General features: G+C 41.7%; 91 protein-coding genes, 4 tRNA genes, 2 pseudogenes and 2 other annotated features (1 of these 99 only partly in view). Of the genes and pseudogenes, 32 read left to right on the plus strand and 65 right to left on the minus strand.

Features of this window, described 5'->3' with window-relative positions; all coding sequences use genetic code 11:
- Together GC102_RS19330 and GC102_RS19335 are read left to right on the plus strand one after the other, a co-directional pair.
- A protein-coding gene (locus GC102_RS19330; RefSeq protein WP_171690994.1) for a ComEC/Rec2 family competence protein crosses the window boundary here: on the plus strand, positions 1-729 show its 3' portion. It extends 273 nt beyond the left edge of the window; only the last 729 of its 1,002 coding nucleotides appear in the window; the start codon falls outside the window, past its left edge; its stop codon occupies positions 727-729.
- Positions 729-2,561: a right-handed parallel beta-helix repeat-containing protein gene (locus GC102_RS19335; RefSeq protein ID WP_171690995.1), complete on the plus strand. Its 1,833-nt coding sequence runs from the start codon at positions 729-731 to the stop codon at positions 2,559-2,561. Before GC102_RS19330 ends, GC102_RS19335 begins: the two co-directional genes overlap by 1 nt.
- Positions 2,562-2,801: 240 nt before the next feature.
- Here the strand turns inward: GC102_RS19335 and GC102_RS19340 are convergent, their stop codons facing one another.
- A complete protein-coding gene (locus tag GC102_RS19340; RefSeq protein WP_171690996.1) occupies positions 2,802-3,587 on the minus strand; it encodes a sugar phosphate isomerase/epimerase family protein in 786 nt (261 codons plus the stop codon).
- A gap of 168 nt (positions 3,588-3,755) precedes the next feature.
- On the minus strand, positions 3,756-4,448 hold the full coding sequence (locus GC102_RS19345; RefSeq protein ID WP_171690997.1) for a right-handed parallel beta-helix repeat-containing protein: 693 nt from the start codon (positions 4,446-4,448) through the stop codon (positions 3,756-3,758).
- A gap of 221 nt (positions 4,449-4,669) precedes the next feature.
- Here GC102_RS19345 and GC102_RS19350 point away from each other — a divergent pair, with 221 nt between their 5' ends.
- Complete coding sequence (locus tag GC102_RS19350) at positions 4,670-6,922, plus strand: helix-turn-helix domain-containing protein (RefSeq protein ID WP_171690998.1); 2,253 nt, start codon at positions 4,670-4,672, stop codon at positions 6,920-6,922.
- Here GC102_RS19350 and GC102_RS19355 read toward each other — a convergent pair.
- From GC102_RS19355 to GC102_RS19375, 5 genes are all read right to left on the minus strand, one after another.
- On the minus strand, positions 6,919-7,782 hold the full coding sequence (locus GC102_RS19355) for a carbohydrate ABC transporter permease (protein WP_171690999.1): 864 nt from the start codon (positions 7,780-7,782) through the stop codon (positions 6,919-6,921). The genes GC102_RS19350 and GC102_RS19355 overlap by 4 nt on opposite strands.
- An 11-nt stretch (positions 7,783-7,793) precedes the next feature.
- Positions 7,794-8,714 (minus strand): ABC transporter permease, encoded by a 921-nt coding sequence (locus GC102_RS19360; protein WP_171691000.1) that lies wholly within the window; start codon positions 8,712-8,714, stop codon positions 7,794-7,796.
- A 96-nt stretch (positions 8,715-8,810) separates the two neighbouring features.
- A complete protein-coding gene (locus GC102_RS19365; RefSeq protein WP_171691001.1) occupies positions 8,811-10,343 on the minus strand; it encodes an extracellular solute-binding protein in 1,533 nt (510 codons plus the stop codon).
- A gap of 244 nt (positions 10,344-10,587) precedes the next feature.
- Positions 10,588-11,349, minus strand: a complete 762-nt coding sequence (locus GC102_RS19370; protein ID WP_171691002.1) for a glycerophosphodiester phosphodiesterase family protein — start codon at positions 11,347-11,349, stop codon at positions 10,588-10,590.
- 48 nt (positions 11,350-11,397) lie between these two features.
- A complete protein-coding gene (locus GC102_RS19375; protein ID WP_171691003.1) occupies positions 11,398-12,159 on the minus strand; it encodes a DeoR/GlpR family DNA-binding transcription regulator in 762 nt (253 codons plus the stop codon).
- 510 nt (positions 12,160-12,669) lie between these two features.
- Between GC102_RS19375 and GC102_RS19380 the strand changes: the two genes are divergently transcribed.
- Complete coding sequence (locus GC102_RS19380) at positions 12,670-13,062, plus strand: tyrosine-type recombinase/integrase (RefSeq protein WP_171691004.1); 393 nt, start codon at positions 12,670-12,672, stop codon at positions 13,060-13,062.
- A gap of 488 nt (positions 13,063-13,550) precedes the next feature.
- Here GC102_RS19380 and GC102_RS19385 read toward each other — a convergent pair whose 3' ends face one another.
- The 9 genes from GC102_RS19385 to GC102_RS19425 all read right to left on the minus strand — a co-directional run bounded on the left by GC102_RS19385 (position 13,551) and on the right by GC102_RS19425 (position 24,596).
- Positions 13,551-13,898 (minus strand): hypothetical protein, encoded by a 348-nt coding sequence (locus tag GC102_RS19385; protein ID WP_171691005.1) that lies wholly within the window; start codon positions 13,896-13,898, stop codon positions 13,551-13,553.
- Complete coding sequence (locus tag GC102_RS19390; RefSeq protein WP_171691006.1) at positions 13,888-14,301, minus strand: acetate and sugar kinases/Hsc70/actin family protein; 414 nt, start codon at positions 14,299-14,301, stop codon at positions 13,888-13,890. The genes GC102_RS19385 and GC102_RS19390 overlap by 11 nt, the downstream gene beginning before the upstream one ends.
- Before the next feature lie 43 nt (positions 14,302-14,344).
- The gene (locus GC102_RS19395) at positions 14,345-16,237 is read right to left on the minus strand and encodes a heparinase II/III domain-containing protein (protein WP_171691007.1); all 1,893 of its coding nucleotides are present in this window, start codon (positions 16,235-16,237) and stop codon (positions 14,345-14,347) included.
- A gap of 23 nt (positions 16,238-16,260) precedes the next feature.
- Positions 16,261-17,376: a glycoside hydrolase family 88 protein gene (locus GC102_RS19400; protein ID WP_171691008.1), complete on the minus strand. Its 1,116-nt coding sequence runs from the start codon at positions 17,374-17,376 to the stop codon at positions 16,261-16,263.
- Positions 17,357-18,655, minus strand: coding sequence for a Gfo/Idh/MocA family protein (locus GC102_RS19405; RefSeq protein ID WP_171691009.1), 1,299 nt, complete (start codon positions 18,653-18,655; stop codon positions 17,357-17,359). The genes GC102_RS19400 and GC102_RS19405 overlap by 20 nt, the downstream gene beginning before the upstream one ends.
- 58 nt (positions 18,656-18,713) lie before the next feature.
- Entirely contained in the window at positions 18,714-21,032 is a 2,319-nt protein-coding gene (locus tag GC102_RS40360) for a helix-turn-helix domain-containing protein (protein ID WP_171691010.1), read from the minus strand.
- A gap of 84 nt (positions 21,033-21,116) precedes the next feature.
- Positions 21,117-22,646, minus strand: coding sequence for an extracellular solute-binding protein (locus GC102_RS19415; protein ID WP_171691011.1), 1,530 nt, complete (start codon positions 22,644-22,646; stop codon positions 21,117-21,119).
- Between the two features lie 80 nt (positions 22,647-22,726).
- Positions 22,727-23,608, minus strand: a complete 882-nt coding sequence (locus GC102_RS19420) for a carbohydrate ABC transporter permease (RefSeq protein ID WP_171691012.1) — start codon at positions 23,606-23,608, stop codon at positions 22,727-22,729.
- A gap of 37 nt (positions 23,609-23,645) precedes the next feature.
- Positions 23,646-24,596 (minus strand): ABC transporter permease, encoded by a 951-nt coding sequence (locus GC102_RS19425; protein ID WP_171691013.1) that lies wholly within the window; start codon positions 24,594-24,596, stop codon positions 23,646-23,648.
- 219 nt (positions 24,597-24,815) lie between these two features.
- On the opposite strand from GC102_RS19425, the gene GC102_RS40945 reads away from it, so the two are divergent.
- Positions 24,816-25,010: a hypothetical protein gene (locus tag GC102_RS40945; RefSeq protein ID WP_512698992.1), complete on the plus strand. Its 195-nt coding sequence runs from the start codon at positions 24,816-24,818 to the stop codon at positions 25,008-25,010.
- Between the two features lie 614 nt (positions 25,011-25,624).
- On the opposite strand, the gene GC102_RS19435 is transcribed toward GC102_RS40945, so the two are convergent.
- Positions 25,625-25,706 (minus strand) — tRNA-Leu (locus GC102_RS19435).
- An 18-nt stretch (positions 25,707-25,724) separates the two neighbouring features.
- Positions 25,725-25,796, minus strand: a tRNA-Glu gene (locus GC102_RS19440).
- 150 nt (positions 25,797-25,946) lie between these two features.
- On the opposite strand from GC102_RS19440, the gene corA reads away from it, so the two are divergent.
- Positions 25,947-26,876, plus strand: coding sequence for a magnesium/cobalt transporter CorA (corA, locus tag GC102_RS19445; RefSeq protein WP_171691015.1), 930 nt, complete (start codon positions 25,947-25,949; stop codon positions 26,874-26,876).
- Positions 26,877-26,937: 61 nt separating this feature from the next.
- On the opposite strand, the gene GC102_RS40365 is transcribed toward corA, so the two are convergent.
- The 4 genes from GC102_RS40365 to GC102_RS19465 all read right to left on the minus strand — a co-directional run bounded on the left by GC102_RS40365 (position 26,938) and on the right by GC102_RS19465 (position 29,498).
- On the minus strand, positions 26,938-28,680 hold the full coding sequence (locus GC102_RS40365) for a methyl-accepting chemotaxis protein (protein ID WP_171691016.1): 1,743 nt from the start codon (positions 28,678-28,680) through the stop codon (positions 26,938-26,940).
- 153 nt (positions 28,681-28,833) lie between these two features.
- Positions 28,834-28,922: transfer RNA gene (locus GC102_RS19455), tRNA-Ser, on the minus strand.
- Between the two features lie 7 nt (positions 28,923-28,929).
- Positions 28,930-29,005 (minus strand) — tRNA-Asn (locus GC102_RS19460).
- Positions 29,006-29,024: 19 nt separating this feature from the next.
- Positions 29,025-29,498, minus strand: a complete 474-nt coding sequence (locus tag GC102_RS19465) for a SprT family protein (RefSeq protein ID WP_171691017.1) — start codon at positions 29,496-29,498, stop codon at positions 29,025-29,027.
- Between the two features lie 114 nt (positions 29,499-29,612).
- On the opposite strand from GC102_RS19465, the gene GC102_RS19470 reads away from it, so the two are divergent.
- The 3 genes from GC102_RS19470 to GC102_RS19480 all read left to right on the plus strand — a co-directional run bounded on the left by GC102_RS19470 (position 29,613) and on the right by GC102_RS19480 (position 31,262).
- Positions 29,613-29,966 carry a hydrolase/acyltransferase gene (locus tag GC102_RS19470; protein ID WP_171691018.1) on the plus strand — a complete coding sequence of 118 codons (354 nt, stop codon included), beginning with the start codon at positions 29,613-29,615 and terminating at the stop codon, positions 29,964-29,966.
- A 170-nt stretch (positions 29,967-30,136) separates the two neighbouring features.
- Positions 30,137-30,301: a cortex morphogenetic protein CmpA gene (gene cmpA / locus GC102_RS19475; RefSeq protein WP_090818813.1), complete on the plus strand. Its 165-nt coding sequence runs from the start codon at positions 30,137-30,139 to the stop codon at positions 30,299-30,301.
- Between the two features lie 373 nt (positions 30,302-30,674).
- On the plus strand, positions 30,675-31,262 hold the full coding sequence (locus tag GC102_RS19480) for a hypothetical protein (RefSeq protein ID WP_171691019.1): 588 nt from the start codon (positions 30,675-30,677) through the stop codon (positions 31,260-31,262).
- A 575-nt stretch (positions 31,263-31,837) separates the two neighbouring features.
- On the opposite strand, the gene GC102_RS19485 is transcribed toward GC102_RS19480, so the two are convergent.
- The 6 genes from GC102_RS19485 to GC102_RS19510 all read right to left on the minus strand — a co-directional run bounded on the left by GC102_RS19485 (position 31,838) and on the right by GC102_RS19510 (position 39,064).
- Complete coding sequence (locus GC102_RS19485) at positions 31,838-34,096, minus strand: Tex family protein (RefSeq protein ID WP_171691077.1); 2,259 nt, start codon at positions 34,094-34,096, stop codon at positions 31,838-31,840.
- 130 nt (positions 34,097-34,226) lie between these two features.
- Positions 34,227-34,577, minus strand: a complete 351-nt coding sequence (locus tag GC102_RS19490) for a type II toxin-antitoxin system PemK/MazF family toxin (RefSeq protein WP_028553893.1) — start codon at positions 34,575-34,577, stop codon at positions 34,227-34,229.
- 3 nt (positions 34,578-34,580) lie between these two features.
- The gene (locus GC102_RS19495) at positions 34,581-34,862 is read right to left on the minus strand and encodes a CopG family ribbon-helix-helix protein (RefSeq protein ID WP_028553892.1); all 282 of its coding nucleotides are present in this window, start codon (positions 34,860-34,862) and stop codon (positions 34,581-34,583) included.
- Positions 34,863-35,068: 206 nt separating this feature from the next.
- Positions 35,069-36,259: an alanine racemase gene (alr, locus tag GC102_RS19500; RefSeq protein ID WP_171691020.1), complete on the minus strand. Its 1,191-nt coding sequence runs from the start codon at positions 36,257-36,259 to the stop codon at positions 35,069-35,071.
- 82 nt (positions 36,260-36,341) lie between these two features.
- On the minus strand, positions 36,342-37,712 hold the full coding sequence (locus GC102_RS39510) for an SEC-C metal-binding domain-containing protein (RefSeq protein ID WP_246321001.1): 1,371 nt from the start codon (positions 37,710-37,712) through the stop codon (positions 36,342-36,344).
- 170 nt (positions 37,713-37,882) lie between these two features.
- Positions 37,883-39,064, minus strand: a complete 1,182-nt coding sequence (locus tag GC102_RS19510; protein WP_171691021.1) for an outer membrane lipoprotein-sorting protein — start codon at positions 39,062-39,064, stop codon at positions 37,883-37,885.
- Between the two features lie 217 nt (positions 39,065-39,281).
- Here GC102_RS19510 and GC102_RS19515 point away from each other — a divergent pair, with 217 nt between their 5' ends.
- Positions 39,282-40,361: an acyltransferase family protein gene (locus GC102_RS19515; RefSeq protein ID WP_171691022.1), complete on the plus strand. Its 1,080-nt coding sequence runs from the start codon at positions 39,282-39,284 to the stop codon at positions 40,359-40,361.
- A gap of 568 nt (positions 40,362-40,929) precedes the next feature.
- On the opposite strand, the gene rfbC (GC102_RS19520) is transcribed toward GC102_RS19515, so the two are convergent.
- From rfbC (GC102_RS19520) to GC102_RS19540, 6 genes and pseudogenes are all read right to left on the minus strand, one after another.
- Positions 40,930-41,475, minus strand: coding sequence for a dTDP-4-dehydrorhamnose 3,5-epimerase (gene rfbC, locus GC102_RS19520; RefSeq protein WP_171691023.1), 546 nt, complete (start codon positions 41,473-41,475; stop codon positions 40,930-40,932).
- Positions 41,476-41,655: 180 nt separating this feature from the next.
- Entirely contained in the window at positions 41,656-41,781 is a 126-nt protein-coding gene (locus tag GC102_RS40080) for a hypothetical protein (protein WP_261302619.1), read from the minus strand.
- A gap of 82 nt (positions 41,782-41,863) precedes the next feature.
- Entirely contained in the window at positions 41,864-43,270 is a 1,407-nt protein-coding gene (locus GC102_RS19525; protein WP_171691024.1) for an undecaprenyl-phosphate glucose phosphotransferase, read from the minus strand.
- A gap of 6 nt (positions 43,271-43,276) precedes the next feature.
- Positions 43,277-44,143 carry a glycosyltransferase family 2 protein gene (locus GC102_RS19530; RefSeq protein ID WP_171691025.1) on the minus strand — a complete coding sequence of 289 codons (867 nt, stop codon included), beginning with the start codon at positions 44,141-44,143 and terminating at the stop codon, positions 43,277-43,279.
- Between the two features lie 103 nt (positions 44,144-44,246).
- Positions 44,247-45,197, minus strand: coding sequence for a glycosyltransferase family 2 protein (locus GC102_RS19535; protein ID WP_171691026.1), 951 nt, complete (start codon positions 45,195-45,197; stop codon positions 44,247-44,249).
- Positions 45,198-45,246: 49 nt separating this feature from the next.
- Positions 45,247-45,350 (minus strand): annotated as a pseudogene (locus GC102_RS19540) (sugar phosphate nucleotidyltransferase); the annotation flags it as partial.
- 139 nt (positions 45,351-45,489) lie between these two features.
- Between GC102_RS19540 and GC102_RS19545 the strand changes: the two are divergent.
- The 10 genes from GC102_RS19545 to GC102_RS19590 all read left to right on the plus strand — a co-directional run bounded on the left by GC102_RS19545 (position 45,490) and on the right by GC102_RS19590 (position 56,745).
- Positions 45,490-47,532, plus strand: coding sequence for a uridine kinase (locus GC102_RS19545; protein WP_171691027.1), 2,043 nt, complete (start codon positions 45,490-45,492; stop codon positions 47,530-47,532).
- A complete protein-coding gene (locus GC102_RS19550; RefSeq protein ID WP_171691028.1) occupies positions 47,522-48,220 on the plus strand; it encodes an HAD family hydrolase in 699 nt (232 codons plus the stop codon). Before GC102_RS19545 ends, GC102_RS19550 begins: the two co-directional genes overlap by 11 nt.
- A complete protein-coding gene (locus GC102_RS19555; protein ID WP_171691029.1) occupies positions 48,217-49,293 on the plus strand; it encodes a class II aldolase/adducin family protein in 1,077 nt (358 codons plus the stop codon). Before GC102_RS19550 ends, GC102_RS19555 begins: the two co-directional genes overlap by 4 nt.
- 19 nt (positions 49,294-49,312) lie before the next feature.
- Positions 49,313-50,959 carry an NTP transferase domain-containing protein gene (locus GC102_RS19560; RefSeq protein WP_216628100.1) on the plus strand — a complete coding sequence of 549 codons (1,647 nt, stop codon included), beginning with the start codon at positions 49,313-49,315 and terminating at the stop codon, positions 50,957-50,959.
- 3 nt (positions 50,960-50,962) lie between these two features.
- Positions 50,963-51,331, plus strand: coding sequence for a GtrA family protein (locus GC102_RS40630; RefSeq protein WP_171691030.1), 369 nt, complete (start codon positions 50,963-50,965; stop codon positions 51,329-51,331).
- Complete coding sequence (locus tag GC102_RS19570; RefSeq protein ID WP_171691031.1) at positions 51,328-52,050, plus strand: glycosyltransferase family 2 protein; 723 nt, start codon at positions 51,328-51,330, stop codon at positions 52,048-52,050. The genes GC102_RS40630 and GC102_RS19570 overlap by 4 nt, the downstream gene beginning before the upstream one ends.
- Positions 52,031-52,618 carry a PI-PLC domain-containing protein gene (locus GC102_RS19575; RefSeq protein ID WP_171691032.1) on the plus strand — a complete coding sequence of 196 codons (588 nt, stop codon included), beginning with the start codon at positions 52,031-52,033 and terminating at the stop codon, positions 52,616-52,618. Before GC102_RS19570 ends, GC102_RS19575 begins: the two co-directional genes overlap by 20 nt.
- Positions 52,619-52,825: 207 nt before the next feature.
- Positions 52,826-53,722 carry a decaprenyl-phosphate phosphoribosyltransferase gene (locus GC102_RS19580; RefSeq protein WP_171691033.1) on the plus strand — a complete coding sequence of 299 codons (897 nt, stop codon included), beginning with the start codon at positions 52,826-52,828 and terminating at the stop codon, positions 53,720-53,722.
- A gap of 215 nt (positions 53,723-53,937) precedes the next feature.
- A complete protein-coding gene (locus GC102_RS40635) occupies positions 53,938-55,005 on the plus strand; it encodes an acyltransferase family protein (protein ID WP_376769390.1) in 1,068 nt (355 codons plus the stop codon).
- A gap of 30 nt (positions 55,006-55,035) precedes the next feature.
- Positions 55,036-56,745, plus strand: coding sequence for a hypothetical protein (locus GC102_RS19590; protein ID WP_171691035.1), 1,710 nt, complete (start codon positions 55,036-55,038; stop codon positions 56,743-56,745).
- Positions 56,746-57,824: 1,079 nt separating this feature from the next.
- Here GC102_RS19590 and GC102_RS19595 read toward each other — a convergent pair.
- The 11 genes from GC102_RS19595 to GC102_RS19645 all read right to left on the minus strand — a co-directional run bounded on the left by GC102_RS19595 (position 57,825) and on the right by GC102_RS19645 (position 71,916).
- Entirely contained in the window at positions 57,825-60,041 is a 2,217-nt protein-coding gene (locus GC102_RS19595) for a hypothetical protein (protein ID WP_171691036.1), read from the minus strand.
- A 124-nt stretch (positions 60,042-60,165) separates the two neighbouring features.
- Positions 60,166-61,017 (minus strand): dTDP-4-dehydrorhamnose reductase, encoded by an 852-nt coding sequence (rfbD, locus tag GC102_RS19600; protein ID WP_171691037.1) that lies wholly within the window; start codon positions 61,015-61,017, stop codon positions 60,166-60,168.
- Positions 61,017-62,036, minus strand: a complete 1,020-nt coding sequence (rfbB, locus tag GC102_RS19605; protein WP_171691038.1) for a dTDP-glucose 4,6-dehydratase — start codon at positions 62,034-62,036, stop codon at positions 61,017-61,019. The genes rfbD and rfbB overlap by 1 nt, the downstream gene beginning before the upstream one ends.
- 18 nt (positions 62,037-62,054) lie before the next feature.
- A complete protein-coding gene (gene rfbC, locus GC102_RS19610) occupies positions 62,055-62,600 on the minus strand; it encodes a dTDP-4-dehydrorhamnose 3,5-epimerase (protein ID WP_171691039.1) in 546 nt (181 codons plus the stop codon).
- Positions 62,601-62,612: 12 nt separating this feature from the next.
- Positions 62,613-63,356, minus strand: a complete 744-nt coding sequence (locus GC102_RS19615) for a sugar phosphate nucleotidyltransferase (protein ID WP_171691040.1) — start codon at positions 63,354-63,356, stop codon at positions 62,613-62,615.
- Positions 63,357-63,404: 48 nt separating this feature from the next.
- Complete coding sequence (locus GC102_RS19620; RefSeq protein WP_171691041.1) at positions 63,405-65,072, minus strand: glycosyltransferase family 2 protein; 1,668 nt, start codon at positions 65,070-65,072, stop codon at positions 63,405-63,407.
- A gap of 9 nt (positions 65,073-65,081) precedes the next feature.
- Complete coding sequence (locus GC102_RS19625) at positions 65,082-65,702, minus strand: hypothetical protein (RefSeq protein ID WP_171691042.1); 621 nt, start codon at positions 65,700-65,702, stop codon at positions 65,082-65,084.
- Positions 65,703-65,760: 58 nt separating this feature from the next.
- Entirely contained in the window at positions 65,761-69,015 is a 3,255-nt protein-coding gene (locus GC102_RS19630; protein WP_171691043.1) for a glycosyltransferase, read from the minus strand.
- 16 nt (positions 69,016-69,031) lie between these two features.
- Complete coding sequence (locus GC102_RS19635; protein WP_171691044.1) at positions 69,032-70,243, minus strand: ABC transporter ATP-binding protein; 1,212 nt, start codon at positions 70,241-70,243, stop codon at positions 69,032-69,034.
- A gap of 15 nt (positions 70,244-70,258) precedes the next feature.
- On the minus strand, positions 70,259-71,053 hold the full coding sequence (locus GC102_RS19640; RefSeq protein WP_171691045.1) for an ABC transporter permease: 795 nt from the start codon (positions 71,051-71,053) through the stop codon (positions 70,259-70,261).
- A gap of 17 nt (positions 71,054-71,070) precedes the next feature.
- Positions 71,071-71,916: a glycosyltransferase family protein gene (locus GC102_RS19645; RefSeq protein ID WP_171691046.1), complete on the minus strand. Its 846-nt coding sequence runs from the start codon at positions 71,914-71,916 to the stop codon at positions 71,071-71,073.
- A gap of 126 nt (positions 71,917-72,042) precedes the next feature.
- On the opposite strand from GC102_RS19645, the gene GC102_RS19650 reads away from it, so the two are divergent.
- Positions 72,043-74,562, plus strand: coding sequence for an O-antigen ligase family protein (locus GC102_RS19650; RefSeq protein ID WP_171691047.1), 2,520 nt, complete (start codon positions 72,043-72,045; stop codon positions 74,560-74,562).
- 39 nt (positions 74,563-74,601) lie between these two features.
- On the opposite strand, the gene GC102_RS19655 is transcribed toward GC102_RS19650, so the two are convergent.
- Complete coding sequence (locus tag GC102_RS19655; RefSeq protein WP_171691048.1) at positions 74,602-75,360, minus strand: C1 family peptidase; 759 nt, start codon at positions 75,358-75,360, stop codon at positions 74,602-74,604.
- 760 nt (positions 75,361-76,120) lie between these two features.
- Between GC102_RS19655 and GC102_RS19660 the strand changes: the two genes are divergently transcribed.
- The 3 genes from GC102_RS19660 (at position 76,121) to GC102_RS19670 (ending at position 81,489) form a co-directional block, all read left to right on the plus strand.
- Positions 76,121-80,356, plus strand: coding sequence for a GGDEF domain-containing protein (locus tag GC102_RS19660; RefSeq protein ID WP_171691049.1), 4,236 nt, complete (start codon positions 76,121-76,123; stop codon positions 80,354-80,356).
- 55 nt (positions 80,357-80,411) lie between these two features.
- Positions 80,412-80,558 carry a hypothetical protein gene (locus GC102_RS19665; protein WP_171691050.1) on the plus strand — a complete coding sequence of 49 codons (147 nt, stop codon included), beginning with the start codon at positions 80,412-80,414 and terminating at the stop codon, positions 80,556-80,558.
- A gap of 268 nt (positions 80,559-80,826) precedes the next feature.
- Positions 80,827-81,489 carry a class I SAM-dependent methyltransferase gene (locus GC102_RS19670; protein WP_171691051.1) on the plus strand — a complete coding sequence of 221 codons (663 nt, stop codon included), beginning with the start codon at positions 80,827-80,829 and terminating at the stop codon, positions 81,487-81,489.
- 83 nt (positions 81,490-81,572) lie between these two features.
- On the opposite strand, the gene groL is transcribed toward GC102_RS19670, so the two are convergent.
- The 9 genes from groL to GC102_RS19715 form a co-directional block, all read right to left on the minus strand.
- A complete protein-coding gene (gene groL, locus GC102_RS19675; RefSeq protein ID WP_056830967.1) occupies positions 81,573-83,201 on the minus strand; it encodes a chaperonin GroEL in 1,629 nt (542 codons plus the stop codon).
- A gap of 93 nt (positions 83,202-83,294) precedes the next feature.
- Entirely contained in the window at positions 83,295-83,576 is a 282-nt protein-coding gene (groES, locus tag GC102_RS19680; protein WP_028553854.1) for a co-chaperone GroES, read from the minus strand.
- A 229-nt stretch (positions 83,577-83,805) separates the two neighbouring features.
- Positions 83,806-84,564, minus strand: coding sequence for a twin-arginine translocase subunit TatC (gene tatC, locus GC102_RS19685; protein WP_171691052.1), 759 nt, complete (start codon positions 84,562-84,564; stop codon positions 83,806-83,808).
- Between the two features lie 69 nt (positions 84,565-84,633).
- On the minus strand, positions 84,634-85,143 hold the full coding sequence (locus tag GC102_RS40085; protein ID WP_171691053.1) for a twin-arginine translocase TatA/TatE family subunit: 510 nt from the start codon (positions 85,141-85,143) through the stop codon (positions 84,634-84,636).
- A 364-nt stretch (positions 85,144-85,507) separates the two neighbouring features.
- The gene (locus GC102_RS19695) at positions 85,508-86,503 is read right to left on the minus strand and encodes a molybdopterin-binding protein (RefSeq protein WP_171691079.1); all 996 of its coding nucleotides are present in this window, start codon (positions 86,501-86,503) and stop codon (positions 85,508-85,510) included.
- A 14-nt stretch (positions 86,504-86,517) separates the two neighbouring features.
- Positions 86,518-87,009 (minus strand): MogA/MoaB family molybdenum cofactor biosynthesis protein, encoded by a 492-nt coding sequence (locus tag GC102_RS19700; protein WP_029197035.1) that lies wholly within the window; start codon positions 87,007-87,009, stop codon positions 86,518-86,520.
- A 111-nt stretch (positions 87,010-87,120) separates the two neighbouring features.
- Entirely contained in the window at positions 87,121-87,609 is a 489-nt protein-coding gene (gene moaC, locus GC102_RS19705) for a cyclic pyranopterin monophosphate synthase MoaC (RefSeq protein ID WP_281367679.1), read from the minus strand.
- A 16-nt stretch (positions 87,610-87,625) separates the two neighbouring features.
- On the minus strand, positions 87,626-88,255 hold the full coding sequence (locus tag GC102_RS19710; RefSeq protein WP_171647990.1) for a 5-formyltetrahydrofolate cyclo-ligase: 630 nt from the start codon (positions 88,253-88,255) through the stop codon (positions 87,626-87,628).
- 65 nt (positions 88,256-88,320) lie between these two features.
- The gene (locus GC102_RS19715; protein ID WP_171691055.1) at positions 88,321-89,160 is read right to left on the minus strand and encodes an endonuclease/exonuclease/phosphatase family protein; all 840 of its coding nucleotides are present in this window, start codon (positions 89,158-89,160) and stop codon (positions 88,321-88,323) included.
- A gap of 151 nt (positions 89,161-89,311) precedes the next feature.
- Here GC102_RS19715 and GC102_RS19720 point away from each other — a divergent pair, with 151 nt between their 5' ends.
- Positions 89,312-91,261, plus strand: a complete 1,950-nt coding sequence (locus tag GC102_RS19720; protein ID WP_171691056.1) for an ABC-F family ATP-binding cassette domain-containing protein — start codon at positions 89,312-89,314, stop codon at positions 91,259-91,261.
- 487 nt (positions 91,262-91,748) lie between these two features.
- On the opposite strand, the gene GC102_RS19725 is transcribed toward GC102_RS19720, so the two are convergent.
- The 8 genes from GC102_RS19725 to GC102_RS19760 all read right to left on the minus strand — a co-directional run bounded on the left by GC102_RS19725 (position 91,749) and on the right by GC102_RS19760 (position 100,632).
- Positions 91,749-94,178: a hypothetical protein gene (locus tag GC102_RS19725; protein ID WP_171691057.1), complete on the minus strand. Its 2,430-nt coding sequence runs from the start codon at positions 94,176-94,178 to the stop codon at positions 91,749-91,751.
- A gap of 357 nt (positions 94,179-94,535) precedes the next feature.
- The gene (locus GC102_RS19730) at positions 94,536-96,107 is read right to left on the minus strand and encodes a 2-isopropylmalate synthase (protein ID WP_171691058.1); all 1,572 of its coding nucleotides are present in this window, start codon (positions 96,105-96,107) and stop codon (positions 94,536-94,538) included.
- Positions 96,108-96,466: 359 nt separating this feature from the next.
- Positions 96,467-96,736 (minus strand) — a binding site (T-box leader).
- Between the two features lie 118 nt (positions 96,737-96,854).
- Positions 96,855-97,105, minus strand: a binding site (T-box leader).
- Between the two features lie 74 nt (positions 97,106-97,179).
- Positions 97,180-98,238, minus strand: coding sequence for a tRNA (adenosine(37)-N6)-threonylcarbamoyltransferase complex transferase subunit TsaD (tsaD, locus tag GC102_RS19735; RefSeq protein ID WP_171691080.1), 1,059 nt, complete (start codon positions 98,236-98,238; stop codon positions 97,180-97,182).
- 82 nt (positions 98,239-98,320) lie between these two features.
- Entirely contained in the window at positions 98,321-98,827 is a 507-nt protein-coding gene (gene rimI, locus GC102_RS19740) for a ribosomal protein S18-alanine N-acetyltransferase (protein ID WP_171691059.1), read from the minus strand.
- Positions 98,827-99,651 (minus strand): tRNA (adenosine(37)-N6)-threonylcarbamoyltransferase complex dimerization subunit type 1 TsaB, encoded by an 825-nt coding sequence (tsaB, locus tag GC102_RS19745; RefSeq protein ID WP_171691060.1) that lies wholly within the window; start codon positions 99,649-99,651, stop codon positions 98,827-98,829. The genes rimI and tsaB overlap by 1 nt, the downstream gene beginning before the upstream one ends.
- Positions 99,648-100,130: a tRNA (adenosine(37)-N6)-threonylcarbamoyltransferase complex ATPase subunit type 1 TsaE gene (gene tsaE, locus GC102_RS19750; RefSeq protein ID WP_246321013.1), complete on the minus strand. Its 483-nt coding sequence runs from the start codon at positions 100,128-100,130 to the stop codon at positions 99,648-99,650. Before tsaE ends, tsaB begins: the two co-directional genes overlap by 4 nt.
- Positions 100,131-100,267: 137 nt before the next feature.
- Complete coding sequence (locus GC102_RS19755; RefSeq protein WP_171691061.1) at positions 100,268-100,450, minus strand: H-type small acid-soluble spore protein; 183 nt, start codon at positions 100,448-100,450, stop codon at positions 100,268-100,270.
- The gene (locus tag GC102_RS19760; RefSeq protein ID WP_171691062.1) at positions 100,447-100,632 is read right to left on the minus strand and encodes a hypothetical protein; all 186 of its coding nucleotides are present in this window, start codon (positions 100,630-100,632) and stop codon (positions 100,447-100,449) included. Before GC102_RS19760 ends, GC102_RS19755 begins: the two co-directional genes overlap by 4 nt.
- A gap of 161 nt (positions 100,633-100,793) precedes the next feature.
- Here GC102_RS19760 and ku point away from each other — a divergent pair, with 161 nt between their 5' ends.
- Positions 100,794-101,663: a non-homologous end joining protein Ku gene (gene ku, locus GC102_RS19765; RefSeq protein WP_171691063.1), complete on the plus strand. Its 870-nt coding sequence runs from the start codon at positions 100,794-100,796 to the stop codon at positions 101,661-101,663.
- Between the two features lie 84 nt (positions 101,664-101,747).
- On the opposite strand, the gene GC102_RS19770 is transcribed toward ku, so the two are convergent.
- Positions 101,748-102,695, minus strand: coding sequence for an ATP-dependent DNA ligase (locus GC102_RS19770; protein ID WP_171691064.1), 948 nt, complete (start codon positions 102,693-102,695; stop codon positions 101,748-101,750).
- A 584-nt stretch (positions 102,696-103,279) separates the two neighbouring features.
- Between GC102_RS19770 and GC102_RS19775 the strand changes: the two genes are divergently transcribed.
- The 5 genes and pseudogenes from GC102_RS19775 to GC102_RS19795 all read left to right on the plus strand — a co-directional run bounded on the left by GC102_RS19775 (position 103,280) and on the right by GC102_RS19795 (position 106,247).
- Entirely contained in the window at positions 103,280-103,552 is a 273-nt protein-coding gene (locus GC102_RS19775) for an ArsR/SmtB family transcription factor (RefSeq protein ID WP_376769391.1), read from the plus strand.
- Positions 103,553-103,588: 36 nt separating this feature from the next.
- Positions 103,589-104,881 carry an arsenic transporter gene (locus GC102_RS19780; protein ID WP_171691066.1) on the plus strand — a complete coding sequence of 431 codons (1,293 nt, stop codon included), beginning with the start codon at positions 103,589-103,591 and terminating at the stop codon, positions 104,879-104,881.
- A gap of 24 nt (positions 104,882-104,905) precedes the next feature.
- Positions 104,906-105,328, plus strand: a complete 423-nt coding sequence (arsC, locus tag GC102_RS19785) for an arsenate reductase (thioredoxin) (RefSeq protein WP_171691067.1) — start codon at positions 104,906-104,908, stop codon at positions 105,326-105,328.
- Between the two features lies 1 nt (position 105,329).
- Positions 105,330-105,779 (plus strand): annotated as a pseudogene (locus GC102_RS39520) (ArsI/CadI family heavy metal resistance metalloenzyme); the annotation flags it as partial.
- Between the two features lie 36 nt (positions 105,780-105,815).
- Positions 105,816-106,247, plus strand: coding sequence for a protein-tyrosine phosphatase family protein (locus GC102_RS19795; RefSeq protein ID WP_171691081.1), 432 nt, complete (start codon positions 105,816-105,818; stop codon positions 106,245-106,247).
- 507 nt (positions 106,248-106,754) lie between these two features.
- Here the strand turns inward: GC102_RS19795 and GC102_RS19800 are convergent.
- Complete coding sequence (locus GC102_RS19800; RefSeq protein WP_171691068.1) at positions 106,755-108,032, minus strand: adenylosuccinate synthase; 1,278 nt, start codon at positions 108,030-108,032, stop codon at positions 106,755-106,757.
- Between the two features lie 126 nt (positions 108,033-108,158).
- Between GC102_RS19800 and GC102_RS19805 the strand changes: the two genes are divergently transcribed.
- Positions 108,159-109,043, plus strand: coding sequence for a LysR family transcriptional regulator (locus GC102_RS19805; protein WP_171691069.1), 885 nt, complete (start codon positions 108,159-108,161; stop codon positions 109,041-109,043).
- Positions 109,044-109,336: the final 293 nt, after the last annotated feature.

Here is a 109,336-nt window from a genome sequence, read left to right on the forward strand (position 1 = left end):
CTGGTAGACGCTGGACTGCCGGAAGTTGGACCGCAAGTGGTGAATTATTTAAATAAGCTTGGAATTGATTCACTAGACATCGCACTGAACACCCACCCGCATATTGATCATATCGGGGGATTCGCCACCGTGGCGAAGGAGAAGCCAATCAAGTCTTTTTATATGGTGAATTTGCCGTATACCAAATCGTCCGCTTACAACAATGCCATAGCCCCTCTTCAAGCGAAGCAAGTTCCTATGAAAACGCTTGAGGAGGGAGATGTATTCCTACTGGGCGAGCATGTGCGATTCGAAGTGCTCAGTCCACCCAAGGGAGCGTTGCCCGAATCGGTGAAGACATTTTCCGCTCCGGAAATTAACGATTATTCCATGGTGCTTAAGATGACTTATGGTGAACGTACATTCTTGTTTACCGCTGATATCTACAAGCACCGGGAAATTGAGCTTACCTCTTCCCCCTGGAAAGAGAAGCTGAAGTCAGACATGATGGATATTCCTCATCACGGCAGCGAATCAACCTCCTCATCCGAGGCGTTCCTGCAGGCCGTTTCTCCGCAGATCGTCATCATGAGTCAAAACCTGTTCCAAAGCCCAAACCTGCTGGAGCGCTTGGAGAAAAAAGGCGCGAAGGTTTACTCCACCGGCATGCACGGCAATATTATGCTTCGCTCCGATGGTAAGACGATGAACGTAACGACGGAAAAAGATTGGTTAAGGAGGAATCATTGATGTCGAAACAGGAACAGGAACATGTGGAACAACCAACACGTCAAATTAGCAGAAGAAAATTGCTTGCCTCGTTGGGATTGACAAGTGTAGCCCTTGCGGCCGGTACTAGGTTATTCGAATCTACTTCTGGTGTTTCTGCCAATTCGGTAACTGAAGAGGTCTACGGTCGGAAAAGCCATCCTATCTTTACGACGGAAATAGTATCAATGAAAAATGTTCGTGATTACGGTGCTGTCGGGGATGGCTCAACCGATGATACCGCCGCAATTCAGAATGCATTGAATCAAGCGCTTCAAGGGACGGGCTCTCATATTCACATTCCTAAAGGGACCTACAAAGTCACAGACACACTGCGGATCTACCGTCATACACGTCTGACATTAGATGCAGATGCCAAAATTCTACGCTGCCATGATCATTCATTTTTAGTAAATGGAGATAACGGCCCTGGCTTCCAAGGCTACGAAGGGCATGGAAATTTATGGATCGAAGGCGGTATTTGGGAAGGGAACATCCTCCAGTATCCTGATACCTATAATGGGTTCGGCATGGCCAGAGGCAGGAACATCATAATCCGCAACATCGAAATGCGAGATGTCGTTACCGCTCACGGTGTCGATATGAACGCTTGCGAAAACGTCGTAATTGAGAATTGTCGGTTCCTTGGATATCGGGATAGTACGCCAGATCATTCCAGAGATTATGCGGAAGCGATTCAATTAGCCAATCATACGCAGGAAGGTTTTAGCCAAATGGGAGCCTTCGACGGAACCCCATGCCGCAACATTACTGTCCGAAGCTGCTACTTCGGGGCAAGCGGCACACCGGGTACACAAGCATGGCCTGCGGGTGTAGGCAATCATTACGCCGTTTATGACCTTTATAACTCGAATATCAAAGTAGTTGACAATACCTTCGAAGGTATGACTTTTGCCGGGGTACGCAGCTTCAAGTTCGCTGAACTATTTATCTCGAACAACTTGTTCCTCAATTGCAACAGGGGCGTTATGCTGTCAAATCCGGCGGGAAATACCAATTCGTCCAAAGATGCTGCTGGTAACCAAACCGGTCTACCGCAGTCCAGTAAAAATATTGTAATTTCTGGTAATATATTTAAGGGGACGCAGCTCGAAACGATTTATTGCGTAGGATGGCCCAAAACGGCTTTGATACATGCCAAAGTGGAGTCGGTTATCATCGAGGGCAATGTGTTCGCGCAGGGATCGTCCAGCAAGAACTGCATCAACCTGCGATGGGTGCATCATGTGAGCATTACCGGCAACTTGTTCCGCAACCAATATCGTGGAATCTGGATATCTTACGTAACCAAAGCAAGTATCAGTCATAACGTCTTTCAGGACATCATTACGGAGGCTTTATTCTCCGAAGAACCAGACGCAGATTACAAAAACCGCGGACTCACAGCCGACATTCAGGTACTTCATAATCAGATCGATCGCTGCGGCAGGACCGGTATTTATATTCAAAGCATGGAGAAGTTCCAGATTATTGGAAATATCATTCATTCCCCGGCAACTGAAACTAACAATACGCGAAGTGGCATCCTTGTTGCGAATTCAGCTAAAAAAGGGAAGGTCGCAGGCAATCATATTACTAAAGCTTTGACCGGCAACCAAAACCAATATGGCATAAGCGTTACCAGTACTTGCAGCGATGTGCAAGTCGCTGACAACATCGCTGAGGGCATGACGGCCGCCGTGTCTGTTCAAGGTTCCACGAACTTTGACGGAATTTACTTACATAGTCCGAACGGAATACGGTATAAGATGACCATTGGTAACGATGGCGTTATGATGGTTAGCCCCGCATAAGTAAGTATTTAAATACAAGCCCCGGGTCACCGCTTTTTCTAAAGAAGCAGGCTAAACCGAGGCTTGTTTTTTAGTCGGTTCGTCAACAGTTCGTCAACAAGGAAAATTTATGAAGCTGTACTACTGCATCTTCTTCATCTGTTATAAAACAAAAAAACCCTTAACTAGTAAGGGTTCCCTGCCTTTTTCAGTCTATGAAATTTGATTTACCGATAATCACTTCAATACTTTATTTGTAAATCATTTAACAGCCAGTTTGGTTTCCACCAATTTCGCATGGTCCAATAAGGTTTGCAGCGGAGTATCGAATTGGTACTCCAGAATGGATCGAAATGAATGCTTCATACTTTTTAATGTGTCGAAGATAGGATCCCACAGAATGGTACCCTCCCCTATGGGCTGATGCAGGTCGTCAATCCCATCGTTGTCATGCAGATGAACTGCGCTAAGCCGTGTGTCTAATCTGCGAAGCAGCTCTGGAGTATTCCAGCCGTTAATATGAGCATGGCCTACGTCAACCAAAGCGGATATCGTCGGAATTTCTTCAAAGAGTCTCACAAATTCATCCTCGTCGAACAAGGCGAATTCATGAAATCCTACATTTTCTACAGCAAGGTCAATGCCGAGTTTCTTCGCGACCTCGCCCAATCGTTTCAGATTGTCGATCGATCTCGCTTGCGACTGTTTCCGGTTAAACAGCATCGTGGAATACAAGCTCGGATGCAGAACCATCTGCTCAGCTCCGATTCGAGCTGACCATTCCAGACACGATTTGTATACCTCATAGGAGTATTGGCTGATGACCTCGAAACGAGCAGACGCCAGGTTCAATTCCCATATTGGCGAATGGACACTAATCGGTCCTGAATAATCCTTAAATCGCAGGAACTCCTCATTCCAGTTGGTAGGTTCTTCCCAATTGGGGCCATCCATTGGAATTTCCAGTCCGCCAGACCACTGATCCAATAATTCCTTGCAATCCTCAATCCGCTTCATATAAGGCAGTAGGTTGATCAATACAGTCATAGTATCCCTGCTTTCTTTGGCAATAAATATTATATTCTAAATGGAGTTTAGTTGATTCGGCGGTCATGATCTACATACATATTCATGTATGTTTATCTAGTTCTTGGATTCAAAAAAATGGATAGCTACCCAAACGAAAGAAACCTCCACCCTGACCATCAAATCGTCTCACGACATATTGGTGGCGGTTGCTGATCCCACGCTGGAAGCTACATTAATGGGTGCGGTTCCGCTATAAGCTCCGACCAGGTTGTTGCCTGCATACATAAACAGGGTGGTGTCTGAAGTCGTATATAACAGAGTTGCCGGTTTGGTTGTCTGATTGCTCCAGAACAAATTCCCATTGAAAGAACCCTTCGTCGAACCTGCGGAGAATTCGGCCGCTTTCTGTCCGGATGCTTTGGCGGTATTGCGAAACAGGTTGAAATTCATCATCCATCGGTCCGAGCTGCTAGTGACGAAAATCCCCTTGTTCTGTACCTCGGTGAAAAGATTACCTGTTACAATCGCATCATTGGAATCGTTCGTAGCTTGCAGGCCACAGATTCCGGATCCGGAAACCAGATTGTAGGATAGCACCAACTGATTGCACGTATCGATATAAATGGCGTAGTTGGAACCTGTAATGAGATTTTTATCGACCATACAGTTTACCCCACGAAATAACCTTACTCCGAAACCACCGGCACTCGCCTGAAGAACATCGCCGCTAGCTATCATTCCGTATACGTTCCAGCTATCCGCCGCATAGCCGCCGAATAAAATGCCATCGGTCGAACCATCTGCCATCGCTACAGAATTCCCGGTGACTTTGACGTTATACAAATTGCGTGCTTGAGTTATCGCAGCGCGAACTTCCACTACATGGCTGACCCGCCAACCGCACCGAATACCTTCAAAAATTTTCGCCGAGACATTTGTGTATCTCCCAGTTTTCGCTTCATACGAACCTCCTTGGATTAGTTTACATCGATCCGACAGTTTAAATAAAAATGGTCAACTTTCAGAAAGATTGTAACTTCTCAACACCTCCCTCCATCAGATAGAATTGAATTAGAATTACAACAAAGGAGCCCCACTATATGAACTTACTGGTGCACAAACTGCGGATGAATTCCTTGTTTATGAGAATGCTTGTCTACTTCTTTACTGTCATGGTATTGTTCTCATCATTTAACCTATGGTCATTTACAGTCTATAGCAAAAATGTAGACAATGAGATTGTAGCTTACAATCGCGCCATGATTAAGAATTCAGTCGATGGACTAGAGAATCAGTTCAAAATCTGGCGTGGACTCATGCTTAGCCTCCAGTTTGATGAACGTGTGCAGGCAATCGAGCGTCAAAGCTTGCAAGACGGTAAAGCTTCACTTGATTACACTATGGTCGCAAATACAATCCAGAATCTTCAGACGATGGTCTCTCAGCCCACGTATTTGTTCGAGAACGTCATGATCCTATACAAGAAAGCGGGATTTTTGTTAGAGAAAGAGGCTTTGGTGGATGCAGACCGTATGTTCTCGCAATATTATGTGAACGAAATGTATCCCCTGTCCTACTGGTATCGCAAGGACGGCCTTACATCCGATCTGACCCCAGCCCCGAGCCGACCTTTTCGGGTTGGGATAAGTCAAGCCCTTAAAACCTTAATGCCTGTTGAAATGAACTTGCCAAACAGCACCTATAGCATCATTGCTATGATTGATATGGAGAAATGGTTTAAGGCCAACCATAAAATCCAAGGCTCTTTGCAATTTATTCTTCATTCAAACGGTACCGTTATGTATCAATCTGAACCAAATTCTGAAATCATTCCTTCTTGGACTGGAAATTCCGATTGGTTCAAAGATCATGGAAAATATTTCTTTTTCGAAAAAGGCCCAGCAACCGGCTTTACTTATGTGACGGTCATTCCAACTTCACAATTAAATGCAAAAATTATACGTATGAACGAAATAGCACTGATATTATTCATAGTTACTGTAACTCTTGCTCTATTAGCTTCCTGGATGTTTAGCCAAAACATCGATCGCCCAGTTAAACGGATCATGAAGGCGATGAAGCAATCGGAGACGGATTCCTTCCCCAGTCATATCCAGGAATTCAGTGCTATTCAGGATCATTTCGTGGGCTTGCTGCATGAAAAAAATCAGATTAGCCGGAAGCTTATGAGCAGCAGTTCGATGTTAATCCAATACAGCTACATAGTCCGGCTTAAAAATTTATCTCTGGACAGTCATCAAGTTGGTGAAATGCCCGTCAAAGAAGGCAACTTCCAGATTGTTGTCTATCAATTACGATTTCGCCAGTCTGTGAAAAGCTCTTTTTCATCGGGTCAAATAGCTAAACGCATTCGGGACATGATTGGCACTGTCCTCTTGTCCCAATTTCCTGACTCGACAACATTTCAGATGGAACACGACCAACTGCTCTCCGTAATTCATAACAATAACGAGCAGTCGGACGCGCTGCGGAATTGCTTCCAAGAGCTCAAGCAAATCTTTGATCAAGACACCCAAGATTATCTGGTTACAATTGCCATTAGCCCTCTAATTACTTCCTCGGAGCAATTCGATCAAGCTTATGTGGAAGCTCTGCGTCTCGTGTTACAATCCAGACCGCTTGAAGAGACGCAAATTTTGTGCGACCATCTCGGTTCCGAGGATTTTGTAGGTTTCACGATGGATCAAGATCAAGAGTTTTACGTGCAATTGCAGACGGGCAATGAGATGGCTTGCCATCACTTGATCGACCGCGCCCTTGATGAAAAACTGACGCTCTCGACAACGTCTCGTCAAATCTACGCTTTTGCTGAGTATGTTCTCGTACGTACTAAGAAAACCATGGAACTACTCAAAATACCGATGCCCCAGTCTTTGGAAAACTATTCCCAACAGATTTTGGAGTGCGTTACGCTGGAGCAATACAAACAACTTTTGAAAACGGCTATAAGCGAAGCGACAAGGGCTGTTACTTTAAAACGGGAAGAAAGCTACGATCTGATTAACTATGTCATGGTCTTCCTTGAGAATCATTACCAGGAGGATATCTCACTGGACCTTCTCGCTTCCAAATTAAGCATGTCGCCGAGCTACCTCTCGGTGTATATTAAAGAAAATACCGGCAAAAACTTTATTGATCACCTGAACGGCATTCGTCTGAGCAAAGCCAAACAACTGCTGCTGGAATCCACGTTCACTATACAAGAGATTGGGGAGGCAATTGGGTACCGAAATGGCACCTCTTTCATCCGGATGTTCAAAAAAGAAACAGGACTTCCTCCGGGTGATTACAGAAAAACGATGTTACGCAGTAATCCACAGATTAGTCATTAGCCTTTTACTGAGCCAATCAGGGCTCCCTTAACAAAATATTTCTGAATGAACGGGTATACCATCAAGATCGGAAGCGTAGCCACTATGATCGCCGCGTATTTCAAAGCAGTCTCGACGATGGTAATCCCGCCTGCAATCGGCCCTGAGCTGCTGGACGTCTCGCCGGAGAGGACTAAATCGCGTAATATAATCTGGAGAGGGAATAAGTGCTGATCACGTAAGTATAAGAGAGGTCCGATAAATCCATTCCAAATACCGACCGCGTAGAATAAACCGATGGAGGCCAGAACTGGCTTGGACAGAGGCAGCACAATTCTGAACAGAATCCCAATGTCGGATAGACCGTCGATTCTACCGGACTCCTCCAACTCCTTCGGCGTGCCCATGAAGAAAGTGCGCATAATCAGCAAGCTCCACGTCGAGACCAGACCAGGCAGCACCATGGACCAGATCGTATTGACCAAGTACAGCTGCTTGACTACCAGAAAGGTCGGAATCATACCTCCATTAAAAAACATGGTGAACACGACTAGCAGAATAAACGTCTTGTTCAACACCATTTCCCGCTTTGACAACGGGTACGCTCCAATTGCCGTCACCAGCAAACTGCACATCGTACCCAACATCGTATAGACCAGCGTATTCTTGTAGCCTGTCACGATCCTCCCGTCCTGGAAAACGTATCGATACATATCCAGATTTATTTCTTTCGGCCAAAGCCAGACTTCTCCTTGAGTAATTGGCCTTGCTCCGCTGAGTGAGATAGCCATCATATAGAGAAATGGATACAAGCAAGCAATCATGACGCCTATCAGTAAAATCACATTCACATAGTCGAACCAAGTTCTTCCTTGCGCCATACCCTTTCCCCCTACCACAAACTGTTGTCGCTGATTCTTCTGCTAATCCAGTTCGCAGACAGAATGAAGCTGAAACTGATGATACCTGTGAATAAATCGATGGCTGTTGCGTAGCTATACCTTCCTTCTGACAGTCCCACACGATAGACGTAAGTGCTTATAATATCCGCTGTGCTGTAAACAACCGGAGTGGCTAGCAAATACACTTTTTCAAAGCCTATCTCAAGGATTTTTCCAATTTCGAGAAGCAGTATAATGATGATAGCCGGAGCAATACCCGGGAGCGTAATATGCCGAATCATCTTCCAACGGTTCGCTCCGTCGATCCGCGCAGCCTCATATTGTTGAGGGTCTACGGCGCTTAGAGCAGCCAAATAAATGATAGTCCCCCAACCGATATGCTGCCAAATATCGCTGGATACATAAATCGTGCGAAACCAGGAGGACTCCACCATAAAATTAATCCGTGTGATCCCTATAAAATCCAACAAAGAATTAATCATTCCATTCCGTGGAGACAGGAACATCGTAACGATGCCGGCCACAATGACATTTGATATAAAATGCGGCATATAGCTGACGGTTTGCACGAAGCGTTTGAATATCGAATTACGCACTTCATTAATCAGCAAGGCTAAGAGAATCGGTGCGGGAAAGCCGAATAGCAGCTTGTAAAATCCCAATAGGAACGTGTTCCTTAGTACGGAGAAAAAGTCCGGACTTTGTATAAACAGTTGGAACCACTTAAAGCCCACCCAATTACTTTCCATGATGCCTTTGTAGAGGTTATAATCCTTGAACGCTATAATAATTCCGAAAATAGGCACATATTTGAAAATCAAATAATAAAGCAGACACGGCAAAAACAACAGCAGCAGATATTTATCGCGCTTTAGGTTGCGAACCCATGAATATGAGGCACGTGTTGTCATAATCCCTCCGATTGCTAGCTTGTCATTCGGTTATAAGGAAAGCTCCTTCTCATCAGGAATACCTGGTTTAAAGGAGCTTCCCCGGGTAACATTAAGTTATTTACCGTTCAAAAACTTTTGATTGCGCGCATAGGCAGCCTTATTCACTTCCATTAATTTATCGACGCCCAGCCGCTGAATTTCGGCTACGTATCCCGGCCACTCATCGAAGCTTTTTTGCCCCAAGATAAACTTTGCAATTTGCTCATCCCGGTATTTGGTTATCGCTGCATTGGTGGTGGTCAGGATTTCGTTTTCCGCTTCGGTATAGGCTAAACGTGGCTGTAGCTTAGCTTCGTTGCCTTGTTGAATCTTTTTCAATGCATTATTCATCTTGTCAGAATTCATATACGCATAAGCGTTCATATCTACGATTAAATGAGACCCATACGTGGCAATACCGGTTTTGGTACGAATGTCCCCAAAATTGGCGAAATCCGGCTTGAATTTCCGTTTTCCGCTCTCTGTCGTATAGGTTTCGCCTTCTTTACCCCAAGTCACCATATCGATGCCTTCAGGCGAAAATAAGAAGTCGAGGTAACGTAGCGCGGCATCCTTGTTTTTGGACTTGGCGGCTACCGCAAAACCATTCGACAACAGACCTCCATAAGCGTTGAATGGTTTGCCGTTGGCCCCACCTTTAGGCGGCGCCATAAAATCAAGGCTGAATTCCGCAGGCGACTTCTTGAGTGTGACTGGAAGTTCATCCATGGTTCCGACGTAATCACTGGCAATAAAGCCTTTGTTTTGTGCCATAAGATCGTTGAACTGATCTCGTTTCATTGCCATGAAGTCAGGAGGAATCAAACCTTCTTTGACAAACTTGTTAAGCGTCATCAGCATACTCTTGAAATTGTCTTCGGTCGGACCATAACGCCATTCATTCTTCTCATAATCCACATAGGAACCGTACCAAGTATTGAATGCAGGAGCAATGTTAGTTAAGGCAGTCAAATTATCGAAAATAGCCACAGGATAGCTAGTCGGATACAATTCCTTGAGCTTTTTGGATACGGTGTACATTTGATCCCAATCCATAGGAGGGGTTAAGTTATTTTTCTTAAAGATATCGTCTCTGTACAACCAGGACCGTCGGGACCACTGCTCCAGGCCATAATGCGGCAGATAATAGCTCTTGCCGTCAGGCGAAAGGGTAGCCGCCTTGACCTCTGGATGCTGTTCGAGAATTTTTTTGTAATTCGGCATTTTGTCTAAGTTCTCAAAGTAGTTCAGCAGCGCGCCGCTGTTGCCGTTATTATTCGCTGCCGTAAGGCTGGGCATAATAAGCAGGTCAGGCATATCTCCTGAAGAAATGGCCAGATTCACTGCAGTGGTATAGTCGCCTGACGGAACCGTAACCTTGAAATCAATGTTCGTCTTTTCCTTAATATACTTGTAGATGGGCCAATCTTCTTTATATGGCCATAACGGATGCTGAGTTGTCATCATTTTCAGCGTAGCCGGCGGATTAGCTGCCGGAGCTTTTGTAGCGGCTGCAGGACTCTCGGCCTCCTCCTTTCCGCACGCTGCCATCGTTCCCGCCAAGACAACAACTAAGCCTAGTTTCGCAATCTTCGAACTTTTCCACATTGCTTAACCCTCTCCTTAATGTTCAGCTGCATTCGCTTACAGTTCAATTGTATATAGCGCTTCTTGTTTAAACCACATACATGTTCTCGAAAAGTTCTCTCGATTTTTGATTATAAAAAATAGGTAGTTATCAAATACACGGTAATCTCACTCTATAACAACAAAATAAGGCAAGTTGGAATCAAACGTCCCCCTTGCCTTCTGTATTTTAATGGCTCCGCTCCCCATACAAACGATCTGCAGCTTATTGTGCTGCGAATTGGAGAATTCGCAAAGCAGGATTAGGATTGTTACAGGTCATCAAGGTCGCTCCGCAACCTAACGAATAATACACTTCTTTATCCGTGTCAGGACAATAACACCACGTCAACAGCCCCATGTCCTGAAACTCTTCAACTAGCTTCGGCGTCATCAGTGCCACACTGATCCCTATCGCCCACATTTTTGAATAGGTACCGCCTTCACCGAAAACGAAGTTTGACATGCATTCTGCGGGAAAGCCCTGCGTTTTTAGCTTATACCTATCATGCATGTAAGCGATAATGTCTCCATCAAAACAGGTAAATACACATCGCGAAAGATAGCCATAGTCCGTAAGCATAGCGACGGCCTTATCTACAATTTCCCTGGCATCGGCACCTTTTTTAATTTCGACGTTTAACAAGATCTCCGGATAGGGTTTAAGCAGTTCGCAAAGCTCGTCGAATGTAGGAATTTTAAGTCCCTCAAAGCATGGACTAAACCATCCGCCTGCATCCATTTGCTTTAGCTCAGCCAGATTAAAATCACGAAGCTTGCCAGAGCCATTGGTAGTACGCTCCAGTGTCTCATCGTGAAACACCATAACTACGTGGTCTTTGGACATTCGCAAGTCAAATTCCAGCATACCTACCCCCAATTCCAAGGCTTGTTGAAAGGCAAGGAGTGTATTTTCCGGATAGGCAGATTTATATCCTCTATGACCGGCAACGATAATGGTCGGATCATTACATAAGCGTTCTATCATACTGACACATTCCTTCCTAGCATCCTGCATTCCTACATTACTGATTGCTTATGCCGTATACACCGTGATGCCATAATCCTGAAACGGTTTGAGCTCTTGTTCAGGGGTTTCCTTCCCTGTTATAAGCGTATGAATTGAGCTATTGGGAACTACCGTATGAAGAGACAGTTTTCCAATTTTGCTGTCATCTGCAACAACTATGATTTCCCTTGCCGCTTTGATCATCCCCTGTTTAGCCGGAACGAGTAGAGCTTCTGGATGCATTAATCCATAATGAGGATCTATAGCGGGAATGCCAATGAAAGCCTTCTCAACATGTAAAGAATTCAATACTTGATCTGTAAACATACCATTTAGCATATAACTGGAAGGGTACAGATCCCCCCCGGTCAAAATAACTTTAATCCCTGCAGCATCTTTCAACTCCGCAGCTATATTGATATCGTTCGTTACTACCGTAATATTGGATCGATGTACTAAATTTTTGGCAATATGCAAGGTTGTAGTCCCCGAATCGATGATGATGTGTTCACCATCCTCCACTAGACTGGCCGCCAACTTACCAATTCGCATCTTTTGATCCACACGTGTATTCGATCTTTCGTTGAAATTCGGCTCATCATGCGTCCATTGATCGATGGTGGCTCCGCCATGAGTCCTTTTGAGAAGACCTTCCTGCTCAAGATCCCCCAAATCACGTCGAATCGTCGCATCATGAACACCAAACTCTTGTGCAAGTACTGCAACAGTAGCGATCCGATATTGCCTTACATACTCAACAATCCGTAATTTCCTCTCTGCCGCTAACATGGGGACCCCCTCTTGCGTAAATTCGTTCATATTCACGCAATTTCGTTATATTTTTGTTCATATATGCCCGTAAGATTAATTCAAAGCCTCTTACTTGTCAATATAAACTAAATAGGCCTAAGGTTTATCGCTGGCCGTCACCGGAGATTACCAGTGAAAATCAAGCAAGGTTTTCTTCCATCCACGATGCTCCAGCGCTAGCTCCATTGCCTGGGCAAAGTCCTCTGCGGATTCTATCTTCGTTCTTTGTTCCGGGAGCAGCTTCCGCTTCAAATGATATCGAATGCTATTCAGAATTAGAAGCACAAGAGGTCACTATGGCTTTAAGCAAAGAACCATTAATGTGGAGGATTTATTGTACTGCTGCTTTAATCGGAGGTTTCAGAAGAGGAGAGTCAACAAAAGCATTTCACTTACTGAAAACGGTCAAGCTGTTCTAGGAGAACCTAAGAGTAAAAGCTCCATTTAAAAAGTGGATTTTTCGGAATGGTCTATTGAAATTATATCAAATTGAATGGGAAGAAAATAAAAAGAAGAAATGTTAGAGACTTATGGATAGGAGCAGAACATAGTTACGTATTTCACGGAGGTTTTGGCACACCATTGTGTTTTACTTATTCCTCCGAATGGTGGCAAAGGTTTACTGAAAGACACAATTTAAAAAGAATTTCACTCCACGGTTTAGGACATACAACTGCAACCATTTTGTTCGAGAAACAAACCGATATGAAAACAATTCAAGAACGACTCCGCCATGCTAATTTTGCCACGACCGCAAATATATTCACCCATGTTACTCAAAAAATCAGCCACGAAGCTGCTAATAAATTTGATGGACTGAACTCTTCACAAACTCGCGAAAAACTTTTCGTTCACAAGTACTTAAATACAACATTTGTTTGAACCTTAATCAAGTAAGTAAAAATAAGAAAAACCCTTGAGAATCAAGGGTTTTTCTTGGGATGCGGTCGGAGGGATTTGAACCCTCACGCCTTGTGAGCGCCACCCCCTCAAGGTGATGGAGTGTCTCTTAGACGCTCTGTTATAGTCAGTTAACATCTTGTTTCATAAGGCTTTTAGAATGTTCCATATTGTTCCATTTAATTACAATGAGCTACTTGTTGACGATGTTCGTCAACAAGTAGCTTTTTAATACGTGCTTTACCCGCGGTACTTTATTGCTGAGTTCAGTTAATTATATTTAGTAAAATATGCCTCAACGACTGTGTCTACGGCTATATTTTCCTCTAATACATGATTGTTATCAAGAAGCAATGTTCTTAGTTGCTGAAGTACATCAGCATTAGGACTGCGACTTCCTTTAAGCATAATCCTATAACCGAATGGTGCTTTGGCATAAAGTTTGATATGACAAGGATGCTTTAGCTTACTTATAGCATCAATAAGTCCCTCAACCATTGCCCTATTGGATGAATACCTGACTTATATGGAGATGGATCTACTTTTACATATTTATCTGTTTTTACGTCAATTATGATATATCTGTAGTATCCTGGTTTATCTGGTGCATAGTATTTTTGATACCCATTGATAATAAGCAAAACCGTTCGCATCTCATTATGGAACTGGTTCTCTTGATCAAAATGAATTTTCACATTCTCTTCTCTTCGTTTCGTGTTAAAAGCCTCATTCTCCAGTTGCTCTTTCCGAATTCGTTCTTTTCTTTCTTTATTGCTCGTAAATACGGCAGGTTTCCGAATGTATCTCTTATCGCCCATATATTCCCACCGCTGTTCTATAAAGTGCCTCCGCATCCAAAAACACAGGATTCTCCACTACTTTTGCCAATGGGTAATATTGTTTAAGATGGTCAATGATCTCGGCAGCTCCCCCGCCTCCAAGTAGCACCTCGTCATCCTTCTTCCACTTCAATGATCCTGTTCTTCCTGCAATTGCTCGAGCCATTTCAAACCTGTTCTTGCTTTTACCTGACTCCGTACCGAAATCAAATGTGTCTGACTCCTTCCCAATCTTTTCTTCATCTCGGAATGTAATTGCGTTGACTGTTCTACTACCGATATTTAAACCACGAATCATGTTGCCCGGCCTAGCATGCTTGTAAAACCCGATGTCTTCGGATTGTTCCATTGGGAGATTACGAAGAAAGGGTTGCTTGAACATGCAAAGAGAATCCAACAACACAACAACATTTCCTATCGTTGATTCAAAACTCAGTTGTTTTGCTATCCGTATTTGTAATAGTCAAACTCCACTTGGATTCAGATACAGGAAGCTTGCTTTTAAGGGTAATTCGATAAAGAGTAGTGCCCCATACCGCTTGCAAATTGGGATCGGACACGACAATTTCTTCTTTAGATGCGGCTAGTAAACTTTTATCATAATCCATCTGCACCTGGCTGTCTTCTGTGCTCTTTAAGACAATAGTACCATTCTCTTCTATTTGAGGATCCCATGGGGTAATAAAGTGAAGCTTGATATCATCTGTAGCACAGTTAAGCTGAAAATCTTCCTCAATCAAAATTTGAGCAACCTTCTGACGCAAAAAGGTAAATGTACGCTTCCAAGAGACAATTCCCGATGATTCAGGGTATGCGGAAGCTATATTCAAAGAGAACCGGGCTGAGTCCGGAGTCGTATTGTAATATACGTCGCTCGTCTTGAAGTTACTTCCCGGCAGTTGCTGGATGCCATTTACCATGGGTACGTTGTGGTACGCCGACTGCATCGTCCAAATGTCATAACGATCCTTGCTAAACGTTTTAGCACTGTATGTTTCTACACCGACATCAATCAGATAAGGGATGCCGTCGGAATAGACCATAAAGTGACCGAGGTCATTATGATTGTGACTCTCTGCATTATGTCCGCCTTTCACTGCCAAGTAGAGCCCGCAGCTCGAACCTTCTTGCTCCCTTGCTGCCATGACCTCGATTTCGTTCAACCAAACGTCTTTTATATATGGAGCCGAAGCGTCATCCTGCAGCTTGTCTCCAACCTGGAAAAGCGCAGGTAGTACACGATGCATCGTAAGCCAGCCTGACAGAGGTTTGCCATTATGCGAAAATGCGCTTCTTGCCAAGCTAACAAGATGCTGATCCCCGATCCGAACCCCGTACCGATAAACGAGGTCTGATTCTATTTCCAGCATAGCGCTTCCATCTGCGAAATTGACGTAATAATTTTCATCAATATGGACTCTGTACAGGTATCGCCCTAACTCTTGAATGAGTGGCTCATTGTACACATTTATTTGCCCTCCAGAAGCTTCGTATAATAACTCCAAGCAATCGAATAACGATCCGGCGGCACGATGCCAGTAAACTGGCCCCTCTTCACATCCACCATCCATTTCGGAATCATTAATAAATCGATCCAAGCTGGTTATCATCTTTGTGATTCCCATAATGCGCTTCTCCTCATCCTCTTCCAATAATAAGAAGCAAAGAAGCACATTCGAATTTACCCACGGATTCCAATTGTTCATTTTTCGATTCGGATCCATACCCATCCACCATAAATCGGTACGTTCCAAATACGGATCAAGAATACGACGATTTATTTCATGTTGAATTCGCTCGCAAATGCTTGTGCTGACTTCATCAAACGACTCTTTTAAAAGGTAATATGTCGTAGCAAGTAAGCTCGCCGTCTCGCCTGCGCATAAATCAATAAACACATCCGTTACATCAGGTAGCGATAATTTGGCGCTAGCCTTGGATAAAACCATATGGGAAGGGATGATCCATGTGGTTTCTTCACAGATGCTCCATATTCCGTTAATGATTATATCCAGAAAGCGGCCGCGCCCCTCGATACACTCTGCCAAAACTAGCGTAGCTAGCACAACTCTACGTTCTCTTAATTTATGTTCATACCGCACAACGTTGCCTTCTCGCGTGTATGCCAAAAAGTCGGTAGCAGAAAGCGGAAGCCAAGGATATGCCAGGAATTCCTCTCCTCTAGTAACCCAATCCTGCTTTACAGATTCATTGAGGGATTGCCACATGTCCCTATCACTGAATTTAGGATATGGAAAATAATTCATCTGCGGAAGTAACAGATTCTTTAGATTATCCAAATAACGTTCTTTTAGCATATTCGCACTCCTCTACTTTATCTCTACCAGTATCCCTTCAACCCTTTTTCCATACGCACAAGAGCTTCCAAATAATAATAGTCGCCCCAAATCATATAATCGTCTGGTCCGCTGTTTCCGCGTACGTGATACGAACCATGCTGCAATAAGCCTTCGGCATCGGGCAAATGCATTGTCGAGTAATTCTCGACAAGTGATGTCATGGAACGCTGAAGTCCAGCCTCGAGCAATGGTCGATCAGCGTCATCTGCCTCAAGTACATCCAGAAGCTCGAGCAAGCCCGCTGCAACAATCGCCGAAGCGGAGCTATCCCGCGGTGTGTTCTCTTCAATTGGAACGTCGAAGTCCCAGTATGCGACATGGTCTTCCGGTAAATGCTCTAAAAAGTATTTAGCCAATTCTTTCGCCGTCTGCAAGAAAGCTTTATCTTTTGTGTAACGATAGCTAAGGGCAAATCCATAAATACCCCAGGCTTGTCCCCGTGTCCATGTTGACCCGTCTTCATAACCTTGATGCGTTCCCCCGTGCAATGCATTGCCATTTGTTTGATCAAAATAAAACGTATGATAAGAGGAGTAATCCCCTCGAACCAGAAAACGACGGCTTTTATGCGCATGACGGTAGGCTATATCATAAAAATCTTTCTCGCCTGTTTGTTCATAAGCCCAAAATAATAGCGGGAGGTTCATTAAACAGTCGATGATAATGCGTCCTCCATTTTTGGGATCGCCTTCTTTTCCCCATGCTTGAATAGCGCCAATCGCAGGGCGCCAACGATCTCTAAGCTCGCGGGCCGCTTGCAAAGCTACAGCCCGAGCCTTTTCATCTCCGGTAATCATCCACTGCGCGGTAGCAGAAAGTGAATATAGAAATCCCAAATCGTGATGGTCGAGATGGTAATGTTGATCCAAGCGCTGACTAAAGTTTTCCAAAAAAGACTCCGCGCTTTGTTTAAACTCCTCATCTCCGCTGTATTCATAAGACAACCACATCATACCGATATAAAATCCTTCTATCCAATCACCGTTTTCTCCCCATTTGTATCTTTGATTTTCCGTAATATGGGGGAGCAGTCCAGGATGGTTATGGATATTATTTTTTATTTTTTGCATTGCATCTTCAATTGCCGAGCGCCACATGAACTCCACTTCCTTTTTGTTGAGTATCATTCAACAGTAGTTGATAGTAGTCGTGTAATGAAATAGACTGCCCATGATTCAGACGAGATTGCTCAGCCGCAAAAGCCATTAAGTGACTTCGAACAGATGCGGAAGCGGAGGTAAGACTGTCACCGCCGTTGTAATTGCGAACCTCATTTAGAAAGCGCTTCATAATCCCGCTGTCTCCCCCTCCATGTCCGCTTGTCTGCTCAGCAATCTTTATTTCAGTTTCCTCATGAGTCAAGAAATCCATCAGCTTGATTCTTCCCTCTTCACCGCGGATTTCTCCTCTTGTTCCCATGATCTGAATACGGCGCTCCTGGTGTCTTGTGAACCCGGACATACTGAATATCGCAGTGGCGCCATTGGCGAAGTTCATATTGACTACCTGATGGTCAACCACGTTATTGTCAGATTGATAAACACAGCGGCCATAGTCGTTTTCCTGCAAACATTTAATAATATTTTCTCGCGTTTTTTCTTTTGTAAAATGTCCTGCCCACCCTAACCCTTCGCCTAAATAAAATCTAGGAGCCGAGTAAGGACATTGCGATTCCACGGCGCAGCCGTCCAAACAGCGCGAAGTAGAACCCTCGGGAGCATTCCCTTTATGAAAATGCATGAGGGATCCATAAGAGCTCACGTGCGTACAAGGCTGATCCATCAGCCAAGAAATCGCATCCATATCGTGGCAGGATTTAGCCAAAATCATCGGACTTGATTTGTCAGAATTGTTCCAGTTGCCCCGAACAAAGCTGTGCGCGATATGCCAATAGCCTACGTTCTCATTTAGCTGAATGGAAACAATTTCGCCTATTCTTTTTTCAGTTATCAGCCTCTTAATCGTTTGCCAAAACGGAGTATACCGAAGCACATGGCAAATCGTCAGCAGCTTTCCTGCTTCTTTCGCTGCTTGCTCCATTCTCACGCATTCAGCTGGCTCCGGAGACATCGGCTTCTCAAGCAGAACATGATAATCCTTACTGAGCGCCTGCAAAGTCGGCTCAAAGTGCATGCGATCCTGTGTACAAATTAATGCAAAATCTGCAAGCTTTGGCTGGTCCAAAATCTCTTCCCACGAGGAGTAACAATTCTCTTGTGGAATGCTGTGCTCCCGAGCAAATATCTCAAGCCGTTCCGGATCGGGCTCCGCTACGGCGACAAATTTCAATTCATGAGGGAAATCGAGTGCATATGGCGCATAGCTTCGTGCTCCACGCGCTCCGGCACCAATCAATATAGCTTTCATTTGCTGCATATCAGTCTCTCCTCTAAATAGATATATGTTTACGATAGAATTGGCTCACTTCATGTGGTCATTGTTGCAAAGTCTTTACATGCTTTGACCTGTATTCCCCTGGCGTAACTCCAGTAAGTCGCTTAAATGCGCGTATAAAATTTTGCGAGTTGTTATAGCGAAGCCGGTCGGCAATATCCGTCACTTTTAAATCCGTTTGCGCGAGTAATTCCTTCGCTTTATCAATTCGAAAGGCGATCACGTAATCGGTAAACGTTACGCCAACCTCCTGCTTGAATATGCTGCTGAAATGTGAAACCGGCATCATGACCATTTCTGCGAGAAACGGCTGGGATAAGTCTTCATCATAATGTTCGTGAATGTAGCGAAGAACTTTATCCGCGATTAACGAGTTCCGTTCACTTCGCAAATGACGAATATGAGTAATAATCGTCGGGAACATGACCTTCTTGAGCCATTGAACAACGTGTTCCATCGTCTTAAAACCATTTACGGTCTGGTAGACATTTTCTTCAAACAGCGTTGGCCCTTCCTTGGGGTCAAGTTCATATAACGTACGCATTGTCGCTGCGACAAGCTGAACGAAAGATTGACGGACATGGTCTGTCGTTAGCGAACCTTTCATTTTTAACGATACAGCGAAATCATCGACCGCACTGCTTGCTTGTTCAATATTTCCAAGTCTTAGATTTGTTAATACCGATTGCTCTTGCTCCACCGGATACGTTAACGTAGTTGCTTCCGGATTAACCTGTTCAATAAATAGAACCGTACCCGTTCCTTCCAACAGCTGGTACTTAAGCGCTTCAACCGCTTCTTTATATGATCGTTGGATGTTCTCAAGCCCCAAATAGCTGTGGCCGACACCAATGGTCGCCGTTACTTTCAGCACTTGCTCGATTAAGGTTCGTATTTCTTCAGAAATACGAAATATTTCTGCTTGCAGAAGACTCGGCTCATCGCTTTCCAAGCCGTAATTGATAACAACAGCAATTTGATCGGATTGCATTCTAACCACCATGCCGTTTGTATAATGGCTGATGATCTCTTTGACAATATTAATCGCCCCATAAAAAAACAAATTAACGTCTTGCTCAGATTGGCCGCGCAGATTATCCAGCTCGATACATAATACAGTATAAAAAGGGCATTTTACCGGAATTTGATAATAATTGAGCTTTTCATAAAACTCACCGGAACGAAATGGCTCTGTAAGCAGGCGCTGAATAAAGTTGGCGCGCAAGAGCGGCATCGATTCTTTAATTTGATTTTCAAGCTCATCATTCTCTGAACGTATCGTTTCCACGTAATAATGGATGAGGCCGAACTCGTCCATTTTTCGCTGTGACGTCGGATTAAATTTTCCAATTACACGGATCGACTCGGCAATACCCGAAATAATCCGAAACAACCGCTTTGACAGCAGAATAGAAGCAAACAAGCCCATCAAGATAAGAGCCAGACAAATAATAGTAGTCGTATATTTGATAGATTGAATTGGTTTTGTCAGCTCTCTTAGCGACAGAATCGATACATACCGCCATCCATTGTAGTCCGATTCCAGCGAGCTGACCAACATCGAATCTCCGTTGATCTTGATCTTATCGGATGATTCCGGAATATCGGACGCCATCAAGTCGCGGATGGAGTGATGGCTGAGTAACTCCCGATTGAGAGGCTTATGCCAATCCGACAGAACACTCCCTGACGGTGTAAGAATCAGCATCTCACCGTTGGTGCCGGCATACAAGCTGCCAAATACATTGAAGATCGCCTGTTCGTTCAAATTGATAATCAAATAGCCAAGCGCCTGATCGGACGAAACTGGCAATCGACGTACCAAAGTAATGACATGAGACCCGCCATTCAATTCTGATCGAGTCGTATTGTGTTCATACCAAAAAAAAGGCTCTTTGCTTTCATTAATGCGTTGAAGTAGCTCCGCTCCGAGCTTGGGTGCTTCTACAATACCCTGACTTGGATTAATAGCTAGCTGCTGGCGGTTCATGTATAAATAAACGGAGTCCACATTGTCGATCAGCATTTCCATCGTATTTAATATGGTCGTTACATTTTTTAACGATTGTATATTGTCTAGAGGATCCGGCTCTTTTAAAAAATCAGTTAACGTCGGATTGAACGCTTGCTGCAAGACAATCTTGTCATTCGTTACCAGCAGCTTGTCAATTCGCTCTTGGACTTGCCGCATCGTTTCTTTGTTCGTCTTGCTGATTCCCTGCATGATACTGGAACTCGCGATAAAGTAAGTTATGAAGCCAAGTACAATGACTGGAATGATAGAAATAAGCGAAGCAGCAAGCAGTACCTTTAACTGCGTGCGATAAGTTGACTGTCTATTCCAAATTGTACGTAGCACTTTGCACCACCTTTCGAGGAAACAACTGGAAGACCATTTCCCATGAGGAAATGACCTTCCCTTGCTGATGATTATGGATTGCTTTTATTTTTTGTTTGCTTTATACCAGTCATTTACTTCCTTCGTGAGTTGACGGCCACCTTTATCCAGCCATTCATTCGCGAACTTGTCGAAATCCTCGATCGGTCTCTTGCCCATCACTACGCTGACTAAGAATTCATCGCGCAGCTTGTTCAGATCAGCACCCTTTTCGATCTGTGTAGGCGCCAGGTAATTGATTACCGGGTTTTTTACTCCTTTATCTACATCATAGTCAAACATATCATGCTGCTTTTTTTGGACTTCAGGCTCAGCTGTTTTCGCAACAAGCAAATAAGGATCGAATTTGTTTTGGGAGATCAAATTTCCAACGGCATCGGCCTTCAGCTTGTCGGTATTTACCTTTAAGGTTCCATCGGCATTCTTTGTATAATGGACGCCTTCTAATCCGTATTCCTTGAACACGGCTCCTTCATCGCTCATTTGCCAATCCAGGAAGCTGATAATCCGTTTTACTTTTTCCGGATCCTTCTCAAGCTTGGCTGGGATCGCTTGCAAACCATAAAAACCGATCTGTTCGTTCACACCCGATTTACCGGTTGGTCCAGTAACAAGCGGGATCATTTCGAATTTTGCATTCGGGTTAATTTTTGTTGTATCCGCCACAAAATGAGCATAATCACTGATGTTACCAATGTAAATACCCGCATTGCCGTTGTTGATTTTATCCCAAACCTGTGTTGTTTTCAACACAGCAAAATCTTTATCGATGGCGCCTTCCTTATACAGGTCTCTAATAAAGGTGAGCGCTTGTTTGCGCCCTGGAGTACTGGCGCTGTTCATTAGAGTGCCGTCCTCCATCACTCTCCAGCCGTTTCCGGTATCGAATGCGTGCCAAACCGTTTCGAGGAACGCAAGGTTTTCACCGACGGCAAAGCCGAACGTATCCGCTTTCCCATTTTTATCAGGGTCGTCCTTGGTAAATGCTACCGCCGTCTTAAACAGATCATCCGTCGTTTTGGGAACTGGCAATCCTAGATTATCGAGCCAATCTTTGCGAATCATGATCGCGGTAGTCGTTAATGGGCGCGGACGAGGAACTCCATAGATTTTACCATTAATTTTTACGTTGTCCCAAACTGACTTAGGCAACTTCATAATATTGGGTGAATTTTTGATATATTCGTCAAGCGCGAGGAATGCGCCTTGTTGTGTATAATTGTAGAAATCGGCTGAAGGGAATGATTCCCATACCATGAAATCCGCCATATCGCCTGACGCAACGGCGAGCTTTTCTTTTTCTTCCGAGCTATTGTTCGGGATGGCTAGTGGCTCATAATCCATGTTGAATTTATCTTCAATAAATTTCCATGCTTCTGTCTTTTGCGCCGGATTGCCGTAAAGCGGGAACATCGAGCTGATCTTGATATGCTTGCTAGTGTCTGCCTTAGCCGTAGACGAAGGCTGGGTTGAGCTGGCCGTATCATTCTTTGAGCAGCCGATTGCGGAGCCCCCAAGTATCGCTACCACCATTGAAAGGTAAAGAACGGTCTTAAATTTGCGGTTGTTGTTCATGCACTGACCTCCTGAATATAAGATGATATGGTAAAGAGAGCAATGTAAATAATTGGCTCCCTCTAAACCCGAAGGTAAATCTACCCTTTTACCGAGCCCAGCAAAACTCCCTTTGCAAAATGCTTCTGTAGAAACGGATAAATGATCAGGATCGGCACAGTTGCAACGATCGTTGCCGCCATTTTGATACTTTTGGGCAACACTTGCGTACTGGCTTCGAGCGCAGCATTTTGAAATTGCTCGACTGAACCCTCGATGATCATTTGACGCAGCAGTACCTGAATTGGCCAGAGATCGGACTTGTTTATATACATAACCGCCGAAAAATAGTTGTTCCAGTGACCGACCGCATAAAACAGTGTAAATGTAGCTAAGGCTGGCATGGATAGCGGGAGTACGACTCGAAACAGGACACCAAAATTGCGACAGCCGTCAATCCGGGCGGCCTCCTCCAGCTCTTCGGGAATACTCATAAAGAAGTTTCGCATAATGATCAGATTAAATGCGCTGATTGCGCCTGGCAAAATTACAGACCAGACTGTGTTGAGCAAATGTATGTTTTTGACAACAAGGTAAGATGGAATCAGACCGCCACTGAACAACATGGTTACGACGACTAAAAACAGAATTACACCGCGACCTCTCAGTCTTTTTTTCGAAAGCGGATAAGCCATTAAGGTTGTAAACAAGAGATTGACGAATGTACCCGTTACCGTAATAAAAATACTTACCCATAACGAATGGACAAAATGCGTATTGGAAAAAATCGTATAGTAGGCGCCCCAATCGATTGTTTCCGGCCACAGGATAAGCCCGCCTTGCAGCACCTGTTTCAATGGAGCGAGTGAGGTCGCAGTAACATATAGAAACGGAATTAGTGTGATGATCGAGAAAAGAAGAAGAATGCACACATTGCCAATATCAAAAGCTCTGCTGCCAATAGACGGTTTATAGTGTAACAAATCGGTGCCTCCTATCAGAATCAGGGGCTCTACTTGATTAGTAGACGCCTTCTTCGCCGAATTTTTTAGTCAACCAGTTAGCTCCCATAATGAGAATCAAACCAACAAAGGATTTAAATAAGCCGACAGCCGTTGTATAGCTGAACTTTCCGCCAATGAGTCCTTCACGGTACACATACGTCTCGAACACATCGCCTACGTCATTTACCGTCGAATTAAGCATGAGGAAAATATGCTCGAATCCGATATCAAGAACGCTGCCCATGCGCAATATGAGCAATATGAGTATCGTGCTGCGAATCGCCGGAAGAGTAATGTGCCAAAGCTGTCTCCACCGTCCAGCTCCATCAACGATGGCCGCTTCATAAAGCTGCGGATCGACACCTGCTAGTGCTGCAAGAAAAATAATCGTCCCCCAGCCGGCTTCCTTCCAAATGCTTTGGCTGACAATCAATCCTCGGAACCATTCTTTGGTCGTTAAAAAAGCAATTTCTGTTCCGCCGCCTGCTTTAATGAGCTCATTAATGAGACCACCCTGCGTGCCAAGCAGCATGTAAGTTATGCCGACCACGACGACCCAAGAAAGGAAGTGGGGTAAATAAATAACCGTCTGAATGAATTTCTTGAATACGGTAGCTCGAATTTCATTTAGCAATAGCGAAAGCACAATCGGAACTGGAAAAAAGAAAATTAGATTATAAAAGCTGATAAGCAGCGTGTTGCGAAGCAATAACCAAAATCCATTATAATGAAATAGCGTTACAAAATGCTTAAATCCGACCCAATCGCTTCCTGTGATTCCTTTATAAGGGCTGTAATCTTGAAAGGCAATCACAATTCCCCACATAGGGACGTACTTAAATATGATAAAAAACAAGATTCCCGGAACAAGCATGATATACAGTTCCCAGTCGTTAATCATATGAAATCGTTTCTTCTGCGAGATTGCATTCGACAACTTAACATGTTGCGCCGTTGTTGAATCCATGGTGTTTCCCCTCCCATCATTTTTCATCTCAATGTGTCTCGTCGATGATAGTCACATTAACATAAGGTTATATGTAATTAAATAATCTTTTTAAATGAGTATTGATCATAACTTGGTATCTCCATCGCTCTAAAGCAAAAATTTTAACTATTTAAACCCTAAGTCCTCCAAAACTGTTTGCTTTCCGCAAGCCAAAGTCCCCCCAAAGTAACATATTTTTTGAACAGTACACAGGAAGGAAAAGCCGCGGCTAGGCTGAAGGAAGGCTTTACTGAGGGAAGGCCTAAGTCTTACACGGAGAAGCAACTGAACCACGCTGTAGGACTGTTAGGTGACAATTCTTATAATAAAGTAGCTGCCATGACAGGGATTAGCAAGTCTACCCTTATCCGTGAGGTCAAAAGACGGAAATAGCGTTAATAATAGTACAAATTAGCCTGACGGTTATCCCGTCGGGCTAATTTGTACTTTTGGATATTTCAACAAAGACTACACACTTTAAAGTGGAAGATACCTGTTAATTTGAATAACATTGACTGTTAACGCGCAAAAAAGCCGCCTTTTATGACGGCAACGTAAATTATGGATTAGCTTTAAACAAAGGCAATGTCGCTACTTCAAAGGTAGCTAAAGAGTTAAGTCTGGCCACTTCCTCAATAACCGTAAAAGGCTATCTATTATGCTTAAGCTTTTAATGCTGTTTTGTATTGTAAAGCCTCTAATGAAAACCGCAAAGGACATTCACCTAACCTATTCGCAATACTGAAAAGATGCAATAAGACACCTTCCCTTTATTTTATTTCAAGATTAATTATAGGGTTACAGCGGATACCCTTTATTGTTAGAACCGCAAAAAGTACAAATTTCACCGACGTATTTAAACTTCTTGCAACTCGGGTTCGAACAAATCTCGGCTCAACAGTTCGTCAACAAGGTTAATTTATGAAGCTGTACTACTGCATTCTTTTCATCTGTTATAAAACAAAAAACCCTTAACTAGTAAGGGTTTCATGCTTGTAAAGCTGGGATGCGGTCGGAGGGATTTGAACCCTCACGCCTTGTGAGCGCCACCCCCTCAAGATGGTGTGTCTGCCGTTCCACCACGACCGCGAGGTATAAAAGTAAGAATGACCCGTAGGGGACTCGAACCCCTGTTACCTCCGTGAAAGGGAGGTGTCTTAACCACTTGACCAACGGGCCACGAATGTCTGTAAGCCTTTGCAGCCCATTTTGACGACATTTGTAATTATAATAGATTCTGTCGCAGTTGACAAGCACAAAATCTGGAATGCTGATGGGCAAATATGGTATGCTGAGTCCAATTCAAAATACTCGAGGTGCTTGTCTTTCATGCTAATTTATGAATCTACCCATGGAACGGTTCATGAGGAAACGGTACGCGTTCCCGGTCCGAACGAAGTAGCTTGGGTGAGAATGGAGAACCCCTCTCCTGACGATGTCAAACATGTCTTAGGCGACTTATACAAGTGCCACCCTCTACTCGTTGAGGATGCGATTAAGCTGAACCAACGACCGAAGATGGATACGTATAAGAATCATATTTTTCTAACCTTCTTTGCGATATCCGAGCAGCTTGAGCCGCAGGAAATAGGGATCGTGGTCGGATCAAATTTTGTGATTACCGTATACAAGGACAACCTCCCCTTCATAGATCAACTTTACCATGCCTGCCAAGAAGTCGAAGATCGATTACGTCATCCAGGAGCCATTCTTCATGCGATACTCGATCGTTGTGTCGATGATTATTCTGTCGTTGCGGATCATTTTGATGATCGCCTGAATAGCATGGAACAGGCCGTGTATCGAAACCCTAGGATTCGCATTGCACAGGATATTTTCCAACTTAAACGGAGTATGCATCAGCTGCGCCGCGTCATTGTGGAGGAACGAATTATCCTTTCCGCTATCGCCCACCACTCCTTCCCCTATACACGTGAAGAAGATGATGTCTATTTCTTGGATATCATGGACCACATCTCAAGAGTCGTGGATTCTTTGGACATTTTCCGGGAATCACTAACCGGTCTTCTCGAGCTCCAAATGAGCATGAAGTCCGATCGGATGAATGAAATCATGAAGACATTAACGATCTTTAGCACGATCTTTCTTCCTCTGACTTTTATCGTCGGACTGTATGGTATGAATTTCAAATATATTCCCGAACTGAGTTGGGATTATGGCTATCTGTATGTCTGGATTCTCATGGTCATCTTAAGCTGTGTGATGTGGTATTACTTTAAACGTAAACATTGGTTTTAACGAAAAAAAGGCACTCCACCGTGATCCACCAATCACAGGGGTGCCTTTTTACTATTAGCAGCTACTTTATTTTAAAGTAAGAAACAGATTCATTTAACGTATTTACTACGGATCTAAGCTGTTCGGAGGCAGCCGCTATATTCTGCATCATCGCTAACTGCTCCTCAGTGGCAGCAGCAACCCCTTGGGATTTGTTCAAAATATGCGTTGAACTCGTTGCCGATTGATCCATTGTCGCGGAAATCTCCTCGGAGCTTGCCGACATTTGCTGGGTAATCGCCGAAGTCTCATGAATTTGAGTCACAATGTGTGTCACCGATTGCATGATGGTATGGAAGCTTTGGTTCACTTCCTGCATCATGCTCGACCCCGCACTAGCTTCCTGCTTGGTTGCATTCATGGAATTAGAAACACTGGCGATCTCGACTCTCGTCTCATGAATCAACTGATTAATTCCCTCTGCTGACTCGATAGATTGCGAGGCAAGCTTACGAATTTCATTCGCAACAACGTTAAACCCTTTGCCGTGCTCACCCGCTCTAGCTGCCTCGATGGAAGCATTCAGTGACAACAGATTGGTTTGGTTCGCAAATGTTGTAATGCTCGATGCAATAAGACCAATCTCATCGGATTTACGTGTTAAGGATTGCACGGTTTGTGAGAGCTGCTCGACCGATTTCAGCATGTTCACAATTTGCTGCTGCAGCTTTCCAAGCAAGTCATTGCCAAGTTCGGCATGACGAGAAGTTAGGGAGGAGTGCTCTGCCATAACGCCTGAATTTTCAGCCACTCTCTGAATCCCAATGGCCATTTCCTCAATCGCTCGGCTAGTCTCTTCACTGCTTCTTGCCTGCACTTCGACGTCCTGCGTCATTTCTTGAATACTGGTAGCGACATGCTCAGAGGCCGTTGCCGATTCCTTGGAACTATCCGAAAGCTCGACCGAAGCGTCGTGCACGAACTGCGTATTGTGGGCGATCGTACCGATCAACCCTTTAATTTTCGAAACCATAATATCTACCGATTCTGTGATTTTCCCTAGTTCGCACTTGGTATACTTGACCTGAGGCTCATGACGAAGATCTCCTGCCGCTACTTGGCCGGTAACTTTCACGATGTTTTTGACCGTTTTCATTATTTTACTAATAACCATCCATCCTGCTGACATGAGCAAAATGATAATAATAGCGACAGATAGGTAGATCGTTTTTGCCGTTTTATCATTTTGAGCCTCAATCTCTTCAATACTTGATTTCGCATAGGCATCCAAAATTTCACCGATTTGATTCATGCCCTCGCGGCCTTTTTCGAAAGTTGCTAGTAATTTAGCGTCATTAATAATCCCTTTTCCAGTACTTGAGGACTGAACAACGGCATTCGCTTCTTTCGCCCATTGGTCAAATGACGTATGAAAGCCCGCTATGTTCTGCTCAATGGTTAGCTTCGTCTCTGTATGCGCTGTTTGTAACAGCTGTTTAGCATTCATAATATCAGCCGCTTGTCCAACCCTTGTATTCGTTTGATCGATATTGTCTTTTAAAGCTTTAAGCTGCTTCGTCTTCTCTTCCGCAGTTAACGTTCCCGAAACCAACAGCTGGTAAGCCGTTAACGCCTGATACATATCACGATCGGCATTCAAGATAAGCGAAGTGCTTTTATTCGTGGTTTCATAAAGGGATGAAGCCAATACTTTCGTATTGGACTTACTTTGCTGCAGTAAAAACACACTTGTGCCTAGATACAGCATGGAAGGAACTAATAGCAATAAGAGGAGTCGTACACGAATAGATAATAATTTTGCCACAAAATTTGCCCCCGTCATTGATCTATTTTTGATCACTATATCGGAAAATCGTTTAAAAGATGTTAGAAAACTGTTAAAAATGCATGTATTTAGCTAACAAAAAAAGCCCAACGGCATGAACGCCATTGAGCTTAATTCCAGCTAATTCTGATACGGAGAGAGAGGGATTCGAACCCTCGCACCGCTTACGCAGTCTAACCCCTTAGCAGAGGGTCCCCTTATAGCCACTTGGGTATCTCTCCAAAGATATGGCTCCCCGAACAGGACTCGAACCTGTGACAACTCGATTAACAGTCGAGTGCTCTACCAACTGAGCTATCAGGGAATGAACAAGTATTATTTTATTATGAAGGCGCTGGTAAGTCAAGTGTATACGATTTCAATTTCCCCTTACATTTTCCACATGCATATTTCCGTACATCCATTTTGCGCTTGCGGTAGTATTCGGTTTTGCAATTGACGCATTCCAACCTGTATTTATAGGACTGTTTCTGGGAAGTCCGCGGCAGCGAACGGCAGAACCGGGTACCTCCGACTTGCGCCAGCAAGGTTTTGAAATCATTGTCGCGATGCTGGTAGCCACGCTTTAATATATGCAAATGATAATGACAAAGTTCGTGCTTAATGATCTTCTCAATCTCATCTCGTCCAAATGTCTCCCACTGCATCCAACTGATTTCGATATCATGGGATTTGGTAAAATAGCGCCCGCCCGTCGACCTTAATCTCCGGTTAAACCGTGCCTGATGTACAAAAGGCCTCCCAAACGATGCCATAGAGATCTGCTCGATCCATTGCTGCAGCTCCCGATCCTCCATCCCCATTCGCTCCTTTGACAAGTTCTCACTTGAATTTGTACCGTATGTACGGCTATACTGTCAAGTAGAAAAGAAGATCGAAAGCTTCCTAAAGAAAGGATTTGAACAACCCTTATGCCGCAAATGCGATATGTCATTCTTAAGCTCGAACAACAATTAGAATTCGTTGAAATGCCATCTTCCTACTCTTATCAATTGACAGCTCTGAATCAAAGATTGCACAAAGAATTAGAGAAATTGACCGCTGACTCTGTCCCTCAGCTTCCACGGGTTATTGCAGAATGCGATGACTTGGAATTGATCGGCACAGCGCACACCCTAATTCAAGGTTTAGATTACATTAATCGTTTGGAAAAGACCTTCGCTGGCATCCAGGAAAAGTCTTATCCGCTTATTTCCTTATTAACTGAAATTCGCGCGCTTCAAGCCCAACTGGAACAGTGGTATGAAGAGGAATTTGAGGGTTAATTTTTAAGAGTGCTATCAAAAAACATAAAGCAAAAAGTAAGGCAACGCAAAGAGCAAGGCAAAGCAAAAAGTAAAACAAACCCAAAAAGTAACGCAAATCAAAAGGACCTGCACCCATTTAAGCAATCCTTCATATGCTATTATTACATGGCGAAGAAGGGGATGGGCATATGCCGCAATGGCTCTGTAATCAATTAATGCGGGCCTTCCAGAACAAAAACCGCAGACAAATCCGATTGCTGAATGATAGCTGGTACTTTTACCGCACCCGCCGCTCACAAGAGGAGTGGCCTGATACCCAATCGACGGACGGACCGGGCAAGCGTAAATTTTGATAAAAGAGCTAGTACTTGCGCGGAGCGGGTGCTGGCTTTTTTGCCATGCTGATTTACATGCTGATTCCAGAGTAAAGTTTTACATGCGGAGACAAGTGAATTCAAACCAATGCAACTTGCTCCTTGCAGAGAAAAGTGAATTCAAACCACAGCAACTTACTACTTGCAGGGAAAAGTGAATTCAAACCACAGCAACTTACTACTTGCAGGGAAAAGTAAACATTTGTTAAAAAAAGGTTGCATATTTGAAATGTGCCCTCTATACTGTAAATAAATGTAATAGATTATCGGAGTGAAGCACACTCGATCTTGCAGAATTTCTGCGGTTCGGGTGTGCTTTTTTTTCGTACATAAAAAAGGGGAGTCGATTATTATGCCACGTAAAACAAGAGGTTGGCTAAGAAAAATGCGTGAACTTGGATTGGGGCGTCACGGGTTTGGTGGTTGGATGAGTGGTTCTGAATGGATGGTTCAGCGGGGGAATTTAAGAGAGATGGAGGTAGTTCAAGATAGGCGGAGCAGGAACAATGCAGTTCTTGAGCAATTGGGATTAGTGAAGGGCAGAAAGGCTGTTCATGAGCAAGCAGGATTAGTACAAGGCAAGAACAATAATGTTCAACAACAACTGGAATTTGTGCAAGGCAAGATGAGTGTAGTTCAGAAAGATAATGTTTATCCGTTATTACCGAGAAAGGCTGCTGCTAAAATACCGCCTCTCTCACCTATCGCCATCTTAGAAGCTGACAAGTGGGTGTTGCGGAAGCTTCTAGTCATCCAAATAGCCAAGCGTCACAGTGGCAAAGTTCGACTGCAGGACGTCGCTGCCGAATGCAATGTAAATATTCGTATCGCTGCGGAATGGTTGAAACGACTATCCCTGGAGGGGATGCTATCTCTTGTCGCTGGTCAGCGGAATGTAATGATTTACTCTTTGAATGATGTGGGGCGCGTTAATAAATAAACTCTTTAACCTCCCATGCTGGGGAGTATTGAGGATACTTGTTGGAGAGGATGATGTCGGGTAAGTGATGGAGATGAGTAACTTAAGGAAGGATGATGTGGAGATTGGTTGATGACGTAACGCCTCTTGGATGGGTGTACGAGTAACTTAAGGAAGGATGATGTGGAGATTCGCTGATGGCGGTAACGCCTCTTGGTTGGGCGTACGAGTAACTTAAGGAAGGATGATGTGGAGATTCGCTGATGGCGGTAATGCCTCTTAGTTGGGCGTACGAGTAACTTAAGACTCTAACACTCTAACACTCTCCCGCCTTCGTTCCCAAATAGGAGTCCCTAAAGACTGTTATTTGAGCAATTTCGACCAAAAATATTGAAATAGAAGTCTCTACAGGCTCTTATTTGTAAATTTCATTACTAATATTCTTATTTTTATCAGAATAAGGGTCCCTAGGAGCTTCTATTTACCGAATATGCAATAAACCAAGAAGAATAGCAGCCTTTGGAGGCTCTAATCGGACAGCGATCAGCCTACAAAAAAGCAGCTGGGAGCATAACGCTTCCAACTGCTGCTGATTCTTATTGTTGAGGCTTTTTCATGGTCAAGCCTACGCGACCTTTTTTCTCGTCTACGTTAAGCACCCATACTTGGACGATGTCCCCAACGGACACCACATCCATGGGGTGTTTCACGAAGCCGTTCTTGAGCTGGGAAATATGTACCAGCCCATCGTTCTTAATGCCGATATCGACGAAGGCACCGAAGTCGATAACGTTGCGCACCGTGCCGGTCAATTCCATGCCCGGCACAAGGTCTTCAAGCTGCAGCACATCAGTGCGGAAGATCGGCGCAGGGACTTCGTCCCGCGGATCTCGCCCAGGCCGCTGCAGGCTGTCTAAGATGTCCCGCATCGTCGGGACACCTACGCCCAGCTTAGGAGCCAGTTCCTCTGGCTCCAGCGTCTGCAGCAGCGCTAGCAGCTGCTGTGAGCCAAGCTGCGCCAGTTCCAGGCGCAGCTCCTTGAACAGCCGATCCACCACGTCGTAAGACTCCGGATGGATCGGGGTGTTGTCGAGCGGGTTCCGGCCGCCCGAAATCCGCATGAACCCGACACACTGCTCGAAGGTTTTCGCGCCAAGGCGCGGAACCTTCGACAGCTCCTGTCGGGAGCTGAACTTGCCGTTCTCCTCGCGATACTTGACGATGTTCTTCGCCAGTGTCGCGTTCACGCCCGACACGTACGAGAGCAAGGACGGGGACGCCGTGTTCAAGTCCACGCCGACATGGTTAACGGCCGACTCTACGACGGCCTTCAAGTTCTCGTCCAGACGTTTCTGCGAAACGTCATGCTGGTACTGCCCGACGCCGATCGCCTTCGGCTCGATCTTCACAAGCTCCGCGAGCGGGTCCTGCAGCCTCCGCGCGATCGAGATCGCGCTGCGCTCGGCTACGTCGAGCTCCGGGAACTCCGTCTGCGCCAGCTTCGACGCGGAGTACACGCTCGCCCCCGCTTCGCTTACGATCAAGTACCTGAGCTTCTGCTCCTTGATCTCGGCAATCAGCTCCGCAACAAACTGCTCCGTTTCACGGGAAGCCGTCCCATTACCGATCACGATCAGCTCGACGCTGTGCTTGCTGATCAACTGCTTGAACTTCGCCTTCGCTTCCGCCACCTTATTATTCGGTGGCGTCGGGTAGGTGACGGCGATTTCAAGCATTTTACCGGTGTCGTCAATGACGGCCAGCTTACAGCCTGTCCGGTATGCTGGATCGACACCCAACACCACGTGCCCTTTGACCGGGGCTTGGAGCAGCAGATTCCGTAGATTTTCTGCGAAAATCTTAATCGCTTGCTCCTCGCCCATCTCGGTCATTTCACCGCGCACTTCGCGCTCAATAGAAGGTGCGAGTAATCTTTTATAAGCATCCTCTACAACGGAGCGAAGCAGGTCGCGAACAACAGAATCACCTTTTACGATCTGCCTAACCATATAATCATGAATCTTATCGACGGCAACATCCAAGCCAACCTTCAGGACTTCCTCCCGCTCCCCACGATTAATCGCGAGAATACGGTGAGGCGGCAAACGTTTAACAGGTTCTTGATAGGCGTAGTACATCTCATATACGGATTCAGCCTTTGCATCTTTGGCCTCAGTACGCAAAATCCCCTGATCATGCGTATATCTACGCACCCAAGCTCGAATCTTCGCATCATCCGCGATATTCTCCGCAAGGATATCCATTGCGCCTTGAATCGCATCAGCGGCGCTTCCCACCTGCTTGTCCGCGTTCACATAACGCGCTGCTTCTTGCTCCAGCGAGCCTTGACGAGGCTGCTTCCATATCCACTCCGCTAGCGGTTCAAGACCGCGCTCTTTGGCAACGCTCGCTCTCGTTTTGCGCTTTTGACGGAACGGTCTGTACAAATCCTCGATTTCCTGCAGCTTCGCAGCGCCTTCAATCGATTTGCGCAGCTCATCCGTCAACTTGCCCTGCTCATCAATCAAACGAACAACCTCGATCTTACGATCCTCTAGGTTACGCAAGTACTGCAACCGATCCTCGATATCTCGCAGCTGGTTCTCATCCAGCTCGCCTGTCATCTCTTTGCGGTAACGTGCGATGAACGGTATTGTGTTGCCCTCATCAAGCAGCCCCATCGTTGTCTTCACTTTGCCAGCGGGCAGCTGCAATTCAGCAGAGATCTGCTTCAGGATACGCTCCTGGATCTCTGCTTTCTTTTCTTCTGAGATCTGTACTTTCTCACGTGGCTCTTCATACTCACTAGCCTTTGTCTTCTTTCCCTCAGTCTCGCTCAACTTCTGCTCTTCCATTTCATTAGCCTTTATCTTCAACTCTTCCAAATTTGCCACAGCCAGTTCCCCCACTTCTATTCATTTTAATTGTATGTATACAAACCAAAAAACGAGGGAACCTTGCACCCTCGTCCGTTCCTGATCCTATTCAAAATTCTATCAGTCCCACACTAATTTGCAAAGCATCGTCAACTTTGCGCATCGTTTCTTCATCCAAATGCGTAATTTTGTCCGTAAGCCGTTGCTTATCGATCGTTCTGATTTGTTCAAGCAGAATTACCGAATCTCGGTCGAAACCATGCGTTTCCGCATCGATTTCAACATGCGTGGGAAGCTTCGCCTTCTGGATTTGAGCTGTAATCGCTGCAACAATCACGGTTGGGCTAAAGCGGTTGCCGATATCATTTTGGATCACTAGAACAGGACGAACCCCTCCCTGCTCCGACCCTACAACCGGCGAAAGATCTGCGAAAAAAACATCACCACGTTTGACAATCACTGCTTACACCCCGCTTACTAAGCGATCAAGCGTACCGTCCGCTTCTTCCTCCGCTTGAAAAGCTTCAGATGCCATGCTGAGATTTATTTTCGCCATCTCCATATACCCACGCTGCATGGATTCGCGTAGACTGCGCTTTTTACGTTCAATTAAATACAGCTTCATTGCCTGGCGAATAAATTCGCTGCGATTAGAATTCTCCTTCTCGACAATACCGTCCACTTCTTGCAACAGATTGTCAGGCAAGCTAATCATGATCCTTTTCGTATTATGCGCATTGCTCACACTTTCGCACCCCCAGAAACGATACAAAGACAATATTACCAGTATGTCATTCCAAAAACCAATTTATACAATAGATATATGCATCCAGTATATCAAATATGTTACACACTTGGATATAAGATTCCTACTTACATAATATTCGATGGTCTATTCGGAAAATCCTCTCCATCTAGCATAAAAATAAATGGTAAATTAATCTGTTACTTTTAGTAGCGATGCCGCATGAGAGGATTAATAGCATCTATACGTTTGCCGTCACGCACATACACACGCGCAACACGATGTGAAATCATACAAATAATTTCATAGTTAACAGTACCGAGCTGACGAGCTACATCTTCAGCCGTAATGTGCTCTCCGTCTTGCTCCCCGATCACCACAACCTCGTCCAGAGACTGAACATCAGGTACATCCGATACATTGATCATACATTGATCCATACAGATTTTACCGACGATTGGCACTCTTTTGCCCCGAACAAGAACCTCAGCTTTACCCGAAAGCATCCGAGAATACCCATCCGCATAGCCAATCGGCAGTGTCCCAATTTGTTCGTCGCCCTTGGTGTGATAAATCGTTCCATAGCTAACTCCAGAGCCTGGAGGCAGCGTTTTAAGATGAACAATTCCTGTTTTGAGACTTAGCACTGGCTTTAATTCAATTTTCGTTTGATCGACATCCTCGGAAGGATACAAACCATACATCGAAATCCCCAAACGCACCATCGAATACGTCAATCCCGGCAAATCTATGGCCGCTGCGCTATTGCCTGCATGTATATATGGAAACGTAACACCTTTATCCGTAAAATAGCTCACAATTCGCTCAAAACGGTGATATTGCTCCATCGTATAGCTCTTATCTATTTCATCGGCATTCGCATAATGCGTGAATAAACCCTCAACTTCCACATTCGGCAGCGTCAATGCTTCCTCAATAAATGGAATAGCATCCTCTTCCGTATGCAAACCAAGTCTGCCCATACCCGTATCCAACTTAATATGGATCTTTAGCTTCTTTTGTAGCGTCGCGTCTTTCGTTTGCCCCTGAAAACAAAGTTTTTCAAGAACATCTCTACTATAGACAGCAATCGTCACATCGAGTTCACGCGCTCTATCAACCCCTTCTGGAGGCGTATAGCCTAGTACCAGAATAGGTGCAGTGATCCCTGCATTCCTTAGCTCCAACGCTTCATCAAAAAAAGCAACACCCAAGTAATCTACACCCGCGGCGAGAACCTCTTTGGATACCTCAACAGCCCCGTGTCCGTACGCATCAGCTTTAACGACTGCCATCTGTTTCATTCCTGCCGGCAGTACCTTTTGAAAACCTTCAATGTTGCTTCGCAGTGCATCTAACGAAATTTCTACCCACGTGGGACGATAAAAAGCATCCACCAGCGTTCACCTCATTTATCCATTACAAGTAAACCTATGTTAAGCCTAATCACGAAAAACTGTCAACCTTGCTTTTGCAGACTTATAAACAACATTTCTTATATTTCTTCCCGCTACCGCATGGGCAAGGATCATTGCGTCCGATTTTACTTTTACCAGAAACAGTCTTTAGATCATTCGTAGAATTGATGACACGAACTACCGCCGGCTTCTGCTGAGGTTGAACATTTTCATTAGCAAAATAGCGGAATACACGCATACCCGAATCTTTTACCGTCATGATAAGCGGCGTTCTTTGAAAAGCATACTTGATTTCAGACTCTGGCCTATACTTCGCGCTAACCAGTTCAAACCGTTCCAACACAGCAACAACGGAATGCAGAAATACATCAGCGCTCTCGTCAAGAAGCTTCCCAGATTGCCTGTTACGCTTCCACTCAATTGTAACATCCTGCGCCTGATCTACAGGCCAGCTTGCTAGCACACTTGCGATTGCCTCTCTTGAGGCCTGAATCCTCTCAGGATAACCACCCTCGTTAGCTTCCTGCAGCTGTTCCCACGCAACCTTATTCCAAAGCGAATCTAATAGAACGACCGCCTGTTCCATATTTGTTAAAGTAAGATAATTTGCTGCCTGGTTCGTAACTACACACTGCTGCTTGCTCTCTGTTATCAATCCAAGATTCTCAGCTGCATAGAAAAAGAATTGAAACAATGGCACCTGATCTTGGTTCAAAGTCGGTTTACGAAAAAGCGCCCAGCCAAGCTTCTCATCAAGCTCTTTCCAAAAATTCCGCGGCAAATGTTGTCTTGCAGTCGTCAGTTTAATATTCTTGGCATCCTGCAAGGAAGCAAGAAACATTTGAAAATCTGCAACGATTTGAGGTACAGCTGTCTTTTCATCCATCCATTGCTCAAGCAAACTTTTATCTACCAAAATAGGTCTCATCTCAACCACAATAGGTGCAGATTCAGACACCTGAAGAGCCATATAAGCCTTAATATCATTTGAATTATGCCAATTTTCCAAGGCCAGGTCACTATTTGCCTCCATATACTGTTCAAAACGCTCTAAGAAAAACTCTTTAGTCTTACATACATCTAATACCTCAGCACACTGTTTAGCCGAAATCTTTTCAGATTGCAGAAGAAACTGCACCCACTTTTTAATCGAAGGTAAATAAGCACTTATATCAGACTTAGAGCTATTCAGTACATTGCTAATGTAGAAACGACCAAGAAAATCAACAATCGTCTCTTTTTGCAGCTGTTCATAACCCAATGTGTAACGGACAAAGTACTCCGTCGCCATAAATTGCATGCGATCCATATGTTTGTCAATCGTATCTGCTTTTAATTTGCCTTCCTCCGCAAGATACTTGCCGAATAGGGCAATCTCATGTTCCCAATATTGCTGTTGCACGTCCATTGTTAACTCACCAGTTGTTTTCATCAAAGACACTCCATTATCTATTTACTCCAAAGTTGCATTATACCAAAAAAACTCCCTTTCGGGGGGGTTGGTTAAATCTTCTTGCTTAAAAATTGGATAAAAAAGGGGAAACACCTACACAAATCGTGCAGAGTTTCCCTTTTTTCAGCTTATATTGACACAATATATTCTTATTTACCAGACTGCCCCTCAGTTGCCATAGCAACTTTGATCATTTCATTCGTAGGCAAATCGCCTGTTGACAATCTGAACTCTACACCGTCATTGGTCCAAGTTAGCGTCTTCTTCTCATCCCCCGTGAGCACGCCGATCGTGAATCCAAGATCAACAATCGTACCCGGCTGCAAGGACACCGATTTGGCCTGTGGTCTCACCTCGATGAGACTGAAGTTGTACTTCCCTTTGTATCTCAAAAGGACCGCTGCGTCCTCACCAAGCTTCATATCCGTGATGTCTTGCTTCACCACATCTTTTGGCAGGTAAGACGGCTCGATGATACCGATACTCTGCGCTTTGCTTGCCGCGGCAGTCGATTTCGTCGCATCTGTGCCTGCTTTAGTTGCTGTTGCCTTTTGCCCATCTTGAGCTTGGCCGGCAGCTTGATCGGATTGGCCGCCTGTTGCTGACAGATTCTTATCTGTTACAGACTTATCACCTGTTGCTGGGTGATTGGCATCCGCTGCACCAGCCATCGTAGGTAAAGACTTCAAATTCCAGCTGGTCATATTGCGCTCCATTTGGAAATAGTCCTTGTCGAACTTAGCATCGAATTCAAAACTCGTAAAATTCACCTGAACCAACACATTCTTATTCGCATCCGACACCTGAACCTGCTTAGGCGCCAGTGTCTTCTTATTCAGCCAAATTTTCTGGCGTGACAGCTGCTCATTTTGATAATTGGCTGCAACATCGAACACATACGTATCATTATCCGTTGTAAATTGGCGATCCTTATCGGCAATTATGCTTTTCGCAAGAGATTGGAACAGATACACCTGCCCCTGATTCTCCGGCCAATCGCTTTGGAAGCGGAAGCTCTTCTTGAGATGCGGCGTAAGCACGAACACGCCCTCCTCATTACGCAGAACGATCTGCGTCACGTCCTTCCCCGCATTCGTAAGCGAAATACGATAGAAATGATCCGGCGAGTAAGCGACCTCCACCTGATACTCCTGCGGCTGCTGCCCTGTGTTCAAAATCATGCTCCCTGAAGCCTGATAGCTGCCCGACTTGCTGATCACATGATCCAAATCCTTTACGATAGATCCTGCATCCTTCTTGCCCATCCCGCATCCCGCGAGAACCAATGCTAAGCACATCACCACTGCTACCACCCATGTGACCCGGCGCATTCGATCATCCCCTCACTCATGATTAACATCAACATAGTACATGCATATGAGGGGACTTGGCCGATTATGCAGACGAGTTGGGGCTTGGCCGTGAAAAAGGTTTTGTAAAGGAACGATTAAACATTTCAGCTGCCTTTCAGATTGAATACATAATTTATTCATATTCTTCTGGCATGATGGTTTGTAAGATCGAACCTATGAACCGGAGGAGCTTTTATTGAATAACAATCAGAGAATCGTGCTTCAAGCTTCACGAGGAGCGGCAGCATTTTTTGTGCTGCTGTTTCATACATCCGCCATGTCCTTCAAGTACTTTCAATACGACTTACTAGGGATCAGTACGATAGGACGATCGGGTGGTGTAGATTTCTTTTTCGTACTTACTGGTTTTCTACTGTATCATACATATGGCCATAAAATCGGAACCAAAATGAGTGTTCTTCCCTATCTATCGAATCGGCTAATACGTATTTACCCTATCTACTGGCTAATTACACTAGTCGTACTGCCCGTTTATTTTCTGGTCCCGAGCTTTGGCTACGGATATGAGACCCATAAAGATACCATCATCAAATCATTCCTACTACTGCCCCAAGTTCATGGTCCGGTTCTTCCAGTTGCCTGGTCGTTAAGTTACTTTGTGCTCTTTTACTTGGTTTTCAGCCTTCTCATGGCACTTGGCAAAAAGCCAGCCTATCTCTTCATTTCCATATGGGTAACTTTAACTCTCTGCCACGTTCTTGGTGTTCCGCTGATAGGTGCTGATATTGACCGTCATTTCTATCTAAACTTCATCTTCAATGAAGTTAACTTAGAATTTATTGTAGGCTGCTTAATAGCCAAATGGGCAGAGCATCATAGAAGTAAACACTATAAATTGTTGCTTGTTTTAGGCATGCTTGGCTTTGCGCTAATATGGATGAACAACAAATTTCTTTTTACCCCTTATCACAATTACCTGTTTTACATCATTCCAGCTACATTTGTACTATTAGGCGCTTCTTCTGTTCCTGAACAACTTCGGTTGTCTTATTGGGTGAAAATCCTTAGCAAGCTAGGAAATGCTTCATACACGATTTTGCTAACGCATTTATTATTTATTTCAATTTTAATGAAATTGAGTGTGGTGACACATTTGGTTAACCATCTTGGATTTCTAGTTACTGATCTAATTATTGTGGCAATGACTATGCCTCTATGCTACGCGGCTTATAGACTTGCTGAGAAACCGCTTGTTACAGGGCTCAAAAACACAATGAAATTAAGTCCTTCCAAATCATCGAATCCTATCTCCTAGATAAAAAGGCTGCATTGGCTTTAATTAGCCCATGCAGCCTCTTTATGTGTTAAAAAAAGCCAATGTAAATTATAAGATCTTGTCTTGTATTAGAGTAGAGAACTGAAATTTCTTTGCGACCGCGTATGCGAAAAAAAAGCAAGATTAGGTTAGCTAATCTTACTCATTTATTTGACTAATTTAAGTGTGCGTATACTTGCCGCGTGCTCCATCATTGTAACAGCAATACCTGCAATCTGCTCACCTTGCTGTATTTGAACTTGTTTAACCTCTTGCACCGTATCTTCAATTTTTATCAATCGATTCTCGACGCCAATGAGTCGATCCTCAACATTACCCTACCGCCTATCTATACTGTCAACCCGATCTTTAATGGCCGTAACATCTGCGCCTATCTCATTGATTCTACCAAGCATTTCACTTAGAAACTCACGATCCGTCATTTCACTCATGAACTTCAACTCCTCTTCAGAAGCTTTATTCATTTCATTATAATCAAGAATCAATTCAAAAAGAATCCTTTCTTCCTTCACCAAACCATCCATAAACCCACTTATATAGTTAATTCTTAAAAATTAATCTCCGCATCTTTAAGTAGCGGGTGCTTATGATCCTTATCCGATAAAATAGGATTAGCAGTCGGCCAATCAATGCCAATAGCCGGGTCGCTCCATAAGACCCCCCTATCATGGGCTGGAGAGTAATACTCATCCACCTTGTATAGCACTTGAGTTTGCGGCTCCGTCGTACAAAACCCATGAGCAAATCCTTGAGGAACAAGCAGCTGGCGTTTATTGGCCGCACTGAGCGTGACTCCCACCCATTCACCGAAGGTAGAAGAGTTTTTACGAATATCAACTGCCACATCATAAATTGCACCTGAAACAACCCGAACTAGCTTCGTTTGAGCTTTAGGATTCAACTGATAATGAAGCCCCCGCAAAACTCCAATTTCTACAGATAAAGAATGATTGTCTTGAATAAAGGTAATATCTATTCCATGCTCCGCCAATTTCGCACGATGATAACTTTCCATAAAAAAACCCCGATGATCTCCATGAACATCAGGCTCAATAATAAATAATCCTGGCAGTTTTGTAGCAATAACATTCATCAGCTAGATCACCTCAGTAACTAACGTATGCATGATTATTTAGAATTGTCTCTAGCTCGTGCCATCAATAGATATACGCCATCAGAGCTTAAACCTCCAGATTTCGACATTTTCAAAACAAAAAAGAGACTGCCAAGAGCTATTAATAGCCTCAGCAGCCTCTTCATTTATGAAATACGTCTACCACATATACACAACACCAGCTATAATGGCCGCCCAGATCAGGGAGCCGAACACAACACCAACAATCAACCCTTTGCCAACTGACAAATGATCATCCTGGTAAGCGTCTTCATGATCGATCATAAGAATAACCTCCCCGCATACTTAGTATATGCATAGTATGGGGAAGATGTTGACGAATCATGCGGTTGATGCGAAAAAATTTTTAGTACGCATTTTTATTAATGAAACCGTTAATAATCGTTCTCCAAATAATTTTAATATCGAATAAAAAAGTCCAATTTTCAATGTAGAAAATGTCGTGCTTGATACGTTCTTCAATAGAGGTATCTCCCCTGAGACCGTTGCTCTGCGCCCAGCCAGTAATCCCAGGACGAATATGATGTTTCACCATATACTTCGGAACTTCTTCCTTGAATTGCTCCACGAAATAAGGACGCTCCGGCCTTGGACCGACGACGCTCATATGCCCAAAAAGCACATTAAAAAACTGCGGCAGCTCATCAAGACTCGTTTTGCGGAGAAAGGTCCCGACCTTCGTTCGCCGCGGATCATTTTCAACCGTCCACTCCGTATTCGAGGCACTCTCTGCCAACACGTTCATACTACGGAACTTATACATCATAAACCGTCTACGGTTTAGACCTACTCGTTCTTGCTTGAAAATGATCGGACCTGGAGAAGTTAGCTTAATAGCAATAACAGATGCAATCATAACGGGCAAAGTAATAAGAATAGCCACAGAGGCGAAAATAATATCGAAAGCTCGCTTGAAAAGTCGATTTCTGAACTCATCCAACGGAATATCACGTACATTAATCAACGGCATATCAGCAAAATTATCAAAATAAGGACGTGATGGTAAGAAATCATAAAAGTCCGGAATGATAAGTGTTTTGACACCAATTTTTTCACAGACATTAATTATACTGCCGAACTTTTGATGTGCATCTAACGGAAGGGCTATGATAACTTCATCGACGATAAGATCGTTCAGAATTGACTCCAGATCGTCTATCTTTCCGATAATTGGCTTATAACTCTGGTAAGTGATTTCGTGTTTCTCCTGATAATCATCAAGGAAACCAACTACCTCGTACCCTAGCTCTGGATGCTGCCTCAGCTTCGTGTAGAACTGCCGACCGAGTGAGCCTGCACCGAGAATAAGAATGAATTGCTTGTTATAACCCTTTTGACGGACGCGTTTCAGCGAGATTTTGATCATATAACGATAAAAACTGATGAAAAGAATATTGTTCACAAGGAATAATAAGAGATAAGAACGTGAAACGTCTACTTCTTTTAAAATGAACAAAACACTTAACAGCAGCAGCAAGCTGAATATGTGAACTTGGATAATTTTCAGAACCTCATAGGAGAACTGCTTCCTACGCTTAGGTGTATAAAAGTTCATCATATAACTGAGAAAAATGGCTATAATCGCGTAGCTGACACTCCACATTAAGTAATGCTTGATCGGAAGAGGAGAATCGAATGGAATCCAGCCACTTCTAAATTTCAGCCACCATGAAAGTAAGAACACGAGCTGAATACATATGAAGTCGGCCAGTGCATAAAGTTGTGTCAAGAACCCCTGACTCTGTCGAATCAATGTAAATCACCTCGCTGGTCGTAGTTTATTTCTTACTAAGGAGAGTATGAATTTTAAGCTAACACCTGCATAAACCATTGTGTTCGTTAGCCAAGAATACTTCTTACGATAATGCTTATTATGAAACAAAATCATAGCTCTATGGAATTCATATATGATCTTAAAAGGCTTCCTACGACTGCTTGCGCCTTTGTGATGCACAATTTGAGTGCGAGGGTAATAATAATTCACCCAACCCGCTTCCTTAATTCTATAACACCAATCTATATCCTCACCATACATAAAAAATTCCTCATCCAGCATCCCCACTTGCTCAATAGCCTCGCGGCGGATTAGCATGAAAGCACCGACAAGTGAGTCGATAGGATAGGCTTCATCGGGACTTAGGTAACCCAATTGATATTGATTAAACCGAGGTGTTTTCGGGAATAGTTTAGAGAATCCGAAAGCATAGTAAAAAGACGCTGACGGCGTTGGAAAGCCCCGCTTACAGGCTTTGTCTAGTGAACCGTCTGGAAGTACAATTTTGCAGCCGCTGGCTCCTACGGTAGGGTTCTCGTCCATGAAACGCAGCATTACTTCTAATGTGTCTGGTTGGACGATAGTGTCAGAGTTCAATAGAAGGACGTAACGGCCTTGGGCGATGAGGATCCCCTGGTTGTTGGCTCCTGAGAAGCCTACGTTTTCTGTATTTGCGATGCAGATTATCTGAGGGAACTGCTCGTTTACTATTGGGATTATGCCATCATTAGAGGCATTGTCGATTAAGATGACCTCAAATATGTAAGATGTAGCCGACGAAAAAACAGATTGTAAACAAGCTAACGTTAAGTCGCGTGTTTTATAATTTAGTACAATAATACTTAAATCCACATCAAAACCTCATTTTCATTGATTTCGTTACAGTTATTATAACATGGGTTTATAAATTTTAGATTAAAAAAAGACTAGCTTCATTCAGCTAATCTTACCTGGGTTATTTTACAAACCATCTGTTGATTTCAGAACTCACTATTTTTTGCTTCCTTTGAATGATACCGCGCTTTTTCCTTAGCTTTGAATACTTACGAAAAAAGCTGGACCACGCTCCAAACAGCTTTGGTTCCCGCAAAAGAGCGTAAGCAAAGCTGAGACATTCATACACCAACAGTGGAATGATATGCTTCATTACCATTGAGATTCGATCGTTTTTCACCATCATTTTATACCGATTAATGTAAGATAATCTCCTGACAAAAAGCGGCTTACTGCTCCTGCCGCCTTCCTTCCAGCCTCGTTCATGGTACGCAATAGCTGACGGCTCATAGTAAGCCTTCCATCCTAGTAACTGCGCCCGCCAAGCTACATCAACGTCTTCTTTATATGCAAAAAAGTCCTCATCAAAAAATTCACCATTTAAGCTAATGTCATTAATCATTTCGCGAGCATACATGGCAGCGGCACCAGAAACACCAAACACTTCTTCTGTATGCACAAATTGATCGTTTGTCTGATGCACACCGCGGTCAAAGGCTCTGCGTGCCTTATTAATAACAAGTCCCGTACTATCAATGTGAGTGGGATCTGCTTTGAATAGCAGTTTACCTGTCGAACTACCCGCTTTAAAAAGATTTTTTAATGATTTTAAAGTGTTAAGAACATAATCAGGTTCAAGAACCACGTCCGGATTCAAGATCAGACAGTAATCCGTCTCTGTCATCTGTATTGCCTGATTATGTCCGCCAGCGAACCCATTGTTTATGGAGTTCTGAATAATACTACACTTCTCCGACCATTTTTCTAATTTCTCTATTGTACTGTCCTTAGAAGCATTATCAATCACTACTATTCCTTTAATAGGATGGGACTGTTTAAGGACCGCTTCCAAGCAATCATCGATATGTTCAGAACTGTTGTAAGTAACAATGTGGACACTCACGGTTTTCATTCTTACTCTCTCCTAGCCCCTCACGCCGAGGTCGTCAACCCAACCGAGTGAAAATCAACGGGTACCTACCGACAGGGAGTAAATGTTATTTGTTACTTTTGTTAAAGGATACAATCGGGAGCCAGTTCCGCCCGCTAGTATAATACCCTTCACAATTAATCCCTCCATGACAATGAACAAATTTTTGACTATAATTATCTATGATTCGACATTATATTTCATAAATACTTGTTTCTAATTTCAAATGACTCTATAGTTAAACAATCAAATATTTCTAGAAGGTGTACTGGTCATGTTGACAAAGCTATTAAAAAATCGATTATTTATTATTCTTTTGTTTTTAAAAATAATCCTTCTTGCATTTTTTTCTTCAGGCTACAAGGAGCAATTATTCGTCCCTTTTGTAAACCATTTTGTAACAAACCATTCCAACCCCTGGCAACATGATTTCATTAATAATTCACCGAATGCATTCCCTTATCCTGCTGGAATGCTATATGTACTATCAATATTTGATATTTTCACACAATTTTTTTCTTCTTTAATTATAAGGAATTTCATTTTTAAATTGCCTCTATTGGTCTCAGATATTGTAATTTTAATATTTTTAGTTAAATTATATCCTACAAAATCGAAGGAAGTTCTTACTTTTTACTTTGCATCACCTATTATTTTCTATGCTAGCTACATCCACTCACAACTTGATCTAATTCCAACTGCTCTTCTTATCATTTCGATATATTATTTAGTTAAAGAAAAGAAACTAGTTTCAGCGATTTGGTTTGGCCTTGCCATAAGCACCAAGTTCCATGTAATTGCTGCTCTGCCATTAATTCTAATTTTTCTTTGGAAAAGATCTAACCGTTCATTTTTTCATCTCATAATACCACCAGTTATGTATGTAGTGATATCCTTACCGTTTATCTTCTCGGACGGGTTCATTCAATATGTATTCAGAAATAAAGAACAAATGCAAATATTTAATGTAACGTTCCCTATATCAGGAATAAGTATATATATGCCACTCCTTGTAGTAATGATGATATATATAAGATTTTCAGTTTACAAAAAAATTAATAATGATTTGCTTTTCAGCTACATTGGCCTACTTTTTTCTGCTTTTTTATTATTTGTTCCACCAATGCCTGCATGGTATATATGGATTGTTCCCTTTCTATGCATTTATTTTATCAATGCTTATCAGAGATATAATGAAAAAATATATATTCTAGATGCTATACTTTCACTTTCATATTTAGTTTATTTTGTTCTTTTTCATACTAGCATTTATAACGACATTATTTTTAATAACAAGTTAATTGAAATTAAGATTATGAATGAACAATTAAAAAACATTTCTTTCACCCTCCTTACAAGCTGTTTACTTGCAGTTGTTTATTATCTCTACACCCACGGAGTACGAAGTAACTCAATGTATAGAAAAAATCTATCAGCCTTCACAATCGGAATTGGTGGGGATAGTGGTTCAGGCAAAAGCACATTATTGCATGATATAAAGCTTCTACTCTTTCACAAGCGAATACTAGAAATAGAAGGTGACGGTGATCATAAATGGGAACGTGGAGATATAAATTGGGAATCTTATACCCATCTAAATCCTAAAGCAAATTTCCTGCATCGTCAGTCAGAGCATTTGACTGCTTTAAAACGCGGAGAAAATGTTGAAAGAGTTATTTATGATCACAATACAGGAACCTTCAGTTCTCCAATCATTACAAAACCTAATGATTTTATCGTCCTATCAGGTCTGCACCCTTTTTATCTACCTAAAATGCGCAAAAATATAGATTTAAAAATATATATTGAAACGGAAGAAAAACTTCGTAGCCACTGGAAAGTATTAAGAGACACCAACAAAAGAGGTTATTCAAAAGAGAAAGTACTCCAACAAATAAACATTAGACTTCCTGATGCACAAAAGTATATTCATCCACAAAAGTCGTACGCTGATTTAATTATCACGTATTTTTCAGACCAAGATTTTCCAATAGGTGATCCACAATTCACTCCTCGCACACTGGTAAAGTTTGCTTTAGATTCTAATATTGATTTAGAGCCATTAGTTTCGGAGCTAGGTAAAGAAGGAGACGAATTTGAACATGATTATTCTGAAGATCTTAGAACTCAATACTTAATTATAAAAGAACAACCAAAACAACTAAACTTTCAAAATTGGGTCGACAGGCTTGTCCCGAACAAGGAAGAGATCATATCAAATGATGCGTCCTTCTTAACAGGTATGCAGGGTTTAACTCAGATTGTAATACTTATACTAATTGCCGATAAAATGAAGGAGGATAAATTTGAAGATTAATGGTATATTTATTGATTTTGATGACACTTTGTATGACTATGAAAGTTGTCACCAATATGCATCGCAAAAGGTATTCTCAATATTATCTCAAAAAACTGGTTTTAAAGAAGAAGAACTGTTAAGAAGATATCAAGAAGCAAAACGATCGATTCATGTTCCCCTTCATGGTACAGCTTCTTCTCATAACAGGTTACTTTATTTCCAAAAAATGATAGAACAATTTCCTAATCAAATTGAATTTCCTGTTACCTTAGCACGCATTTGTTATAAGCAATATTGGGATACTTTCATAGATAGAATCGTTCTTTTCGAAGATGTTATAAGTTGGTTACAGCTATTGAAAAATCAAAATAGGAAAATCGTAATGGTAACAGATCTAACTGCAGATGTTCAATTCAAAAAAATCGAACGATTACGGTTAGAAAATCTTATTGATCTTGTAGTTACAAGCGAGGAATCGGGTTGTGAAAAACCACATCCCTACATTTTTGAATTAGCACTAAGGAAAAGCGATCTATCTCCTTCTCAAGTTTGTATGATTGGTGATTCTTATGACAAAGATATTCTAGGGGCCATTAATATGAACATACATGCCTTTTGGTTAAATCGCTCTGGTAAAAGTCGACCTATTACTGATAAAATAACGGAGATAAAAGAATTCAAGGAAATGCGGGGATATTTAAAATGAAAGAGTTAGAGATATTAGTAGCAATGTCAAAGTATGCTGGAGAACGATTTGACTTGATTCAAGCTGGTGGCGGAAACTCATCCGTTAAGATGGAAGATGGAACAATGGCAATAAAAGCGTCAGGCTACCTTCTATCAGATATGGATTCCCAACGAGGATACTCTATAGTTAATAATGAGAAAGTTTGTGAAATTCTCTCACGAGAAGAGTTACTAATCGAACCCACCAAGAAATCAAGAGAAGAACTCTCTAACAAGATGCTTCAAACAACGATATTAACTCCAGAAGCAAGACCTTCAATTGAGACATTTCTACACGCTCTTCTGTCTAAATATACTCTACACACTCATCCAGTAACAGTAAATGCTATTACTTGCTTGTCAAATTGGAAAGAGCTATTGATAGAAATTTTCGGCATCGAAATCGCACTTGTTGATTATGAAACTCCAGGCGTAGAACTTGCTCTATGTCTAAAAAAGGAATTTGAGAAGTTTATTCAAAAGCATGGCCATAAGCCAAAAATTATTTTCCTCCAAAATCATGGACTTATTATTAGTTCAGATCGATATGAAGATATTAAGGAATTAACAGATGACGTAACTACAAGACTAGAAAAAATACTAGAGATGGACTTACAAAGATACTACTTAACAAATAAAATTTCTAATTTTATTAATAAGGTTAGAGGCGACCACTTGATTTCTTACATTTCCGATGATAGACAATTGTCGGCTTTATTAGATAAGAATCCAGAACTTATTAAATATACACCTTATTTCCCAGATGGCTTGGTGTTTCTTGGTTATCAACCATTAGTTATTACTGATAACTCAGCAAGTCAAGTCATTAAGCAATATTTTGAAACTTACCAAGACCATCCTAAAGTAATTGTTTATGAAAATGAGGTATTTCTCGTTGCCTCAAACGTGAAAAAAGCAAGAGAAATGGAAGATGTATTAAAATTACATCTCATGGCTATACAATATGCTCCAGGTAAGATCCAAGTATTGCCTCTAGAAGAGTTGAAATACTTAGGTAATTGGGAAGCAGAAAAATTCAGACAAAAATTATAAGAAAGGATTGACCAAATTTATGCATATAGTTATTCCTATGTCAGGTTTCGGCAACAGATTTTTAAAAGCAGGTTACACAATTCCAAAATCATTAATCGAAATTGACGGTATTCCAATGATTGAACATGTGGTTAATATGTTCCCTGGAGAATCAAAATTCACTTTTATCTGTAATGAAGATCATCTAAAAAACACAGATATGGAACAAATTCTTACTCGAATTGCTCCTATGGGTAACATTGTAAAAATACCTCCTCATAAAAAAGGACCAGTTTACGCAGTTTCTTTTGCTTATGAATTACTCGACGATGAGGAAGAAGTTATAGTAAATTACTGTGATTTCTCCTGTTATTGGGATTATGAAGGCTTTTTACGCCATACCCGTGATCGCCAAGCTGATGGAGCACTTCCTTCCTATAAACATTTCCATCCCCATATGCTAGGAAAAACGAACTATGCCTTTATGCGAGACGATAATCAATGGATGCTTGAAATTAAAGAAAAAGAACCCTTCACAGACAACAGAATGAATGAGTATGCATCGAGCGGAACATATTACTTCAAAAAAGGCTCATATGTTAAGAAGTATTTTAACTTACTTATGGAAAAAGATATTCATCTGAACGATGAGTTTTATGTCAGTCTTGTTTATAATCTACTTGTTCAAGACGGGCTTCGTGTATCTATTTATGAGATTCAACATATGTTACAATGGGGTACCCCAGAGGATGTTGCGGAATACAACGAGTGGTCGCACTATTTTGCCAATGTTATCAAACAAAATGAGCTTACTATCGCAAAGCATGAAGGATATAACCTTATTCCACTTGCCGGTGCAGGAAGCCGATTTGCAAAAGAAGGTTACACCGATCCGAAACCGCTCATTGAAGTGTCTGGCAAACCAATGGTCATTCAAGCAGCTGAAAGTCTTCCGAATAGCGAGAAACAAATATTTGTTTGTTTGGATGATCATTTAAATAAATATCCACTTAAGGATCAACTAATTCAAAATTATCCTGATGCTAAAATAGTTTCATTAAATGAAATTACTGAAGGACAAGCGTGTACTTGTGTAGCTGGTTTAGCAGGTGAAGATCTTAATAAATCCCTAATGATCGGTGCTTGTGACAATGGAATGATATATGACCATAACCAATTATCATTTTTATTTGCAGATCCAAATACAGATGCAATTGTGTGGACATTCCGAAATCACATTTCAAGCCAAATTAATCCTCAAATGTATGGCTGGGTTGGTGTCGATGGACAGGACAATGCAACCAAAGTGAGCGTTAAAATCCCTATTAGCGATAATCCTAAGAATGATCACGCTGTAGTAGGATCGTTTTTCTTTAAGAAAGCCCAATATTTAATAGATGCATTAACTAATTTAAAGAATAAAAACATCCGTGTAAATGGAGAATTTTATGTGGACTCAACTATTAATGAGCTAATAGAAATGGGATTGAAGGTTAAAGTGCTTGAAACAAGTGACTATATTGGTTGGGGAACACCTAACGATTATCAGACATTTGTATACTGGCAAAGTTTCTTTCATAAATGTAATTGGCATCCATATGATCTTAAATTAGATCCAACTGTTGCTCCAGATAAATTAGGGTCGCTTGCGCTTATGTACACAACATTTAAGCAAGACAACCAATAACCTATGTTTAAAATACAAGCTTATCGTTTTATTATCGTTGGCCTTTTATCTGTATTAATTGATTCTTCTAGTTATTTCATCCTAAAAGCCTTTGTCCAGCCTTCGTTGGCCAAAGGCATATCTTTCTGTCTTGGGACTATATTGGCCTATTTACTTAATAAGCAGTGGACGTTTGAAGAGAAAGAACACCAAAAAGTAAAAATAATAAAGTTCGTATTTCTCTATTTGTTTTCGTTGAGTGCAAACGTTCTCGTAAATAAGATGAGTCTTCTACTTTTCCCCGAAGCTTACATCTTTTCTTTTCTCGCAGCGACTGGTACTAGTACTGTTCTTAACTTTATAGGACAAAAATGGTGGGTGTTCAGAAAATGATTAAATTGTCTATAGTAGTACCTTGTTACAATGAAGAAAAAAATATACCTTTGATTTTAGAACGGTTCGAATCTTGTATTAAGCGTGATGACATTGAAGTCATCTTAGTTAACAATGGTTCATCAGACGGAAGTCAACAAGTATTAGATCAACTTATTAATAATTACTCTTTTGCCAGAACAGTACATGTTGAACAAAACCAAGGTTACGGTTACGGTATTCTATTCGGATTATCCCAAACCAGAGGAGAATATATCGGATGGACCCATGCAGACATGCAAACCGATCCTGCCGATTTATTGAAGGCTCTCAATATCATCGAAACTAATGACAATTCGCAAAATCTGTACATCAAAGGACTGCGCAAAAATCGTCCGTTATTTGATGTGTTCTTTACATTCGGCATGAGTATTTTTGAAACTATTTTTATGAAGAAAAACCTTTTTGATATCAATGCTCAACCTAATGTATTTCATCGTAGTTTTTATAAATCGTGGAATAATCCCCCTCATGATTTTTCATTAGATTTATATGCCCTTTATATCGCCAAAAAGAACGGTTTGAATGTTATTCGTTTCGATGTTATTTTCCCGAATAGAATTCATGGCCAATCAAGTTGGAACACGGGTCTTGCGAGCAAATGGAAATTTATAAAACGTACTTTGCAATATAGCATTAAGCTAAAGGAGGAATTAAACAATGGAGTTCATCGCTCATAGAATAAATACAATTGAGGAGCTCAAAAAAGTACCTGTTGAGTATGGGGTTGAGTTGGATCTAAGAGATCGCGGTGAACGCCTTATTATATGCCATGACCCCTTTAGCGATGGGGAAGACTTTGAAGAATATCTCAAACACTATCATCACGGTACAATGATATTAAATATCAAGAGCGAACGGATTGAATGGAGAGTTCTGGAGTTAGTAAAAAAATACAACATCCAAAAATATTTTTTCCTAGATTGCTCGTTTCCAATGATTGTTCAACTTGAGAAGCATGGAGAAAATAATATTGCTCTCCGTTTCTCCGAGTTTGAAGGTATTGATACAATTATGAACTTACAGGGGAAAGTAAAATGGATTTGGGTAGATTGCTTTACAAAAATTCCATTGGACTATAATACTTATAAATCTTTAAAACAGATGGACTTTAACTTCTGTTTAGTATCTCCTGAATTACAAGGGCGACCTGAAGATATCATCCCATATAAGCAATATTATAAAAGAAACAATATTCTTTTTGATGCAATTTGTACTAAAATTTATAATATTTCAGCATGGAGCTAGTCGCTAATAATCTAATTGCTGACAATTGCTTAACAACAAATGAGCTTCGTCAACGACAAGTTCATCACGTTATGGCGTGTATTAGCTCACAGTTTATGTTTTCACTTATAATAATAACAGCTATTTGAGATATTTGAAGTTTATTACTCTCATTAGAGGGTAGCAGAGCAACGTTAATATATCAAAATCAAATGCAGGAGACCAAAGATGCATCTTAGTACCGCAAAGCACCAACAAAAAAATCTATTTTATTTATTGTTAATCCAATTGCGTCCCAGACAATGGACTAAAAATGTACTAATTCTTGCAGCATTAATATTTTCTATTAATCAAGTAAATGTGAACATGTTTTACAAGTCTATTTTGGCCTTCTTTCTATTCTCGATTGTTTCGTCATGCGTATATATCGTGAATGACTTCATGGATCGCGAGGCCGATTCCAATCATCCAACTAAACGCTTTAGACCAATGGCTTCTGGAGCATTGAACCCCTTTCTTGCTATTTCAGTTGGATTAATATTACTACTTGTATCGTTATCAACTTCATATTTCCTTAATATACGATTTGGATTAATTTTATCTTTGTATTTTATCATCAATATTGCGTACAGCATCAAACTAAAACACGTTGTCATTATTGATGTTATGATTGTCGCTTCTGGATTCGTGTTGAGATCTATCGGTGGGGGATTTGTTATAGGCGTCCATCTAACTCCATGGTTTTTAATTTGTACCATGCTATTATCTTTATTTCTTGCAATAAGCAAAAGAAGGCATGAATTTATTATAGCGCAAGAGAACAAGTATGTTCATCGTAAGGTTCTTAAATTTTATAACAAAGAACTATTAGACCAAATGAACAGCATCGTTACAACAACTACTATAATAAGTTATGCGCTTTTTACATTCACGTCAGGACGAACAATCTACCTTATGTGGACTATTCCCTTTGTCATTTACGGCATATTCCGTTATCTATACTTGATTCATGTAGAAGGAAAGGGTGGAAGCCCGGATAAGCTCTTGTTTGAGGACAAATCTATCTTAGTTGCTATTTTCTTTTATGCAATAGTTGTTATCACTATTTTATATTTATTTGAATAGAGGGATATTTGATAGTTTTACATGCTCCATTTACTAGTCGTTGTTATTCTCTTGGCTGCGAAGTAGATATAATGAATGGAAAGCCAAGCTTCGGAAGAGTTAGATCTTATCAAGATGAAGTTCGATGCGGTTAAGTAAGGAATTTATTGAATAGATACACATTTGGCACACAATCTTACTTGATACTAACTTTATTAAATGAGGATAAACATGTGATGCGCATACAAGCAACAACAAAAAGAGACATCGAACTAGATTGCTATCGAGGAGGTGCGCTATTATGGGTCATTCTGATTCACTGTCTTTATTGGGTAGGATTTGTGCCTAACAATAATTATCAAAGCTACCTTTTGTTTGAAATGCCTATGTTCTTTTATATCGCTGGAGCAAGCAATACTCTGGGAAACAAAAAAAACATATTTCAATTCTATAAAAGTCGGTTCGCTAGAATCTTAATACCATACTGGGTTTATGCAGCAATTTGTATTACTATTTCAGAACATACAATTCTATTCATGGCTCAACCTGATAAAGTAATTATCCTTAATTGGATAATTCCAATTGAAAATCCTATGTCTTCAATATCATATATTTGGTGGCATCTTTGGTTTATCCCTGTATATCTATTTGTCATGCTTTTATTCCCCTTTTATCTTAATCTATATAAAAGATTACATTCACAAAAGTTATTAAAATATACACCTTTTCTACTTTTTATTATACTAATTTTCTATTTTGACCATTTTAATTTAGATTGGCACTATTATAAATTATTTAAACAAGTTTTATTTTATAGCTTTTGGGTATACTTAGGTATTTTCTATTCTGAGTTTAAACAGAGTCCTTGGCCCAGAACACTAATTGTGTTAACGGGGTTAATAACCATTTTTCTTATTATTTTTTTAATCTTTAAAATGCAGTATCCGATAAACATGCAATCGAATAAATTTCCGCCTAATTTAGCTTTTCTAATGTTGAATATAGGTTATTTATGTTTATTTTCCCTTTTGAAAAATTATATAGTGAGATTACTTTCTTTATCTATCATAAATACCGTAATTAAAACCTTTGCTACTTACGGCTATACAATTTATCTATATCATCCGTTTGTTTTTTTAACTGTTATGACTTATATTAGTAAGTTCAACTACTCCCAGAAATTATTAGAACATCAGTATATTTCAACATTATTATTGTTTATAGTTATTACTTTAATAAGTATGCTTCTTCCTAAATTTTTTGGATGGCTAGAGAAGCCAATAAAGATAGAAACAAACAAATGAGGAAGTTCAAAAAGGAGGATTAAACAGATTTTGACAAATGATAAACGAAAAATTATGATTTTACTAAACTCCTATAGTGCTAAGATTATTATTAATTGGTTTACTATTATTTCCGGCCTTTGCATGACCACATTATTACTTGGTAACCAAGACAAACCATACGGCGAAATAAATCTTATTCTTTCATTAATACTCTTGATAATAATATCTCTTAGGTTCAATTTACTTATTAGGATCTATGCTTCTTTTAAGATAAGGTATGCTTTGATTGCTCTTTTGTTTTCGTTTGTATTCGCCCATTATAATAAAATATCTCCTAATAATTTATTAAACGTTCATCCTTTTAAATATCTTGCATTCTCTGTTTGGACATCTTTTTATGATATTATAACATACGTCATAGTAATTTTAGGCTTATTTGCTATTTTTTCTGTTTGGTACACATTCTTTAAAATATTTATTCCACTTGTCATCATTTTTTTAAAAAGTTTTAACAAATTTGAAATCCAATACATGATGGTCTCAATCTTGTTATACAGTATTTTAATAGTCTTTGTTCAAACAAATACAACAGCATTTTTTATGCCACTCGTTAAAAATGGTTCTTTTATTCCATCTGATATCATTTATACAGCAGATTCTGGAAGTCATACATTCACTAATGTAAATATCAATATTAATGCAAGTGAAAACGATTTACGTCAACCTTTGTTTGCCATTTTTGCAATGCCATTCGGCATTATTTCAAAGATAATTTCTTGGGCACTCCCTTTTTTGCCGAACTCTTCATTTATTTCTACATCTATTATTCACTTAATTCTTATGAATCTAACATATATTATGGTGTCTAGAATGCTAAATATACGAGAAACTTTAAAGAAGCTTTTCTTGATTACGACATCAATAACGTTTCCATTTGCATTGTTTTCTATTGTTATGGAACAATATGTAATAGCGACTTTTTGGATGATTATATTTATATTTTCAAGTTTAAATAAAAAATCCAATATGACAATATTTGCTCTTACTGGTGCAACCGGTGCTATGTTAACTAGCGGTATACTTGCTCCACTTCTGCTATTAAAAAAAGATTTTAAAATTACAACAGTTATTAATTATATATTAAATAGTCTAATACTTTTTATTTCATTTACAATTTTAAGTGGACAGGTTTCACATTTTATAAGGTTTCAAAATACAATGGTCAGATACAAAGAATTTACTGGAGCAATTATCCCTTTCATTAGTAAATTACAACAATTTTCAAGTTTCGTCCTGAGTTGTTTTGTTTATCCTGATAGTAGCGCAACTTTTTCAACAAGGGTATTAATTGATTTTTCCGGCGCTGTGGTTTCCTACGATTTGGTGCCTGTTTACCAGCTGATATCAAGCGGGGGCATTAACCTTGGTGGAGTCGTTATATTTATTCTTGCATTAATTAGTTTTTTAATTAACTATAAAGATGTATTTGCCCGAATATGCTTATTTTGGGTGCTGTTTTCTTTTGTAATTTTATGTGTTATTGGTTGGGGGACTGCAGAAAATGGTTTGGTATTGTATATTGTCTATTTCTCTTGGGCGTTTACTTCTTTGATATTTTTATTGTTTGATAAATTATTTAACAAATTCCCACTATTATTGGTCCCTATATACTTTTTTTCCCTAATCGTCATATTAACATTTAATATAGTAGGAATGTATAATATAATCAATTTTGCAATCAAATTCTATCCCGCATGAAGCAAAATAGCCTGTTTAACAGAATTTGGAGTCTTCACAAATTACAAAAATACGATACCACCAAAGAACTCTACTCCATAACAACTATTACTTTAAAAGAAAAAGAACAATCCTATCTAGTGTGAAATTCCCCATAAGAAAAATTGTAATTTACCATTCAATACTCACCACAACCATTAGCAACATAACGGATACTGTTCTTGAAGATGTTGAAAAGTAGCAAAAGTGTCCCACTGGAGAATCAATATTTGGTTATTTATTTGGACTGATTGCAAATCAAACTGAAGTGAAACACCGTTATCAGCTTGGCTATGGGAATAAATGAACACGGCTTTCGAGAGATTCTCAGATTCTATACGGCGGTTAAGAGAGTGCCAATGACTGGAGAGACTTTCTGAAAGACTTAAACTGTTATGGTGTAGAAGAGTCTGTTAGTCTGTTCGATGGGTTTCCTTGGCTGAGAATGCCTATAGGCAGGTCGATCCGCAAGCACTGTATGATGCCTTACACTGTAATTCCCGAAAATCCGTGCAACAAGATAAAAGTGAATTCTTAGGTGATTTAGAAGCGATTTTGATGGCTCTCGCGGGATTCGATAACTTTAATGCAAAGTCAGGTAAAACTATCCTAAAGACTGGATTCTTGGGAAGAGCAATTCCAACACTACTTATCTTTTACAAATATCCATATCTCATTAAGGGAGCCATCTATATATCTTATCTAATCAAACGGACCAATTAAGAACTGAGGAAACGTTTTGCGTCCGATGAACATTTTAACGAATATGGACGCTGCGGAAAAGATCATTTACCTCGAAGTTCTGGCCTACAATGATGTAAGCCTAATTACAGCATAAGAACAAGAGATTTAAGGTTATTGTCATTAACATGCAATGTACTACCAGAAATCAATTTCAAATTGGCTCAGTTAGCGTACTTATACTCTAGTCTCCCACTGAGAAACATTATACTAACTCTATATACCTTTACTCTGTCTTTCTTTCTCCATAAGGACTTTGTGATCCACATTATCCTGACGTCTCAAGAGCCCATATCTAACAAATATGTACAGTGAGTGCTCTAATTACCAAAAATCATGATACTAGGTTCCTTTAAGAAAAGTGTAGAATTATCTTCGTAAAAAAATGTTATTTTTGATATCGGTTGCTTCTTATCAAATAAAAAATATCCATACTTATTATAACCTTCTGTTTTTTCAATGGTATTAGCAATTTCATTTCCTGTAGAGTCGTATGCTATTACCTTAATTCTTTTATTAAATATTGATCCTTTATCCAATAAAAAACCAATAACCTTCCAATTTTTACTCTCAGGGTTAAGTGTTTCAATATCAATTTGATTTATTAGCTGATTACTTGCTAATTTCGATGAATTAAATAATATTCTGTTATTATCTTTACATATAATCCAAGGGTAAGGGTTGACCGGCAGACAACCATTAGTATCAAAATTAGTATATAATTCATTCCATTGTGAAAATGATAAGTTCTTATACTTATAGGGATCTGATGCATTATAGCCATTCAATGAATACAAAAGAACACAAAAAACCCCAGCTATTATTTGATTTTTTCTCTCTCGAAAGAACGAAACGAATAAGGATATTATTGATATAAATAATAATGCATTACTGAAAAAGAAATTCCTTATATTAGGGACGAAAAAAGTTTTATCAATTACTGGTGCTTGTCTAATGTATGGAACTGTCATTGAGAAAAATATTGATGCTATTGCTAAAAGATTCGCGGAAATGATAAAGATATAAATTTTATTATTTATTTTCTTTCGAATTTGAAATAAAACAATTAATGTTATCACAATTATTATTACAGGAACAATATAACTTGTCCAAATATTGGCGTTGTTACTCAATTTAAATGCAAAGCCAAATATACTTTTGATATAGAATAAGGTCGTTTGTCTTAACATTACAAATATACTAATATTATCCGATACTTGGTTTGAAGTGGGTTGAGATGTCCAAGTAGCCCTATTGATAAAGACTATTATGATTTGTATTGTTAATGATATTAATGAGGTTAAATAATAAATAAGTGTTTTAAAATTTTTATATCTTAAATGATAGATAAACATAAAGAGGTATATAGGGAAGAATAAAATAAAATAAGCTTTAGAAGATAATATTAGAAAAGTTAGGATAGAAGCTGTAATGACTATAATTCTTTTTCTTCTTTCGAAATTATAAAACAGCAACATGAAACATGGTATTATACCCATATAAGCGAAATTAATAAATGTATACAATTCATAATCATGAAATAAACCTGCACCTAAAGAAATTGCAATCAGTAATCGAATAAAATCAGGCTTTATTATGGATCTAAATTCATTAAGAGTAATAAATGAAGCAAACACAGCTATTAAAATGATACTAATTGCTTGCGCAAATATCGGAAAGTTAGCTTTGATATGAAAAAATTTCACTAAAAACAATGCTAAAAGTCTCGGGAAAAGTGGTAGGTATCCCGCATCCAATGTTTTAATATTATCTAGCCAACCTTTAGAATTTGCATTGTTAAAAAAATTAGTAGCAGATTCGGCCCATATTTCAGCAGATGTTGTTAATGAAGGAAAACGTAATAAAATCAATATTACAATAACACAAGTCGATAATAAGAAATTAATGTTTATGAAACTATTTTTATAATTGAATATTTTTAATGAAGCTAGCATTAATACAATACTAAACAAAAATCCAAATAATAGATTGTATTTTTGGGTTGGTACAATTTCTTTGAAAACTAGTCCCCATTCAGACTTTTGAACGTTATCAATGGAAACAGCTCCTAAAGATAGATCTTTAGTTAACCATGCGGTTACAGCATTACCAACTTCTCCTGACAATCCTTTTATTTGTAGATTTACATTTCCTTCAATAAAATTGTTAGTTGAAAACAATATTTTTTTATATGCATTATCTTTTAGTTTTTCGGTATTAATCAAAATAGTCTCTCTAGTGCTACCTTGTTGCAGAGAAACTTCCAATACTGATTTATTCTTTCTATTGTATGTAGAAAATAGCACCTCAATTTCTATTGTTTTACCAACGAAATTTTTAGGTATCCTGATCTCTTGCTCAATTAACTTATCTTTAATAATCTCTCCTGAAGGTACTTGTTCATGCATTTGATTAAACATTATTATTTTTGTAGTAAAAACATTATTAATAGAAGCATATATAAATGAGACTAGAATAGATACAATTAATACACATAACCAAATAATTTTTCTCGAAAAAACAATATTTTTTTTCAAAATTTCCCCTCCGGAGCATTATCAATAACTACTATCCGTTCATCGAAAAGAAAAATTCCATAAGAATTTTTTCTAAACAATTATCTATACGTTCAGAATAATTGCAAGTACAATATGATCACTATCAGTTCATATTCTCTTCTAGTTCCTTTATAAATACTCTAAGCCCATCCCGCCAATGCCGCATTTCCTTGAATCCATTCGCGCGGATCGCTTCGTGCTCCATTGCAGAATTCCGTGGTCTTGGAGCAGGCCGTGGGAACTCTTCTGTCGTACAAGGTTCCACCCTGATGTTCATGCCATTCTCTTCAAAGATCGCACAAGCAAAATCATACCAAGAACAAACACCTGAATTAGAAACATGATAGATGCCATAATAATCAGTTTGAACAAGTTGTTCAAGAAACAAAGCAAGATCTACTGTATATGTCGGTGATCCAAATTGATCACTTACCACCTTCAGAGAATCTCTGGTCTGGGCCAGGCTTAACATCGTATTAACGAAATTGGAACCATAAATGCCATACACCCAAGAAGTTCTTACGATGAAATATTTGGATGATAACGATTCTACATGCTGTTCTCCAGCTCTTTTGGACTTCCCATAAACGCTTTGAGGATTAGTATCATCGTCTTCTCTATAAGCATTCGTAGCGGTACCATCAAATACATAATCCGTGCTAATATAGCAAAATTTCGCTCCTATACTCTCTGCAGCCACAGTAAGATTCTTAGTTCCATCAGCATTGACTCGATAAGCTATTGCTTCCTCCGTCTCAGCAAGATCAACAGCTGTGTACGCAGCACTATGAATGATAACATCTGGCTTCAAGGCTTTCAGAACCTCAAAACATTGACTTTCATTTGTAATATCCAGTTGCTCTCTCCCAAGACCGTGAACCTCATGCTTAGCACCTAGCAGTTTTACAACATCTTTCCCAAGTTGACCATTAGCCCCGATAACTACTATTCTCATTATCTGGCACCAAGTCGTGAGCCGTATTGCTCGGCAAAATATGTTTGATACTCACCCGTTTGAATTCGTTTCCACCAGTCTTGATTATCCAAGTACCAACGAATCGTTTCATGAATACCCGTCTCAAAATTATGCTTCGGCTTCCACCCAAGTTCCTCCGTAATTTTCGTTGCATCAATGCCATATCGACGGTCATGACCTGGTCGATCTTTCACGAATTGCATCAAAGATTCTGGTTTACCCAGCTCACGGAGAATAGTTTGTATGATTTGAATATTCGTTCTTTCGTTATTACCGCCGATATTATAAACCTCACCATTAACCCCTTTATGTAAAACAAGATCAATCGCGCTACAATGATCCTCGACATATAGCCAATCTCTAATATTAAGACCGTCTCCGTAAACAGGGAGAGACTTATTGTACAAAGCATTCGCAATCATTAATGGGATTAACTTTTCAGGGAACTGAAACGGTCCATAGTTGTTGGAACAACGTGTGATGTTAACCGGTAAACCAAATGTCTCATGATAAGCCCGTACCAGAAGATCGGATCCGGCTTTACTTGCAGAATAAGGGCTGTTCGGAGATAAAGGAGTTTCTTCAGTAAAAAGTCCTGTCACACCTAGTGAACCGTATACTTCATCCGTGGAGACATGGACAAACTTCTTAACCGAATATTTCCTAGCTGCTTCAAGTAAAACTTGTGTACCCAGCACGTTCGTCTTCACAAAAACATCCGGTTCCAGAATACTCCGATCCACATGGGATTCCGCGGCGAAATGGACAACCGTATCGATACCTTGATCGAACAGACTGTTCACTAGCTCCATTTTTGTGATATCACCCTTAATGAATGTATATTGGCTATTTTCTTGAATCGATAAAAGATTCTCTAAATTCCCAGCATACGTCAAAGCATCAAGATTAATAATTTCATAGCTAGGATAACGATCCAGCATATAATGAACGAAGTTGCTGCCGATAAACCCGGCTCCACCAGTAACAAGTAATTTCATATATGTATGACTCCCATTTTAAAAGTTTAATTCCGCATCTTTTAGCAGCGGGTGCTTCTGATCTTTATCAGAAAGAATAGGTTTAGACGTTGGCCAATCAATACCTATCGCTGGATCGCTCCAAAGTATACCCCTATCGTGTTCAGGGGAGTAGTACTCGTCCACTTTATAAAGTACCTGCGTATTAGGAACAATCGTACAAAAGCCATGAGCAAATCCTTGTGGAACCAGTAGTTGACGCTTATTAGCCTCGCTTAGAATAACCCCTACCCACTGGCCGAACGTAGACGAGTCCTTGCGGATGTCTACCGCGACATCATAAATGGCACCTGAAGCTACGCGTAAAAGTTTTGTTTGTGCTTTAGGATTCAGCTGGTAATGTAGCCCACGCAAAACACCGGTTTCCTCTGATAAAGAATGATTATCTTGAATAAACTCATGCTCAATTCCGAGTTCAGCAAAAATCGCTCTACTATAACTCTCCATAAAAAATCCCCGATTGTCACCATGGACATCGGGCTCTACAATATATAATCCTTTTAATTTCGTAGATATAATATTCATCGTTGGCACCTCTTACAATTTAAGTTTCCCAAACTCTTCACTAAATAATAAATCCTTAGCCAATTCATTAGCCTTGGCTAACGAGGCATGTGTTCCTGCATCAGTCCACCATCCATCAAGAATATCGTAGCTGAGTTCGTTCCTCACGATGTATGCATTATTAACATCCGTAATCTCAAGCTCACCTCGACCTGATGGCCGCAAGGTTTTTACAATATCAAAAACAGATCTGTCATACATATATATACCCGTTACTGCATAATTACTTTTAGGCTTCTTAGGCTTCTCTTCGATAGAAAAAATTTTCTCTCCTTGAAGTTCAGGAACACCGTATCTTTGAGGGTCTTGGACTTCTTGGATAAGTATTTTTGCGCCATTACGCTGAGCCCTGAAGTTATTTACAAAAGGAACAATACTTTGTTCAAATACATTATCACCAAGAATTACAACCATTTGATCTCCACCAACAAAATGCTCAGCAAGATCAAGAGCTTGAGCAATTCCTCCAGCTTCATCTTGAACTTTGTAAGTAAAGGTTACCCCCATTTCCTTTCCGCTTCCTAGAAGGTTAACGACATCACCCATATGATCTTTACCTGTTACGATAAGAATATCAATAATATCCGCTTCTTTTAGCTTTGCAACGGAGTGGAAAATCATTGGATATTTACCCACTGGAAGTAAATGTTTGTTTGTTACTTTGGTTAAAGGATATAACCTTGAACCTGTACCACCCGCTAGAATTATTCCTTTCACTTTGAAACACTCCTTGAAAACATAGTTTAATAGTAAAATATACGGTATTCAAATTAATGGATAAAAGGGATCTTGTTTGGTTATATATTTTGAATTTAGAGTATAAAATAAGGAATTATCTTGGTCGTTATACCAATTACTTTGTTTCGAAACAAACAACTCATCAGGTATAGCTTTAATAAATTTATTATATTGATATATTTGATTAAATCCGAAATCAATAAATGCCATAGGACTTTGATAGAGCGGATTTAAGCCATTTGATTTCAGTAAATCATCAACCCTTACTATCATGATTTCTGGGCTTACTGCTGAATAATTTTGAGCTATCCTTAATCTCCCCATATACCCATAATAGTTATTGTTATTATTCTCATGGATGTTATATATTTTTTCATCTGTAATCGCTAACCCAAATGTATGAATTCTTCTATTTTTATTTAAAATTTTAGTTGTAACAATAGATAAATAATTTTCTTGAATGTTACTTACTAAAATCTTATCCCAATTATCTGCGAATATTTCAATAGTATCATATATGAAAATAATAAAAGATGTATCTTCTAGTGAAATAGTATATCTATTAAATTTTTCTACAAACTTATTATTACTTATACCAATTACATATACATTATCCGTCAAATAAAAGTCATTACTATGTGACAAGCTAAAATAATAAATTAATTTTGTATTTAAATTTAGTTTTGATACATAGGAATGTATATCTTCTGCCTTGAAGAAATCACCATAAATGAATAATGCATATTCATTTTTACATGGCTTTTTAATTGAATATTTAATGTTAAATGAACCTATAAATCCCCCATAATTAACTTCTTCAAATTGCACATTTTGATTGGTGACAAAATCACTAATTGCATAATGACCTGCTTTTAGTGCATATCCTTTTTTACTTATGTCAAAAGCAGTTGATGAAGAGTTTATTCGCCAATGATAAAGCACTTTTGAAATGTGAGTAATTTTTTTTGTCATACTAGCTAAGCGAAGTATCAGATCATAATCTTGAGCACCATCAAATTCAGACCTCAAACCTCCACTCTTAACAATTAAACTTTTTCTAACAATTAAAAAATGGCAAATATAATTATAACTCTTGAGAGTATCAGGAGAATACGTTGGTTTTTTGTGTATTTCGATATGTTTCAATCCATTTTCAGTAATTTTATCTTCATCGCTATATATTATATCAGGATCACTTAAATTTATTTTTTTGATTACTTCAAAAAGTGCATCTGACGTAATAATATCATCATGGTCTAAAAAAGCGATAAACTCACCGTTAGTTAATTTTATTGCTTCGTTAGTATTGTCTGCAATACCCATGTTATCTGGCATATGTTTCACTATAATTCTTGGATCATTAAATTCAGATAGAGTTTTAACTGTTTCCTCATTGTTACTTCCAGCATTGAGTAAGCATAGTTCAAAATTAGAATAGGTTTGAGCAAGTACAGACAAAATCATTTCCCTCAAGTATGTACTTTTAGTGTTGTAAATCGGTACTACTATACTAATTAATGGGTTACGCTTAATATCTTGGTAAATATCAAGAGACGTGCTATATGTCAAATTATATTTTTCTCCAAAAAACTTTTCCATTGTTTTGTAATATGTTGGTACGATTCCATAATTCTTATAGTAATTGTAGAAGCGTTTAAGTAACATTTTCAGAGGTAATTCTCTTACTCTTAACATGTTTACATCCTACTTTCTAAGAAACTTAATCATTTTGAATAGGAGATAACACATGAATAACAAAATTATTGTTGATACCAAATAATTTTCAATATTAAATTCTATATTGTAATTAAGATTAGCAACTAATTGTCCATTTCCTGATTTAGAATTTAAAATTACAGGATTATTATCTTTAGTTTCATCAAGCCAAACAGTCACAGCATTTTCTCGATTAGTATCTATTGAATATATTCTAACATTGTATATTGTCCCTTTTGATTTCTTAATAGAATCAAAATATATCATTCTGTATTTATTATCTTCGATCTGATTATTAGGTATTAATTCTTTTCTTATTATTTCATTATTGAATATTAGTTCTACTACAGTAGTCCCTGTATTTTTTCTATTAAAAGTGGAAAAAAATATTTCAATCCCATTTAATCCATCGTATTTTGATTTGAAGTTTTGTTGTATATCAATACTATTAGTTATTTCATTTATATGATAGCTAAGATTAACACCCAATTTGTCTTTTTTTATGTTAAATTCATTTGAAATTGGTTGATAATTGTACCTTACATAATAAAAACTACTAATCAATACAAAAAACATCAATAAAACAAATATTAAATTAAACTTTCTCATTGTTTACCCCTTAAGAAAAATATCAGATTCAATAATATTGAACCTGATATTTTATATTTCAATACCCCTGTAATATTATTTCTTCTAAAAGATCAATACTTCTATCCCAATTCCAATTCGAAGCCGTTTCTAATGCGTTTTTTGACAATTTTTCTTTTAAGTCTGGATTTTCCATTATCCTTATTATTGCATTTTTTGCACCAAGTATATCACTTTGTTCCACAATTAAAGCATTGTATTCATTTACTACAAATTCATCAATTCCATTAAACTTATTGAGAACGCAAATGCCGCCACATGCCATCATTTCTAAGGCTGGTAAGCAAAAGCTTTCTATTTTACTCATCTTTAATAGAATATCACAACTAGAATAAATGTATTTCATTCTTTCGAAAGGAACTTTCTCAAAATATTTATCGATCTTCCAAGATGGATCAGGAGTTCCTGAAGTACTTACACACCATATTTCACAGTCTAAACCCTCTACTACTTGGAATGCTTCTTTAATTCCTTTAAATGGTACGTCGATTGGCCCTTCAATTAATATCCGTATCTTATTATTTTTCTTTTCAATTGGTTCTGTTAAATATACGATTTTAGGATCAACGCCGTTAGGGACATAGTAAGAGTCTTTTGAAAATTTTATGTCCAACCAATCCTGCAACCATTTAGCCATAGTTATAATTTCATAGTCTTTAGTATAAGTATTATAAGCAGCTTTGTATTCATTAGACTCCTCTGGAAAGAATATACTTTCGTTAGACTGCACAAAATATAGTTTTCTTTTTGATGGAATGTTTTCTAATGTATATGCTGTTGTCCAATAAGTTGCAATTATTATATCAAAATTATTTGGAATATTATCAATAGGGATTATATTTACCAACTGACTAGGATACCACTCAATAGTATTTGAGTTATCTTCTGTAATAAATGAAACATCGTAACCGCGGTCTAACAAACTATTTGCATGCTTGCATATTACAGATAAACCTCCAGAAATACCTGTACCAGCTAATAGATATGCAATTTTGGGCTTTAAAGGTCTAATTATTTTATGCTCTTCCAATGTAAGTTTTTCCCAAACATTATCATTATCTTTAAAAGTAAGTTCTAAATTATTGTCATGTAATCGTAAATTTGTTAATACATATGGAATAGACTTAAATTTATATCCATAATATGATAATCTAAGCCACAATTCATGGTCTTCTCTATATCTCATTATTGACTTTAAGCCACCCACATGTCTAATAGCACTCAGTCTAACCATAACTGTGCTTTGACAAGGTACGCATATTTCTTTTAGGAACTCGTAGTCACATTCAGGGCTAAACACTTCTTGTTTATCTTCTAGATCAATAATTCTTGTGCCATCCAATAACGCTCTCCATCCACCATAAACAACGTCACACTTATAATTTTGAATATAACCTAAAGAAAGTTCTAATCGGTTTAACTCCGCTATATCATCACTATCTTGGAATGCAAGATATTCTCCTCTTGCCTCTTTGATTGCCTTATTTCTTCCCCTAACTGCATTACCACTATTGTTTTTAAAATAAAATGCCTTTACTTTTTCATTGTTCTCATAACTTTTAACAATTTCTAGGGTTTTAGTGGGAGATCCATCACATACCAACAATATCTCAATATTATCATAAGTTTGATTAAGTATTGAGTCTATACTCTCTATCAAGACATCAGTTCGATCATAAATAGGTATCACTACTGATATTAATGGATTCCGATCAGGTATTTCATTGTTATTGTATAATTGCTGCACATGAACTTTCTTTTTATAGTAAGACGAACTACTTATATTAAGTGTTTTTAAAATTTTTTTGTAGATTAAATTTGGATTACGTATTCCTTTTCTTAGTTTTATATTTAGTTTTCTAACCTTCTCCGCATATATCCATGCTCTTGTATTCTGTATTTCATTTAACTTTGTACTGAGTTCTTGAGATAAATTTAATAAATAATTTGAGTTATCATCTTTTTGTGAAATTTGTTTCTGAAACTCATTAATACTATTTGTTAAGAGTTCGATTTGTTTCTGTGAATCATTATTGATTATCATTTTTTTATCTAACTCATTACTTAATTTTTGCAAACTAAAAGCTTGATTTCGAACATTAGAAATTAGTCTGGATATTTTGGAATGAAGTTCAGAATTAAGTAAACTATACTCATCAATTTGTTGATTTTTACCTTCCAATTCTTCAAGAAGTGAACTAATTTTTTTTTCTTTCTCAATTGCTATTGATTTATAATATCTATTATACTCATACTCTCGTAAGAATGCTTTATGACTTCTTTCAAATGATAAACAATCTTCAACTAACACATTATTGTCTACATTTCTAGTCAATAATCTTTCACTATCCAAGATTGTCTTGAGGTTTAGACTCAAATTAAATTCACTTCTTGCTAATAAAGACAATAGCTCCATATTTGAACAAGCTCTAGAATAACCTTCTAAAATTTCCATTTTAATTTCATTAGCAGTTAATTTCTTATCAAAACCTCTTCCAGAAAAATTGTAATACTTAGCGATTTTATAGTTAGTTTCATCTATCCAACCTGGGCCACCATGAATGTCATAACAATAAACAGGAATTCCCATAACGAGAGAAAATTGAACGCTTTTACCAATTGTTATTATAACATCATAATTTTTTAATATTTCAGGAGTGATTAACGTATTAATGTATTCAATTCCATATATATCCAAAACGATCGAATCATTGTAAAACTCTGATTGCAATAATTTTAGTTCTTCTGGTACATGGTTAGAGATAATACAAATCCTTCTAACTTTCTCAGCCAAATGTTTAATATTCGAATTAAAGTAATCATTTGTAGCGAAATTTGGAAATACCATTACATTGTCTATGCTTACACCTTCTGAAATTAATCTCTCTCTTGTCTCTTCACTATTTGCTAAAATTAACGATAGTTGGTTAGAAAAGATAGGAGGGAATTCAAGAGGTTCAAAGGGAGAAAGTGAACTAAAAATTATTTTCTCAGGTTTTATTCCACGGAGAAGCACTTGATACAACGTTGTCGCATGTTGAGACCATACTAAATCATAGTGCATTTGAGACCATTCGCTATGAATAAGATTAAAAACTGGAATATTTGAATTATTGAACTCTGATAAGATTGGTTCACCGATATAATAAGCCCCAACATGAACAACATTCCCCAAATCGATGAATTCTTTTGCTAAACTTAATACATTTATTTCTGCTCCAGCAAATTCAACAAGTGAATGAGTTGTAATTAGAATGTGTCTACCTGTCCACATTACTTTTCCCGCCTTTTTATTTATATTTCCAGATATGCTTGCTTCTGAACATTCCTTCTGATATTGGAAGACCGTTTTTACTTTTATTTGTTTTTATCGAAAACTCTATGGCGTAATCGTTACTGTCGTAAGGATACATCCCTAAATCATCTGAAATATGCACAGAAATATAATAATTACCTTGAAGAAAATCATTTTCAGGTAGTATCAAAGTAAACTCATTATATGGCTCATTTAAGGATATATCGTCACGCAAAGTATTGAACAATGTTACTATATCCCCTTCTGAATTAAATACAATTAGTCCGAGGCCATATTTTAAATCGATTTCTTTAAACTCAATACTAAGAGTTATATGAATGTCTTCTCCAGTTATATATTCAAACTTATCAAGAGTGATATCACTAACATAAATTTTGTTTTTTTGTTTTAATGCTTCATTAACTTCCAACCTATTAGATTCATTCTGTTTCAATGGCACATGTGTTTTTATGGACACTTCTTGATTTTCAACATGTTGCTTATATAATTCACAAATTTCGTCTGCTTTACCAACTGCTTTTAGTTCACCTTTTTCTATCCAAACTGCTCTTGTACAAAAGTTTCTAATTGCTGGAATACTGTGACTAACAAACAAAATAGTTACTCCCTTTGATACCATTTGCTTCATTTTTTCATAACACTTTTCTTGAAAATACATATCGCCTACAGCTAATGCCTCGTCAATAATTAAAATATCAGGGTCTATGTTAATGGATACTGCAAATGCTAAGCGAGCAAACATTCCACTTGAATAAGTTTTGACCGGCTGATATACAAATTCACCAATTTCGGAAAAACTAATGATGTCTTCTAATCTTGAATCTATTTCTTCCTTTGATAATCCTGATATTGCCCCATTTAAATATATATTTTCCATTCCTGTAGCTTCATAATTAAATCCTGCTCCTAGTTCTAATAAAGCCGATATCTTACCGTTTACAATCACTTCCCCTGTTGTTGCTTGTAGTATCCCTGTGATTATTTTTAATATTGTAGATTTCCCAGAACCATTAGTTCCTAGAATTCCTACTATTTCACCCCTATTAACATTAAACGTAATATTATTTAATGCTATAAACTCCTTGTGTAATGCTCTTTTTCCAAAAGATTCTTTTAGTCGATCTAGAGGTTTATTATATAATTTATACACTTTTGTAACATTTTTAATTTCTATTGCTTGTACCACTAATTACACCACTTTCTACAAGACATCAGAAAAATGTTTTTTCATTTTTTTAAATATCCAGATACCCACACTTGATGATAATAAAATAAACATCCAAAAGTAAATAGTTTGATATGGTCTTTGCCAAAACCAAATTTCGCTAAAAAAAGATTCTCTATAACCATTAATAATATAATAAATTGGATTGAGCTTAAATAATAATTTAAATTTATCAGGCACCACATTTTCACTCCACATTATGGGAGTTAGCCAAATTGAAAATTGAAGAAATATCGAAACTATTTGAGACAAATCTCGAAAAAAAACAACAATTGTAGAAGTTATAATAGATATACTTGAAACTAAAATAATTAATGAAATTACATAATAAATTATCTGTAGATTATACAAGTTAAATTCGAGTCCATAAAAGAAATAGAGTAATATCATGATAAATAAGAAAAAGAAATGAATGTAAAATGACGAAAACACTTTTATCACAGGTAGAATGCTAATACGAAAGATTACTTTCTTCACAAGATAACTATAATCAATAAAACTATTTGTCGCTCCTAAGAACGCTTCAGAGAAAAAAAACCAAGGAATTAATCCAAAAACTAACCATAGCGAAAATGGCACATCATTTAGAGGAGTAACTTTAAAACCGATCTGGAAAACAAACCAATATACAAGAACTGTCATAAAAGGTTGGAAGAAACCCCAAAATATCCCAAAAATAGATCCGGAATATTTACTCCAGAAGTCTGTTTTTGATAAGTTTAAAATAAGCCGAATTGTTCTAATAACATCCTCTTTAATTAATAAATTCATAGTCTACTCACCTAACATTAAGGATAAATTTTTATTGAATTATCAAATAGTTGCTGACCCCATGTATATAGTTCTCGGCCAAAATCAGATTCAGTATGTAATGCTTTACCTCTTCGTTCCTCCCATTTTTTACCATATGACTCATAAGGAAAATGATTAACATAATATGTACAAGTTGACTCCCAATGATCAACAGATAATGACTTTCCATAATGTTGACAAAAAAACCTAGTATCCAATCTTAAATCACCTTGAAATTTCGGTTCTCTGCTATCCAGACCAATGTACTCTAAATTAAACTCATTATTTCTCCACAACATGACAATATCTCTTCTTTCTGGACCAAAATGAGTGCGAAAATTCAAAAGAGGTGTGCCTTGAGAATATGGCTTACTGTCATCTTTGGTCATGTATGCATCGAAAAGTGATATTCTTATTATATCTAAATTTTCAGAATCTTCGGAGTTAGTAAAACCTTTAATATCACCAATATATCTCTCATCAGCATCTGCACAAAATATCCACCTGGGGTTAAAAGTTTTACTTAGTTTCAATAAATCGGCTCTATGACTAGTCTCGCTTTCCAATCTATCTTGAACACCAGAAAGCCAGTTAAAATTTCTAATAATAGCAATTACATGAGAATGCTTACTAATAATACTGTATGTATTATCAGTACTATTATCATCAAAACAAACAATTGCATCACAGAATGTGGAAAGATGATTTAGTGTGTCTTCAATTATCAATTCTTCGTTACGTATTCTTAACATTCCTAATATATTAATTTTTGAGGGGATCCTCTTACTAAAATTTATCAACCTTTGTTTTTCAAACAATTTATATATCCAATTAGTTATCATAATATTATAAATAACACCTCTTCAACTTAAATTCCATATTTATCATTTCTTTTTATACCATTTGGAAACCCTCTTCCAGTATGCTAAAATAAAGTCGAACTTTAGCAAAAAAGGAGACTGTCTTTCATGAGTGCAAGTAAGAATGCCTACGCGGCTTCGCGTGCAAAAACGAATGGAACGATAACGACAGAGAAGAGCTCTGTTATTTTTTGGATTTTAATAGTGTTTACAGGCTTGTTTATGTTCTGGGCACCGTTTCAACGGGCGTTGTTCAATGGTGGAACTTACGATTTTGAGAGAACAATCTATACGGCTTCGGTGTGGTCCTCTATCATTTTGCTGCTAATTGCAATCCTTGCTTTCTTTGTATTTAAACTTAAAGAACAAAAAGATGTTTTGACCATTCTTGTCTTATTGATGCCGCTGACATATGTGATTTCACTATCGAATTCGGCCTCTCATTATTTGGCAACGAATATGGTTTACATCCAAATGCTGTATGCAACCTTCTTCATTTTAGGTGTATTTCTGACAAAAAACAAGCTTGGCACGTCGATTTTTGCCAGTTTGCTAATTATTTCCGGTTATTTCATTGTCCTCTTCGGACTTTTGTACTGGTTAGGTAATGGAAACTTCGCTGGGCACTTGGTAGGATGGTTCGCTCTCATGGATGCAGCTAATCCTTATTTATACCGCGATGCGATTATGACAGATTCTAACGGTTTACGCTTAACATCGGTTTTCCAATATGCGAATACGTATGCTGCCTTCTTGATTACGTTATCCCTTGGAGCTTTGTTCTTCATCGTCAAGTCACGCAAATGGTATGTCGTGCTTCCACATGCAATCATGTTGGTACCTATTATTATATCTTTTTGGTTAACTCTTTCTCGTGGTGCGATAGTGGTAATTCCGGTTGTTTTCTTAATTATGCTTTTCTTTTTTTCAATTAGTAGACAGATTCTAGCACTCATACAATTTGGTCTAGCATTCGCAGCGTCTCTGGTAATTCTAGAGAAAGTAACAGATATAGGGATTGGATTACAAAAACAGCCTAGTGCATCAGAATCTTGGAACGGTTGGTTAATCCTGCTGATTGCTTCTGTAGTTTTCGCTGTCCTTGCTGTCGTTATTCAACACTTCTTTGCTCCTTGGTTGGAGCGCATGACGGCTCGTTTCGATGCTAAGAAGTTTGCTACCTTTATTCTTCCGGTCGCTGCAATTGTTGTTGGTGTACTGGGTGCCATTCTTATCCTAAGTGACACTGGTTTTAAAAACATTCTTCCAGCCAACGTGAAAACGCGTATCGAAAATATTAATTTCCAGCAGCACAGCGTTCTGGAGCGCGGTACTTTTTATAAAGATGCTGTGAAGCTCTGGTCGGATTATCCGATTATAGGGGCAGGTGGTGGCGCTTGGGCTTCTTTATATGAGAAGTATCAAAACAACCCGTACACAAGTCGTCAGGCTCATAACTTCGCACTTCAATACTTGGTTGAGGCCGGCGCGCTAGGATTCCTTGCCTTTATCGGTTTCGTGATTGCTGTCATGGTGTTCTATATTCGAAGCTACATTAAAAGTTCACAGGAGAAAAGAGATCTTCACTTCCTATTCTTCATCGTAACGATTTCTCTCTTGATCCACAGTATGATTGACTTTGATTTAAGCTATGTTTATTTGGGTGCTATTCTGTTCCTTGCACTAGGTGGGATGCTGAGTAACAGTACATCCGCTCCGATACGATTAAAGTCTGATTCAACTGCGCTTCACAAAATGTTTCCATCGCTCTTGGCTGTCTTATCGATCGTGATGTTTTTTATCTCGGTTCAACTAGTCTCGGCGAATGGTTCATATAAGCAGACACTTGAGGTTGTTAAAAAGAGTCAAGATTACAACCAAATCGTAGCTCCATTGGACAAAGCGATTTCTCTGCATCCTGCTCATCCTGACTATTTGTTAACAGGACAGGTCAGCCGAATTGGGATTCTACTTCAAGTATCTAATCAGATGCAAAAGGAAGACCCGAAGAAGGGCGAAGCTTTTTTCAATCAAGCCCAAGATCTTCTTAACCAGCTATTGAAAAAAGAACCGCATAACCGCATGGTGGCGATGCAGCAGCTCAATATGCTTCTCATCAAAGGGAACAAGCAAGAAGCGTTAGACTGGTCCAACGCTCAGATTCCTAATTATCCATGGTATATTGAAATGTATGAAAAGAGTATGTCTCTGAGTATTGATCTTGCGAATCAAGCTAGAGAAAAGAATAATACGCAAGAATACAACACTAGACTCGATAATGCTCTCGCCACTTACAAGGACGTTCTAGCGCGAGTGGATTCTCTGAAAAACCTACCGAAAGAACAAGCACAGGGTCGTGCGTTTGCTGTTACACCGAGCATGGCTTTAAATGCAGGTCAAATAAGCTATATGCGCGGTGACTATGCAGGTGCAGCTGCAACCATTCAACCGCACATTACTGAAAATCTAGATGACCAACCGAATCGTGTTCTGATCAGATGGTATTTGGCTGCTTTACAGAAGCAAGGTACCAAAGATCAAGCTCTTTACGATAAACTGATTGCCAAAGATCCGGCAGAAAAGCAGGCCATTGAGGCGATTGTTGCAACGAATTTCCCAACGAAATAAAAGAGGTGCCACAGTGATGTGGCACCTTTTGCTTTTCATTTATCGCCCCGTCCACATATCCATCACACTGTCCGGATCCTGAAACATTTTATAAGGAATATAGCAGTAACCTTGATCTCCCCAGTCCTCGCCCCAGCTGTTGCGCACGATAACATGACCTGACAGGCCTCGATCCACATAGCCAACTGCCAGCATAGCATGTCCGCCCAGTACCCGTTCACTCTTCTTCTTCGGAGCCGAAATTTTACCCGTTTGGGCTACTTCAGGGGATTGGAAGCTCTCGTACAACATCATGCCGATAACAACGGGTGATTGTTCAGCCAGTGCAGCCTTAAGGGCATATAAGTCCATAATCCGGTGGTAGTCGTTGATTTTATAATTAGCTGCATCCAGTTCTGCTTTGGGATCGGGAATATCTCTGAAATCAGCAATGTTATATGGATAATCCTCCTCTGGACAAACGCCAATCTTCTGGAGCACTTTCATCCCATCTCGGATATAGGCCCTTGAATCTTCATCCACATGACCTTCGAGCTTGCGTTCGTGCCAATACAAGAAAAGCCGAGAAAGGGCTGTCCACTTCTCCTGACTGCTTACGAGCAAATACTCTCGAAGCCCGCTTGCTATGGCGTTAGCCGTACAGCTTCCGAGTGCACCTTGATCGACAATAGGGGACATGGCTGAGCGCAAGTCGACTTTCTTGGGCAGCTCGCCCGGGGACTTAAACGCTGTGCTCATAAAATGATAATCGCGTAAATCACGCTTTTCCCGTTTCAAAGGGAACACACGATTCGACATAACCACACACCCTTTCAATATGATACATAATTATACATTTTATACTAAAATATGTATACAATTCGTTTCGCTAGACTAATAGAAGCCTATCCCCCCATGTATTGTCAATTTCTTCAGTTCTGGCACCACACAAAACAACCCCCGAAAAGAATCAACGATTCTTTCCGAGGGTTTCCTTCTCAACTAGTCGCGCAACATGCCTTGATGCGGATGCGGGTGAGTGCCGCAATATTCATCTGTCTCTGAACAAGTATAAACATGCTCATAGACAGGAACGCAGTGGTGGCGGTTTACGATTTGAATAGGATGAATAACTTGAACTCTCTGCGGGTGGTAGAAGTCCCTTACTATTCTTTCTGGATCTGTCATTATCGGATCAGCAGGTGGACATTGATATGGTTTGCCTGGGCCAGGTTGGTTAACTGGGCTGAGTTGGCTAGGTTGGAACGGTTGGCTAAGCGGGCTTAATTGGCTAGGTTTGTATTCCATTGGTGGGTCAACTCCTTTATAGGTTTATGTTAGTATACGTTTATGCCTAGTCCAATGAATGTACAAATGCCTATTTAGCCAATAATTAGGCGGATTATGTGAGCCAAGCAGGTTAAATGTCCAAGCAGACTCGAAAAAGGCAGGCTAACAGCACCATGATACCTCTCCCTTTTGCTTCATATATTTGTTACAATTGAGAAATGACATTTATTTGATGTTATCAACCCATCCCCAGTGTCTGAATTCCCATACCTTAGAAGGAGGAGGGAGTATGATGAATCATACAACTCAAAACACGAATTCCGCCTTTCGGCATTTAACATACTCTCATGCCCCTGATTATTCGGAGATGCATCTCCATCATAAGCTTTGGAATTATTTCCACGAAAAACAAATCGAGAATCGTTTGCTCGCTTGGACCAAAGCCGCTAAAGGAGATTATTTCCGTCGGCCGCTGGATTGGAATCTTGTTGAGGGCAATCTCGTCATTCAGCTTTCTCCATTACCAGAAGGCTATTTGCCGTTTTCACATATAGAAAAAGCAGCATTAGGTGATGAATCCAAAGGGAAATTGCTGATCTCCATTTGTAAAGCGCTTTCCATTCTGCATGAAGAGCAGTTTTATATGGGCTTTTTGCTGCCAGAGCAGCTTTTTTTCGAACCACAAACGTTAGCCGTTATCATCGATGTCCAACCATTCCCGTCCGCTATTGAATTTATTAATCATTTATTGACGGACTTTTCATTTACTTCATTTCCACGTTATGCGCGGCGTTTTCTTCTTTCCCGAGCTGCTGATTTTGAAGCTATCCATCTACTGATTCATACTATATATGGCTCCGACTCCGTACCAAGCATCCTTCTGCAATTATCAGAGCGTCTGCGTACTGAGCCAGAAACTATTTTATTCGCTGATGAAATTGCCGATATCATTCGAGCAGCCTTTCAACTGCCTGAGCAGGTGCAACCGCTTATTTCCCATAGCAGTCCAAAATGGCTGTATCCTGCCGCTGCGCCAATTACGCAAGAGCATCAAGAGCATTTTCGTTATTTTTTACAATCAAATGAGAAGCGTTTATTAGGGCTCGTTTGTGAGGATGAGGCTATTCGATTTGATGTTTACACTCAGAATGTCAATGAGATGTTAGAAAGAGGCTATTTCTTCAAGATTGTCTCCCAAGGACTTCCTTATTCAACCTTACGTGAAGTGGTCTCCCGAACCTTGCATCTCGCTTATGGCTTATTTCCAGAATCAATCACCATGCTGCGGAATCTTTCTCGTAAATTTGATCAGCTTCTTAAAAAGCACTATGAAGGGGACGATATCCTTTATTTGCTAGCCGAGTGGTTGTATCAGTTTTTCTCTTCCATTATCCCGATGTTCCCTGTTCAAAACATGTTCTATATTTTTGAAAACAGCGAGCACTTTGATGAAGATTCCCAGCTTATTCTCCTCAACTTTTGGCGAGAGCATGGCCATGAGATGACTGGCTTACATATTATTTTCAGCGGCAGCCAGATACCTACTCAATTCACTAGCCTATCGATTCAAACGCTTGAAATCCATCATTCGGACCAAGCGATCTATGAACAGCTGTTGTCTTCACAATTTGGACGAGCTGATTCCATGTTAATATCCGAATTGAAAAATTGGTTTTATGAGCACAAAATCAACTTTAGTCACTGCCACATCATTTTAGAGGAGCTTATTCAATCTGGAAGCATTCATCTCACCAACAAGGGTTGGAGTAGAACAGCTGCATTCCATCTTGATTATGAAAAACTCCACTCTCTTCACTTGTTTTCTAAGCGCATCTCCCTTTTGGACAGTGAGGAAATTGAGCTATTACGGCTCCTATGTTGTTTGCCTATGCCAATAAGCGTATTTTCCCTGTTTAAGGCTAATGAAATGGATGTAGGAATCATCCTCTCTTCGGTTACGAAGCTGGCAGAGCTTGGCCTTGTTCATGTCAGTCATAATGATAGTTTATTTATCTCAACTGAAATTACCAAATTGGTCTTACAGCAGTTGCCGGCAGTTCAACTAATGTCTTACTACCAAAAAGCTTTGGTCTACCAGCAGCAATTCCGTCCACTTGGCTTACCTCAACTCATTACACTATCCAGCCAAGCGAGTGAGTATAAAGTAGAATATTATTTGCTTTTAAAATATTATAAACAAATCCGTTCCCTTCTCTCTTATGGGCAAAAGGTTGAATTATTAGAACGCATCAAATATTTATATGAAAAGTTAGAAAGACCCTATCTCATTTTCCTAGACAGGCTGCTTAGTAGAATGTATCTTCTGCTTAACCAATTTGCTCTTTCCGAACAATTGGCACTAACTGTATACGAACGAACAGGCAAAATCACGGATCGCTTCGAGTGGATGTATATCCGCATCTTGCAAAATGATTTGGATGTTTATATTTTACGTGAGCAGTTATTCCCCTTTATTTTCGACGAAAGTCAGGCATTAGAAGACCGGGTACGGGCTGCATTTTTACTCAACACCAGCAATCTCTGTTTCCCTCTACAGGATGAAGAGGTGCGTAAGCTTCACATCTTCTATACCGAGGTCGTTTATCCAAAGAGAAATTTGCTTTCACTTCGCCATTTTGCGGAGATTACGAACTATTATACGATTAATATGCTGATTCATTTCCCTGAGACCGAGGAGTGGGCTTTATCCATTGCAGCTAAGTTAGAACCGCTTCTGGAAACGTCACCTCATACGGACCTTATGCTCCGTCTCTATGATTTATATTCCTATCAGAGCAACAATAAGCTGATCAATACGTACGTATATCGCGGGATTGAAGGTGCCAAGCGCTCTGGTTACACGATCAAGGAACAAGTAGGCCATCTGAATGCCATGGAGTTTTCATTAAATCAAGGAGACTTGGCCAGCTACCACTATCACAAAGAACGTGTCCTGCAGGTCGACGAATTGCGGCGCAAGGATTTGGCCGAGACTTATTTAACGAATCAGTTGTTATACGCACTTGAATGGGAGCAGTGGGAACTGTTTCAGGAACTAGAAACCCTTCTGTTCGAGCAGCAAATCACAGAGTCGAGTTTGGCTCTATTGTCCGTTTTTCAATGTTATGTCGCCTTCCGTCAAAACCTGCCTATCACCATCCCGGGCTTTTTAAAATATGAAAACACCTCGTTCTTCTTGGAGGCACTGTTCCAAACTAGAGAGGGAAATCTGGAGCTAGCCTGCAAGCTTTTTGAACAATTTATTTCGAAAAATAACTCTGGGATGTATGCTGGTTGGGCTTACCGAGAATTGCTTACGCTTCTCTTAGAGCTTCGCTCGGAGAATATGGGGATTTGGTTCGAAAACTTTGAAGCTTATCTAAAACGATGCTCCTATGACATCTTTTGGCCTGATTATTTTAAACTTTCGGCGGAGAGGTCCATTTATGAGGGCGATATTCAAAATGCGATGCTGTATTTGCGACGTGCATTGAATGGCTATCAGATTATTCAAAAGGAAACTTGGCGTCCCTACTTGACCGCATGTATGGAGCGGGTTATTCGGCCCACCTTTGCTCCGGCATCACCCGCCATCATGAAGGATGATTTTGTTCAAAAAATGATTGCGGACCGCGAGCAATGGTTACTCCTGTCTTTGGATTTACAAATCATTATCGAGCTCAGTGAACAGGTTACCGAAACTTTGGATCTAATGACAACGATGCAGAGATTGACCAAGGCACTTTTTGACTACTTTCCAGTCATTCAACTGGCCATCACTTACAAACTACTGCATTATAAACACAAGGCTTTCGTTACGGCTTCCGGACTACGAGATCACGATGAATTGATTGCCTATCAAAGCCGAAGTGAAGATTGCTGGGCCCATACATTCACTCTCTTTCAGCGAGGTGATCAAGCTATTACGCTACAGGTTTATGTAAATGGTATGACTAAAACAAAGCTTCAACATATGGAGCATTTTCTTTCTTTCATCAAACCGCATATTATCAATGTTCTCTTGCATAGAGAGATGGTGATTGATAACCTGACCGGCTTTTATTTACGCGGTTATTTTATGGAAAAGCTGAGGGAAGAATTCGATCTCTCTAGACGTTATAACCTCGACCTATCCGTGATCATGATCGATGTAGATAATTTCCGCAGGGTCAATGAGTTCGGACATCCGGAAGGGGACCGAGTTTTACGAGAAATCGCGGATATTTTTCGATTTAATTTAAGAAAGAGCGACATCGCTGGACGATATGGCGGTGAGGAACTTATTCTCATTTTACCTAAAACTGATGGGAAAGAAGCCCTCAAGATTGCTCATCAGCTGCGAGGCGAAATTGAGAGAGAATTTGCCTTCGGACGCCCTTACCAAATCACTGTCAGTGTGGGCGTATCTTCCCTAGAGCTCTGCAGTCCAACTTCAATAGAGGAATTGATTGAACAGGCTGATACTGCGGAGATTACTGCGAAGCAGACGGGGAAGAATAAGGTTATTGCGGCTTGGGATCTTTAAAATTTTAATAAATAAAAAGTAGAAAAATGTTATAATGTTCATTGAGGTGAATGCTATGGAAGATTTGTTAAAACAGATACTAACTAAATTAGAAGTGATGGATTTGAAGATCGACCGAATCCAACAAACCATAGATGCACACCATGTTGAGAACATCGAAACCGACAATAAGTTATTTGAAGCGATCCAGACAACAAATTAGTGTCTTGACTTCCAACGTGATAAGATTTCCAAGACTGAGGAAGAAATTTATCTTTTAAAACAAAAACATTAACCTTCAAATAAGCCCATAAGGGCTTTTTTTTATGATAATAAGTAACGACAATTCAAGAAAGCGCGTAGGCAGAAGCTCCGTCTGAAGACGGAGGTATATTTCATCCGCCGGATGGTTCAGACGCGCCGATCGATCCTATATAATGAAATCAATAAGATGCTGAGGAAATCGAGCTAATTTTAAAGGAGATATGTTTATGATGAAAAACATGCGAAAAACCAAGGATGTCGGCATTTATGGCTTAACTGCAAAGTGGTATGATAAAAACTCTCGCAAAAGCCGAATGACTCAAATGCAAGCATATGCGAATGAAGTTGCATCTTTTGTTGGCAAACGTGCAAATATTTTGGAAGTTGCTCCTGGGCCGGGTTATTTGTCGATTGAACTCGCCAAGAAAGGGTTTAACGTTACAGGAGTTGAGATAAGCCCAGACTTTGTGAAAATTGAAAAAGATAATGCAAAAGAAGCAAATGTTTCAGTTGATTTTAAAGAAGGTAACGCATCCCATCTACCATGCGAAGATAGCTTTTTTGATTCTATTGTTTGCAGTGCTGCATTCAAGAACTTTAAGGACCCCGTAAAGGCGCTATGTGAAATGTATCGAGTGCTGAAAGAAGGGGGAACATCCCTAATCATCGACATGAATTACGAGGCAACATCTGAAGATATTAACAATGAGATTAGACAGACAGGAATGAAAGGATTTGACAAGCATTTTGTGAAATTTGCATTTAAAACTTTCTTAAAACAAGGTGCTTACACAAAAGAAGATTTTGAGTCACTTCTAAAAGAAACTCCCTTTAAGAACTACAAGATCAAAAAAGAGGGTATTAGTTTATTTGTCTATCTTTTTAAATAGAAGGTTCCTTTACCAAACCCAAAAAGAAAGAGGCCGCCCATAAGTTCGGTGAACTCATGAGAAGCCTCTATTTTGGGCACGACTTACATCATGCCGCCCATTCCACCCATGCCGCCCATATCAGGCATGCCTGGTTTGTCTTTTTCTGGTTTGTCAGCGATAACTGCTTCTGTTGTCAAGAACATAGCTGCTACGGATGCTGCGTTTTGCAGTGCGGAACGAGTTACTTTAGCAGGGTCAACGATACCTGCTTCGAACATGTTCACCCATTGGCCAGTTGCTGCGTTGTAGCCGATGCCTACTTTTTCGTTCTTGAGACGCTCAACGATTACGGAGCCTTCTTGACCAGCGTTAGCTGCGATTGTGCGAACTGGCTCTTCTAGGGAGCGCAGGATGATGTTTACGCCTGTTTGCTCGTCGCCAACAGCTACTACTTTAGCTACTGCATTGTACACGTTAACTAGGGCTGTACCACCACCAGAAACGATACCTTCTTCAACAGCTGCACGAGTTGCGTTCAGAGCATCTTCGATACGAAGTTTACGCTCTTTCAGCTCAGTTTCAGTCGCTGCGCCAACTTTGATAACAGCTACGCCGCCAGAAAGTTTAGCCAAACGCTCTTGAAGTTTTTCTTTATCGAAATCGGAAGTTGTTTCTTCCAATTGTGCGCGAATTTGAGTAACACGTGCGCCGATGTCTTTTTTGTCGCCAGCGCCATCAACGATGATTGTGTTCTCTTTAGTTACGCGGATTTGACGCGCGCTACCAAGTTGGTCAGGAGTTGTGGATTTCAGATCCAATCCAAGCTCTTCTGTAATCACTTGGCCACCAGTTAGAGCAGCGATATCGCCAAGCATAGCTTTACGACGGTCACCGAAACCTGGAGCTTTAACAGCTACGCAAGTGAATGTGCCACGAAGTCTGTTTACAACAAGCGTTGCTTGTGCTTCGCCTTCAACATCTTCAGCAATGATCAGAAGTTGTTTACCGGATTGAACCACTTTTTCAAGAACAGGCAAGATTTCTTGGATGTTCGAGATTTTTTTGTCAGTGATCAGGATGTATGGGTTGTCAAGGACAGCTTCCATTTTATCCGTGTCAGTGATCATGTATGGGGAAGTGTAACCACGGTCGAATTGCATACCTTCTACAACTTCTAGTTCAGTAAGGAATCCTTTGGATTCTTCAACTGTGATAACACCGTCTTTACCTACTTTTTCCATAGCTTCAGCGATCAATTCGCCTACTTCTTCGTCAGCAGCAGAGATTGCCGCTACTTGTGCGATGGATTGTTTGCCTTCGATTGGCTTCGCGATAGCTTGAAGCTCTTCTACAGCCGCTTTAACAGCTTTCTCGATACCTTTGCGGATAACCATTGGGTTAGCGCCTGCAGTTACGTTTTTCAGACCTTCGCGGATCATAGCTTGTGCTAGAACCGTTGCAGTTGTTGTACCGTCACCGGCAACATCATTTGTTTTGGTAGCAACTTCTTTAACAAGTTGTGCTCCCATGTTTTCGAAAGCATCTTCAAGCTCGATTTCTTTCGCGATCGTAACACCGTCATTTGTGATCAACGGGCTGCCAAATTTTTTCTCAAGAACAACGTTACGGCCTTTAGGACCGAGGGTTACTTTTACAGCATTAGCTAAAGCATCTACCCCACGAAGCATCGCGCGGCGTGCGTCTTCACTGAACTTAATTTCTTTTGCCATGATAGGAAACCTCCTCTAATTTAGAACCTGTACATAGTAAGTAGTATTACGGAAAAACTAAGTATACGCAGTGCCGATCTATATCCTGCTAAATTAGGCTAATACAGCGAGAATGTCGCTTTCGCGCAAGATCAACAGTTCGCGGCCTTCGTATTTCACTTCAGTTCCAGCGTATTTGGAGAAAATGATGCGGTCGCCTTCGCTTACTTCAAGCGGAACACGTACGCCATCTTTCAACGCGCCTGCGCCTACTGCTACAACTTTACCTTCTTGTGGTTTTTCTTTAGCTGTATCTGGCAGCACGATGCCACTTGCTGTAGTCTCCTCTTTCGCAACGGCTTCAATGATTACTCGATCACCTAACGGTCTGATCATGGAAAAATAGCCTCCTTTAGAAAATTGGTAATGGGTGTATTTCGTTTATTAGCACTCGAATGTGTTTAGTGCTAACAACAATTCTTATGATACTCATTCTGTGAGCAATTTGCAAGTCCTTTTACACATTTTTCATTCTTTCGGACACCCCCCTCATTCTACCCAAATGAAAAACAAATATTCTCATTAAAAAAAGAAAAACAGCCTGCACATTACGCAGACTGTTTTATTATTTTGGACCGAACTCCCGCTCCCACTCAGCATCCTTCGCCAACTGTTTGCGATAAATGAATCCCGACATAAATACGCTAAATTCATACAAAACAATAAGCGGCAAAGCCACTAAGATAGCCGATATCGCATCCGGCGGCGTAATAACCGTAGATAAAATAACAAGCAGCATGTAAGCATACCTTCTGAACTTGTGCAGACGCTTCGGATTCAAAAGGCGAATCTTCGTGAGGAACATCACGACAATCGGCATTTCAAACACAATGGCCAATGGAAGAATGATGTTGAACATAAACGTAAAATATTGCGCCGCGCCATACATCTCCGTGATCTCGAGACTCCGGCTAATGGAGGAAGTAAAGTAAAAAGCCATCGGAAAAACAACCCAATAACCAAAGGAAAGACCTCCTAAAAATAACAAAAACGCATAAGGAATATAAATAATCGAAGCCTTCTGCTCAGCCTCACGCAAGCCAGGCTTAACAAACGCCCATATATGATAAAGAATAACCGGCAGGGTAATAAGAATACCTACGGCCAAACCAAAATTCATATACAAGCGCAAGGCATCCCATGGGGAAAAAACGTTCCAACTGATGCTATCAGCAGGCGGAATGTTTTTGAGGTATCGAATGATCGGCTTCGCGCTGATTAGCCCGCCTACCATCCCTATGACCAGGACGGCCAGTACCCACATGATTCGTTTGCGCAGCTCACCAAGGTGCTCTACGAGTGACATTTCTTCGTTCGTTGTCATATTTCACCAACCTGATCTAGTGGATCAAACCTATACGGCTGAAGCACTGTTATGCTGAAAAGAAAGCGGCTAGTCTGGTAGACGCCGCGTGTTACTAGGCGGCGCGATAGGCGCTGCCGCGGAGGCTAGTGGTGCTTCCGTTCTAGCGGGTGCCGTCGGAGTTACAGACGGTGCTTCCACAGAGGAGACTACTTCCGGAGAGGCAGATGGCGCAACCGTTGGGGTAACCGACTCAACTGCTGCAGCTGCACTCGGCTCGACAGTCGACTCGACTACTGCGGGAGCAGCCGATACAAACGCGACTGCCGCTCTCTCAGAAGGAGCACCTGCTTCGACAGCGTTTGACGAGGCTGCTTCGCCTTGAGTCGAAACCTGCGGAGCAGGTTTGACCTGGGCTGCTGGCTTCGGCGCCGCCACTTCCTCAGGCTCATCGTTCAGCAGGGCGTGAGCGCCTTTCTTAAAATCCCTGATCGTGCGCCCCAGCACACGGCCAATTTCGGGCAGCTTCTGCGGTCCGAATAGGACAAGAGCAACGATTGCTATTAATAAGAGCTCGGTGAAACCGATATTTTGAAACATGGACTTCATCTCCATTATTTGTTGCGACTTCAACTAAACCGTAAAATAAATTAGCAAACGCAGAAATCGGCAGCGAAATCTCCTAGGGGGTGGTAACTGTGGTCAACACCTTCACTGAAGTCACCACACTTTTGCATTAGCTGCAAAAAGTGCAGTTATTTTGCTACTTTTCACCTCTACGGCCCACTTTAATGCATTTTGTACATCAAAATCAGCTAAAAACAGCCAATATACCGCAAAAGCGCCAAAAGAAATGCACATTTTGCAGCAATTTGCTAGATACGAAACAAATTCATCCAATTACCTGCACAAAATGCAGCAAATGTCCAAACGTGCTTTAAAAAGCAAGATTCATCGACTACCACTAGCACTGATAAAACCCACCGTACCCCATCTCCGTAATGTCGCTGCGCACGATCGTCTCGCCCGCGCAAATCCGCGGGAGCAGCACATCAAAGGACGTATACGGGTCGTGCATCACGCACCCCGGCAAGCCCATGATCGGCACATCGCCCAGATAGGCGATCATCAGCATCGAGCCCGGCAGCATCGGCGTGCCGTAGCTGACCACGCGGGCGCCGGCCTGCTTGATCGCACCCGGTGTGCGATCATCCGGGTCCACGGACATGCCTCCCGTGACCAAGACCAGATCCACGCTCAGCGCTAACAGCGCGTGGATCTCACCCACAATCGCTTCGCTGTCATCCGACACGAAGCGTTGGTCTACTACCTCGGAGCCGAGCTGCGCCAGCTTCTCCTTCACAACCGGGCCGAATTTATCCTTGATTCGGCCCTTGAAGACCTCGCTGCCCGTCGTAATAACGCCGACGCGCAGCTTGCGAAACGGCTTCACCTCAAGCAAGGTGAAGCCCTCCTCACGTCGAGCGGCAGCTAGGCGCTCGACCTCTACAACCTTCGCTTCGTCCACAATCAGCGGGATTACCCGCGTGCCGACCAGCGAAGCGCCTGCCTGAACGACCGTGTTGCTGCGAATCGTCGACAACACGACCTCATCGATGGCGTTCACGCTGTCGACGAACGCCTTATCGATCTTAACCAAGCCGTGAATCGCTGATTTCACGTTCACTTTGCCCTCATGCGGCTCCGTCAGCGTGAGCCCATCCCCAGCTATTGCCTTCGCCATGCGCAGCGCAGCTTCATCCTCATGCAGGTAGCCAGGCTGCAGCTCCATCACATAGATGTGCTCTTTGCCGATGCTCAGAAGCCCAGGAATATCGGCCTCCGTCACTTGATGGCCTTTGCGAAACAAGCGCCCTTTGAATTCACCGGGCAAAATCTGAGTAAGATCATGAGGCAAAATCATGCCGATCGCATCTTCGATCTTGACTTCTCGCAGCATGGATTCAAGTTTGCTCACCCATGGTCACCTTCTTTGCCTGTCAGAATCCCCAGCGCATGCGGAAGCTGATCGATAATCGCCATCAGATTCTCCTGCACGCCCTTGGGGCTGCCCGGCAAATTAATGATCAGCGTGCGCCCTCGAATGCCGGATACCGCTCTGGAAAGCATCGCTTTCCGCGTTTTTTGCATCGAAATCATTCGCATGGCTTCTGCAAAACCAGGTGCAACTCGGTCAATCACATTGAGCGTTGCTTCCGGTGTCACATCTCGGGGGGCAAGTCCCGTGCCGCCAGTCGTTAAAATCAAATCTGCCTGATAATAATCCGTCATTTCTATTAATGAAGCCATGATTTCATCCATCTCATCCGGAACGACCCGGTATTCGATGATTTCGCCTTGAATTTCCTCTTCAATCAGCTCGCGGATTACCTGAGCGCTAGTGTCTTCTCGTTCTCCTCGGTAACCGCGGTCACTGGCTGTCAAAATCGCAACTTTCCAGTGCATCCTTCGTCACCTCTCCCTTGTTAACTGAATGAGATAACCCCACTAACCTGAGTGATCGTCGACCTTCATTTCTATGAAAAAAACTGCTTTATCTGTCTAGTCGCGTCACTGTCAACTATCTTGTCTGTGAAAATCCCCGTTTTTGCCGCCTGCTTTGAGGACAAGCAGCGTGGAGCTGATAATCATATCCTTCTCTACTGCTTTGCACATGTCGTAGACGGTTAGAGCAGCGGCAGATACGGCTGTTAAAGCCTCCATCTCAACACCAGTCGGCCCCGTCGTCCTGACAGTTGCTTCTATGTATAGTTCATTGTTGCCATTATCAGCAAACTGAATATCAATGCCCGTCAGCGCAATCGGATGGCACATCGGAATCCAGTCTGACGTTTTTTTGGCGGCCATGATGCCAGCCACTTGAGCAACGGCGAGGACATCGCCTTTTTTCATTTTACCCTGCTTAATTAAATCGAGCGTCTCGCTCTTCATAATTAAAGTGGAACGCGCGGTAGCCGTACGCTTCGTCTCTGTTTTGTCCGAAATGTCGACCATTCGTGCTCGTCCCTGCTCATTAAAATGGGTTAATGGGGAAAAATCGGGCAAAGCACTCACCTCTATTTTAGGTTTCTGATTTGAAGACCATTTTGCTCTCGGTGACGATCCCGTCAACTCGGAAATCATGCCAGGAAGAAGGGACCGCAGGAATCAATTGATTATCAAAAGCGGCCGCAACCGCAAATGGTCTCTTAAGCCCGCGCGCAGCAAATAGCTGCATGAAGCGATCATAAAAACCGCCCCCATAGCCCAGTCTTCCGAAATCCAGATCAAAAGCAAGCCCTGGCACTAAGATCATAGATAGGGTGGACAAATCGTGCTCAATCGGTACCTCGCTGCGAGGTTCTCTGATGCCATATGCCCCGCTTTCCACATCTTCATAGCTGCTTATGACATGCAAATTCATTGTCTTCGTATCTGCTACAACCTTCGGCACAAGCACACGAATTCCCTTCTGCCAACACCATTCCATCAGAGGGGCAACATCCGGCTCAGACCGAAAAGGCATATAACTCATGATCGTAGGCGGAGCGGACGTTTCATTCTGTCCATGCCCAAGAAGCCTATCGCTGCATAGTTTTATCAATCTTTCATTTATGCGCTGCTGCTTCTCTTCACGTTCTTCAGACATGATGGAGGAGCGCAGTTCTTCCATTTCTTTACGTAATTCGATTTTCCGCTCTCGGATGTTCATACTAGCTTCAGCCCTTCCCTAACGAGGAGTGGTTTCCCCCATTTTAACATAAACAAGGAAAAAAACTATACTTGCACTGGGGACTCCAGTCGAATGAGCGTTATTACGGGAAAATGGTCCGAGAATATCGTCGGAATCGCCCATGAAGTTTGGACTTTTTTCCTATTCGTGAAGATGTGATCGATCCTTTTTCCATCCACAAATGTCGATTGCACACCCGCTCGTAATGGCACATTGGTGAGCTGATCTGTGTCTATTTTGAACGGAAAGGCGTCTAATTCCATATTAAAATCCCCCGCGACAACAAGTGGGTCATCATAGTTTGTTACCATTTCTGAAATGCGAGCAAGTTGAAGTCTTCGATCCTCTTTGGACAGACCCAAATGCGTGGTGGCTATTCGAACAAGTTCAGAATTAACCTTGATTTTCACCTCTAAAAGACTTCTAGTTTCCTTATTACCTGGAAGCAGCGTATAGTTGCTGTCCTCAATCGGATAACGGCTCAGAATCGCATTGCCGTATTGCCCGGCCGTATAACTTAAACTAGGTGCAAAACGCATATCCATCCCAAGAAGCTCGGCCAATTCCTTCGCTTGATCCACATACCCGCTGCGCCAGCGATAACGATCCACTTCTTGCAAGGTGATGACGTCGGCTTTTTCATTTTGAATGAGCTCAGCAATACGTTGTATATTTACTCTACCATCTAAACCTTCACCGTGGTGGATATTAAACGTCATAATCGTGAATGCTGCTGGGGAAGTGGTTGAACTAGACGCGGGAATTGCAGATATGGCCTGCCTCCCAATGTCTGATGAGCTTGTTACTCCTTGACATAGTAATATCAACAGAAGCAGGGGCAAGAACGAATAGCCTATATACTTAGCATGCCTCAAAAGTACCATTTACCCATCCCCTACCCAATCTGATCTATGCAAAATTAAGCATACGATGCCCTCGCGCATGGTGTATACTAGTGAATTGATGGGATTTATAAGAGAGCGAAAGGGCGGGCTTGGACAGGTCCTTTCATTAATAAGCAGGAGGTAGCAGCAGATGCTATTACAGGTTTCTAACATTTCAAAAAGCTATGGGGTACGTTCCGTACTCTCCAATATAACGCTACAGATCGAAAACAGGGAACGGATCGGTTTAGTTGGCGTGAATGGCGCCGGTAAATCGACGCTGCTCCAAATTATTGCCGGCGAAATGTCCTATGACAGCGGTGACTTATTCAAGGCAAAGGAAACGAAAATCGGCTATTTGAAGCAAAACAGCGGACTGCAAACGGACAAGTCTATCTGGAACGAGTTGCTGAGCGTATTTAGTTCCTTGCTGGAGACAGAACGAGAGCTTCGTGAGCTTGAAGCGTTAATGGCAGATCCTGATCTAATCTCGGATGAAAAAAAGTACGAAACCACGATGAATCGTTACGCTCTGCGCTCCGAATGGTTCCGTGAACATGGCGGCTATGAAATTGAAGCGAAAATCCGCGGCATTTTGCACGGGATGGGCTTTGGTCAGTTTCCTCCGGATACATTAGTCAAAACGCTCAGCGGCGGTCAGAAAACAAGGCTTGCGCTAGCCAAAATGCTGCTTGAAGAACCTGATCTACTTATGCTCGATGAGCCTACGAACCATTTGGACATTCCGACACTAACTTGGCTAGAAGGCTATTTACGTGGCTATCCGGGCGCTATTCTGGTCGTGTCTCATGACCGGTTTTTCCTGGATGCTTTGGTGACTTCTATTTATGAAATTGAGCGAAATGCTTCCAAGCGATATACCGGGAACTATTCCCGATTCATCGAAATTAAAGAAGCTAATTATGAGATCGAAATGAAGCAGTTCGAGAAGCAGCAGGATGAAATTGCGAAGCTGGAGGATTTTGTTCAGCGCAACATTGTGCGTGCTTCCACGACGAAGAGAGCGCAGAGCCGCCGCAAGCAGCTGGAAAAAATGGATCGACTCGATAAGCCGATGGGGGATTTGAAGCGGGCTTCGTTTTCTTTTGAAATCGAGCAGAGCTCCGGCAAGGAAGTGCTTCAGGTTGATCGTTTGGCGCTTTCCTATGATGGTAAGAACCGATTGCTCGATGGCGTCTCCTTCCAGCTTCGTCGTTCGGAAACCGCTGCACTCATTGGGCCCAACGGTGTAGGTAAATCCACCTTGCTCAAAACATTAATTGGTCAGCACAAACAAGACGCAGGCACCTTCAAGTGGGGCGCTGGCGTCACGATTGGCTATTATGATCAGGAGCAGACGGGACTGACCCCGACCAACAACGTGCTGGAGGAAGTGTGGAACACGTACCCGCATCTGGAAGAAGCACGCATTCGTACGGTCCTCGGAAGCTTTCTTTTTAGCGGCGAAGATGTGTTCAAAAAGGTTGCGGCCTTAAGCGGCGGGGAAAAAGCACGTGTAGCCTTAGCCAAGCTGATGCTGCAAAAAGCGAATGTATTAATTCTCGATGAGCCTACCAACCATTTGGATTTGTATAGTAAAGAGGTTTTGGAATCGGCATTGATGGATTACGAGGGTACTCTCCTCTTCATCTCCCATGACCGTTACTTCCTGAACAAGATGGCTGAGAGCATGCTGGATTTGCAAAAGGATGGGCTTACGAGTTATCTTGGCAACTACGACGATTACGTTGAGAAAAAGGCCGAGCTCGCCGAGATGGAAGCGAAGCGTCTGGCCAAAGAAGCGGAGAAGAAGGCCGCTGGAGGCAGCGGTTCGGCTGGGAAAAGTGAACCCGCGAGTGGCGGTGGGTACGAAGCAGACAAACTGGCGAAGCGCGAAGAACGCAGCCGCCAGCGCAAGCTCGAGCAGCTTGAGCTCGACATCGCTCGGCTGGAAGACGAAGTGTCCGCCCTGGAGGCGGAGCTTGCTGACCCAGCTGTGTACAACAATTACGTACTCGTTCAGGAGAAGACCGCTGCGGTTGATCAGCGGAAGAGTGCGCTCGCTGCTTGTTATGAGGAGTGGGAGGTTTTGTTGGCTTGATTGCTCACTTTCTTGCTTATTCCCCCTGCTCTCTCGATGCTGAACATCGTTAAGTAGGGCCGGATGGTGTCACAGTACGCAAAATGGGAGGTTTAGCGATGTAAAACATCGTTAAACTTCCCTTTTTCTTATTTACTTCACCTTTAACGATGTTAAACATCGTTAAGTGTGGTCGGATGGTGTCACAGTACGCAAAATGGGAGGTTTAACGATATAAAACATCGTTAAACCTCCCTGTCGCTTATTTACTTCTACTTTAACGATGCTGAACATCGTTAAGTGTGGTCGGATGGTGTCACAGTACGCAAAATGGGAGGTTTAACGATATAAAACATCGTTAAGCCTCCTTCTTGTTCATTTACTTCTACTTTAACGATGCTGAACATCGTTAAGTAGGGTCGGGTGGGCTCGTTGAACGCAATATAGGAGGTTAACGATATGAAACATCGTTAAGTACCCCGAAGTTACTGAGGCTTGCAGCAGGATTCTACGTTGAAGTCTCAAGCTCCTGCAATCGCAGGAGCTGCATCGGTACAGCGACGAAGATGATCAACGTCGCTGCTGCAACAATGCCGGAGTCGTTAAGCAGCAGCGCTGCGATGGCTCCGATCATATTGGCCGAGAACCCGTACATCCAGTACGGGTATTTGTGCTGCCATAAGCGGAGTCGGCCGCGGGGACGGAGCACAAGGACAGCCATCACGATGAGGCTGGTGATGAGCACTTTGCTCCACGCGGATGCACGAAGCAAGTGCACGTTCATCCGCAGCTTGCGCTCGATCAGCTGTCCGATCTGATCGAAGTGCCCAGCGTGCAGTGCGTGAAACGCACGCCCTACATGGCTCTCCCGCGCGAATGCCGTGGGAGAATCGGCGCTGTTGAGCAGCCACAGCGCCCCAAGCCCCAGCGCGAGCAGCGCCGACAGCAGGGCTGCGCCCCTGCCTAGGCGCAGCTCGCGCCAGCGTTCGCCGGCGAAGCAATGCGCGCCGGCTACGCCGAAGGCGACCGCGGCGCTCAAGGAGCCGCCCGCGTTCGCGCCGAGTGACGGTGCCGCCAGGCAGGCCGTCACGAGCAAGAACGCCCCACACGCGAGCAGCGCGGCGGCAGGAGAAACCGCCGCTCCGAGGCGCGGCGATGCTTCCATCTTCCCGCTCCCTACAAGGAGCGGGACAATCCCATCAAGCCCGCCTCCGCGCAGGGCGGGCTGCCCATCTCCATGCCGGCGCTGCAAAGCGGCCGTCACACCTAGAACGAGGGCGCCGATCAAGACGCCCATGTACTCATTCCCGATGCCGTAGTAGCGGGCACCGATCATCGGATCATAACCCAGAATGGAATACTTCATGGCATGGGCCCCTGTACTGCCATCCAGCGTTATGATCAACGCGTTCCCAAGACCAAGCCAGATCATGGCTGTGGATAGGCGGCATTTTTCCATAACTACAGAAATTAGCAGCGTGCACACAATAAAAACGGCAGTCAGCACCCCCATCGTTCCTTCTATCCCTATTTTTGTTGTCAGAGGAACAACCAACCAGCCCATCAACAGCATAACTGCAGGCGCCGTGGGCAATGAGAAAAGCAGCGTACGCACACTCCTGCGCCAAGGTAATGCCCTTCCTTCAAGATTGCCAGGGTCTGCCTGTCTTTTTTTAATCCACAGACCATACATCAAACTCAAGATCAATACGAGCATTTCATAAGTAACAAACGGATATAGCAGCAGCGGCCTACTGCGGTAAATCATCTGCATACTGCACTGTTCCCTGATAAGCCCAGCAAGAACATCATTTTTCCCCATATAGGATAATGGAATGCCCATCAGCCCACTCGGCACCGGGATATTGAACTCTTTTAGCAGCGAACTTGTGAAATCTTGTGCCGTGACGACACCTTGCCTGCGAGTAGATTCCGAAACTAATATTGCTCCTCTGCTGTCATTCGTGTAATGAAGGATAGGAGATAAATAGGCTTTGGCTCTAGCCGCCTCACTATTCACTTCCGGAGAGAAAATCCACATGCTTTCCTCCTCGGTCATTCCTGCTACCACTTGACCTAACCATTGATCCATTTCCCTCAATACTTGCCCTTTCAACTGCGTAAAACGTTCTTCGTTATAATGCTCTTTATCCATGTAAAGTCTGTACAAATCACCTAACTCGACTAGTGTAATACCGGACAGCTTCCTTTTTTCCCACAAAGAACGCAATTGTGCATAATTAGTACTAACACCGTATGGTCTATCCACAACCACAGTTATGACGTCATCTCCGAGTACACCTTTGTCCACAAAACCATTGGAATCCATCAGCATAAGCGGACTGTAACGCCGCAATTTCTTTTCTTCGATGCCTGATCTCTTCCCTAAATCACTACTTCCCAGCACAGAACGAAAAACACCATACTCCTTCAACAATTCCCCAAGGGTGCCTGTACCATAAGCTTGGTTTTCATTAGCTCGCTGCAGCCTCGTGATGTCAGGAACCAGTACTGCGTCAGCTTCAACCGACTTTTCTTCCTGGCAGCAGCCTGTGTAACGATTTATAAGATCAGAAAAACGAATACCTTGCCTTGTTTCTTTTGCTTCAAAAGCCTGCACTTCTGCGATTCCTACGGAAGGTGCTCCTGCTCCCAACGAGACATACACGTCTCTCATCGTTCGGCTTGATGTACGAATGTTCATAGCACCAACTGCACTTAACTCTGTCAGCCGGCGTAAATGGGGCAGCTCCACAAGTTGATCGGGTCGGAGCTCCATGAACGATAAACCCGGTATTGAAACCACCGTTACCTGTTTGGACTTTACTTCGTTGTGGATGGATTGGTCGAAACCAGCTGCTATTCCCTCCGCACTTGTGGACAACTCTAACAATAAAGTTAAGATACCCACAAATATGCCTGCTATTTTTACTTTCAAGTGTATTCACCCACTGTTTTTGCTTTTAGCATTTTCATCCAAGTGAAAAGCTATCCACTGCCGGATTGTTCCGATAATTTAAAGTGGGATGATTTTATGCCCAATTACTTATCCACATCGTTATCCACAAAAAAAGAGAGGCAAAATCCGCCTCCCTCTGCGATATTCCTTCGTTTTCCACAATCTTATCCACATTGTCCACAAAAAATTGTGAAAAAGTTATTCTTCTCCGTATTCTTTCAAAACCGTTGGTAACCGTGGGTTTGCACTAGTTATGCACATTGTACACAGGGTATGTGAATAACTTTGCACACAAGCTGTGTATATATCTAAGTTTTCTTACAATTTAATAGTTTATCACGCCGTCGTTGCTTCGGTTGGGGCCGCTGCGCTATTTTGCATACGAATAGCTTGGTTGCAAGCTGAGATAAAAGCTTTCGCTACTGCAACAAGCACATCCTGGTCAATGCCTGTATTTTTGTAAGTTTGGCCGCCCACTGAGATGGTAACTTCCGCTTCTCCAGTTGCTTTTTCACCTGTGGATAACGAATGAAGCTCCAGATCGGAGAAATCCACAGCCATCGGAATCGCTTGTCGAAGGCACTGCACGATTGCTTCAATCGGTCCTTCACCTGTCCCCGAATACACATTTTCAACACCTGTTTGATTGTTCTTTACCGACACGGAGGCAACCCGATTGCGATCACTGCTAGAAACGACTTGCATATGTGTCAGTGTAAATGGCTCCATTTGCCCATCAACGGTTGAGCCTACAAGCTCCATGAGCTGATCGTCAGTCACCATTTTCTGGTCATCTGCTTTTTCTTTGAATCTGGTGTACAGTGTATCCAGTTCTTCTCCCGTAAGCTCAATGCCAAATTGTCCGACGCGATGTTTCAGCGCGTGACGTCCCGAATGCTTGCCAAGGATGATCATGGACCGTGGAATGCCCAGCTTTTCTGGATCCATAATTTCGTACGTATTACGGTTTTTCAGCAGCCCATCTTGATGAATACCTGCTTCGTGCTGGAAGGCATTTCTGCCGACAATCGGCTTATTGTACGCAATGGGGAAGCCCATGATGCGGCTGACCATTTTGGATGTGTTGAAAATTTCACTAGCTACGATCCCAGTTTCCACACCCATGGTCATCTTACGCGTCTCAATAGCCATAACGAGTTCTTCGAGAGAACAGTTGCCTGCGCGTTCCCCTACACCATTAACGGTTACTTCCACATGTGTGACTCCTGCAGCAATAGCCGCAAGGCTGTTCGCAACAGCAAGACCCAAATCATTATGGCAATGCGCGCTATACTCCACCGTGTCACCACCTCTAACACTTTGGCGCACTCTGCGGAACATAGCACCATATTCTTCTGGAAGCGCGTAGCCTACTGTGTCAGGGATGTTTAGGATCGTCGCTCCCTCAGCAATGACCGCCTCGAGTACTTCAAACAGGAATTCGTCCCCTGTTCGCGTTGCGTCCATCGGCGAGAATTCGATCCGATCAACGAATTGCTTCGTATAGGCGACCATGGAGCGAGCCATCTCTACCACCTGTTGACGGGATTTGCGAAGTTGGAAATCCAGATGGATGTCCGACGAGGACAGGAACATGTGAATGCGTCTTGAAGCAGCATCCTGTGTGGCTTTTATCGCGGAGTCAATATCCGCCTTGACGGCGCGGGCAAAGCCGCAAATCTCTATGCTCTGCAGTTCACGTGAAATTTGCTGCACCGCCTGAAAATCACCAGGACTTGATATCGGGAAGCCCGGCTCGATGGTATCCACACCCATTTTCGCAAGCTGCCTTGCGATACGAATCTTCTCTTCCGGATACAGTGAGGCTCCTGGCGCCTGTTCGCCATCTCTTAGTGTTGTGTCAAAAATGCGAATACGTCGATTGTTGTTTGTGTTGTTGATTTCCATGGTTATTCCTCCTCAAGGTAGGGCCAGACCTGCTGGCAATGTTCTTTTATGGTTTGAAAATGAAAATGAATCGTGCTACGACTGACTTATGTGTCTCTACGTTACTTTAGTGCTGTTTTTCATCGCTAACATAAGTAGCTGTGGCTTTTCTGAGACTTTAGCGATGTTTTTCATGCTTAAATCATCTCATTTGAGGAAGCTTTCGTACTTACTTCCCTGTTAAGGATGTTTATCATCGCTACAGCTGCCAATACAGGTCGCACTGTGACTTTAGTGATGTTTTTCATCGTTACAGAGACTTACTGAGATAAGTCATTCAGCCACCTCAAAAAAACAACAAAAAGACCCGTCATCTCCACATAAGAGACGACGGGTCTTCACCCAGCGCGGTACCACTCTTGTTGGCTCCAAGTCACGGAGCCCACCTCAGACATAGCGCAGCCAAACTAGCTGCTGCTCTACGTCACCCGATCACGGAGGTCATCCGTTCATCCCTAACAGCGTAAAACTAGCTGATCAGGATGACCGCTTCCAAGCGAGTTCGGGGCATTCACGGTCTGCGTCGCATCACCCCGCAGCTTTCTGTACCGTACAAGTGAGCCCTTACTACTCTTGTTCATCGCGTTTTTGTGTATGTTTACTTACTACTCTTGTTCATCACGTTTGTTATATGTTCATATTCCTTCTTCACATTTGTTCATGTTCGCTTCAAGTTTCAGAACAACCAAAAAAGCCTGCCATCTCTATAAAAGAGACGACAGGCTTGAACCTTCCGCGGTACCACTCTAATTGATCCGAGCTGTTACACTCGAAACCACTCATGTACCTGATCACGGGGGTCAACCGTCAAGACCTACTTGGGTGCTGGATCCTTGGCATCCTTATCAGTCTTACCGCTCCCGGGCGAGTTCAGGTACCGTTTCGTCTGTGCTTTCACCAAGCGCACAGCTCTCTGAGCGAAACTACTGTTCCTTACTAATCCCGTTCGTTGCGTTTGAAAGTATTGATTGTGATTATAATATGCCGTTTTGGCAAAGTCAATACAGTTGTCAGAAAATTTATTTTATTGCCCTTACCACTCTTCAAGCTTGAGCTGAGGCTCTGCCTTCAGTTCCATGGAGTCGAATTCTTGCTTGTCCCACTTGAGGAAAGCGGCTGCGCCTATCATCGCAGCGTTGTCTGTGCAGAGGCCGAGCGGCGGCACGAGCAGCGGCACATTCAACTGCTCGCAGCGCTCGGCGAGCCTGCTGCGCAGCCCTTTGTTCGCTGCGACACCGCCCGCGAGCAGCAGCTGCTTCGCGCCGTATTCACGCACGGCGCGGTCAGCTTTCTCCACAAGCACGTCGATGACGGAGGCTTGGAAGCCCTTGGCAATCTGCGCGACTTGAACGGCCTCGCCGCGCATCTTGCTTTGGTTGACGACGTTCAGCACAGCGGATTTCAATCCGCTGAAGCTGAAGTCGTAAGAGTCTGCCTCGAGCCACGAGCGAGGCATCTTGATCTCGGACTCGGCTTCCTGCGCAAGCCGATCCACGTGTGGACCGCCCGGGTAAGGCAGGCCCATCGCCCGCGCGATTTTGTCGTAGGCCTCGCCAGCCGCATCATCGCGCGTTCGCCCGATGATGCGGAATTGGCCCGGCCCCTCCATCAGAATCAACTCCGTGTGTCCGCCGGACACAACGAGCGAGATCAACGGATACTCGAGCTCATGCACAAGTTGATTCGCATAAATATGTCCCGCAATATGGTGAACACCAATCAGCGGCAGATCTAAGGCACAGGCTAGCGCTTTGCCCGCAACGACGCCTACTAACAGGGCCCCGATTAATCCGGGTCCCTCGGTTACGGCAATCGCGGACAGCTCCTGCAGCGATACGCCCGCTTTTTCGACGGCTTCTTCCAGCATCCATGTGATCGACTCCACATGCTTACGGGAAGCCACCTCTGGCACCACTCCGCCATAGCGTTGGTGCGTTTCGATCTGGCTGGAAATCACATTGGAACGAATGATTTTACCATTTTCGACAATAGCTACGGAAGTTTCGTCACAGCTTGTTTCGATAGCCAAAATATAAACCGGCTTCGTGACAGGAGCTTCTTTTTGCTGTTGACCTGTTTCACCTTTTTGCATATCTGTATCTATCTGTTGTACCATTTCACTCTTTTGCTCTTGTCCTGCTTCTCTAGTCAAATTCGTCACCTATCTGAAAGCCTCAATCTCCGAGACTATCCTTTCTTCTCTTAGGCAAGTCCGCCCACATAATGACAGCATCCTCGCGATTATCCGTGTAGTACCCTCTACGCACGCCAACAGAGCGGAAACCGACTTTTTCGTACAAATTTTGCGCAACGTAGTTCGAGGCTCGAACCTCAAGTGTCATCCGAATAGCCCCTAAGAAAGCAGCAGTTTTCATCAGTTCCCGAAGCAAACGTTCCCCCAGCTTACGTCCTCTATACGTATCCCGAACTGCCACATTCGTGACATGCGCCTCTTCCATGATGAGCCACATGCCGCCATACCCGGCGACCTCACTGTCGATATCCATAATCATATAATGAGCGAACTGATTGTTCGTTAATTCATTCTCGAATGCACCTTTTGTCCATGGCGTCGTGAACGCTTCTTGCTCGATTTCACAAATAAAAGGGATGTCTTCCATTCTCATGGAACGGAACACCAACGAGTTTTCAGTTGTTTGCGGTTGTCGCTGCTCCATCATCAATGATCCCCTTTCTTCGTCTTAATGCCGGCCAGTAAATTGGCTTCGGCTTCCGGAAGTCTGGTGTAATTCGGGACAAACGTATGCACATCTGCCTTTTCCCCTTTAGCTAGCCTCGGATAGGCCAGTCTCCCGATATATTCGGCTTCAATACCATAAGAAAGTACACGAACGACTCCGTCCCAATCCCGCGCAAATTGTTCCAGTTCATCTTTAAACCCTTCGGTTTCACCTACAAACAGAATCGCATGGGGCCTTTGTTCTTGCGCAGATGAGGCTGCTAGCTTAATGATTTGCTCCGTCCAAGATCCAATAACACGAATGCCATCAGGCAGTACTTCTTGCCAGCTTGCTCCTAGCTCTCCACTAGCTGTCATGGGAGAAGCACCCTCGTAGGCATAGACTGCTGTAAAAGCCTGCTTTCTCCTGCCATCCATGAGCGGAACCACCCAAGTTGGCCCATTTCCGGTCGCGCTCTGCTCCTTCATAGCACCACCAAGTGCCATTGCTTCTAAGCTGGAAACACCAATGAGATCCAGACTTAACGACCATGCGAATGTTTTGGCAACAGACACGGCAATACGAACCCCTGTATAGGAACCGGGGCCTTGGCCCACAGCGACCGATTGAAGGTCCTTGGGTTTGAGATGTAAACTCGCAAGCAAGTCTTGAATATGGGGAAGAAGCCCTATCGAGTGATTCCGTTCAGCGTAGGAGCTGACCTCGCCCAGCATATTTCCATTTTCCAAAATAGCAACTGTCATTGCAGATGTTGAGGTGTCGATGGCTAAGCATCGTCCTAAATTCATTGTCCGTTCTGTCATTGTAAATGTCCGTTCTCCTTCATTTGTACACACCAGCTCTGATACGGGGCTCCGTGCGGAGTCAGGTGAAATACTCTGGTTTGATCATCCTGATGGGCGATCGTGATGGCTAGTCTCTCTGGCGGCAAAAGGTCTTCAATTAAGCTTGACCATTCGATCAGTGTAACGCCCGCTCCATAAAAATAATCATCGAGCCCTAGTTCATCCGCTTCCTCTTGGGAAATGCGATACATATCCATATGGTAGAAAGGAAGCTCAGCTCCCTCGTATTCTTTGATAATGGTAAATGTAGGCGAGTTGACGATTTCGGTAATTCCCATCGCTCTAGCAAAGCCTTGCGAAAACCTCGTTTTTCCCGCACCCAAATCGCCATCTAGTGTAAAGACGGTGCCAGGCTGCAAATAAGCGGCCAGCAATCTCCCTAGTTTATCGGTATCTTCCTCATGCTGGGAGTTATACGTAAATGTGGATTGAGGCAAGTAGATCTCATCCCTTTCTTTCCGTTTGCGCGTGCTGCTCCTATTATAGTCCTCGCTAGTAGGCAACATCAACTCTCTAAATGAAAAAGCCCGCCCCGAGATAACTCGGAGCAGGCTTTGCTGTTCTTTCACATCCACTAATGGACCTCTTCTAACTCTTGAACCGCCACAACCCGAGAATCGGCTGGGTTTTCTTCCGCATGAACTTTGGCAACTGCTTTGCCGGTATCCACACTGTCGATCCAGACAAGGAGGCCATTTAACTCGACGTGAATCTTCTCATCGGCGGCTAAAATTTCTTGAGCGCGATGAATGTTCATGGCTCATCCAATACGGATTCCGGATGATCCATCGTATCCGTCGTCGAGGATTCGATTAATCCGTTGTGCATGGTGACGTTACCGCCTCCCAAGCCTTCGTTAATCATGCGATCAATGTCCATAAAATGGTCATCTTGCCCTTGATTATCTGTATCTTGGGATGCATTTGAATCTTGTGCCATCCGTGAATCCCTCCTTAGCATAGATTAGCTTCATGGTAATCAACTTGCGTTTTTAACGTACCCACTCTCAAGGCCGTCTATTCTCTTAAATCCCTACCGTATAAAGCCATTAATTCAAGAGAATACTAGTACAATCACGATTACCCAGGAGGAATCACGAGATGCATACGGTTTGGAAAGGCGCTATTAGCTTCGGGCTTGTTCATGTGCCTGTGAAAATGTTTTCGGCAACGGAAGATAAGGATATCTCCATGCGTTACATACATAAAACTTGTATTACACCGCTCTCCTATGTGCGTAAATGCCAGACTTGTGAGAAAGAAGTAGAGTGGGAGGAAATTTCCAAGGGATACGAGTATGAACCTGGACGTTTCGTTATTTTTGAGAAGGATGAATTGGAAAATATTTCGGGAGAAGCGAATAAAGAGATCAAGATTCTGGATTTCGTTAACTTGACAGATATTGATCCGGTTTATTTTCAAAAGACTTACTATCTTGGGCCTGGAGATACAGGGTCTGGAGCCTATCATCTGCTGCTGGATTCCATGCGTCAAACCGGCAAAATCGGCATCGCCAAAGTCTCGATCCGTTCCAAAAGCTCACTAGCCGCCATTCGTGTTATTGAGAACTGCCTCGCTATGGAAACTATTTTTTACCCGGATGAGATTCGTCCGATTTCTCAAGTTCCCAACCTTCCCGAGAAAGTCACTGTGAACGAACGTGAAATGGAAATGGCGAAGATGCTCATCAGCCAGCTATCTACGCCTTTTGAGCCTGAGAAATATAAAGATGAATACCGCGGTCGCTTACTGGAAGCAATCGAGCATAAGGTGGCTGGAGAAGAAGTACAATCGGCGCCTGCGCTTCAGAAAACGAGTGTTATTGATCTCATGGCCGCACTGCAAGCGAGTCTTGATGCCACGAAATCGACGGATGAAAAAATAACTTTAGGTGAGGACGCCAGTGTCACTGAGGTCAAGAAGCCGAAAGCGAAACCGAGAGCCAAAAAAGTCAAAGAACCGGTAACGTGAAGGTGAATAGGACACAAATAAAGCGCTGATTCTTGATATTCAAGGATTAGCGCTTTTGCTTTGTTACTGGTTGTTGGTATCGTCCTACATATTCTGTGCGAAGGTGCAATCCGCTATATCCATTTGAACGAAAGCTTGAATGCTGGGATGCCTCATCGTTCCGTGGGGAGTCCATTCAAGAAATTGGATTTTCGCCGTTAACTTGGGTTTAATCCAAATGGCTTCTTTACTCCGCTCAGGTTCGTTGATAAATGGCTTTTGTGGCGTCGTCATCGGTTCAACGATCTTTGTCAATTGACGCCAATCTTCCCTGCTTAGTTTCCCAGTGCCGGCGTGACCTATATAGATAAAACGGCCTTCTTTGTCGTATAACCCCAGCAAAATCGCATTGACAACTCCCGCCCTAGTCGTTACCCCGCCAATCACAGCAAATAGGTCACGGAAAATCTTCTTCTTCACCCAACGGCTGTCTTTTCCCCCAATGGCATAAGTACTCTTGAGGTCCTTACATACAACTCCCTCCATGCCGTGCTCCTTCATAACATCGAAGAGTTTGTTTCCGTCCGCAATGTTTTGCGTAATCTGAAATTGGGGCAAGGGGGTAATCACTTCCTGGAGGATCTTCTGTCTCTCTGATAATGGCTTATCCAAGACCCACTTGTCATTGTACATGAGGATATCAAAAATCATATATGTAATGGGCGTCTGCGTGACCGCTCTATCTATGCTTTGACTTTTTCGCAAAGATTCCCTCTTCATAATCTCATGAAAGGCAGGCTTCTTTTGATCAAATGCTATGATTTCCCCGTCTAAGATGATGGAAGAAGCCGAACAGTATGTTTTTATTTCTAGCAGCTCGGGATACTGCTTGGTACGATCATTACATCTGCGATTCACTAGACGAACGTCATTTCCATCAAAATAGGTTAGCATTCTGACGCCGTCCCATTTAATCTGGGCCACCCAGTCACTGGATGTTGGAATCGTTTCCGTGCTGATCGGCTCGAAAGGAAATACGGGCTTAAGTTCCATGTGGTTCTCCCATGTTTGATATGTTCTCTTCATTGTTGCCATTATTAAAAAAGAACAAACCAAGCTAAGACTACGTCCGCCTTTAAATTAAAATCATAAAATGATCAGCCTTACGCCCGTTATCTACTAGTTGCTATCAGCTAATAGTGTCTATCCCTAGACATGTTGTACTTTGTACAACAAAAAGCAAGCAAATCCGCGTTATTTTCAAAATTGTTGCAGAAAATACACCATTTTCTCCAAGAAATAGCTCCATAGCATGAAATATGGCTAAATTGTTGTACAAACTGCAACATCTACAGCATATTGAGAAGAAAGTAGAGAAATTGTTGTACACTGTACAACTTCCGTGCATAAAGCCGATAAAAACTAGCCTCACAAGCAACCAATTCATCCTCCTTCCATAAAATAGAACAAACTCTCACCCCACTATATAATTAAGTAATTATATAAGCATTGACAAATGAAATCGAAATTGAGAAAATGACAAAGAAATTTCTTGTACTTTACGCCTTACGAAGGAGCGTGCAGCTTTGGTTGAAATAGAAAAACTCGCGGACGTTTGCAAGCTGCTGGGGGATAAAATGCGGCTCACGATTCTCTCGCTTCTTAAGGAACGCGAGCTTTGCGTGTGCGAAATCGTGGAAATTATGAATACCAGCCAGCCTAATGTGAGCCAACATATGCGGAAATTGAAGGACGGCGGCTTAGTTAAGGAAGCCAAGAAGGGGCAATGGGTATATTACTCGTTAAACATTGACGATAAGCCCTATTTGCATGTATTATTTCAATATTTGCTTTCTCAAAAAGAAAAGGTAGATATCATATCTTGTGAACAGTTGGATTGCTGCGACTAGCAGATACTTACAACATAGGAGGTTTAAGAGCAATACATGGTTTACTTAGCACTTATCATCTTTTTACTTACACTGACCTTCGTTATTTGGCAGCCTAGAGGGCTGAATATTGGATGGTCCGCATCAGCAGGTGCCATTCTGGCACTCCTCTTTCAGGTTGTTTCTCTAAATGACGTCGTTACTGTGACAGGCATTGTGTGGAATGCGACTTTGACTTTTGTCGCTATTATTTTAATCTCCCTCATCTTGGACAACATTGGATTCTTTGAATGGTCTGCCCTTCATATGGCACGAATTGCCAAAGGGAACGGGAAGGTCATGTTCGTCTATGTTATCCTGCTCGGGTCAGCTGTTGCTGCACTATTCTCTAATGATGGCGCCGCGCTAATTCTAACGCCAATTGTTCTAGCTATGGTTCGCGCCTTGAAATTTCCAGATAAAATGATTCTGCCGTTTATTATGGCTAGTGGTTTTATTGCAGATACGACATCCCTTCCTTTCGTTGTTAGCAACTTGGTGAACATCGTATCGGCTGACTTTTTCGGTATTGATTTTGTCACTTATGCTAGCCGAATGTTTATTACAAGTCTAATCTCATTAGCTGCCAGTTTGCTTGTGCTGTTCCTGTATTTTAGAAAAGACATTCCTCAAAACTACGATATCACTCAGCTTAAGCGTCCTTCTGAAGCGATTAAGGATATTCAGTTATTTCGATTATCTTGGGTCATTCTTGGGATCCTATTAGCTGCTTACCTAATCAGTGGTTTTATTAAAATTCCTGTTTCCATTATAGCCGGGGTCGCTGCACTTAACTTCATTCTGATTGCCCGATCGAGCAAGGTGATCGAAACCAAAAAAATCATCAAAGATGCGCCATGGGCTGTCGTGATTTTTTCAATCGGCATGTACGTAGTTGTTTATGGATTAAAGAACGCTGGCTTAACCAATGCTCTTGGAGAACTAATTGAAACCATTTCAGGACAAGGGTTGTTCCCTGCCACCATAGGGATGGGCTTCCTAGCCGCTATACTTTCCTCGGTTATGAATAACATGCCGACGGTAATGATTGATGCGCTAGCAATCAAGGGCACTCAAACAGTGGGAATCATTCGTGAAGCTCTCATCTATGCCAATGTCATAGGCTCCAATTTAGGGCCTAAAATCACTCCAATCGGCTCGCTCGCGACTTTATTATGGCTCCATGTCCTATCCAAAAAAGGTGTGAAAATCACCTGGGGGTACTATTTTAAAATAGGCATCATCCTTACGATCCCAACTTTGTTAATCACATTAATTGGTCTGTATCTATGGTTAAACGTAGTTTCATAATCAACCAATAAGGAGATGTTCACTATGGACAAAAAAGTCGTATATTTTCTATGCACGGGAAATTCTTGCCGGAGTCAAATCGCAGATGGCTATTTGAAGGCTTTGGGCAGCGACAAATATGAAGTGAAGAGTGCCGGTCTGGAAGCCCACGGTCTAAACCCAAGAGCGGTTGCCACGATGAAAGAAGATGGCATTGATATCTCTACTCATACCTCTGATGTGATTGACCCTGACATTTTGAGTCAAGCGGATTACATCATTACATTGTGCGGTCATGCCAATGACAACTGCCCTGTGGTACGTAATGATAAAGCCGAAAGATGGCATTGGGGCTTCGATGACCCAGCCAAAGCAACAGGAACTGAAGAAGAAATTACAGCCAAATTCCGCGAGGTTCGCGACGCCATTAAAGCTCGTATTACGCAGTTCGTAAAAGAAGGTAACTAAGATGATCAAAAGAATGCACGTCGCGGTCAATTGTTCCGATCTTCACAAGTCGTTAGATTTTTACCGCGCTTTCTTCGGCGCTGAGCCGACGAAAGTCAAAGACAACTACGCAAAATTCGAGCTGGAGAGCCCCGCTCTTCACTTCTCTTTGAATGTCAGACCGTTCGAGAAAAACGGCGTTCTCAATCATTTGGGATTCCAAGTGGATAACACGGAAGACGTACTTCAGATGGGTGAGCGTCTGAGACAAAGTGGCCTACTTCTTACCGACGAAATGAACACGACCTGCTGTTATGCTGTTCAAGATAAGGTTTGGGTATATGATCCCGACGGCAACGCTTGGGAAATCTTTTATACCAAAGAAGATTCCGAATTTGAATCCGCGGGAGAGCCTTTGGATGCCTCATTATGCTGTGCACCACCTTCTGCACCTGTAAAGGCAACTATAGAATTCACACCATTTAAGAAAAAAAAGGAGGGCGTATCCATGCCGAAAAATTATCAAGCCTTAATCGAAGATAAAATCTACTTTGGCGGTGCTTCTGACGTAGAAGACATGGTAAAGAACGAGAATGTTGAAGTGATTGTTGATCTACGTGGAGAAGCCACGGAGTGTGCTTTCCCAGCTAGTAACGTTGAATGGATTAAAGTACCCCTTGGAGACAACGCCGAGGGACCACAGGATCAGCTTTTCCAGAAAGCAATCGATCACGTTGTAGAGGCTTATAAAAGTGGTAAAAAGGTTGGCTTTCACTGTGGCGGAGGCAAAGGCCGTACCGGTGCTGTGGCTATTGGCACTTTGATAACACTGGGCAAAAGCCAGACCATCGAAGAAGCGGAGAAAATCGCTCAAAGCATTCGCCCTGTCGTGAATGTTAGAGCCCCTCAACGTGAGGCACTTGAGAAAATATTTAAATAGATAAACTATAAAACTAGACCCCTGAGCAATGATTAATTGCTTAGAGGCCTAGTTTTTTTCCTATTCCTTAACGCTGCTTATCTGTGACCGTCGATTCATTCATTAAGCATCCTCACAACCGATAGGCATAACTCCAAAACTCGATTTTAGCGTCGTTCAGCAACTTCGTGAAGATAGATGGGCTATCGTGATTACCTATGTTGTAATTTATACAACAATTCACACGCCAAAAGGCTATTTGGCCATTCGAAGTTGTAGTTTGTACAACATTTCGAATCCATTTGTTGTAAAATGGCCTGTAGTTGGCCGAAGTGTTGTCCAATATGCAACAACTAAGGGAGAAAGGTGGGATCTAGGCAGAAATTGTTGCATTTTCTGCAACATAATTTAACAAGAGAATCAGGATTCATCCATTCTTCACTCGGCAACCTCAGTGTGCATATTTGACAAAGGAATCCAATTAAGACACCTCGATGTTAAACGAGATTGGATGAATGAATCAACACTCTATCTTTCAATAATTTGCTCGCGTTTCGGTCCAATGGAAACCCAGCGAATAGGTACACCAATTATTTTCTCAATGTGAAGTACATAATTTCGAGCTTCAATTGGGAGTTCGTTAAACGTACGAATATGTGAAATATCACACTTCCAACCTGGTAGTTTTTCATAGACTGGCTCTGCTTGCTGTAATTGTGAAGTATGTGGGAAATCCATGCTAATCTCATTTTGAATACGATAAGCTTTACATATTGGAATCTCCTCCAGATAGCCCAGCACATCTAAATTGGTTAGGGCAACCTCTGTTGCACCCTGCAGCCCACAGCCATACTTGGTCGCAACGACATCGAACCATCCTACGCGCCTTGGCCTGCCGGTTGTTGCACCGAATTCTCCCGCATCCCCGCCACGCGTGCGCAACTCATGAGCCGCCTCGGCATGAATTTCTGATACGAATGGCCCTTCGCCGACACAGCTTGAATACGCCTTAGTTACAGCGACAACTTTCTTAATGGCATATGGAGGAACTCCTGCCCCAACAGCAGCGTATCCAGCCAATGTGGATGAAGATGTCGTATAAGGATAAATACCATGGTCAGGATCGCGTAACGCTCCTAACTGTCCCTCAACTAATACCGATTGTCCTTTTGCTATTGCTTCTTGCAGCAAGGTTGTCGTATTGCACACAAATGGCTGAATGAATGCCGCTTGCTTCTGCACTTCAACAACAAGCTGATCTACATCCAGCGGAACCTTTTTATATAAATGAGTGAGAAGTATATTTTTGGACTCTAAAGCCCTATTTAACTTTGATCTAAGCTGATTTTCATCAAACAATTCGGATACTTGTATGCCAAGCTTCGCATATTTATCCGCATAGAATGGCGAAATCCCTTGCTTAGTGGACCCAAACTTCCTATCCCCTAAACGTTCCTCCTCCAACTCATCGAAAATAATGTGATACGGAAGCACGACTTGCGCACGTTCAGAAATACATAACTTAGGCTCAGGCACGCCTCGCTTCACTAATTCCTGAAATTCACTTTGGAGCTTACTCATATTTAAGGCAACTCCTGGTCCAATAACGTTCGTGGTTCCAGGATAGAACACTCCAGAGGGAAGCATATGCAGCGCAAATTTGCCATAGTCGTTAATAATCGTATGCCCCGCATTGCTCCCTCCTTGGTACCTGACTACAAACTGAGAATGCACGGCAAGCACATCTGTCAGTTTCCCCTTGCCTTCGTCGCCCCAATTCGCTCCCACAATAGCTGTAATCGTCATTTTAAGATCACCCTCCCATTGAAATAACTCCCTACAACTAAGTATAATGACAATGTTCATATTAAAAAAATTAATATTACTAATAATAGATATTAATAATATTGATGTCCTGGAGGTGAACGAACGATGATTCACAATATGGAACTATATCAAGTCTTCTACATCACGGCAAAAGCGGGAAGTCTGTCCAAGGCAGCTGATGAACTATTTGTTACACAACCAGCTGTTACGCATTCGATCAAACAATTAGAGGCAAAATTGGGTGGGCAATTATTTTTCCGTACATCTCGAGGAGTGACATTAACAACGGAGGGTCGCGAGCTTTTCACCTATATTGAGCAGGCATATCATTTTATTCTTAATGGTGAAAGAAAGATTACGGAGATGCATCAACTTACGCACGGAGAGGTGAAAATCGGAGCTGGTGATACGCTCTGTAAACATTTTCTTTTGCCGCATCTTAAGCAGTTCCACGAATCGTTCCCCAAAGTAAAGATACAAGTAACGAATAGAACCACAACGGAGACCATTACTCTGCTAAAAGAGGGGAAAATTGATCTAGGTATCGTCAATCTCCCTATTTCTGACCCTCACATTTCCATTCAAGAAAGCATTGTCATTCATGACTGCTTCTTAACAGGGGCAGCGTACAAGCAGCTTGCAGAGACCCCTATTTCTCTTCAGAAGTTGCTCGAGTATCCGATTATCCTCCTTGAAAAGGGCAGCAGCACTCGTGCCTACTTAGATCATTTTGCTGAAGGGCATGGTTTGTCCATGAAGCCCGAGATTGAGCTTGGAAGTGTTGATTTACTAATCGAATTTGCTAGAAATGGATTCGGTATTGCTTGCGGAATTAGAGAGTTTGTCAATCAAGAACTATTGGACGAAACGTTGTATGAAATCCAGTTAACAACACCGATTCCAGCCAGAAAGGTTGGTATTATTAAATTAAAGAGCACCCCCCTATCTGCTGCTGCCACCCATGTATATGATACTTTAAGACAAATGTGAGAAAGCCTCTATCGGAGCCGAAGCTCGTTGACAGAGTCTGAGAAGCCGGAAATCAACTTCTCGGTAGACTGTCTTACGTGTTCGTTCTGATTAAGCGCGGTTTTCACGCTTATTCTGGAGCGCACGAACCAATAAGCGCGAAAAACGCGCTTTCAGTGAGTCCTCGCCGAGCCGACAGAGTCTGAGAAGCTGGAAATCAACTTCTCAGCAGACCATCCTGCGCCTCTGTTCTGAATAAGCGCGTAAAACGCGCTTATTCAGGAGCGCACGAACCAATAAGCGCGAAAACCGCG

Source organism: Paenibacillus germinis (assembly GCF_013141785.1).
GTDB lineage: Bacteria > Bacillota > Bacilli > Paenibacillales > NBRC-103111 > Paenibacillus_E > Paenibacillus_E phytorum.

What these genes read in the sequence shown, in the direction of transcription:
- GC102_RS40080 (WP_261302619.1), bottom strand. Translation starts at nt 41,781, where the DNA reads ATGATCGATCATGAAGACGCTTACCAGGATGATCATTTGTCAGTTGGC.
- rfbC (WP_171691039.1), bottom strand. Translation starts at nt 62,600, where the DNA reads ATGAATATTATATCTACGAAATTAAAAGGATTATATATTGTAGAGCCC.
- GC102_RS19385 (WP_171691005.1), bottom strand. Translation starts at nt 13,898, where the DNA reads ATGGGCGATAAGAGATACATTCGGAAACCTGCCGTATTTACGAGCAAT.
- GC102_RS19640 (WP_171691045.1), bottom strand. Translation starts at nt 71,053, where the DNA reads ATGAATTTATTAATTAAAGAGGATGTTATTAGAACAATTCGGCTTATT.
- GC102_RS19545 (WP_171691027.1), top strand. Translation starts at nt 45,490, where the DNA reads ATGTTGACAAAGCTATTAAAAAATCGATTATTTATTATTCTTTTGTTT.
- GC102_RS19510 (WP_171691021.1), bottom strand. Translation starts at nt 39,064, where the DNA reads ATGCGCCGGGTCACATGGGTGGTAGCAGTGGTGATGTGCTTAGCATTG.
- GC102_RS19340 (WP_171690996.1), bottom strand. Translation starts at nt 3,587, where the DNA reads ATGACTGTATTGATCAACCTACTGCCTTATATGAAGCGGATTGAGGAT.
- GC102_RS19800 (WP_171691068.1), bottom strand. Translation starts at nt 108,032, where the DNA reads ATGACGATTACAGCTATTGTGGGAGCGAATTGGGGCGACGAAGGCAAG.
- GC102_RS19630 (WP_171691043.1), bottom strand. Translation starts at nt 69,015, where the DNA reads ATGTGGACAGGTAGACACATTCTAATTACAACTCATTCACTTGTTGAA.
- GC102_RS19770 (WP_171691064.1), bottom strand. Translation starts at nt 102,695, where the DNA reads ATGGAACTTAAGCCCGTATTTCCTTTCGAGCCGATCAGCACGGAAACG.
- tatC (WP_171691052.1), bottom strand. Translation starts at nt 84,564, where the DNA reads ATGACAACGAACGAAGAAATGTCACTCGTAGAGCACCTTGGTGAGCTG.
- GC102_RS40635 (WP_376769390.1), top strand. Translation starts at nt 53,938, where the DNA reads ATGCGCATACAAGCAACAACAAAAAGAGACATCGAACTAGATTGCTAT.
- GC102_RS19465 (WP_171691017.1), bottom strand. Translation starts at nt 29,498, where the DNA reads ATGGAGGATCGGGAGCTGCAGCAATGGATCGAGCAGATCTCTATGGCA.
- GC102_RS19775 (WP_376769391.1), top strand. Translation starts at nt 103,280, where the DNA reads ATGCGGCTCACGATTCTCTCGCTTCTTAAGGAACGCGAGCTTTGCGTG.
- GC102_RS19415 (WP_171691011.1), bottom strand. Translation starts at nt 22,646, where the DNA reads ATGAACAACAACCGCAAATTTAAGACCGTTCTTTACCTTTCAATGGTG.
- GC102_RS19795 (WP_171691081.1), top strand. Translation starts at nt 105,816, where the DNA reads ATGCCGAAAAATTATCAAGCCTTAATCGAAGATAAAATCTACTTTGGC.
- groES (WP_028553854.1), bottom strand. Translation starts at nt 83,576, where the DNA reads ATGATCAGACCGTTAGGTGATCGAGTAATCATTGAAGCCGTTGCGAAA.
- tsaD (WP_171691080.1), bottom strand. Translation starts at nt 98,238, where the DNA reads ATGCAAAAAGGTGAAACAGGTCAACAGCAAAAAGAAGCTCCTGTCACG.
- GC102_RS19665 (WP_171691050.1), top strand. Translation starts at nt 80,412, where the DNA reads ATGGAAGATTTGTTAAAACAGATACTAACTAAATTAGAAGTGATGGAT.
- GC102_RS19805 (WP_171691069.1), top strand. Translation starts at nt 108,159, where the DNA reads ATGATTCACAATATGGAACTATATCAAGTCTTCTACATCACGGCAAAA.
- GC102_RS19365 (WP_171691001.1), bottom strand. Translation starts at nt 10,343, where the DNA reads ATGTGGAAAAGTTCGAAGATTGCGAAACTAGGCTTAGTTGTTGTCTTG.
- GC102_RS19780 (WP_171691066.1), top strand. Translation starts at nt 103,589, where the DNA reads ATGGTTTACTTAGCACTTATCATCTTTTTACTTACACTGACCTTCGTT.
- GC102_RS19470 (WP_171691018.1), top strand. Translation starts at nt 29,613, where the DNA reads ATGCCGCAAATGCGATATGTCATTCTTAAGCTCGAACAACAATTAGAA.
- GC102_RS19720 (WP_171691056.1), top strand. Translation starts at nt 89,312, where the DNA reads ATGCTATTACAGGTTTCTAACATTTCAAAAAGCTATGGGGTACGTTCC.
- GC102_RS19700 (WP_029197035.1), bottom strand. Translation starts at nt 87,009, where the DNA reads ATGCACTGGAAAGTTGCGATTTTGACAGCCAGTGACCGCGGTTACCGA.
- GC102_RS19405 (WP_171691009.1), bottom strand. Translation starts at nt 18,655, where the DNA reads ATGCAGCAAATGAAAGCTATATTGATTGGTGCCGGAGCGCGTGGAGCA.
- GC102_RS19360 (WP_171691000.1), bottom strand. Translation starts at nt 8,714, where the DNA reads ATGACAACACGTGCCTCATATTCATGGGTTCGCAACCTAAAGCGCGAT.
- GC102_RS19645 (WP_171691046.1), bottom strand. Translation starts at nt 71,916, where the DNA reads ATGATAACTAATTGGATATATAAATTGTTTGAAAAACAAAGGTTGATA.
- GC102_RS19375 (WP_171691003.1), bottom strand. Translation starts at nt 12,159, where the DNA reads ATGTTAGCGGCAGAGAGGAAATTACGGATTGTTGAGTATGTAAGGCAA.
- GC102_RS19670 (WP_171691051.1), top strand. Translation starts at nt 80,827, where the DNA reads ATGATGAAAAACATGCGAAAAACCAAGGATGTCGGCATTTATGGCTTA.
- GC102_RS40630 (WP_171691030.1), top strand. Translation starts at nt 50,963, where the DNA reads ATGTTTAAAATACAAGCTTATCGTTTTATTATCGTTGGCCTTTTATCT.
- groL (WP_056830967.1), bottom strand. Translation starts at nt 83,201, where the DNA reads ATGGCAAAAGAAATTAAGTTCAGTGAAGACGCACGCCGCGCGATGCTT.
- GC102_RS19730 (WP_171691058.1), bottom strand. Translation starts at nt 96,107, where the DNA reads ATGGAAATCAACAACACAAACAACAATCGACGTATTCGCATTTTTGAC.
- GC102_RS19575 (WP_171691032.1), top strand. Translation starts at nt 52,031, where the DNA reads ATGGAGTTCATCGCTCATAGAATAAATACAATTGAGGAGCTCAAAAAA.
- GC102_RS19580 (WP_171691033.1), top strand. Translation starts at nt 52,826, where the DNA reads ATGCATCTTAGTACCGCAAAGCACCAACAAAAAAATCTATTTTATTTA.
- GC102_RS19425 (WP_171691013.1), bottom strand. Translation starts at nt 24,596, where the DNA reads ATGGATTCAACAACGGCGCAACATGTTAAGTTGTCGAATGCAATCTCG.
- GC102_RS19695 (WP_171691079.1), bottom strand. Translation starts at nt 86,503, where the DNA reads ATGCTGCGAGAAGTCAAGATCGAAGATGCGATCGGCATGATTTTGCCT.
- GC102_RS19650 (WP_171691047.1), top strand. Translation starts at nt 72,043, where the DNA reads ATGAGTGCAAGTAAGAATGCCTACGCGGCTTCGCGTGCAAAAACGAAT.
- rfbD (WP_171691037.1), bottom strand. Translation starts at nt 61,017, where the DNA reads ATGAGAATAGTAGTTATCGGGGCTAATGGTCAACTTGGGAAAGATGTT.
- GC102_RS19400 (WP_171691008.1), bottom strand. Translation starts at nt 17,376, where the DNA reads ATGTGGCGCTCGGCAATTGAAGATGCAATGCAAAAAATAAAAAATAAT.
- GC102_RS19620 (WP_171691041.1), bottom strand. Translation starts at nt 65,072, where the DNA reads ATGTTAAGAGTAAGAGAATTACCTCTGAAAATGTTACTTAAACGCTTC.
- cmpA (WP_090818813.1), top strand. Translation starts at nt 30,137, where the DNA reads ATGCCGCAATGGCTCTGTAATCAATTAATGCGGGCCTTCCAGAACAAA.
- GC102_RS19760 (WP_171691062.1), bottom strand. Translation starts at nt 100,632, where the DNA reads ATGGCACAAGATTCAAATGCATCCCAAGATACAGATAATCAAGGGCAA.
- GC102_RS19480 (WP_171691019.1), top strand. Translation starts at nt 30,675, where the DNA reads ATGCCACGTAAAACAAGAGGTTGGCTAAGAAAAATGCGTGAACTTGGA.
- GC102_RS19660 (WP_171691049.1), top strand. Translation starts at nt 76,121, where the DNA reads ATGATGAATCATACAACTCAAAACACGAATTCCGCCTTTCGGCATTTA.
- GC102_RS19710 (WP_171647990.1), bottom strand. Translation starts at nt 88,255, where the DNA reads ATGAACATCCGAGAGCGGAAAATCGAATTACGTAAAGAAATGGAAGAA.
- GC102_RS19555 (WP_171691029.1), top strand. Translation starts at nt 48,217, where the DNA reads ATGAAAGAGTTAGAGATATTAGTAGCAATGTCAAAGTATGCTGGAGAA.
- GC102_RS19655 (WP_171691048.1), bottom strand. Translation starts at nt 75,360, where the DNA reads ATGTCGAATCGTGTGTTCCCTTTGAAACGGGAAAAGCGTGATTTACGC.
- GC102_RS19370 (WP_171691002.1), bottom strand. Translation starts at nt 11,349, where the DNA reads ATGATAGAACGCTTATGTAATGATCCGACCATTATCGTTGCCGGTCAT.
- GC102_RS19570 (WP_171691031.1), top strand. Translation starts at nt 51,328, where the DNA reads ATGATTAAATTGTCTATAGTAGTACCTTGTTACAATGAAGAAAAAAAT.
- GC102_RS40085 (WP_171691053.1), bottom strand. Translation starts at nt 85,143, where the DNA reads ATGTTTCAAAATATCGGTTTCACCGAGCTCTTATTAATAGCAATCGTT.
- GC102_RS19560 (WP_216628100.1), top strand. Translation starts at nt 49,313, where the DNA reads ATGCATATAGTTATTCCTATGTCAGGTTTCGGCAACAGATTTTTAAAA.
- GC102_RS19485 (WP_171691077.1), bottom strand. Translation starts at nt 34,096, where the DNA reads ATGGAAGAGCAGAAGTTGAGCGAGACTGAGGGAAAGAAGACAAAGGCT.
- GC102_RS19755 (WP_171691061.1), bottom strand. Translation starts at nt 100,450, where the DNA reads ATGAACATTCATCGCGCTCAAGAAATTTTAGCCGCCGATGAGAAGATT.
- GC102_RS19535 (WP_171691026.1), bottom strand. Translation starts at nt 45,197, where the DNA reads ATGAAAACCGTGAGTGTCCACATTGTTACTTACAACAGTTCTGAACAT.
- rfbC (WP_171691023.1), bottom strand. Translation starts at nt 41,475, where the DNA reads ATGAATGTTATTGCTACAAAACTGCCAGGATTATTTATTATTGAGCCT.
- rimI (WP_171691059.1), bottom strand. Translation starts at nt 98,827, where the DNA reads ATGATGGAGCAGCGACAACCGCAAACAACTGAAAACTCGTTGGTGTTC.
- GC102_RS19350 (WP_171690998.1), top strand. Translation starts at nt 4,670, where the DNA reads ATGAACTTACTGGTGCACAAACTGCGGATGAATTCCTTGTTTATGAGA.
- GC102_RS39510 (WP_246321001.1), bottom strand. Translation starts at nt 37,712, where the DNA reads ATGAAAACAACTGGTGAGTTAACAATGGACGTGCAACAGCAATATTGG.
- GC102_RS19715 (WP_171691055.1), bottom strand. Translation starts at nt 89,160, where the DNA reads ATGGTACTTTTGAGGCATGCTAAGTATATAGGCTATTCGTTCTTGCCC.
- GC102_RS19395 (WP_171691007.1), bottom strand. Translation starts at nt 16,237, where the DNA reads ATGCTAAAAGAACGTTATTTGGATAATCTAAAGAATCTGTTACTTCCG.
- GC102_RS19355 (WP_171690999.1), bottom strand. Translation starts at nt 7,782, where the DNA reads ATGGCGCAAGGAAGAACTTGGTTCGACTATGTGAATGTGATTTTACTG.
- ku (WP_171691063.1), top strand. Translation starts at nt 100,794, where the DNA reads ATGCATACGGTTTGGAAAGGCGCTATTAGCTTCGGGCTTGTTCATGTG.
- GC102_RS19335 (WP_171690995.1), top strand. Translation starts at nt 729, where the DNA reads ATGTCGAAACAGGAACAGGAACATGTGGAACAACCAACACGTCAAATT.
- GC102_RS19625 (WP_171691042.1), bottom strand. Translation starts at nt 65,702, where the DNA reads ATGAGAAAGTTTAATTTAATATTTGTTTTATTGATGTTTTTTGTATTG.
- tsaB (WP_171691060.1), bottom strand. Translation starts at nt 99,651, where the DNA reads ATGACAGAACGGACAATGAATTTAGGACGATGCTTAGCCATCGACACC.
- rfbB (WP_171691038.1), bottom strand. Translation starts at nt 62,036, where the DNA reads ATGAAATTACTTGTTACTGGTGGAGCCGGGTTTATCGGCAGCAACTTC.
- corA (WP_171691015.1), top strand. Translation starts at nt 25,947, where the DNA reads ATGCTAATTTATGAATCTACCCATGGAACGGTTCATGAGGAAACGGTA.
- arsC (WP_171691067.1), top strand. Translation starts at nt 104,906, where the DNA reads ATGGACAAAAAAGTCGTATATTTTCTATGCACGGGAAATTCTTGCCGG.
- GC102_RS19390 (WP_171691006.1), bottom strand. Translation starts at nt 14,301, where the DNA reads ATGTTCAAGCAACCCTTTCTTCGTAATCTCCCAATGGAACAATCCGAA.